Source organism: Candidatus Methylomirabilota bacterium (genome assembly GCA_035709005.1).
In the GTDB taxonomy this organism is placed as follows: domain Bacteria; phylum Methylomirabilota; class Methylomirabilia; order Rokubacteriales; family CSP1-6; genus 40CM-4-69-5.
Genome location: DASTFB010000055.1, coordinates 1 through 113944 on the forward strand (window position 1 = coordinate 1; position 113944 = coordinate 113944).

General features: G+C 69.6%; 97 protein-coding genes and 1 pseudogene. 47 read left to right on the forward strand and 51 right to left on the reverse strand.

Annotation, left to right across the window (positions count from 1 at the left end):
• The 3 genes from VFR64_08280 to VFR64_08290 all read right to left on the reverse strand — a co-directional run.
• A partial coding sequence (locus VFR64_08280; protein HET9489734.1) for a CaiB/BaiF CoA-transferase family protein occupies window positions 1-1201 on the reverse strand: 1201 nt, incomplete at its 3' end.
• An 11-nt stretch (window positions 1202-1212) separates the two neighbouring features.
• Entirely contained in the window at window positions 1213-2277 is a 1065-nt protein-coding gene (locus VFR64_08285) for a cupin domain-containing protein (protein ID HET9489735.1), read from the reverse strand.
• A gap of 34 nt (window positions 2278-2311) precedes the next feature.
• Complete coding sequence (locus VFR64_08290; GenBank protein ID HET9489736.1) at window positions 2312-3661, reverse strand: MmgE/PrpD family protein; 1350 nt, start codon at window positions 3659-3661, stop codon at window positions 2312-2314.
• A gap of 106 nt (window positions 3662-3767) precedes the next feature.
• Between VFR64_08290 and VFR64_08295 the strand changes: the two genes are divergently transcribed.
• Genes VFR64_08295 through VFR64_08305 form a run of 3 tightly spaced genes read left to right on the forward strand, consistent with a single transcriptional unit; the run spans window position 3768 to window position 7281 of the window.
• The gene (locus VFR64_08295) at window positions 3768-4970 is read left to right on the forward strand and encodes an amidohydrolase family protein (protein HET9489737.1); all 1203 of its coding nucleotides are present in this window, start codon (window positions 3768-3770) and stop codon (window positions 4968-4970) included.
• Between the two features lie 17 nt (window positions 4971-4987).
• Window positions 4988-6178, forward strand: coding sequence for an acyl-CoA dehydrogenase family protein (locus VFR64_08300; GenBank protein ID HET9489738.1), 1191 nt, complete (start codon window positions 4988-4990; stop codon window positions 6176-6178).
• 2 nt (window positions 6179-6180) lie between these two features.
• Window positions 6181-7281 carry an acyl-CoA dehydrogenase family protein gene (locus VFR64_08305; GenBank protein HET9489739.1) on the forward strand — a complete coding sequence of 367 codons (1101 nt, stop codon included), beginning with the start codon at window positions 6181-6183 and terminating at the stop codon, window positions 7279-7281.
• A gap of 58 nt (window positions 7282-7339) precedes the next feature.
• On the opposite strand, the gene VFR64_08310 is transcribed toward VFR64_08305, so the two are convergent.
• On the reverse strand, window positions 7340-9676 hold the full coding sequence (locus VFR64_08310) for a xanthine dehydrogenase family protein molybdopterin-binding subunit (GenBank protein HET9489740.1): 2337 nt from the start codon (window positions 9674-9676) through the stop codon (window positions 7340-7342).
• Window positions 9677-9779: 103 nt separating this feature from the next.
• On the opposite strand from VFR64_08310, the gene VFR64_08315 reads away from it, so the two are divergent.
• A complete protein-coding gene (locus VFR64_08315) occupies window positions 9780-10700 on the forward strand; it encodes an alpha/beta hydrolase (protein HET9489741.1) in 921 nt (306 codons plus the stop codon).
• Here the strand turns inward: VFR64_08315 and VFR64_08320 are convergent.
• From VFR64_08320 to VFR64_08330, 3 genes are read right to left on the reverse strand one after another with little or no spacing between them, the layout of a single operon-like run.
• On the reverse strand, window positions 10669-12000 hold the full coding sequence (locus VFR64_08320; protein HET9489742.1) for a Rieske 2Fe-2S domain-containing protein: 1332 nt from the start codon (window positions 11998-12000) through the stop codon (window positions 10669-10671). The genes VFR64_08315 and VFR64_08320 overlap by 32 nt on opposite strands.
• A 6-nt stretch (window positions 12001-12006) precedes the next feature.
• Window positions 12007-13047, reverse strand: coding sequence for an MBL fold metallo-hydrolase (locus VFR64_08325; GenBank protein ID HET9489743.1), 1041 nt, complete (start codon window positions 13045-13047; stop codon window positions 12007-12009).
• Window positions 13048-13079: 32 nt separating this feature from the next.
• The gene (locus VFR64_08330) at window positions 13080-13955 is read right to left on the reverse strand and encodes an acyl-[acyl-carrier-protein] thioesterase (GenBank protein ID HET9489744.1); all 876 of its coding nucleotides are present in this window, start codon (window positions 13953-13955) and stop codon (window positions 13080-13082) included.
• A gap of 115 nt (window positions 13956-14070) precedes the next feature.
• On the opposite strand from VFR64_08330, the gene VFR64_08335 reads away from it, so the two are divergent.
• From VFR64_08335 to VFR64_08350, 4 genes are read left to right on the forward strand one after another with little or no spacing between them, the layout of a single operon-like run.
• Window positions 14071-14856, forward strand: coding sequence for a DUF169 domain-containing protein (locus VFR64_08335; GenBank protein HET9489745.1), 786 nt, complete (start codon window positions 14071-14073; stop codon window positions 14854-14856).
• Between the two features lie 51 nt (window positions 14857-14907).
• Window positions 14908-16347 (forward strand): 4-hydroxyphenylacetate 3-hydroxylase N-terminal domain-containing protein, encoded by a 1440-nt coding sequence (locus VFR64_08340; protein HET9489746.1) that lies wholly within the window; start codon window positions 14908-14910, stop codon window positions 16345-16347.
• Window positions 16347-17549 (forward strand): amidohydrolase family protein, encoded by a 1203-nt coding sequence (locus VFR64_08345; protein HET9489747.1) that lies wholly within the window; start codon window positions 16347-16349, stop codon window positions 17547-17549. The genes VFR64_08340 and VFR64_08345 overlap by 1 nt, the downstream gene beginning before the upstream one ends.
• Before the next feature lie 11 nt (window positions 17550-17560).
• Window positions 17561-18508 carry a catechol 1,2-dioxygenase gene (locus tag VFR64_08350; protein ID HET9489748.1) on the forward strand — a complete coding sequence of 316 codons (948 nt, stop codon included), beginning with the start codon at window positions 17561-17563 and terminating at the stop codon, window positions 18506-18508.
• 1 nt (window position 18509) lies between these two features.
• On the opposite strand, the gene VFR64_08355 is transcribed toward VFR64_08350, so the two are convergent.
• The 5 genes from VFR64_08355 to VFR64_08375 are packed head-to-tail and all read right to left on the reverse strand — an operon-like array spanning window position 18510 to window position 23374.
• Complete coding sequence (locus VFR64_08355; protein ID HET9489749.1) at window positions 18510-19517, reverse strand: zinc-binding dehydrogenase; 1008 nt, start codon at window positions 19515-19517, stop codon at window positions 18510-18512.
• A gap of 5 nt (window positions 19518-19522) precedes the next feature.
• Window positions 19523-20344, reverse strand: a complete 822-nt coding sequence (locus tag VFR64_08360; protein ID HET9489750.1) for a carbohydrate ABC transporter permease — start codon at window positions 20342-20344, stop codon at window positions 19523-19525.
• Window positions 20341-21213 (reverse strand): sugar ABC transporter permease, encoded by an 873-nt coding sequence (locus VFR64_08365; GenBank protein ID HET9489751.1) that lies wholly within the window; start codon window positions 21211-21213, stop codon window positions 20341-20343. Before VFR64_08365 ends, VFR64_08360 begins: the two co-directional genes overlap by 4 nt.
• Window positions 21210-22487, reverse strand: a complete 1278-nt coding sequence (locus VFR64_08370) for an ABC transporter substrate-binding protein (protein ID HET9489752.1) — start codon at window positions 22485-22487, stop codon at window positions 21210-21212. The genes VFR64_08365 and VFR64_08370 overlap by 4 nt, the downstream gene beginning before the upstream one ends.
• 11 nt (window positions 22488-22498) lie before the next feature.
• Window positions 22499-23374, reverse strand: coding sequence for a class I SAM-dependent methyltransferase (locus VFR64_08375; GenBank protein HET9489753.1), 876 nt, complete (start codon window positions 23372-23374; stop codon window positions 22499-22501).
• A gap of 88 nt (window positions 23375-23462) precedes the next feature.
• Between VFR64_08375 and VFR64_08380 the strand changes: the two genes are divergently transcribed.
• On the forward strand, window positions 23463-25868 hold the full coding sequence (locus VFR64_08380) for a xanthine dehydrogenase family protein molybdopterin-binding subunit (GenBank protein ID HET9489754.1): 2406 nt from the start codon (window positions 23463-23465) through the stop codon (window positions 25866-25868).
• On the opposite strand, the gene VFR64_08385 is transcribed toward VFR64_08380, so the two are convergent.
• The 4 genes from VFR64_08385 to VFR64_08400 are packed head-to-tail and all read right to left on the reverse strand — an operon-like array spanning window position 25807 to window position 29767.
• Window positions 25807-26745, reverse strand: a complete 939-nt coding sequence (locus VFR64_08385; GenBank protein ID HET9489755.1) for an ABC transporter permease — start codon at window positions 26743-26745, stop codon at window positions 25807-25809. The genes VFR64_08380 and VFR64_08385 overlap by 62 nt on opposite strands.
• 4 nt (window positions 26746-26749) lie before the next feature.
• Window positions 26750-27667, reverse strand: coding sequence for an ABC transporter permease (locus VFR64_08390; protein ID HET9489756.1), 918 nt, complete (start codon window positions 27665-27667; stop codon window positions 26750-26752).
• A 1-nt stretch (window position 27668) separates the two neighbouring features.
• Entirely contained in the window at window positions 27669-29192 is a 1524-nt protein-coding gene (locus VFR64_08395) for an ABC transporter substrate-binding protein (protein ID HET9489757.1), read from the reverse strand.
• A 41-nt stretch (window positions 29193-29233) separates the two neighbouring features.
• On the reverse strand, window positions 29234-29767 hold the full coding sequence (locus tag VFR64_08400) for a cupin domain-containing protein (GenBank protein HET9489758.1): 534 nt from the start codon (window positions 29765-29767) through the stop codon (window positions 29234-29236).
• A 146-nt stretch (window positions 29768-29913) separates the two neighbouring features.
• On the opposite strand from VFR64_08400, the gene VFR64_08405 reads away from it, so the two are divergent.
• From VFR64_08405 to dctP, 3 genes are all read left to right on the forward strand, one after another.
• Window positions 29914-32271, forward strand: a complete 2358-nt coding sequence (locus VFR64_08405) for a xanthine dehydrogenase family protein molybdopterin-binding subunit (GenBank protein HET9489759.1) — start codon at window positions 29914-29916, stop codon at window positions 32269-32271.
• The gene (locus VFR64_08410) at window positions 32268-33698 is read left to right on the forward strand and encodes an amidase family protein (GenBank protein HET9489760.1); all 1431 of its coding nucleotides are present in this window, start codon (window positions 32268-32270) and stop codon (window positions 33696-33698) included. Before VFR64_08405 ends, VFR64_08410 begins: the two co-directional genes overlap by 4 nt.
• A 110-nt stretch (window positions 33699-33808) precedes the next feature.
• Window positions 33809-34894 (forward strand): TRAP transporter substrate-binding protein DctP, encoded by a 1086-nt coding sequence (dctP, locus tag VFR64_08415; protein ID HET9489761.1) that lies wholly within the window; start codon window positions 33809-33811, stop codon window positions 34892-34894.
• 82 nt (window positions 34895-34976) lie between these two features.
• Here the strand turns inward: dctP and VFR64_08420 are convergent, their stop codons facing one another.
• A complete protein-coding gene (locus VFR64_08420) occupies window positions 34977-36272 on the reverse strand; it encodes a TRAP transporter large permease subunit (protein HET9489762.1) in 1296 nt (431 codons plus the stop codon).
• 23 nt (window positions 36273-36295) lie between these two features.
• Entirely contained in the window at window positions 36296-36844 is a 549-nt protein-coding gene (locus VFR64_08425) for a TRAP transporter small permease subunit (protein ID HET9489763.1), read from the reverse strand.
• Between the two features lie 164 nt (window positions 36845-37008).
• On the opposite strand from VFR64_08425, the gene VFR64_08430 reads away from it, so the two are divergent.
• Genes VFR64_08430 through VFR64_08440 form a run of 3 tightly spaced genes read left to right on the forward strand, consistent with a single transcriptional unit; the run spans window position 37009 to window position 40683 of the window.
• Entirely contained in the window at window positions 37009-37803 is a 795-nt protein-coding gene (locus VFR64_08430) for an SDR family oxidoreductase (protein HET9489764.1), read from the forward strand.
• Between the two features lie 42 nt (window positions 37804-37845).
• A complete protein-coding gene (locus VFR64_08435) occupies window positions 37846-40161 on the forward strand; it encodes a xanthine dehydrogenase family protein molybdopterin-binding subunit (GenBank protein HET9489765.1) in 2316 nt (771 codons plus the stop codon).
• 9 nt (window positions 40162-40170) lie between these two features.
• Window positions 40171-40683: a cyclic nucleotide-binding domain-containing protein gene (locus tag VFR64_08440; GenBank protein HET9489766.1), complete on the forward strand. Its 513-nt coding sequence runs from the start codon at window positions 40171-40173 to the stop codon at window positions 40681-40683.
• A 4-nt stretch (window positions 40684-40687) separates the two neighbouring features.
• On the opposite strand, the gene VFR64_08445 is transcribed toward VFR64_08440, so the two are convergent.
• The 8 genes from VFR64_08445 to VFR64_08480 are packed head-to-tail and all read right to left on the reverse strand — an operon-like array spanning window position 40688 to window position 49433.
• Entirely contained in the window at window positions 40688-43006 is a 2319-nt protein-coding gene (locus VFR64_08445) for a molybdopterin guanine dinucleotide-containing S/N-oxide reductase (protein ID HET9489767.1), read from the reverse strand.
• Window positions 42996-43877, reverse strand: coding sequence for a polysaccharide deacetylase family protein (locus VFR64_08450; GenBank protein HET9489768.1), 882 nt, complete (start codon window positions 43875-43877; stop codon window positions 42996-42998). Before VFR64_08450 ends, VFR64_08445 begins: the two co-directional genes overlap by 11 nt.
• Window positions 43877-45169, reverse strand: coding sequence for an ArgE/DapE family deacylase (locus tag VFR64_08455; GenBank protein HET9489769.1), 1293 nt, complete (start codon window positions 45167-45169; stop codon window positions 43877-43879). Before VFR64_08455 ends, VFR64_08450 begins: the two co-directional genes overlap by 1 nt.
• Window positions 45166-45696 carry a hypothetical protein gene (locus VFR64_08460; GenBank protein HET9489770.1) on the reverse strand — a complete coding sequence of 177 codons (531 nt, stop codon included), beginning with the start codon at window positions 45694-45696 and terminating at the stop codon, window positions 45166-45168. The genes VFR64_08455 and VFR64_08460 overlap by 4 nt, the downstream gene beginning before the upstream one ends.
• Window positions 45693-46970 carry a DUF58 domain-containing protein gene (locus VFR64_08465; protein HET9489771.1) on the reverse strand — a complete coding sequence of 426 codons (1278 nt, stop codon included), beginning with the start codon at window positions 46968-46970 and terminating at the stop codon, window positions 45693-45695. The genes VFR64_08460 and VFR64_08465 overlap by 4 nt, the downstream gene beginning before the upstream one ends.
• Window positions 46967-47923, reverse strand: coding sequence for a MoxR family ATPase (locus VFR64_08470; GenBank protein ID HET9489772.1), 957 nt, complete (start codon window positions 47921-47923; stop codon window positions 46967-46969). Before VFR64_08470 ends, VFR64_08465 begins: the two co-directional genes overlap by 4 nt.
• Window positions 47920-48369, reverse strand: coding sequence for a hypothetical protein (locus VFR64_08475; protein ID HET9489773.1), 450 nt, complete (start codon window positions 48367-48369; stop codon window positions 47920-47922). The genes VFR64_08470 and VFR64_08475 overlap by 4 nt, the downstream gene beginning before the upstream one ends.
• Window positions 48366-49433, reverse strand: a complete 1068-nt coding sequence (locus VFR64_08480; protein HET9489774.1) for a DUF4129 domain-containing protein — start codon at window positions 49431-49433, stop codon at window positions 48366-48368. The genes VFR64_08475 and VFR64_08480 overlap by 4 nt, the downstream gene beginning before the upstream one ends.
• Before the next feature lie 122 nt (window positions 49434-49555).
• Between VFR64_08480 and VFR64_08485 the strand changes: the two genes are divergently transcribed.
• On the forward strand, window positions 49556-51118 hold the full coding sequence (locus VFR64_08485) for a hypothetical protein (protein ID HET9489775.1): 1563 nt from the start codon (window positions 49556-49558) through the stop codon (window positions 51116-51118).
• Between the two features lie 14 nt (window positions 51119-51132).
• Here the strand turns inward: VFR64_08485 and VFR64_08490 are convergent.
• Window positions 51133-51669, reverse strand: a pseudogene (locus VFR64_08490) (methylated-DNA--[protein]-cysteine S-methyltransferase).
• Window positions 51670-51958: 289 nt separating this feature from the next.
• On the opposite strand from VFR64_08490, the gene VFR64_08495 reads away from it, so the two are divergent.
• From VFR64_08495 to VFR64_08505, 3 genes are all read left to right on the forward strand, one after another.
• Entirely contained in the window at window positions 51959-53572 is a 1614-nt protein-coding gene (locus VFR64_08495; GenBank protein ID HET9489776.1) for an ABC transporter substrate-binding protein, read from the forward strand.
• A 68-nt stretch (window positions 53573-53640) separates the two neighbouring features.
• Window positions 53641-54618, forward strand: coding sequence for an ABC transporter permease (locus VFR64_08500; GenBank protein HET9489777.1), 978 nt, complete (start codon window positions 53641-53643; stop codon window positions 54616-54618).
• Between the two features lie 2 nt (window positions 54619-54620).
• Entirely contained in the window at window positions 54621-55595 is a 975-nt protein-coding gene (locus VFR64_08505) for an ABC transporter permease (protein HET9489778.1), read from the forward strand.
• A 21-nt stretch (window positions 55596-55616) separates the two neighbouring features.
• On the opposite strand, the gene VFR64_08510 is transcribed toward VFR64_08505, so the two are convergent.
• Window positions 55617-56747: an LLM class flavin-dependent oxidoreductase gene (locus VFR64_08510; protein ID HET9489779.1), complete on the reverse strand. Its 1131-nt coding sequence runs from the start codon at window positions 56745-56747 to the stop codon at window positions 55617-55619.
• Window positions 56744-57550 (reverse strand): alpha/beta hydrolase, encoded by an 807-nt coding sequence (locus tag VFR64_08515; GenBank protein ID HET9489780.1) that lies wholly within the window; start codon window positions 57548-57550, stop codon window positions 56744-56746. The genes VFR64_08510 and VFR64_08515 overlap by 4 nt, the downstream gene beginning before the upstream one ends.
• Before the next feature lie 31 nt (window positions 57551-57581).
• Here VFR64_08515 and VFR64_08520 point away from each other — a divergent pair, with 31 nt between their 5' ends.
• The 3 genes from VFR64_08520 to VFR64_08530 all read left to right on the forward strand — a co-directional run bounded on the left by VFR64_08520 (window position 57582) and on the right by VFR64_08530 (window position 60863).
• Window positions 57582-57728 (forward strand): hypothetical protein, encoded by a 147-nt coding sequence (locus VFR64_08520; GenBank protein HET9489781.1) that lies wholly within the window; start codon window positions 57582-57584, stop codon window positions 57726-57728.
• A gap of 446 nt (window positions 57729-58174) precedes the next feature.
• The gene (locus tag VFR64_08525; protein HET9489782.1) at window positions 58175-60091 is read left to right on the forward strand and encodes a sigma 54-interacting transcriptional regulator; all 1917 of its coding nucleotides are present in this window, start codon (window positions 58175-58177) and stop codon (window positions 60089-60091) included.
• A gap of 184 nt (window positions 60092-60275) precedes the next feature.
• Complete coding sequence (locus VFR64_08530) at window positions 60276-60863, forward strand: OsmC family protein (protein ID HET9489783.1); 588 nt, start codon at window positions 60276-60278, stop codon at window positions 60861-60863.
• A 108-nt stretch (window positions 60864-60971) separates the two neighbouring features.
• On the opposite strand, the gene VFR64_08535 is transcribed toward VFR64_08530, so the two are convergent.
• On the reverse strand, window positions 60972-62111 hold the full coding sequence (locus tag VFR64_08535; protein HET9489784.1) for a cobalamin-independent methionine synthase II family protein: 1140 nt from the start codon (window positions 62109-62111) through the stop codon (window positions 60972-60974).
• Window positions 62112-62176: 65 nt separating this feature from the next.
• Between VFR64_08535 and VFR64_08540 the strand changes: the two genes are divergently transcribed.
• Window positions 62177-63670, forward strand: a complete 1494-nt coding sequence (locus tag VFR64_08540) for a hypothetical protein (protein ID HET9489785.1) — start codon at window positions 62177-62179, stop codon at window positions 63668-63670.
• Here VFR64_08540 and VFR64_08545 read toward each other — a convergent pair.
• Complete coding sequence (locus VFR64_08545; GenBank protein HET9489786.1) at window positions 63659-64897, reverse strand: amidohydrolase family protein; 1239 nt, start codon at window positions 64895-64897, stop codon at window positions 63659-63661. The two genes, VFR64_08540 and VFR64_08545, sit on opposite strands and share 12 nt — an antisense overlap.
• 71 nt (window positions 64898-64968) lie before the next feature.
• Between VFR64_08545 and VFR64_08550 the strand changes: the two genes are divergently transcribed.
• Complete coding sequence (locus VFR64_08550; GenBank protein ID HET9489787.1) at window positions 64969-66018, forward strand: extradiol ring-cleavage dioxygenase; 1050 nt, start codon at window positions 64969-64971, stop codon at window positions 66016-66018.
• Between the two features lie 10 nt (window positions 66019-66028).
• Here the strand turns inward: VFR64_08550 and VFR64_08555 are convergent, their stop codons facing one another.
• From VFR64_08555 to VFR64_08565, 3 genes are read right to left on the reverse strand one after another with little or no spacing between them, the layout of a single operon-like run.
• Window positions 66029-66940 carry an LLM class flavin-dependent oxidoreductase gene (locus VFR64_08555; protein HET9489788.1) on the reverse strand — a complete coding sequence of 304 codons (912 nt, stop codon included), beginning with the start codon at window positions 66938-66940 and terminating at the stop codon, window positions 66029-66031.
• Window positions 66937-67788 carry an MBL fold metallo-hydrolase gene (locus tag VFR64_08560; GenBank protein ID HET9489789.1) on the reverse strand — a complete coding sequence of 284 codons (852 nt, stop codon included), beginning with the start codon at window positions 67786-67788 and terminating at the stop codon, window positions 66937-66939. Before VFR64_08560 ends, VFR64_08555 begins: the two co-directional genes overlap by 4 nt.
• Window positions 67789-67829: 41 nt before the next feature.
• Window positions 67830-68633, reverse strand: coding sequence for a thioesterase family protein (locus VFR64_08565; GenBank protein ID HET9489790.1), 804 nt, complete (start codon window positions 68631-68633; stop codon window positions 67830-67832).
• A gap of 139 nt (window positions 68634-68772) precedes the next feature.
• On the opposite strand from VFR64_08565, the gene chrA reads away from it, so the two are divergent.
• The 3 genes from chrA (at window position 68773) to VFR64_08580 (ending at window position 80524) form a co-directional block, all read left to right on the forward strand.
• Complete coding sequence (gene chrA, locus VFR64_08570) at window positions 68773-69981, forward strand: chromate efflux transporter (GenBank protein HET9489791.1); 1209 nt, start codon at window positions 68773-68775, stop codon at window positions 69979-69981.
• Window positions 69982-70034: 53 nt separating this feature from the next.
• Window positions 70035-70856 (forward strand): amidohydrolase family protein, encoded by an 822-nt coding sequence (locus tag VFR64_08575; protein ID HET9489792.1) that lies wholly within the window; start codon window positions 70035-70037, stop codon window positions 70854-70856.
• Between the two features lie 872 nt (window positions 70857-71728).
• Window positions 71729-80524 (forward strand): glucoamylase family protein, encoded by an 8796-nt coding sequence (locus VFR64_08580; protein ID HET9489793.1) that lies wholly within the window; start codon window positions 71729-71731, stop codon window positions 80522-80524.
• Between the two features lie 34 nt (window positions 80525-80558).
• On the opposite strand, the gene VFR64_08585 is transcribed toward VFR64_08580, so the two are convergent.
• Entirely contained in the window at window positions 80559-81203 is a 645-nt protein-coding gene (locus VFR64_08585) for a Tim44-like domain-containing protein (protein ID HET9489794.1), read from the reverse strand.
• A 590-nt stretch (window positions 81204-81793) separates the two neighbouring features.
• On the opposite strand from VFR64_08585, the gene VFR64_08590 reads away from it, so the two are divergent.
• Window positions 81794-82168, forward strand: a complete 375-nt coding sequence (locus VFR64_08590) for a hypothetical protein (GenBank protein ID HET9489795.1) — start codon at window positions 81794-81796, stop codon at window positions 82166-82168.
• Window positions 82169-82254: 86 nt separating this feature from the next.
• Here VFR64_08590 and VFR64_08595 read toward each other — a convergent pair whose 3' ends face one another.
• Window positions 82255-82434, reverse strand: coding sequence for a hypothetical protein (locus VFR64_08595; GenBank protein ID HET9489796.1), 180 nt, complete (start codon window positions 82432-82434; stop codon window positions 82255-82257).
• Between the two features lie 212 nt (window positions 82435-82646).
• Here VFR64_08595 and VFR64_08600 point away from each other — a divergent pair, with 212 nt between their 5' ends.
• Together VFR64_08600 and VFR64_08605 are read left to right on the forward strand one after the other, a co-directional pair.
• Window positions 82647-84515, forward strand: a complete 1869-nt coding sequence (locus VFR64_08600; protein ID HET9489797.1) for an ATP-binding protein — start codon at window positions 82647-82649, stop codon at window positions 84513-84515.
• A complete protein-coding gene (locus VFR64_08605) occupies window positions 84512-85138 on the forward strand; it encodes a response regulator (GenBank protein ID HET9489798.1) in 627 nt (208 codons plus the stop codon). Before VFR64_08600 ends, VFR64_08605 begins: the two co-directional genes overlap by 4 nt.
• Window positions 85139-85167: 29 nt before the next feature.
• Here the strand turns inward: VFR64_08605 and VFR64_08610 are convergent, their stop codons facing one another.
• The 3 genes from VFR64_08610 to VFR64_08620 are packed head-to-tail and all read right to left on the reverse strand — an operon-like array spanning window position 85168 to window position 88819.
• On the reverse strand, window positions 85168-86859 hold the full coding sequence (locus VFR64_08610; GenBank protein ID HET9489799.1) for a hybrid sensor histidine kinase/response regulator: 1692 nt from the start codon (window positions 86857-86859) through the stop codon (window positions 85168-85170).
• Between the two features lie 15 nt (window positions 86860-86874).
• Window positions 86875-88398, reverse strand: a complete 1524-nt coding sequence (locus VFR64_08615) for an ATPase domain-containing protein (protein HET9489800.1) — start codon at window positions 88396-88398, stop codon at window positions 86875-86877.
• Window positions 88399-88420: 22 nt separating this feature from the next.
• Window positions 88421-88819 carry a hypothetical protein gene (locus tag VFR64_08620; protein ID HET9489801.1) on the reverse strand — a complete coding sequence of 133 codons (399 nt, stop codon included), beginning with the start codon at window positions 88817-88819 and terminating at the stop codon, window positions 88421-88423.
• Window positions 88820-88998: 179 nt separating this feature from the next.
• Here VFR64_08620 and VFR64_08625 point away from each other — a divergent pair, with 179 nt between their 5' ends.
• The 3 genes from VFR64_08625 to VFR64_08635 all read left to right on the forward strand — a co-directional run bounded on the left by VFR64_08625 (window position 88999) and on the right by VFR64_08635 (window position 90379).
• Complete coding sequence (locus VFR64_08625; GenBank protein ID HET9489802.1) at window positions 88999-89373, forward strand: response regulator; 375 nt, start codon at window positions 88999-89001, stop codon at window positions 89371-89373.
• Window positions 89374-89559: 186 nt separating this feature from the next.
• On the forward strand, window positions 89560-89829 hold the full coding sequence (locus VFR64_08630) for a lipopolysaccharide assembly protein LapA domain-containing protein (GenBank protein HET9489803.1): 270 nt from the start codon (window positions 89560-89562) through the stop codon (window positions 89827-89829).
• Window positions 89830-89950: 121 nt separating this feature from the next.
• Entirely contained in the window at window positions 89951-90379 is a 429-nt protein-coding gene (locus tag VFR64_08635) for a TraR/DksA family transcriptional regulator (protein ID HET9489804.1), read from the forward strand.
• Here VFR64_08635 and VFR64_08640 read toward each other — a convergent pair.
• From VFR64_08640 to VFR64_08650, 3 genes are all read right to left on the reverse strand, one after another.
• Window positions 90352-91257 (reverse strand): TAXI family TRAP transporter solute-binding subunit, encoded by a 906-nt coding sequence (locus tag VFR64_08640; GenBank protein ID HET9489805.1) that lies wholly within the window; start codon window positions 91255-91257, stop codon window positions 90352-90354. The genes VFR64_08635 and VFR64_08640 overlap by 28 nt on opposite strands.
• A gap of 85 nt (window positions 91258-91342) precedes the next feature.
• Window positions 91343-92005 (reverse strand): DUF6134 family protein, encoded by a 663-nt coding sequence (locus VFR64_08645; GenBank protein HET9489806.1) that lies wholly within the window; start codon window positions 92003-92005, stop codon window positions 91343-91345.
• Window positions 92006-92067: 62 nt separating this feature from the next.
• Window positions 92068-92397, reverse strand: coding sequence for a hypothetical protein (locus VFR64_08650; protein ID HET9489807.1), 330 nt, complete (start codon window positions 92395-92397; stop codon window positions 92068-92070).
• A 363-nt stretch (window positions 92398-92760) separates the two neighbouring features.
• Between VFR64_08650 and VFR64_08655 the strand changes: the two genes are divergently transcribed.
• Window positions 92761-92961: a hypothetical protein gene (locus VFR64_08655; protein ID HET9489808.1), complete on the forward strand. Its 201-nt coding sequence runs from the start codon at window positions 92761-92763 to the stop codon at window positions 92959-92961.
• A gap of 980 nt (window positions 92962-93941) precedes the next feature.
• Window positions 93942-94670: a dihydrofolate reductase family protein gene (locus VFR64_08660; protein ID HET9489809.1), complete on the forward strand. Its 729-nt coding sequence runs from the start codon at window positions 93942-93944 to the stop codon at window positions 94668-94670.
• A gap of 211 nt (window positions 94671-94881) precedes the next feature.
• Here the strand turns inward: VFR64_08660 and VFR64_08665 are convergent, their stop codons facing one another.
• Entirely contained in the window at window positions 94882-95139 is a 258-nt protein-coding gene (locus VFR64_08665) for a GlsB/YeaQ/YmgE family stress response membrane protein (GenBank protein ID HET9489810.1), read from the reverse strand.
• 685 nt (window positions 95140-95824) lie between these two features.
• On the opposite strand from VFR64_08665, the gene VFR64_08670 reads away from it, so the two are divergent.
• Both VFR64_08670 and VFR64_08675 read left to right on the forward strand, forming a co-directional pair.
• A complete protein-coding gene (locus tag VFR64_08670) occupies window positions 95825-96139 on the forward strand; it encodes a hypothetical protein (GenBank protein ID HET9489811.1) in 315 nt (104 codons plus the stop codon).
• Between the two features lie 136 nt (window positions 96140-96275).
• Window positions 96276-97250, forward strand: a complete 975-nt coding sequence (locus VFR64_08675; GenBank protein HET9489812.1) for an acyl-CoA desaturase — start codon at window positions 96276-96278, stop codon at window positions 97248-97250.
• Window positions 97251-97374: 124 nt separating this feature from the next.
• Here the strand turns inward: VFR64_08675 and groL are convergent, their stop codons facing one another.
• Together groL and groES are read right to left on the reverse strand one after the other, a co-directional pair.
• Window positions 97375-98994 carry a chaperonin GroEL gene (gene groL, locus VFR64_08680; GenBank protein ID HET9489813.1) on the reverse strand — a complete coding sequence of 540 codons (1620 nt, stop codon included), beginning with the start codon at window positions 98992-98994 and terminating at the stop codon, window positions 97375-97377.
• Window positions 98995-99048: 54 nt separating this feature from the next.
• Window positions 99049-99357, reverse strand: coding sequence for a co-chaperone GroES (gene groES, locus VFR64_08685; protein HET9489814.1), 309 nt, complete (start codon window positions 99355-99357; stop codon window positions 99049-99051).
• 165 nt (window positions 99358-99522) lie between these two features.
• Between groES and VFR64_08690 the strand changes: the two genes are divergently transcribed.
• From VFR64_08690 to VFR64_08715, 6 genes are all read left to right on the forward strand, one after another.
• The gene (locus VFR64_08690) at window positions 99523-100626 is read left to right on the forward strand and encodes a GntR family transcriptional regulator (protein ID HET9489815.1); all 1104 of its coding nucleotides are present in this window, start codon (window positions 99523-99525) and stop codon (window positions 100624-100626) included.
• Window positions 100623-101462 carry a GlsB/YeaQ/YmgE family stress response membrane protein gene (locus VFR64_08695; protein HET9489816.1) on the forward strand — a complete coding sequence of 280 codons (840 nt, stop codon included), beginning with the start codon at window positions 100623-100625 and terminating at the stop codon, window positions 101460-101462. Before VFR64_08690 ends, VFR64_08695 begins: the two co-directional genes overlap by 4 nt.
• Window positions 101463-101502: 40 nt before the next feature.
• Window positions 101503-102879 (forward strand): NfeD family protein, encoded by a 1377-nt coding sequence (locus tag VFR64_08700; protein ID HET9489817.1) that lies wholly within the window; start codon window positions 101503-101505, stop codon window positions 102877-102879.
• 5 nt (window positions 102880-102884) lie between these two features.
• Window positions 102885-103856 carry a flotillin-like protein FloA gene (gene floA, locus VFR64_08705; protein ID HET9489818.1) on the forward strand — a complete coding sequence of 324 codons (972 nt, stop codon included), beginning with the start codon at window positions 102885-102887 and terminating at the stop codon, window positions 103854-103856.
• 406 nt (window positions 103857-104262) lie between these two features.
• Window positions 104263-104559 carry a zf-TFIIB domain-containing protein gene (locus VFR64_08710; protein HET9489819.1) on the forward strand — a complete coding sequence of 99 codons (297 nt, stop codon included), beginning with the start codon at window positions 104263-104265 and terminating at the stop codon, window positions 104557-104559.
• A gap of 341 nt (window positions 104560-104900) precedes the next feature.
• Window positions 104901-105197, forward strand: coding sequence for a hypothetical protein (locus tag VFR64_08715; GenBank protein HET9489820.1), 297 nt, complete (start codon window positions 104901-104903; stop codon window positions 105195-105197).
• A 241-nt stretch (window positions 105198-105438) separates the two neighbouring features.
• Here VFR64_08715 and VFR64_08720 read toward each other — a convergent pair whose 3' ends face one another.
• The 5 genes from VFR64_08720 to VFR64_08740 all read right to left on the reverse strand — a co-directional run bounded on the left by VFR64_08720 (window position 105439) and on the right by VFR64_08740 (window position 109727).
• On the reverse strand, window positions 105439-106806 hold the full coding sequence (locus VFR64_08720; GenBank protein HET9489821.1) for a transposase: 1368 nt from the start codon (window positions 106804-106806) through the stop codon (window positions 105439-105441).
• A 75-nt stretch (window positions 106807-106881) separates the two neighbouring features.
• Window positions 106882-107079, reverse strand: coding sequence for a hypothetical protein (locus tag VFR64_08725; protein ID HET9489822.1), 198 nt, complete (start codon window positions 107077-107079; stop codon window positions 106882-106884).
• 7 nt (window positions 107080-107086) lie between these two features.
• Window positions 107087-107533 carry a hypothetical protein gene (locus VFR64_08730; protein ID HET9489823.1) on the reverse strand — a complete coding sequence of 149 codons (447 nt, stop codon included), beginning with the start codon at window positions 107531-107533 and terminating at the stop codon, window positions 107087-107089.
• A gap of 353 nt (window positions 107534-107886) precedes the next feature.
• Complete coding sequence (locus VFR64_08735) at window positions 107887-108063, reverse strand: hypothetical protein (GenBank protein ID HET9489824.1); 177 nt, start codon at window positions 108061-108063, stop codon at window positions 107887-107889.
• A gap of 473 nt (window positions 108064-108536) precedes the next feature.
• On the reverse strand, window positions 108537-109727 hold the full coding sequence (locus VFR64_08740) for a DEAD/DEAH box helicase (GenBank protein ID HET9489825.1): 1191 nt from the start codon (window positions 109725-109727) through the stop codon (window positions 108537-108539).
• A gap of 304 nt (window positions 109728-110031) precedes the next feature.
• Here VFR64_08740 and VFR64_08745 point away from each other — a divergent pair, with 304 nt between their 5' ends.
• Together VFR64_08745 and VFR64_08750 are read left to right on the forward strand one after the other, a co-directional pair.
• Window positions 110032-110856, forward strand: a complete 825-nt coding sequence (locus tag VFR64_08745) for a M48 family metallopeptidase (protein ID HET9489826.1) — start codon at window positions 110032-110034, stop codon at window positions 110854-110856.
• Window positions 110857-110990: 134 nt separating this feature from the next.
• Window positions 110991-111293, forward strand: a complete 303-nt coding sequence (locus tag VFR64_08750; protein HET9489827.1) for a hypothetical protein — start codon at window positions 110991-110993, stop codon at window positions 111291-111293.
• A gap of 44 nt (window positions 111294-111337) precedes the next feature.
• On the opposite strand, the gene VFR64_08755 is transcribed toward VFR64_08750, so the two are convergent.
• Entirely contained in the window at window positions 111338-112378 is a 1041-nt protein-coding gene (locus VFR64_08755) for a 5-methyltetrahydropteroyltriglutamate--homocysteine methyltransferase (protein HET9489828.1), read from the reverse strand.
• An 87-nt stretch (window positions 112379-112465) separates the two neighbouring features.
• Between VFR64_08755 and VFR64_08760 the strand changes: the two genes are divergently transcribed.
• Both VFR64_08760 and VFR64_08765 read left to right on the forward strand, forming a co-directional pair.
• A complete protein-coding gene (locus VFR64_08760; protein ID HET9489829.1) occupies window positions 112466-113683 on the forward strand; it encodes a Xaa-Pro peptidase family protein in 1218 nt (405 codons plus the stop codon).
• Window positions 113684-113759: 76 nt separating this feature from the next.
• Window positions 113760-113944: aldo/keto reductase (locus tag VFR64_08765; protein HET9489830.1), on the forward strand; the 185-nt coding region annotated here is incomplete at its 3' end.

Below are 113944 nucleotides of genomic sequence, written 5' to 3' on the forward strand. Positions count from 1 at the left end.
TCTCGATCGCCCCCAGCGTGCAGAGCTCGTCGATCCGCTCCGGCGCGTAGCCCAGGATCTCGGTGAGGACCTTGTGCGTGTGCTCACCGACCCGGTAGGGCGCGGGGCCGCGCGGGCCGGGCGCCTGCCCGTCGACCCGGACCGGCGTCGCCGTGACCCGCACGCGGCCGCGGGCCGGATGCGGCACCTCGGCGAAGGCGCCGCGGGCGATCATGTGCGGGTGCTCGATCACCTCCTGGGGAGACAGCACCGGGACCGCGGGAAGGCGGGCGCGCGTGAGCGTTTGCACCGCCTCGTCCACGCTCGCGAAGCGGCCGAGCCAGTCGACGATGATTTCGCGCAGGGCCGGCCAGTTCTGGCGCCGGGCGATCGGCGTCGCGAAGCGCGGATCGTCGTTCAGCTCCGGCCGCCCCATCAATCCGAGCAGCCGCGACCACAGCTGCGGGGCGCCGACCGTCTGCATGGCGAGCTCCCGCTGGCCGATCCGGTGCACGATCATGCCGGGGCGCGGCCCGGGCCAGACGGGGCCGCCGTTCAGCACGCTGCCGAACGTCACGTCCTCGGCCGACACCAGACACTCGAGCATCGAGACGTCCAGCCAGGCGCCAGCGCCGGTCCGGTTCCGGCGCAACAGCGCGGCCAGGATGGCGCCGAAGGCGTGGGTGCCAGCCAGCACGTCGGCCGCCTGCAGGTAGGAAACCCGGGGGTGCGGATCGGGCTCGCGCTCCAGGTCCATCAGCCCCGACATGGCGTTGATGATGTGGGCGAAGGCTGTCATGGAGGCCAGCGGCCCGGTCTGGCCGAACCCCGAGATCGAGCAGTAGACGAGGTCGGGCTTGATGGCCGAGGCGGTCGCGTAGTCGCAGCCCAGCCGGGTCATGACGCCGGGGGCGAAGTTCTCCACGACCACGTCGGCCACCCGGACCAGATCGAGGGCGACCTCTCGGCCCTTGGGCTGGGCCAGGTCGATGGCGACCCCCAGCTTGCCGACGTTGATGCGGATGAAGTAGCTGCTCTGATCGTTCCGGACCTCGACGAGCTGGGCCGCGCCCCGGCGCACCTCGTCGCCCTCGGCGGGGCGCTCCACTTTGATCACGCGAGCGCCCAGGTCGGCGAGCAGGCGCGTGCAGTAGGGACCGGCCAGGACGCGCGAGAAGTCGAGGACGGTGAGGCCTGCGAGGAGGCTCGGGTCGGGGCTCACGCCGACGACCCTCAGGCCTTGAAGGTCGAAATCACCGTCTGGTGGCCGCCGTTCTCTACGAACGGCTCTTCGCGGTACAGGCCCAGGGCCTCCAGGACCGGCCGGTCCTGGATGGAAAAGAGCACGGCAGGGTCACTCGTGGACACGTTCGCGTGTTCGTGGAGGGCCCAGGCCGGCAGCGCCAGGATGTCGCCCCGGCCCCAGGCGAAGCGGCAGCCGTCGGCGATCGTCTCCCCGGCGCCCTGGACGACGTAGTACACGGCGCTGCCGGTGTGACGGTGGGCCTTCAATCGCTGGCCAGGGCGGAGCATCTGAATCCAGCAGGCCATCGTCGGCAGCAGGGAGCGGCCGGTCTGGGGGTGCGTGTACTCGAGGGCGATGCCGTCGTACTCGTCGCCTTCCACGTCGCGCAGGGCAGCCAGCGACGGCCACGTCTTCGCCCAGGAGTAGAGCAGCAGTGGCGAGGAGAGCTGTCGCTCCTTCACCCAGGTCGGGCTCAGGCCGACATGGCCGTGGAGCTGAGCCGAGGCGTTGTTCGGCTTGCTCAGCGGCACCCGGGGCTGGTCGTAGAGCTGAAAGAACATGGCGTTGAGGGCCTGCACCAGGGGGACGTCGAGACCGTCCATCCAGACCACCGGCTTGTCGGTCTCGTTGCCGTGATCGTGCCACGTCCAGCTCGGCGTCAGGATGAGGTCGCCGGGCATCATGTAGACACGCTCACCGTCAACGGCGGTGTAGGCGCCTTCACCGTCCATGATGAAGCGGATCGCCGTCGGCGTATGACGGTGGGCACGGGCCACCTCGCCCGGCAGGAGGAGCTGGACGGCGGCAATCATGGTGTTGGTCGTTGCCCATCGGCCATCGAGGCCGGGGTTGAACAGCTGCAACGCCCGGCGCTCCTCTCCGACCGGCACGACCTCTCCCGACTCTCGCACCAGCGACTCCAGCAGCGATGACGTCCAGAGGTAGGGGACGGCTCTGGGCTGGGGGTGCCGCGTCATCTCGCTGGCGAGCTCCCAGAGGCCGTAGAGGTAGGCAGCGTGCATCCGCTGGTGGAAGTCCTGTTCACGAGTCACGGCAATCTCCTTGCTCGCCATGTGCGCTCCCCCCTCAGGCCGGGCTTGCGAGCTCCCGCGCCCGGGTTTTCTCGAGGGTGATCAGCCGGTCGAACAGAGTACTGGCCTGGTGGCCGGCGCCGCCGGCCTCGAGACAGCCCTGAAACTTCTCGAACAGCTCGGCATCCGAAAGCGGCACGTCGGCGTGGCCGGTGGCGCGGCGGACCTGCGGGCCCTGCAGGCTCCGGCCGGAGTCGAGCGTCACCGTCACCCGGTCGAAGGGCGCGGCGCCGGAGTTGTCCGTGTCGTACTCGGTCGTCGTGTCGATGGCGACGCGCTCGATCATCGCCTGGATGTCATCCCGCCGGACGAACACGTCGCTGAGCTCGGGCAGCCCGACACGGCGGGCGACGAGCGCGCTGCTCATCGCGAACTCCATGCTGAACTTGGCCTCGAGACCCGTCCTGGGGCGGTGGTTGCGCAGGATGGTCGCGAAGCGGTCGCTGATCGCGACGCGGATCTCGCGGACCTCCTCCGGGTCGACGGGGTGGCTCTTGAAGAGCGCGAGGGCGCCGTCGATCGCCCGATGCGTGCAATAGCACGTCGGATACTTCTTGATCGAGAGCCCTTCGGTGAGGATGCGCCACTCCTTGCCGAGCGAGGCCGGCTCGGTGGAGCGGTCGACCTCGCCGTGCTGCGAGGTGGCCGACAGGAACCCCTGCGGGTGCTCCAGCGCGTCGAGATGGGCGGTGAATCCCGCGGCGGCGAGCCGCGCGGCCAGCAGTCCGGCGTGCGCGGCGCGGCCGGCATGAAACGGCTTCGTCATCGTGCCGAAGTTCGCCATCAGTCCGGCGCTCTGTGATGCCCCGAGGGCGATGGCCATCGCCGCCCGGGTCGCGTCGAGCCTGTGCAGCGAGGCGCAGGCCGCGGCGGCGCCGATCGGGCCAAAGATGCCGGTCGGGTGCCAGCCCTTGACGTGGTGGAATCCGCGTTCCCGCCAGACGAGCTCCGCCCACGCCTCGTAGCCCGCGAGGTACGCGGTGAGCAAGTCTTCGCCCGAGACGCCGAGCACCTCGCCCTCGGCGAGGATCGCGGGAACCAGCACGGTGCTGGGGTGACCCCGCAGCGCAACGTCATCGTAGTCGAGCGCGTGCCCCGCCGTCCCGTTGATCCAGGCGGCCTCGGGGGCAGGGGCCCGCAAGGCGCTGAAGTACAGCGTCGCCGGGCCGCCCGAGCCGACATCGAGCGTGCGGCGGAGGATCTGAGGCGCGGCCTCGTTGCGGCCGGCGATCATCGTGCCGGTGCAGTCGATGAACCCCATGCGGGCCACCCGCACCGCCTCGGCAGGGATCCGGTCGTAGGTCAGTCCGGCGACGAAGGCCCCGAGCGAGTAGGTCAGTGACATACCCGTTCCCCCTTGCACCGAAAGCTTAGGCCGCGGCGCTGACCGGGGGCAAGAGGGCCCGGGCGGCGCTATACTCGGGCTCCCGACCCGGGGAAAGGAGCCCTGTATGCGCTACGAGCTCATCTCCGCCGACTGCCACGTCGACCTGTGCTGGCTGCCGCCTGATCTGTTCACCACCAACGCCTCGCCCGAGATGCGCGAGCGCATGCCGTACGTCACTGACGGGCCGGCCGGGCCCGTGTGGACGACGAAGAAGGGCGCCAACCTGGGGCACGTCAACGGGATGGGCTCGGCCGGACGACAGTACGTCCCGGGCAAGATCCATCGGGCCGATCGCATGGCTGCCACCGGGCTCTACGAGGACGGCCGGCGGGGCATCCGCCGCCTCACCGATCCCGAGCTCCGGATCAAGGACCAGGACCGTGACGGCGTGCAGGCCGAGGTCCTCTACGGCGTACTCGGCGCCAGCAGCCGGCTCAACGACCCCGAGGCGTCGGTGGAGGTGATGCGCATCTACAACGAGTGGCTGGCGGACTTCTGCGCGACGCATCCCGAGCGCTTCGCGGGCCTGGCCTCCATCCCCAACCATCCCGTCGACGCCGCCATCACCGAGGTGGAGCGCGTGGCCAAGCGCGGCATACTACGCGGGCTCGACATCGCCAACTCGCCCGACCTCAAGCCGCTGTGGGACCCGTACTGGAACCCGCTGTGGGAGGCCGTCAATGCCACCGGGCTGCCGCTGCACTTCCACACGGTGGGCGGCTACACGCCGGACCACATCCGGAAGATCGTCCTCCTGGGCTCCGACCCCACCCGCGCCGCGCTGCCTGACGCGCCGGCCGTCGAGCTGCCGGTTGCGCGGGCGGCGTTCGCGGTGAACCTCACCGCCTTCCAGATCAATATGGCCAACGTGCTCACCTCGATGGTCTTCGGCGGCGCGCTCGAGCGCTACCCGCGGCTGAGGCTGGTGCTGGGCGAGGCCGGGATCGGCTGGATCCCCTACGTGCTCTGGCGGATGGACGCCGAGTGGGAGGACCAGTTCAAGGACCTGTCGCTGAAGATGCCGCCCAGCGACTACTGGCGGCGCCAGTGCTGGGCCACGTACCAGACCGACCCGATCGGGGTCAAGCTGCTGGACGAGCTGGGCGCGGACAAGGTCATGTGGGGTTCGGACTTCCCGCACCCCGACGGCGTCTGGCCGGACTCGCGCGAGTACATCGAGCGCGAGCTGGGGCACCTGCCCGCCGACGCGCGTCGCAAGATCGTCTGCGAGAATGCCGCCCGGCTCTACGGCTTTTCGCTCTCGTGAGGCCATGACGAGCTAGCATGGAGTTCGGGTTCACCCGCGACGAGCAGGCCTTCCGCGACGAGGTCCGCCGCTTCGCGACCGAGCACCCCGCGGCGCGCTTCCCCCTCGATGGCATGGACGCCGGCTACGGCTCCGGCGCCCACTCGCGCGCCTTCCTCGAGGCCCTGGGGGCCCGCGGCTGGCTGGCCATGACCTGGCCCCGCGCCTGCGGCGGCGCCGAGCGCCCGCTGTTCTTCAAGCTGGTGTTGCTGGAGGAGCTGGCGGGGGCCGGCGCGCCGTTCGGTCCCCTGGCTGGCTGCTGGCAGACGGCCGAGGCGATCATCGCGTACGGCACCGAGCGGCTGCGGCGCGAGGTCCTGCCCGCCATCGCGCGGGGCGAGGCGACGTTCTGGCAGGGCTACAGCGAGCCTGGCGCCGGCTCCGATCTCCTCTCCCTCACCACCGAGGCCAGGCGCGACGGAGAGCACTGGATCATCCGTGGCCACAAGATCTGGTCGAGCCACGCCGGCATCGCCACCCACGGCCTCGTGCTCACGCGCACGAGCCGCCAGGCCCGCCGCAGCCGCGGCTTCACCATGTTCGTGATCCCCAACGGCACGCCCGGCATGGACATCCGGCCGATTCGCAGCCTCACCGGCGACGTCTACCACTACGAGGTGTTTCTCGACGACGTCCGCGTGCCGGCCGACCTCATGCTCGGTCCCGAGGGCGAGGGCTTCCAGGCGTTGCTCAACGGCCTCGACTCCGATCGTTTCTGGGGCCGCTACTACAAGGCCCCGGCCCTGGAGCGGGCGCTCCATCAGCTCGTGGAGTACGCCAACACGACCGTCGTGAACGGCGCGCCGCTGGCGCGCGATCCCGTCGTGCGGCGCCGGCTGGCCGGCCTGGCCACCGAGATCGCCGCCCTGCGCACGCTGTTCTACCGCGCCGCCTGCCTGCTGCGCGACGGCGCGCCGATCACGTACGAGACCGCGGTTGCCAAGGTGATGGCCGACGAGCTGGGCCAGAAGCTCGCGCGCCTGGGGATGGACCTGCTGGGGCCGTGGGGGCCGCTCCGCACAGGATCGCGCCGGGCCCGGCTCGGCGGCCGCATCGCGCACGACTACCTGACGAGCCTGGGCCACACGATCGCCGGCGGCACCGCCGAGATATTGAGGACGACGGTCGCCGTGCGCGGTCTGGGCCTGCCCGCCGAGCCGCGGGCCTGAGCATGGACTTCACCCTCTCCCCGGCCCAGCAGCTTCTCGTCGCTACCGCCCGGGACTTTCTGGGCAAGCACTGTCCGCCCGAGACAGCCCAGCGCCTGGCCCTGGACACGCGCGGATTCGACGAGGGGCTCTGGCGCCGGATGGCCGAGCTGGGCTGGCCGGGACTGCTGATCCCCGGCGACCTCGGCGGCAGCGACGGCACGCTGCTCGACGTGATCCTGCTGGTGGAGGAGATGGGACGGGCGGCGCTGCCGAGCCCGTTCGTGACGAGCGCGGTGGTGGCCACCTCGCTGCTCGTCGCCGCCGCCAGCGTCGAGCAGCGCGGGCGTCTGCTGCCGGCCATGGCCACAGGGGAACGGATCGCCACGATGGCGCTCGTCGAAGAGGACGGGTCGTTCGATCCGACGGCTCTGGCGCTGCGCTGCCAGGCGCCCGGCCGCCTGACCGGCACCAAGCTGTTCGTCAGGGATGCCCACGTGGCCGACGATCTCATCGTGGTCCTGGGTGGCGGCGACCTGCTCCTGTTACCGGCCGACCGCCCCGGCATCGCGCGGCTGCCCCTCGACACGCTCAGCGGTGAGAGGACGTTCGAGGTGATCTTCGATGCGGTCGAGGTGCACGCGGGTGACCAGCTGGGCGCGCCTGGGCGCGGCCGGGGCGCGCTGGCCGCGGCGCTGACCGCCGGCGCCCTGGCACGCACGGCCGAGATGGTCGGCGCGGCCCAGCGGGTGCTGGACCTGGCGGTGGAGCACGCTCGGACCCGCGTGCAGGGTGGCCGCCCCATCGGCGGCTACCAGGCGATCCAGCACGCCTGCGCGGATCTCGTGCGCGACGTCGATGCCTCGCGCGGACTGCTCCACGTCGCCGCCTGGAAGGTGAGCGAAGGCCTCGAGGCCGGGCTCGACGTGGCCACGGCCAAGGCGTACGCGGGCGAGGCCTGCCTGGCGGTCGCGCGCCGCGCCCACCAGATCTTCGGCGCCATCGGCTACTGCGAGGAGCACCCCCTGCACCTGCTCCACAAGCGCATCCAGGCGGCGAGCGTGGATTTCGGCGACACCGCGCTGCACCTGGAGACCGTCGCCCGGCAGATCGGCCTGCGCTGAGGCGCGCCGCATGCCGGCGCGCCGATGCGGGGTGCGGCCAGCGTCGGGAGGCCGAGCCTCAGGCGGCGGGCGGCCGCGCCGCCTGCGCGCGCCGGATGGCTTCGCGGACGCGACCGGATGTCGCCGGCATGTCGATGCTCTCCACTCCCAGGGGGCGTAGCGCATCCAGGATCGCGAGGATGACGGCCGGCGGCGCCCCGACCGAGCCGACCTCGCCCAGCCCTTTCACGCCCAGAGGGTTCGTCTTGCAAGGAATCTCGGCCAGGGCCACCGTGAAGGCCGGCAGATCGTCGCCTCTCGGCATGCAGTACTCGGCAAAGGTCGCCGACAGGTTCTGTCCGGACGAGCGGTCGTACACGACGTGCTCGAAGAGGGCCTGGCCGATGCCCTGGGCGAGGCCGCCGTGGAGCTGTCCCTCGCAGATCAAGGGATTGAGCGCGCGGCCGACGTCGTCCACGATGGTATAGCGCTCCAGCCGCACCTGGCCCGTCTCCGGATCGACCTCGACCTCGCCCACGTGCGCCGCGTTGGGAAAGTTCGGCGGCTCGGAGCCGAAGCTGCCGCTGGCCTCGAGACCGATGCCGAGCTCGGCCAGCGGCCCCGCCGGCGCGTAGGCCGCGCGCGCCACCGCCGCGAAGGGCATCGCGCGATCGGTGCCCACCACCCGGAAGGCGCCTGCCGAGAACGCGATGTCGGCGGGCGCGGCCTCCAGGAGGTGCGCGGCCACGCGGGTGGCCTTCTCGATGAGCGCGTCCGTGGCCGCCCGCAGGGCGTTGCCGCCCACCATGGAGCTGCGCGAGGCGTAGGTGCCCCGGCCGAAGGGGACCTGGTCGGTGTCGCCCTGCACGAAGCGGATGCTCTCGAACGGCACGCCCAGCCACTCCGAGACCATCTGCGCGTAGACGGTGGCGTGGCCCTGCCCGTGCGAGAAGGTGCCGGCGACGATGGTGACGGTACCGGAGGGGTCGCAGCGCAGCTCCATGCGCTCGTTGAAGACCCCGCTCTCCTCGAGCGAGAAGGCCAGTCCGCGTCCGCGCAGCTTGCCCCGTTGCCCGCTCGCCGCCTGCCGCGCCGGGAAGCCCTTCCAGTCCGCCAGGTCCAGACAGTGATCCATGATCCGGGCAAACTCGCCGCTGTCGTAGGTGAGGCCCGTGGGGATCCGGTGGGGCATGGCGTCGGGCCGGATGAAGTTGCGCCGGCGGATCTCGACGACGTCGATGCCGGTGACCAGGGCCGCCCGATCCAGCAATCGCTCGGTGAGATAGACCGCCTCCGGCCGTCCGGCTCCGCGGTAGGGCGCCGTCGGCGAGGTGTGGGTGAAGACTGCCCGGGTGGTGAGGAAGACCGCCGGCACGGCATAGGCGCTGGGCACCAGCTGCACGGAGAAGAGCAGCGGTGCGACGGCGGCGCCGGCCACGTAGGCGCCGAAGCCCTGCAGGGCCCGGGCCCGGATCGCCAGCATGCGGCCCTGGGCGTCCAGCGCCATCTCGCCGTACACGACCTGGTCGCGCCCGTGAGCGTCGCCCAGCAGACTCTCCGATCGCGTCGCCGTCCACTTTACCGGCCGGCCGCAGCGCCGCGACGCCCACAGGACCAGCGCGTCCTCGGGATAGCCGTCGCCCTTCATGCCGAACCCTCCGCCGACGTCCGGGGCGATCACGCGGAGCTTCGTCTCCGGCAGCCGAAAGACCCGCTGGGCGATCGTGGTGCGGACACCGTGCGGGTTCTGCGTGCTGGTGTAGAGGGTGGCGGTGCCGTCCGGGTCCCAGGCGCCCAGCGCGCACCGCGGCTCCAGCGCGTTGGCCGAGATGCGGTTGTTCTCGAGACGCACCGACACCACGTGAGGGGCCCGGGCGAAGGCGGCGGCGGTTGCCGCCTCGTCGCCCATCCGGAGCTCCACGCACACATTGCCCGGGGCGTCGTCCCAGACGCGCACCGCCCCGTCGGCCACCGCATCCTCCACGTCCACGACGGCGGGCAGCGGCTCGTACTCCACCTCGACCAGCGCGGCGGCGTCGCGCGCCTGGGCGGCACTCTCCGCCACCACGAAGGCGACCCGATCGCCCACGTGGCGTACCCGATCGGCCGCGAGGATGGGCCGGAAGGTCCGGTGCCCTTTGGGGCCGCCACGGTCCTCGGGCATGAATAGCGGGGGCAGGCCGCCCAGGCCGTCGGCCACCACGTCGGCGCCGGTCAGCACGGCCAGCACGCCGTCGGCGGTCATGGCGTGGGACAGGTCGATGCGCGCGATGCGCGCGTGGGGATGCGGGGAGAGCACGACCGCGGCGTAGGCCTGGCGCGGCAGCGTGACGTCGTCGACGTACCGTCCGCGGCCCGTGACGAAGCGCTGGTCCTCGACGCGCCGTACCGGCTGACCGATCCCGAAATCGCTCATGGGGTCGTCCTCTGAGGGGCTGGCGAGGGTATACCGTCCGGCGACGGCCTCGTCAACCGTCGGTTTGACAGCGCGCTCGCCGGTCCACTACAGTCGCCGGCCGATGCGGATCGCGGTCCCGCCCCCGGCCCAGACGCTCGACCTCGTCATGGGCGACGGCGCTGGCATCCGTGTCCGCCGTCACGGGCGGAGCGAGGCCGCCGTGCGGCTCGTCATGTCCAATGGTAACGGCTTCGCGATCGACGGGTACTACCCGTTCTGGGGCCCCCTCACCGACCGGTTCGAGATCGTCGTCTTCGACTTCCGCAACCACGGTCAGAATCCGCCCGCCGCGTCCGGGCGCGACGGCCACACGTACGCCCAGATGACGCTCGACCTCGACCGGGTCGTGCGCGAGGTCGGCGCGCGCTGGAGCGGCAAGCCGTGCGTCGGCGTGTTCCACTCCATGTCCGCCCGCACGGCGATGAAGCACGCCCTCGAGCTCGGCTTCCCCTGGCAGGCCCTGATCCTGTTCGATCCCCCCAACGTGCCGCCTCCCGGCCATCGCACGTACGAGCTCATGGATGTCTTCGAGCACCGGCTCGCCGACTGGGCGATGCGCCGGCCGGACCGCTTCGCCGAGCCGTCGGAGCTGGCCCGGCAGTACGCGGAGACGCGCGCCCACGCCAACTGGGTGCCCGGCGCCCACGAGCTGATGGCCCGGGCCGTCCTGCGCCGCGGCGACGCGGACGCCGGCTGGGTGCTGGCCTGCCCGCGGGAGCTGGAGGCCTCGATCTACCTGCAGGCGATGACCCTCAACCTCTGGCCGCCCGCCGACGCCTACGGCGGGCCGGTCAAGCTGATCGCCGCCGACCCGACGGTCCCCGGCGCCCCGGGTCCCGCCTTCGCCAACCGGGCGCTGGCCGAGGACTTCGGCTACGTGTACGAGGCGATCCCGGGGACCGGCCACATGCTGCAGATCCAGAAGCCGGACGAGTGCCGCCGGGCGACGCTCAGCTTCCTCGCGGAGCTCGGCATCCGCTGACGCCGGCGACGAGGTGGGCCCTGGCGCCCTCCAGCCACGGCACGTCCTTGGGTAGCAGCACCGAGGCGGGGCGGATCAGGAACGAGGCGGCGTCCGTCCCCGGCGGCGGCGTCCGCCGGTCGCGCAGCGCCGTCGCCGCGTCCAGCAGACACTTGCGCACCCGGATGATGGCGATGTCGGCCTTTCCCAGGTGCTCCCGGGTGCGGTCGTACACGGGCCCCTGGCTCTCGGTGATCGCCTTGTCCTGGGCGCCCACGCCGGGGACCCCGAAGAACTTGCGGCCCTGGTGCGCCGCCCAATCCATCGCGTAGTCGTTGCGCCGATCGGCGCGGGGCCGGATGTCGCCGTACGGCTCGCTGGTGGCGGGCGCGTAATCCAGGATGTGGATGCTGAGCCCGGCGCCCAACGCCGCTCGCTCCTCGGCCGTCAACGGCCGCGCGCCGTGCCAGGAGATGCACCAGTTCACCAGGTGCTCGTCGTCCACCGGCACCCAGACGTGCGAGTGCATGAGCGGGTCCGGGGTGGGATCGGTCGGGGGCAGGGTGTGAAACGGCATGTGGAATTGCGTGATGCGCCAGTAGCACATCCCGGCGCCGGTCTCGCGGCCGGCGGCGATCAGCATGCCGTAGTCGGCGTCCGCCACCTCCACGCGCGGCGCCCGCTCGAGCTGCGCGGCCAGCGCGAACCCGGCCGCGGCTTTGTCCAGCTCGCCGCGCAGGGCGTCGTCGCCGGCGTCCAGCACACCGTGCAGGAACGAGATGTGGGACGGGTCGATCCCGCCCTCGAGCCCCTGCAGATAATTGCACTCCTGGTAGAACTTCGAGACGAAGCGCTGCTCGTCGGGGACCAGCGCCCACTCGAGGTCGGGCACAGCCGGCGGGGGATCGGCCGGCCCCATGTACGTCCAGACGACGCCACCGCGCTCGGCGCACGGGTAGGCGGGATGGCGGACTTTGTCCGGGAAGCCGCTCTCCGGCGGCTCGTTGGGCATCTCCAGGCACCGGCCGTCCGCGCCGAAGCGCCAGCCGTGGTACACGCACCGCAGGCCGTCCCCGTCGTTGCGGCCGAAGAAGAGCGAGGCGCCTCGATGCGAGCACGATTCGCCGAGCAGCCCCACGCCGCCCTCGCGCGAACGGAACGCCACCAGGTCCTCGCCCAGGAGCTTGACGCGCTTGACCCGGCCGCCCGGCGCCAGCTCCGTCGAGAGCAGCGCCGGGATCCAGTACTGACGCATGAGCTGGCCCATGGGCGTGCCCGGCCCGACGCGGGTCAACAACTCGTTGTCCTGTCGGCTCAGCATGGCTCGTCACTCTCCCTTCAGCACGTACATCGCGCCGACCGCGCTCGGCGCATACCGTCCGGGCGCGAAGGCCTGGGCCAGGGCCGCCTTGGCGCGCCAGCCCGTACAGTGTCCCGGCGCCACCACGCGCGGCCGCACCCGCCGGTCGAGGTCGCCCACCGTCGCCTCGATGCGGCGCTCCATCGCCTTGCCGCTGAGGTGGAAGCCGCCGAGCACCAGGTCCAGGGGGGCGCCGCCGAACGCGTCGCGGGCGCTCAGGCAGGCGTTGACCATCCCGGCGTGGGAGCAGGCCGAGAGCACGCTGACGCCGCGGCCGCGCACCTGCCCGGCCAGGAACCGCTCGTCCAGGATCAGCGGATCGGGCTGGCCCCTGCCGTCGCGGAAGCTCAGATGGCCGACCAGGCCCTGCTCGTATGCCGTCACCCGCTCGATGGCGCCGCTGACGTAGAAGAAGCCCGCACCCAGCGTGTGCGGTTTGGCCTGCCGGTCCACGCGGGCGCCGGCCGCCTCGATCGCCTGGAACGTCGGCTCGGGGACGAGCAGGCGGATCGTACCGGTGGGGAGCTCGGTTCCGCGCTGGTCCGGGCGATCGGGGTGCAGATCGGCGACCACCGGATCGGCGAGCCCGGCGCGCCGCCGGGCCTCGGTCACGGCCGCCACGGCGGTCGGCAGGGCGCCGCTGTGATCGAAGTGCCAGTGCGAGAGCACGACGGCCTCGACCCTGGTCAGGTCCACGCCCAGCTTTCGGACGTTCGCCGTCCACAGCTCGGGGTACGGCCCGGCGTCGAAGAGCACGGTGTGCTCCTCGTCACCGCGACGGCCGGTCACCAGCGCGGAAAAGCCGTGCCCGGCCCAGCACTGGCGATCGATGATCACCTTGCCGGGGTGGCCCTCGTGCACCAGGCTCGTCGGGATCCGCGGTTCCAGGTGAGCGAGCTCGGAGAGCTGCGGCAGCCCCTCGTCCACGCTGGAGAGCGTGTCGGTCTCGTTGTCGACGATGACCAGCACGCGGAGCTCGTCGAGCGCTACGGTTTGGGCCGGCGGCATGGCGTCTCCCCGGATGGCAAGGCTATCACGCGCTAGAGCTCGGCGGGCACGAGCAGCGCGCGGGCCCGGCTGGCCAGCCCGGCGGGCAGCGGAGCCGGCCGGCGCGCGTCCTGATCGAAGTGAACGCCGCTCTGGTGGAGCGTCGCCAGCTCCGCGCCCGTCCGCGTGTCGCTCATCACGTGGAAGAACCGCAGCGACGACGTTCCCACGTGCGTCACGGCTGAGCGGACGGTGACCAGCGTCCCTCGCGTGAGCGCGCGGGCGGCGCCGAACTGGAACTCGAACGTCGAGAAGCCGCGGCGGTGCTGGCGCATGTAGCCCGGCGTCAGTCCGAAGGCCGCCGCCACGTGCGAGTTGGCGGCGGAGAATCGGTGGACATAGGCGGCCAGCGCGCCGGGCAGCGAGCCCCCGGCTTCCCACGGCCGGATGGTGTCCCGCGCGCTCTCGCGCAGGCCGTCCAGGCTCTTGGGGCGCGCCCGGCGCTCGCGCGCCGGCCCGTCCCAGTCGGCTCGCCGGGCATGGAGCCGCTCGCGGTCGGCCGCCGCCAGCGAGGCGGGAGCGCCGTCGCGGCCGGTCAGGCGCAGCCGCTGCTCGAACGTCGTGACGACCTCCCCGGTGCCGGTGTCGGTGAGCTTGTGGCCGGCCACCAGACCGTCCGGCTCCACGGCGATCAGGGCGCTGCTCACGTGGATGATGTCGCCGGCCCGTAGCTCGCGCACGTAGCGCACGTGGCAGTCCGCGGTGACCCAGCTCTGCCCGTTGCTCTCCGGCGGAAGGCCCAGGGCGTCGAGCAGCGCCAGCGTCGCGTCGCCGAGTCGCGCGAAGTAGTAGGCGACCGTCAGGTGGTCGTTGTGGTCGACTTCCCAGCGGTAGACGACGCCACGGTAGGTCTCGAGCCAGGCGTCCACGCCGGGGGATTCTACTACGCCGCCGCGCCGCGATCCGGACGCGTGCGCTTGACCGGGGTCGGGCGCTGCCCTAGCCTCTGCCCATCGACCACGCCGTCGCACGAGGAGAGGGAGTATGAGCGAGCGCTACGACTGGCAGGCGATCGTCGCCGGCCTGAACCGTTACCTCCGGTTGAGATCGATCCCCGTGGGCATGAAGCTGTTCGAGACGCAGGAGGCGATGGAGGCGATTCCCCGCATCCGCCGGCCCACGCGCAAGCACACGACCGACCAGATCGTGGCCCAGGCCCGTCAGCTCGGCTGGACCGTCGGCATCACCATGGCCGACCTGGTCGGGGCGCAGTGCGGCGCGGTCATCGGACTGCATCCCCAGGACGAGGAGTGGCTCTCCGGCCGCCGCATGGCCGGCGTGTGGTTCCAGACCGTGGAGGACGCCGCCGCCCACCAGCGGGCCATGGACTGCGTGCCCCACGGCCGCTACGCCGCCATGGCCGTCTCGCCGCTCACGTCCGGGCGGCTGGACCCGCCCGACATCTGCCTCGTCTACGGCACGCCGGGGCAGATGATTTTCTTCATCAACGGCCTGCAGTGGTCGGGCTACCGGAAGCTGTCGTTCACGTCGGTGGGCGAGTCGGCGTGCGCCGACTCCTGGGGCCGGGCGCTGCGCACGGGCGAGCCGTCGCTGACGATTCCCTGCTACGCCGAGCGGCGCTACGGCGGCGTCGCGGACGACGAGCTGCTCATGGCGCTGCCGCCGCACTACCTGCCTCGAGTGCTGGAAGGTCTGGCCGCCCTGGACCGCAACGGCCTCAGGTACCCGATTCCCCCCTGGGGCATCCAGGCCGACGCCACTGCCGGGCTGGCGGTCAGCTACGCGGAGAAGGGGACGCCGTCCCGCTGAGGGGCGGGGGAGTTTGTCATTGCCGGCGCGCTGTGGCAAGGTGGGCCCGCCATGCGCACCGGGGACGCCTACGTCGCCAGCCTGCGGGACGGCCGGGCGGTGTTCCTGGACGGCGAGCGGGTGAAGGACGTCACCGGGCACCCGGCCTTCGCCGAGCCCATCCGCCGGATCGGCCGGACGTACGACCGCGCCCACGCCGCGGCAAGCGACCCCACGCTCACGTTCGCCGACGCAGCGGGCACGCGTCACAGTCACATGTGGCTCGTCCCGCGCTCCCCCGACGACCTGGCCGCGCGCCGCCGCGTGCACCGGTTCTGGGCCGAGCCGTCCTACGGCCTGATGGGGCGCACCCCCGACCACGTCGCCTGCGTGCTCACGGCCTTCGCGTCCTGGCGGCAGCTCTTCGACCGGGGCGGCCGGCGCTTCGGCGACAGCGTGGTGCGCTTCTACGAGCGGGCCCGGGACGAGGATCTCTACCTGGCCTACGCGATCGTGCCGCCCCAGGTGGACCGCTCCCAGCCGGCGCATCGCCATCCCGAGCCCTTCCTGCATCCGGGCATCGTGCGGGAGACCGACGCCGGCATCGTGGTACGGGGGGCCCAGGCCATCGCGACCTCGGCCACCATGGCCGACTGGCTGTTCCTCTCCTACATCACGCCGCTCGTTCCGGGCGACGAGGACTACGCGATCTCCCTCGTCGTGCCGATGAATGCCCCGGGACTGCGTCTGTACCCGCGCCGGCCCTACGCCACCACCGCCACCAGCACCTTCGACTATCCGCTCTCGGCCCGGTTCGACGAGGTCGACACCACCGTGGTCTTCGACGACGTGCTCGTGCCCTGGGAGCAGCTGTTCATCTACCGGAACGTGGAGCTGGTGAACGCGCAGTTCCACGAGACGCCCTCGCACGCCACGGCGAACTTCCAGTCCCTCGTCCGCTTCGGCGTGAAGCTCGAATTCCTGGCCGGCCTGGCCGTGCGGCTGGCCGAAGTGCAGCGAGCCGAGGGCGACCCCGGCGTGCAGGCCACGCTGGGCGGCGACATCGCGGCGCTGTGCGCGGCCTTCGACGCGCTGGTGGCGGCGGCCGAGCGCTTCCCGCTCGTCACCGACGGCGTGGCCCGGCCGCACCCGCAGTACATCTATGCCGGCATGTCCCTGCAGCGCCGGCTCATCGTCGACATGATGCGCACGCTGCGCGAGCTGGCCGGGGGCGCCTTCCAGGCCCTGCCGTCCTCGGAGGCGGCCTTCCTCGGCGCCGAGACCCGGGCCGACACCGAGCGCTACTACCAGTCGGCCGCGGCCGGGGCCCGCGAGCGCGTCAAGCTGCTGAAGCTGGTCTGGGACTTCGTCGGCACCGAGTTCGCCGGACGGCAGCTGCAGTACGAGATGTTCTACTCGGCCTCCCAGCCGGTGGTGAACCGGCGGATGTTCAAGGCCTACGACTGGCAGGCGGCCAGGGCCGTGGTGGACGACTGCCTGGGCGAGCCCTGATGGCCTCGCTGGGCCTGGTCAACGTCGGCGCCCTGGCCACCGGCATCCTGACGGCGCCCCGGCTGGAGGCCGAGGCCATCCTGGTGGAGGACGGGCGCATCGCGGCCATCGGCGCCGCCGCGCGGACGGGCGCCAGCGCGGCCGACGTCGTCGTGGACTGCCGGGGCACCACGGTGATGCCCGGCCTCATCGACTCGCACTGCCACGTGGTGCTGGGCGACTACACGCCGCGCCAGAAGACGGTGGACTTCCTCGACTCCTACGTGCACGGGGGCATCACGTCCGTCGTCTCGGCCGGCGAGGGCGTGCACGCGCCGGGCCGGCCCCACGATCCGGCGGCGGTCAAGGCCCTGGCCATCGCCGCCGCCAAGTGCTTCGAGCACTTCCGTCCCAACGGCATGAAGGTGAATGCCGGCTCGGTGGTGCTGGAGCCCGGGTTGACCGACGACGACTTCGCCGAGATGGCGAGGCACGGCGTCCGTCACGCCAAGTACGGCTTCGGCGGCTACGCCCGGCCCGAAGACGGCGCCCCCGAGGTGCGGCGGGCCCAGAAGCACGGGCTCTGCGTCATGTCGCACAGCGGCGGGACCTCGATTCCCGGCTCGAGCCCCATCAGCCACGAGATCCTGCTGCAGCTGCGGCCCGACGTGTGCGGCCACGTCAACGGCGGCACCACCTCGCTGGACGAGGCGGGGCTCGACGCGATCATCCGGGAGACCGACATGGCCCTGCAGGTGGTGCAGGCGGGCAACCTCCGCTCGGCGCTCTATATATTGAAGCGCTGCCGCGAGGTGGGCGCGCTGCCCCGGCTCTGCGTGGCCAGCGACACGCCCACGGGGACGGGCGTCATGCCGATGGGGGTGCTCAAGAGCGTCTGCGAGCTGGCCTCGCTCGGCGATCTGGCCCCGGCCGAAGCCATCGCGCTGGCCACCGGCAACAACGCCCGGGCCTTCCGCCTGGCGTCCGGCACGGGGACCATCGCCGTGGGGGCGCCGGCCGACCTTCTCGTCTGCGACGCCCCGGCCGCCTCGCTGGCCCGCGACGCCTTCGAGGCCATCGCCCGCGGCGATATTCCCGGCATCTCGTGCGTGATCATCGACGGCGAGGGGCGCGTGGGCCGCAGCCGCAACACGCCGCTGGCCAAGCGCCTGGCCGGGGTCGACGGCCGGGCCGCCGGCACGCAGAGCCACACCACACACTGAAGGAGACGATCATGCCACTCATCAAAGTGACCGACCTCGCGTACGGGCGTCTGCGGGCGCCGGACCTGGACGTCATGGAGGAGTTCCTGACTCACTTCGGGATGATCCGATCGGCCCGGACGAATACCGCGCTCTACATGCGGGGCACCGACCCGCCTCACCACCTCCACGTGACGGAGAAGGGCGATCCGGCCTTCGTGGGCTTCGCGTACTACGCGGCGAGCGAGGAGGACCTGCACCGGGTGGCCCGGGCGCCGGGGGCCTCGGCGGTGGAGAAGATGGACGAGCCGGGCGGAGGCCAGCGCGTCCGGCTGCGCGAGCCCAACGGCTACCAGATCGAGGTCGTGTACGGCATCGAGCGACTGGCGCCGGTTGCCGTGGAGCGGGATCCCATGAACACGGGCGCCGAGCCGCTCCGGCGTCCGGGCAAGCTCATGCGGCTGTCGACCTCACCGGCGCCGATCAAGCGCATCGGCCACGGGGTGATGGGCTCGCCGAAGGTGCGGGAGACGGTCCAGTGGTTCCGCGAGACGCTGGGGTTCCTCTGCTCGGATGACGTCTATGCGGGCGACAAGGACAACCTCATCGGCTCGTTCAACCGCTGCGACCGCGGTGACGAGTACGTCGATCACCACGTCTTCTTCTGCGTGCACAACGAGCGGGCGGGCCTCAGCCACCTGTCGTTCGAGGTCCCGGACATCGACGCGGTGTTCAAGGATCACGAGTATCTGATGCGCCTCGGGAAGTACGAGCACATGTGGGGGGTCGGCCGGCACCTGCTGGGCAGCCAGGTCTACGACTACTGGGCCGACCCGTGGCGCCGGACGCACGAGCGGTGGGCGGACACCGATCGCCTGAACGCGAAGAGCGGCTCCAACCTGTTGCCGGCGCACGAGGCGCTCCGGAGCCAGTGGGGCACCGATCCGCCGCAGAAGTTCCTGGGCCACGTGAGCCCCTGACTCAGGGTCGGAGCACGACCTTCCCCGTCCCCGAGCGGTCGGCGACGATCCGGTGGGCGAGCGCCGCCTCGGCCAGCGGGAGCACGCGGTCGACGAGCACGCGATAGCGGCCGTCGGCCGCGGCGCGCAGGCTGCGCTCGAGATCCTCCGGCGTGATGCGCCCGACCGAGCCGATGACCGTGATGGAGTTCAGGTACAGGTGCTTCACGTCGAGGGGGACCGTCCCGCCGCCGTGAGCACCCGCGGTGATCAGCCGTCCGCCCCGGGCCAGGCAGGCCAGGGCCCTGGGGAAGAGCTCGGCGTCGGCGATGTTCTCGAAGACGACATCGACCCCCCGCCCGTGGGTGATCCGCCGGACCTCGGCCGTCAGGTCCTGCGTCCGGTAGTTGATGCCGGCCTCGGCGCCGAGATCGACGGCGGCCCGGACGCGTTCGTCGGCGCCGGCCGCCGCGATGGCCCTGGCCCCCAGGCTCCTGGCCAGCTGGACGCCGGCCGCCCCGAGCCCGCCCGCGGCGCCCATCACCAGCACCCACTCGCCGGCGCCGAGCCGGGCGTCGTCCCGCAGCATGGTCAGCGCGACGGGGGCGTGGCGCGCGACCACCGTGGCCGTCACGAAGTCGACGCCGTCGGGAATCGGGTGCGTGACCGCGACCGGCACCTTGACGTACTCGGCGTAACCACCCCAGGCGTGCACGCCGAGCAGCACCGGACCCGCCGTCGCGGTGGCCGGCTGCAGGAGCTGCATGGTGACGACGCGATCGCCGGCGTTGCGGGCGGTGACGCCGGGGCCGACGGCGGCCACCACGCCGGACGGATCGACGCCCAGGACGTGAGGGAGCGTGACCGGCGTCGCGTAGATCCCGGCGCGGACGGCCAGATCGAGCGTCCGGTTCACCGACACCGCCTGCACCCGGACCACCACCTCGCCCGGGCCGGGCGCCGGCGTGGGGATCTCCTCGAGCCGTAGCACCTCGGGCGGCCCGAATTCGCGCAGCACGATGGCCTTCATGCAACTCACTCGCGGACTGCGCCCGCCAGCAGCCCGCGCACGAGGTGCCGCTGCAGGACGAGCACGATGAGGATGGGGGGAAGACTGGCCAGCATCGAGGCGGCCGCGATGTCTCCCCACGGGACCTCGTACACGCCGGGGAAGAGGGCGAGGGCCACGGGCACGGTACGGCTCGCTTCGGTCGCGGTGAACGTGTAGGCGAACAGGAACTCGTTCCAGCTGAACAGGAACGTGAGGAGCGCCGTGGAGGCCAGGCCAGGGGCCAGGAGCGGCAGCACGATCCGGCCGAGCGTCTGCGTCGTGCTCGCCCCGTCCACGGCCGCGGACTCCTCGAGGGCGTGCGGGATCTCCCGGATGAAGCCGGCCAGCAGCCAGATGGTCAACGGCAGCGCGAATGACGTATGGGCCAGGACGAGCGCCATCCAGGTGTCGCGCAGCCCCAGCGAGCGGAGGATCAGGTAGAGGGGGCTGACCGTGGCGATCTGAGGAAAGGCCGTGCTCCCCACGATCGCCAGGAGCAGGAGGTTCTTGCCCGGCACGGCCAGGCGGGCGATGCCATAGGCGGCGGGCACGCCGAGCGCCAGCGCCAGCAGCGTGGTGAGGCTGGCGATGCCGAAGCTGTTGGCCAGCGCCCGGGGAATGAGGCTCTGCTCGAGCACGACTCGATAGTGATCGAGCGTCAGCCGCGTGGGTAAGAGCGGCGGCAGGCGGAGCAGCTCGGCTTCCGGCTTGAACGAGGTCAGGAGCTGCCAGAAGAACGGCACCGCGTAGGCGGCCAGGCCGAGCAGGACGAGCGCGTCGGGCAGGGCGTGGACCAGCCGCTTCACGTCACCACGCCCTCGCGGCGGAGGAGCCTCAGATACGCCCAGGCCACCGTCATGACCAGGGCGAAGACAATCATGCCGATGGCCGAGCCGAAACCGAGCTGGAGCATCTGAAACAGGCTGCGATACGCGTAGACGGTGAGCGTCTCGGTGGCGTTGGCCGGGCCGCCCCCGGTCAGCACGTACATGATGTCGAAGGCCCGCACGGCGTCGAGCGTCCGGAAGAGCACGGCGATCATCACGATCTGGCGCAGGAGCGGAAGCGTGACGTGCCGGAGCGTTCCCAGGCGCCCAGCCCCGTCCATCTGCGCCGCCTCGTAGACCTCGGCGGGGATCGAGAGCAATCGCGCGTAGGCCAGGATCGCCACGAAGGGCATGGTGCGCCAGACGTCGGAGAGGATCACGGCCGGCAGCGCGAGCCGCGGATCGCCCAGCCAGTTGAGCGCCCAGCCGCCCAGCACGACGTTCACGAGGCCGGCCGACGGGTGGTAGAGCCACTCGAAGAGCTTGGCGGTGACCACGGCCGGCATCGCCCAGGCCAGCAGGAGCAGGGACAGGCCGAGCCGGCGCCCGCGCGGCCGGGCCTGCAGCGCCAGCGCGACCAGCAGGCCCAGGCCCAGCTCGAGGAGCACGGAGGCGACCGTGAACAGTCCGGTGGTCCTCACCGCGCTCCAGAAGCGCGGGTCCTGCGCCAGGAACGCATAGTGGCCGAGGCCGGCGAACTCGGCGATCCCGAACACCGGGACGCGATGCTGGAGCGAGAGCCAGAGCACGTAGAGGCTGGGGTATCCCGTGAGCAGCAGGAGGACGGCGAGCGCGGGCGCCACCAGCAGCAGGCCCCGGCGTCGGCGCGCGCGCTGGCCCGCAGTCACAGCAAGGCGCCGAGGAAGTGCTCGAGCCGCTGACGCCCTTCGCGGATCGCCCGCTGCGCAGGCTTGAGGCCGACCAGGACCGCCGAGAACTCCGGCTGCAGCGTGGTGGACAGCACCAGGTAATACGGCGTGACGGGTCGGGGGCGGCCGGCCAGCATGAGCCCGTGGATCTGCGGCAGCCGCGGGTGGTCGCGCGTGAGCTCCGGATCGTGATAGACGGCCTGGCGACTGGGGTAGAGCGCGGCTCCGGAGACCATCGCTCGCTGGGCGCGCTCGCTCGTCAGGAAGCGGACGAGCGCCAGCGCCGCCTCGGGGTGGGCGGTGTGCCGGGAGATTCCCAGGTGTGAGCCCCCGGTGGAGCCGTAGCCGGCGTCGCCCTCGGGGTGCCGCGGCAGCGCGGCGATGCCCACCTTGCCCCGCACCGGGGAGTCCGGCGCTTCGAACAGATTCAGCGCGTAGGGCCAGTTGCGCAGGAAGATGGCGTGGCCTTCACCGAAGGCGCGACGGCTGAGCTCCTCGTCGGCCGCGGTCATCCAGGCCGGGCTGATCCGCGTCTCGATGAGGCTGCGCAGGAACGCGAGCGCCTCCGCCGCCTCCTCGGGTTGCGGGAACAGGTGTCCGTCCTCGCCCAGGAGCCGGGCGCCGTTGGCCCAGAACGCCTCCAGGACGTTCACCACCATGCCTTCGTACTGCTTGCCCTGCCACAGGTAGCCCTCGAGCTTCGGATCGCCCTCGGCGGCCCGGATGTGCCGCACCTGGCGGACCAGCTCGTCCCACGTCTTCGGGGGCTCGAACCCGTATCGGCCCAGGAGGTCCGTCCGGAAATACAGCATCCCCACGTTCATGTTCCAGGGCAGGGCCCACACCCGGCCGTCGTACGTCGCCGCCGCCACGGCGGACGGAAAGTGCGGGTCGGTCTCGCCCGGGGCCAGCCGCGGCGTGAGATCGAGGAGCCACCCGGCCCGGGCGAACTCCGGGACCCAGATGACGTCGAGCATCATCACGTCGAACCCCGGGCTGCCCCCTTCCAGGTTGATGGCGTAGAACTGGTGCTGATCGTCGGACGTCCAGGGCAGCGACTCGCTCTTGACCCGGAGCCCCGGATGCTCGGCTTCGAATTGACGGAGCAGTGTCGGAATCGGATCGCTGGGCCCGAGGATGCGCGAGTGCTTGAACACCAGCGTGGTGACCCCCGGCGCCGACGACTCCCCAACGCACCCTCCGAGGGCCAGCCCCGCCGCCAGGAGGAGGAGGAGGACGGCCCTGGAGGCCACAAGGAAAGGGCTCAGCCGCGGGCTCTGTGCACCCATTGCCTGAGTGCGCGCTGCCAGTCGGCCGGCAGGCGGAACGAGCCGCGGAAGCCCGCCCGCCGGGGCCTTTGCTCCGGTCGCCAGCCGCCGACGCGAGCCGTGGCCTTCAGCGCCAACGACCGCTCGACGGCAGCGTGTAGCTGCCACTTGTCCAAATCTCCGGTTCCGGGGTCGTCACGGGCGGCGCGCAACGCGGACCAGAAGGGCGCCTCAACCACCGTGTGGGGATCGAGCGCGCAACGCCGTTGCAGGATGTCCGCGGGCACCTGCTGCGGGTCATCGACGACGTAGTCGTGAAGGATCTCGTCATACTTCTCGGCGAGCACCCTGTTGCCGGAATCGGCGCCGAGAACGACCAGGGTTCCGGTGGGCTGGGTGTCGACGATGATCGTCACCAGGTCGGCTCGATACCGCTGCAGTACAGGCAGGATCTTGTAGACGTCGCCGGCCCAGTCACGGGTGTGACGGTCGCGGGCTGCCTCGTCGACCCCGCGTGGCAACACGTCGTCGAACACGATCACGCTCGTCCAGTCCGTGTAGCGCTCGACGTTGATGAAGTCCCGGAGAGCGAACTCGAAGCGATGCATGCCATCGATGAAGGCCAGGTCGACGGGAGCGCCGCCAAAATGCTCGAACGGGTCGTCCCGAAGGAAGAACGCGTCGCTCGTCGCCTTGACGAGTTGCAGGTCGCAGCTGATCTCCGAGACCACCTTGAACGCGGGGTCGACGGCGACCGTCGGTACGCGCGAGAGGGCCAGGCTCCGGCCGTATTCGACACCGATCTCGAAGTACGTCCGAGGCTGGTAGACCTCGTGCAACTTGCGAAGGAGATCATGACGCAGCAATGGCATACTCCTACGAGTCTGCGTTGGGTCGGCGGTAGAGTAGGCGCGGCGGTCTCCGAGATCAAGCGCCCCGACCCCCCAGCAAGGAGCGTGGATGGGCTACGTCGGCCAGAGCCTCAAGCGGCGCGAGGATGAGCGGCTGGTGCGGGGCCGCGGCTTCTTCGTGGCCGACGTCCAGCGTCCCGGTTCCCTGCACCTGGCCGTCGTCCGCAGCCCGCACGCCCACGCGCGCATTCGCGCCATCGACACCGCCGCCGCGCGCCGGCAGCCGGGCGTCGTCGGCGTCGTGATATTCGCCGACCTGCCCGAGCTGGCCCGCCCGATCCCGATGCGCATGTCCGATCGCGGCCGCATGCACCGGTACCTGCAGCACCCGCTGGCCAGCGACACGGTCCGCTACGTGGGGGAGCCGGTGGTGGCCGTCGTGGCCGAGAGCCGCTACCTGGCCGAGGACGCGCTCGACGAGATCAGGATCGATTACGACCCGCTGCCCGCCGTGGTCGACGCGCGGGCGGCCAGCCAGCCCGGCGCGCCGCTGCTCTTCGAGGCCGAGGCGACGAACGTCGTGGCCACCTACACGATCGCTTGCGGCGACGTCGAGCGAGCCTTCCAGCACGCCGACGTCGTCGTCCGCGAGAGCCTGGCCGTCCAGCGGCACACGGCGGTCCCCATGGAGACCCGCGGGGCCATCGCCGAATACGACCCCGGCCGGCGGGTGCTCAGCATGTGGGGCATGACCAAGGTGCCGCACTGGAATCGCGGCGTCATCGCCGAGCACGTGGGGCTGCCCGAGCACTGCGTGCATCTCCTCCAGATGGACGTGGGCGGGGCCTTCGGCGTGCGGGGCGAGCTCTATCCCGAGGACTTCCTGGTCGCCCTCCTGGCCCTCAGGACGGGCCGGCCCGTCCGCTGGATCGAGGATCGGCGCGAGCACCTCATGGCCGCCAACCATTCCCGCGAGCAGCAGCACGAGATCGCCGTGGCCCTCCGTCGTGACGGCACGATCCTCGGCATCCACGACCGGTTCTGGAACAACATGGGCGCCTACGTGCGCACCCACGGCGCCACCGCCCCCAACAACACGGCGGGCTATCTCCCCGGACCGTACCGCATCGCGAACTACCGGGCCGAGGTGACGTGCGTGGTGACCGACAAGACGCCGGCCGGCACCTACCGGGCGCCGGGCCGGTTCGAGGCGAGCTTCGTGCGCGAACGGGTGGTCGACATGGCCGCCCGCGCGCTCGGGCTGGACCCGGCCGAGATCCGCCGCCGCAATTTCGTCCCGGCCACCGCCATGCCCTACGAGGTCGGTACGACCACGCTGGGACGCAAGATCGTCTACGACAGCGGCGACTTCCCCCGGCTCTTCGCGTGGGCGCTGGAGCGCGCCGGGTACGCGACGCTGCGCGAGGAGCAGGCCCGCGCCCGGCTGGCCGGACGGCACGTCGGCATCGGCCTCGCCTACGTCGTGGAGAAGTCCGGCCTCGGCCCCTGGGAGACGGCCCGGGTCCTGATCGACGGCTCCGGCCGCGTGGTCGTGCACACCGGCGTACCCTCTGTGGGTCAGGGCGTGGAGACGATCTTCGCCCAGGTGTGCGCCGACGTCCTCGGCGTGCGCTACGAAGACGTCACCGTGCGGTGGGGCGACACCGACGCGCTGCCCGACGGCTTCGGCGCGTTCGCCAGCCGGGGCACCGTCATGGGGGCCAACGCCGTGGTCCAGGCGGCCGAGCGCGTGCGCGACAAGGTACTGGCCGTGGCGGCCCGCGAGCTGGAGGCGCATCCCGACGACCTGGAGCTGCGCGACGCCGCCGTGCGGGTGCGGGGCGTGGCCGACCGCGCCCTCACGCTGCGCGACGTGGCCCGCGCGGCGATGCCGACGCCGGCGCTGGCCGCCGGTCTGGAGCCCGGTTTGGAAGCGCTCGAGTACTACCAGCAGGAGAAGATGACGTACGGCCACGGCCTGCACCTGGCCGTCGTCGAGGTCGACGCCGAGACCGGCGTGCCGACGATCCTGCGCTACGTCGTCGCTTACGACGTGGGCCGGTCGATCAACCCGATGCTGGTGGAAGCGCAGATCGTCGGCGGCCTCGCCCAGGGTCTGGGCGCCGCGCTGCACGAGGAGCTCGCGTACGACGCGGCCGGCCAGCTCCTCACGGGGACGCTCATGGAGTACCACATCCCGGCCGCCGCCGACCTGCCACCGCTCGAGGTGTGGATCCGCGAGGAAGACCGCTCGCCGGTGAACCCGCTGGGCGTGAAGGGCGCGGGCGAAGACGGGATCGTCGCCGCGGGCGCCGCCGTCGCCAACGCGGTGGCCGACGCGCTGGCGCCCATGGGCATCGAGATCACCGCGCTGCCGCTCCGTCCGGCCCGGGTGCGAGAGCTGATCCGGGCCGCCGCTCCGAACCCCGACGCGGTCCTCGAGCCCGCGCGCGCTACGTCTGCTGCCGGAGCTGCGGGTCCAGCAGATCGCGCAGCCCGTCCCCCAGGAAATTGATGCCGAGCACCGTCACCATGATGGCCAGCCCCGGAAAGATCGAGATCCAGCCCGCCACGGTCAGGTAGTCGCGCCCCTCGGCGAGCATCCGGCCCCAGGTCGGCGTCGGAGGTGGCACGCCCAGGCCCAGGAACGACAGCGCCGACTCCATCAAGATGACGCGCGCCACTTCCAGCGTCCAGATGACCAGCACGGGCGCCAGCACGTTGGGCAAGATGTGGCGGGCGACGATCCGGGCGTCGTGCGCCCCCAGGGCCCGGACGGCCTGGACGAATTCCCGCTCGCGCAGCGTGAGCGTCAGGCCGCGCACGACCCGCGCGTAGATCATCCAGGTGGTGATGGTCATGACGATGACCAGGTTTTTGAGATTCGCGCCCAGCAGCGCCACCACGGCCAGGGCCAGCAGGATCAGCGGGAAGGCGAGGTTCAAGTCCACGATACGCATGATCACCGCGCCCAGCCGCCCGCCGTGGTAGCCGGCCACCAGTCCCGCCGCCACGCCGACGCCAGCCCCGAGCAGCGCCGCCATCACGCTGATCGTCAGTGAGATCTGGGCCCCGTAGATCAGGCGGGAGTAGACGTCGCGCCCGAGATGATCGGTGCCCAGCGGATGCTCCAGGGAGCCCTCGGCCAGCCAGAAGGGCGGCTTGAGCACGATCGCCAGATCCTGCGCGACGGGATCGGTGGTCGCCAGCATCGGCGCGGCCACGGCGGCCAGGACGACCAGGCCGACGATCAGGGCGCCGAGGCTCGCCAGGGGGCTGCGGCGGGCCAGCCGCAGGCCCCGGGCGGTCAGGGAAGGGGCGGACGGCGCGCCGGCGCGCCCGGTCCACCCGCGCACGATGCCTCCCACGCTGACCCCGCGCGGCGACGCCATCCCGCTAGCCCAACCGGATCCGCGGATCGAGCCAGACGTACAGCAGGTCCACGATCAGGTTGATCAGCACCACGCCGGTGGCCAGGACGAACACCGAGGCCTGGACGACCGGATAGTCCCGGTTCAGGATCGCCTGGATCGTGAACAGTCCGACGCCCGGCCAGGTGAACACGGTCTCGATGACGACCGCCCCGCCCAGGATGTAGCCGAACTGCAGCCCCACCACCGTGACCAGCGGGATCAGGGCGTTCGGCAGCGCGTGCCGGGTCAGCACCATGATCTCGCGCAGGCCCTTGCTGCGGCCGGTGCGGACGTAATCCTCGGCGAGCACCTCGATCATCGTGGTGCGGACGAGGCGGGTCAGCAGAGCCATGAGATTGATGGCGATGGCGACGGCCGGCATCACGACGTGGGCCGGCCCCCCGCGCCCCGAGGTGGGCAGCAGGCCCCAGGAGACGGCGAAGAGCAGGATCATCATGATCGCCAGCCAGAAATTGGGCACGGACTGCCCGAGGAGCGCGACTCCCATGGCCAGCATGTCGATCGGGCCGCCCCGGTGGGTGGCCGCCAGCACACCCAGCGGCACGGCCAGAACGATGGCCAGCAGCATGGCCGTCACGGTGAGCTGCAGGGTGGCCGGCAGCCGCGCCGCGATGAGGGGCAGCGACGCTTCCCCGTGCCGCAGTGAGACGCCGAAGTCGCCGTGGGCGGCGCGGCTCAGGAACCGCCAGTACTGAACCGGCAGCGGGTCGTCGAAGCCCCACGCGGCCCGGAATCTGGCGATCTGCTCCGCCGTGGCCCCCTGGGGCAGCATGATCTCGGCGGGATCCCCGGTCAGGAACGTCAGGCAGAAGGAGACGACCGACACCCCGAGGACGACGAGGACGGCGGTGGCGAGGCGGGCGGCGATGTAGCCGCGCACCTCACCCCTTCAGCCCCAGCGGGTAGAGCCACTGGGTCTCGTCCGGCCGGGGCGAGTAGTCGATCCGGGTGCTCATCCCGAACACGGCGTCGGCCTGGAAGAGGAAGATGAACGGCGCCTCGTCCTTGATCAGCTTCTGGACTTCGCTGTACAGCGGGGCCCGTTTCTGGGGATCGTCGGTGGCCTCGATGCGCGTCAGCATCTGGTCGAGTCTGGCGTTCTTGTAGTGCATGCCCAGGCCGCCCTGGGTCAGCCAGCGGATCACCCACGAGGGCTCCAGGTAGGCGTTGCCGATGCTGTAGATGAACAGCGGGGCGGTGCGGTTCTGCACGCGACGCGGCCCGAAGGCGGAGAACTCGAACACGTTCTGCTTGATCTTCAGCCCGACCTTCTCCAGATAGCCGACGATGGCCTCGGCCGGCTTGGAGTGATCGGCGATGCTGCCGGTGAAGCTGTCGAACTCGGTCTCGAAGCCGTTCGGGAAGCCGGCTTCGGCCAGCAGGGCCCGGGCTTTCTTCGGGTCGTACGGGTAGGGCTGGACGCCGGGGTCGTAGCCCAGCGCGCCCTTGTCGACCACCGTGGCCAGGCGCGTGCCGTAGCCGAAGTAGAGCGATTTCAGGATGGCGTTGACGTCCACCGCGTAGTTGAGAGCCTGGCGGACCTTGACGTTGTCGAACGGCGGCTTGCGCACGTCGATGGTGACGTGAAAGATCCGCGGCGCGGGGATCGTCTTGATCACCAGCTTCTCGTTGCGTTTGAGGTCGGCGATCCGGACGTGAGGCACCGGGGCGATCATGTCGACCTCGCCGGCCTGCAGTGCGGCGATCCGGGCAGCGTCCTCCAGGATGGGCCGGACGACGATCCGCTTCACCTTGGGCGCGCCCCGCCAGTATTGCTCGTTGGCCTCCAGCACCATCCGCTCGTTCTTCGTCCAGGCCACGAGCTTGAACGGTCCAGTGCCGTTCGGCTTGGTGGCGATGGTCTGCTTGCCCGCCGCCTTGGTGTGCTTGGGCGAGAGCATCAGGCCGAACAGCTCGCCCAGGCGCACCGGCAGGAGGAAGTCGGGCGACTTGGTGATCACGTTCACCGTGTAGGGATCCACGATCTCCGTGCGGGTGATCGTGCTCAGCTCCGAGATGATGGTGGCCTTGGTCTCGGGGTCGATGGCCCGGTCCAGGGTGAACTTGACCGAGTCGGCGTTGAAGTCGTCGCCGTTGTGGAACTTGACGCCCTTGCGGAGCGTGAACTGCCAGGTGGTGGGGTTGAGCCGCTTCCAGGACGTGGCCAGCGCCGGCACCAGGTTGCCCTTGGCGTCGCGCGCGGTCAGCCCGTCGTAGACGTTGACGATGAAGATCTGGGTGTTGCGGCCGACGGTCAGATGGGGGTCGAAGGTGTTGGGCTCGGCGGCCAGGCCGATGGTGACCTCGCCGCTGGGCGCGGCCGCGGCGGGGGCCGGCAGACCGGCGACCAGCCCGACCGCGGCGATGAGCATGCCGAGCAGATGCCGGGCGGCGCGTCGAGTCATCGTGTGGCCGTGTGGAGTCTCGCTGATCATGGCCGCTCCCTTCAGGTCGCCCTGGCGACCTCGATGATCTTCCCCTTGTCGTCGAGATCGAAGCCCTTCTCGCGCACCGCCCTCATCACCTTGCTGGCCCAGGCCACGCGGCCGGGATCGTCGCCGCCCACCAGGGACAGCATGTAGGCCTCTCCGGCGCTGTCGTTGCGGAAGCCACGCATGATGCCGGTGGGGACGGAGACCACATCCCACTGGGTCAGGGTCAGCTCGTTCTCGCCCTCGTCGCCCCACTGCACGGCCCACGTCCCCGTGAGCGGCATGAAGACCTCGACGGTCGTATGGTTGTGCAGGCCGGTCCCCTTCCCGGGCCCGGCCTTGATGATGGACATGTGAAAGCCGTCCACGGCGGTGATGGGCACCGTCATGGAGGCGTCCTCGGTGACGCCCCGGCCGATGATGTTGAAGATCTCGCGCTGGAACTGGGGCAAGACGGCATCGACGAGCGGGCGTGAGCTCGGCGTCAACTCCGCGAACCTCGCCACCCGCTGGAGCATTTCTTCTCTGGTCACCGCCTTCGACGTCATCGTCCTCTCCTTCCTGGTGTCGGACACCGGCGCGAACGCCGCCGGCGGGGCGAAGTCTAGCACACGGCCCCGCGCCCTCACCACGGCGCCACCCGCGCATCGACGCGCGTTGAGGTGGCGCCGTCCGCTCGGTACAATCGCGCGACGTGAGCGACGGGCGACGAGGCTACGTCGGCGCGGCGTTGAGCCCGCGCGAGACGCGCAAGCTGGTCCTCGGGCGGGGCTGCTACGTCGGCGACCTGACGCTGCCGGGCCTCCTCCACGCGGGGTTCGTGCGCAGCCCCCACGCCCACGCGCGCCTGGGCCAGGTCGACGTCGACGCCGCCCGTCGGTCGCCTGGCATCGTGACGGTCCTGACCGGCCACGATCTGGCCCGCGCGACCCGACCGCTCAGGATCGCGCCGCCGATCGAAGGGCTGCTGCCGATGGAGATGCCCACCCTGCCGACCGACAAAGTGCGCTTCGTCGGCGATCTCGTCGCCTGCGTGATCGGCGAGGATCGGCACCAGGTCGAGGACGCCTGCGCACGCGTCGAGGTCGAGTACCGGCCGCTGCCCTCTGTCGTGGATCACGCGCACGCCCAGGATCCCGGCCGGCCCCTGGTCGACGAGGCGATCCCGGCGAATCGCGCGTACCACGGCGTCTTCGCCCAGGGCGACGTCGCGGCCGCGCTCGGCGCAGCGGACCGGGTGGTCGGGGTACGGTTCCATCAGGCCCGGCAGACCCACGCGCCGCTCGAGCCCCGCGGGTGCCTGGCCAGCTGGCTGCCCGGCGAGGAGACGCTCACCTTCTGGCACTCGACCCAGATCCCGCATCCGATTCGCTCGGCGCTGGCCGGGCGGCTCGGAATTCCGGAGAGCGCCGTCCGGGTCATCACGCCCGACGTCGGTGGCGGCTTCGGGCAGAAGATCCCGCTCTACCGGGAGGAGCTGATCACGGCCGCGTCCTCGCGGCTGCTGGGCCGCCCGGTGCGCTGGATCGAGACCCGCCGGGAGAACCTGCTCGCCTCGCTCCACGCCCGGGAGGACGTGGTCGACGTGCGGGCCGCCGTGAAAGCGGACGGCACGCTGCTCGGCCTCGACGTCCAGATCCTCACCGACTTCGGCGCCTACGCCTACTTCCCGGCCAATTACATGGCGCGCGTCGTGGGCATGATGATTCCGGGCGCGTACCGGCTGCGCGACTACCGGTACGCGATCACCGCCGTCCTGACCAACAAGTGCCCGGCCGGCCCGTACCGCGCGCCGATGCTGATCTGCAGCTGGGTCACCGAGGGCACGATCGAGGCCGTGGCCCGCGCCCTGGGGCTGGACCCGATCGAGGTTCGTCGCCGCAACATGCTCGGCGAGTCCGACCTGCCGTACACGACGGCGGCCGGGCTGGTCTACCGCTCGGTGTACCCGCGCGACACCCTGGAACGCGCGCTGACGGCGTTCCCCTACGCGCGGGCGCGCCGGGAGCAGGCCGAGGCGCGCGCGGCCGGCCGGATCGTGGGGATCGGCGTGGCCACCTACGTCGAGCCCAACACGTACGGCTCGGAGTTCTACAAGACGGCCGGCATCCCCGGCTCGGGCCACGATGCGGCGATCGTCCGCGTCGAGCCGAGCGGCGCCGTCTCGGCCCAGATCGGCGTCGTCAGCCAGGGCCAGGGCCACCTGACCACGGTGGCCCAGGCCCTGGCCGACGAGCTTGCCGTGCCGATCGAGCTGGTGCGCGTCCACGCCGGCGACACCGCGGCGGCGCCGTACGGCATGGGCACGCGCGGCAGCCGGGGTGGGGTGGTGAGCGCGGGGGCGGCGGTGGGAGCCGCTCGCATCGTGAAGGACAAGCTGATGCGGCTCGCCGCCCACCTGCTGGAAGCCCCGCTCGAAGACCTGGAGTCGTCGGATGGCCGCGTCCACGTGCGCGGGGCCCCCGCCTCGAGCGTGACCATCGCGCAGCTCGCCCAGAAGGCGTACCTGGCCCCGACCGAGCTGCCGCCGGGAATGGAGCCGGGGCTGGAGGCGACGTGCGCGTTCGAGCCCCCGGCCCTGACCTTCTCGAGCGGCACCCACATCTGCCAGATCGAGATCGACCCCGAGACCGGCCGGGTGACGATCCCGCGCTACGCCATCGTCGAGGAGTGCGGGCGGATGCTGAACCCGCGCGTGGTCGAGGGACAGCTCCACGGCGCGACCGCACAGGGGCTCGCCGGTGCCCTCTTCGAGGAGGTGGTCTACGGGGCCGACGGCCAGAACCTCAGCGCCACGTTCATGGACTACGCGGTCCCCACGGCCTCGGCGCTGCCGTCGTTCGAGGTCGAGCACCTCGAACGGCCGGATCCGGGCACGCCGTTCGGCATGAAGGGCATGGCCGAGGGCGGCGTGATGGGCGCGTCGGCGGCGGCCTCGAACGCCGTCGCCGATGCCCTGGCTCCCTTCGGCGTCGGTGCCGGCCGTCAGCCCTTCACGGCACGGCAGATCGCGGAGGCTCTGGCCTCCGCCCGCGGGTCGACCGGACCATGACGAGCACCGACCTCTGCTTCACGCCCGCCGCCGCCCTGGCCGACATGATCCGGCGCCGCGCGCTCTCGCCCGTCGAGATCACCCGGGCCGTGCTCGAGCGGATCGAGCGTCTGAACGGTGTCCTGGGCGCCTACGTGTTGGTCCACGCCGAGCGCGCGCTGGATCAGGCCCGGCGGGCCGAACGGGCGGTGATGGCCGGTGAGCGGCTCGGCCCCCTGCACGGCGTCCCCGTGTCGATCAAGGACAACCTGTGGACGGCGGGGGAACGCACCACGTTCGGCTCGCGCCTCATGGCGCAGTTCGTCGCGCCGGAAGACGCCCCCAGCGTGGCCGGCCTGCGCGCGGCCGGAGCGATCTTCGTCGGCCGGACCAATCTGCCGGAGTTCGCCTGGCGCGGCTCCACCGACAATCCGCTGTTCGGCGAGTCGCGCAATCCCTGGGATCTCACCCGCACACCCGGCGGGTCGACCGGCGGCGGAGCGGCGGCGGTGGCGGCCGGCCTGGGACCGCTGGCGCTCGGCTCCGACGGCGCCGGCTCCATCCGCATTCCGGCCAGCTTCTGCGGGCTCGTGGGCCTGAAGCCGACCTTCGGGCGGGTGCCGATGTTCCCGGCCGCCGGCCCCCACGAGCTGGTCGCCCACGTCTGTCCGCTCGCCCGCACCGTGCGCGACGTGGCGCTCATGATGAACGCGATCGCCCGCTACGATCGGCGCGATCCGTTCGCGCTTCCCGACGACGGCGTCGACTACCTGGCCGCCGCTGACGCCCCGCTGGTCGCGGCCGCGGGGCGTTCGTCCATCCGGGTCGCCTGGTCGCCGGATCTCGGCTTCGCCCCGGTCGAGCCCGAGACGCGCGAGATCGCCGGCGCCGCGGCGCGCGCCTTCGCCGACGTCGGCCTGAAGCTGGAGGAGGCCAGTCCGGACCTCGGCGATCCCGGCTCGATCTTACAGACGCTCTACGGCGGCGGCCAGGCGGGCGCTCACGCCGCCCGCCCGCCCGAGCAAAAGGCGCAGATGGACCCCGCGCTGGTGGCGTACGCAGAGGCCTCGGCGGGCCTGACCGTGGTGGACCTGGTCAAGGCGCTGGTCGCCCGCCAGGCGATGGTCGACACGCTGCGGCGGTTCTTCGAGGGGTACGACCTGCTCCTCACGCCCACGCTCTGCCTGCCCGCCTTCCCGCTCGGCCTCGTCGGGCCCCGCCAGGTGGCGGGTCGCGACGTGACGCACCTCGGCTGGACGCTCTGCTACCCGTTCAACTACAGCGGCCAGCCGGCCATCTCCGTCCCGGCCGGCTGGACGGCGAGCGGCCTGCCCGTCGGTCTGCAGATCGTCGGCCGGCGGCTGGAGGATGCCCTCGTGCTGCGTGCGGCGGCCAGGCTCGAGGCCCTCCGCCCGTGGGCGGCCCGCCGCCCGCCTCCGTCACGCTAGGTCACTCGCCGCCCCCGCGTCTTGACAGCCCCGTTGCTGGCGCATAGAGTCGCCGCATCCGCTCGGTACCCAGCAGGTCGCTCATACACCCAAGCCTCAGGAGGTGTTTCATGCAGCGACGAAGATTCCTCGTGAAGGCCGGCGGCGTGCTCGCCGTCGCGGGTGCGGCCACGGCCACCGCTACCCCGAACGTCATCGCCCAGCCGAAGTTCCGGTGGCGGCTGGCCACCAGCTGGCCGCCGAAATTTCACCCGCCCGGGATCGCCGCCGAGATGATGGCCAAGATGACGGAGCAGATGTCGGGCGGCCGCCTCCACATCGAGGTGTACGGCGCCGGCGAGCTCGTGCCGGGGCTCGAGAACTTCGAGGCTTGCCGGGCGGGTACCATCCAGGGCGGTCACAGCGCCGCCTACTACTGGGCGGGCAAGGAGCCGGCCACCCAGTGGTTCACCGCGGTGCCATTCGGCCTGAACGCCCAGGGCACCCAGGCCTGGCTCATGGCCGGCGGGGGTCAGAAGCTCTACGAGGAGCTGTACAGCGGGTTCAACCTCGTCCCCCGCCGGGGCGGGCCCACCGGGATCCAGATGGGAGGGTGGTTCCGCAAGAAGATCGAATCGATGAACGACTTCAAGGGGCTCAAGATGCGCATTCCCGGCCTCGGCGGCAAGGTCGTGGCGCGGGCCGGGGGAACCGTGACGCTGCTCGCCGTCGGCGACATCTTCCCTTCGCTCGAGCGTGGCGTCATCGATGCCACGGAGTGGGTGGGACCGCTGCAGGACGAGCGAGCCGGCTTCTACAAGGCGGCCAAGCACTACTACTACCCGGGCTGGCACGAGCCAGGGACCTCGGCCGAGTTCTTTTTCAACAAGAAGGCCTACGACTCGCTGCCCGTGGACATTCAGAAGGCGCTCGACGCCGCCTGCAACTATGCGGACGCGTGGACGCTGGCCGAGCACGAGGCGCAGAACTCGGTGGCCCTGGAACGTCTGACCAAGAAGCACGGCGTGAAGGTCTACCGGTTCCCCGACGAGGTGTTGAAGTCGCTGAAGAAGCTCTCGGAAGACGTGGTCCGGGAGGAAGCGGACAAGAGCCCGGTCGCCAAGAAGGTCTACGAGCACTACGAGAAGTTCAAGAATCAGTGGCTCGCCTACTCCGACCTGTCGGAGCGTGCCTACTTCCACATGATGTACCTCTAGGCCGTGTGATCGAGGTGGGCCCCGGCTCCGCCGGGGACCACCGAGCGTGGGGGGGTTGGGGGCCATTTCGGGGCCCCCAATCTCATTGGAATACGAGGCGTGGCAGCCAGAGCGCGAGCTGCGGGAACGCGATGATCGCCAGCATGCCGACGAGCTGGATGGCCACGAACGGGATGATGCCACGGTAGATGTGTCCGGTCGTCACGTCCGCAGACGCCACCCCCCGCAAGTAGAACAGCGCGTAGCCGAACGGCGGTGTCAGGAACGACGTCTGCAGATTCACGCCGAGCACGACGCCGTACCACAACGGGTCGAAGCCCATCTCGGTCAGGATCGGAGCCAGGACCGGGAGGTGGATGAACGAGATCTCGATGAAGTCGAGGAAGAAGCCGAGGAGGAAGACCAGCACCATCACGCTGCCGAACACGATGGCCGGCGACAGCTGCATGTCGGCGATGAAGTTCCGGATCAGCAGGTCTCCGCCCATCCCCCGGAAGGCGAGCCCGAAGGCCGACGCCCCCACCAGGATGATGAAGACCATGCTCGTGAGGCGAACGGTCAGCTGCATGACCTGCTGGAGCATCGCCCGCGAGAAGCGCCGGTTCACGATCGTGAGGATCAGCGCGCCGGTCGCCCCCATGGCCGCCGCCTCGGTCGGCGACGCGATGCCGAAGAAGATCGAGCCCAGCACCGCCACCATGAGGCTGAGCGGCGGGACCAGCACTTTGGCCGCCCGGATCGCCAGCGCCCGGCCGGCGACGGCGGCCCGCTCCGCGGCCGGGATGGCCGGCGCCAGCCCGGGCCGGACCAGGCAGATGGCCGCCACGTAGGCGACATAGAGCCCGGACAGGATCAGGCCCGGGACGAAGGCGCCCAGGAAGAGGTCGCCGACCGAGACCTGCAGGATGTCGGCCACGATGACCAGCACGATGCTCGGGGGGATGATCTGGCCCAGCGTCCCGGAGGCGCAGATGACGCCGGAGGCGAGCTCCTTCTGGTAGCCGCGGCGGACCATGGTCGGGAGCGCGATCAGGCCCATGGTCGTGACGGTGGCCCCGACGATCCCGGTGGACGCGGCCAGCAGCGTGCCCACGATCACCACCGACACCGCGATGCCGCCGGGGAGGCGGCCGAACACGAGCCCCATGGTGTCCAGCAGCTCCTCGGCCAGGCCGGAGCGCTCGAGCGTCACCCCCATGAAGACGAACAGGGGGACCGCGGTCAGCGTGAAGTTCGTCATCACGCCCCAGACGCGGAGGGGCAGCAGGTTGAAGAAGTCCATCCCGAAGCCGTAGAGCCCGAACGCGAACGCCGTCCCCGCGATCGTGAAGGCGACGGGATAGCCGACCAGGATGAGCGCGGTGAAGATCAAGAACATCCAGGCCGGCAGGAGGTCGTACGTCACCGCGGGGGCTCCTTGCTCCTCACCCGGTAGAAGTTCTTGATGATCTCGGAGATGCCCTGAATGCCCAGCAGGAAGAAGGCGAAGGGGATCACGGCCTTGAGCACGAAGCGCCCGGGGATGCCGCCGGGGTCCGGCGAGCCCTCCAGGTCGGCGAACGACGCCCTGACGAAGGGGATCGAAGTCCAGATGAGCAAGACGACGGTGGGCAGGAGGAACAGGATCCCGCCGAGGAAGTCGACCCAGGCCCGGATCCGTGGGGGGAAGCGGGCGTAGAAGATGTCGACCCGGACGTGGCTGTCGAGGAGGTGGGCATACCCGGCGGTGATCAGGAAGATCACGGCGAAGAGGTGCCACTCCAGCTCCTGGATGAAGACGTACGTGATGTTGAAGAGGTAGCGCATCACGACGTCGTAGGTGACGACGAGGACCAGCAGCAGCGCGAGCCAGGCCGACCAGCGTCCCACCCGGCCGTTCACGGCGTCGATGCCGCGGACCAGGGCCAGCATGGATCTCGGCGGATCGGCCCCGGTCGCGTGCGTCGTCACGCGGGAGGCCCGGCAGGACCGGCCACGGCGCGAGACGTGGTCACGCGCGGCATGCTAGCTCGGTGGCCCGGCGGCTTCAAGCGCGTTCACGTGCACACCGCCTCCAGAGGCCGCCGGCGAGAGGTCGTTGACAACCTCTCGTCGATTGTTTAGGTTCCGGCCGCATGGATCTCGGCCTGAAGGACAAGGTCGCCCTCGTCACCGGTGGCAGTAAGGGCATCGGCAAGGCGGTGGCTCGCGGGCTGGCCCAGGAAGGGGCCCGGGTGGCGATCTGCGCCCGGACCCGGACAGAGCTGGACGCCACCGCGGCGGAGCTGTCCCGGGCCACCGGCAGCGAGGTCTTCGCCGTGGCCGGCGACCTCACCCGTGAGGCCGACGTGCAGAAGATCGTCGAGGGGGCCGTGGGCCGCTTCGGCCGGATCGACATCCTCGTGAACAACGCGGGCGCCGCCCCGGGCGGTCTGCTGCTCGACCTCACCGAGGAGGACTGGCAGACGGCGCTGCAGCTCAAGTTCATGGGCTACGTGCGCTGCATGAAGGCGGTCATCCCCCACATGCTGAAGCAGGGCGGCGGCCGGATCGTGAACATCATCGGCAACGACGGCGTCAAGCCCATCGGCGTCGAGCTGACGCCGAGCGCCGCCAACGCCGCCGACCTCGCCGTCACCGTGGCCCTGGCCGAGCAGTACGGCCGCCAGAACATCTGCATCAATGCCATCAACCCGGGGCCGGTGGCCACCGAGCGCTGGGACGGCCTCATCGGCGGCATCGCCCGGATCCGGAAGATCCCGGTGGCCGAGGCGCAGAAACGGGCCGAACAGAGCATCCCGCTGGGTCGCATCTGCACGCCGGAGGAGGTCGCCAACGTCGCCGTCTTCGTGGCCTCTCCGCGGGCGAGCTTCATGAACGGCGCGCTCATCACGCTGGACGGCGGCCAGCGCAAGGCCTTGCTCGACTGACGCGGGCGGCGGTCGCCCACGCTTCGTCACGGCGTAATGTCAATGGCGCGGGCCGTCGGACGCTCCGTGCTCCGCAAGGAAGACCACCGGCTCCTCACCGGCCGCGGCAAGTACGCGGCCGACTTCCGCCTGCCCGGACTCCTGCACGCGGCGGTGTTGCGCTCCCCGCACGCCCATTCCAGGTTGGGCGCGATCCGGAGCAAGGCGGCCCTGGCCGCGCCGGGCGTGGTGGCGGTGGTGACGGCCGAGGACCTCGGCCCCGTGGGCCGGATCCCCGTGCGCCTGGGCCAGCGCCCGAGCGCCAGCGCGGTGGCCTGCCTGCAGCCGCCGCTCGCGCGCGACAAGGTCCGGTACGTCGGCGAGCCCGTGGCCGTCGTCGTGGCCGCGAGCCGTTACCTGGCCGAGGACGCGCTCGAGCTGATCGACGTCGACTACGATCCGCTGCCGGCCGTGGCCGACGCGCGGCGGGCGACGGCGCGCGAGGCGCCCGTGCTCCACGCCGCCATCGACGGCAACGTGGTGGATACGCTGCACACGCGCCGGGGGGACGCCGAGGCGGCGCTGGCCGGGGCCCGCTACCGGGTGAGCGAGCGCTTCTCCGTCCAGCGTCACACCGGCGTGCCCATGGAGACGCGGGGGCTGACCGCCGCCTTCGACGCCGGCACCGGCGTGCTGGGACTGTGGGGGGTGGCCAAGGTGCCGCACTTCAACCGCCGGGTGCTCGCCGACCTCCTCGGCCATCCCGAGCACCTGATCCACTTCGTGGAGCTGGAGGTCGGCGGCGGCTTCGGCGTCCGCGGCGAGTTCTATCCCGAGGATCTGATCGTGCCGTGGGCGGCGCGCCGGCTGGGCCGGCCCGTGCAGTGGATCGAGGACCGTCGCGAGCACCTGATGGCGACCAATCACTCGCGCCAGCAGGAGCACGACATCGAGATCGGCTTCGACGGCGACGGCCGCATCGTCGCTCTCGTCGACCGCTTCACGGTGGACATGGGCGCCTACATCCGCACGCATGGCGTCACCGTGCCCGAGCTGACTGCGGCCCTGCTGCCCGGGCCCTACCGGATCCCCCACTACGCCTGCGAGATCCGCTGTGTGCTGACCAACAAGACCCCGACCGGGACGTATCGCGGCCCCGGCCGCTTCGAGTGCACGTTCGTGCGCGAGCGGCTGATCGACGTCGCCGCCCGGCGGCTCGGCCTCGACCCCCTCGAGCTGCGGCGCCGCAACTTCGTCACCCCCGCCGAGATGCCGTACGAGGTCGGCGGCGCCTCCCTGAACCAGAAGACCGTGTACGACTGCGGGGACTATCGCTCGGCGCTGGACCAGGCGCTCGAGGCGGTGGGGTACGAGGCGGCCCGGGCCGAGCAGGCCGACGCGCGCCGCCGGGGGCGGTACGTCGGGATCGGAGTCGGCTGCCTCGTCGAGAAGGCGGGGCTCGGCCCCTGGGAGTACGCGCGCGTCGAGGTCGACGGCACGGGCCACGTCGTCGTGTACTCCGGGGTCGCCGCGGTGGGGCAAGGGATCGAGACCACCCTCGCCCAGGTCACCGCCGACGAGCTGAACGTGTCGCCCGAGGCCGTCACCGTCGTGCACGGCGACAGCGCCCAGGTCCCGTTCGGAGTCGGCGGCTTCGCCAGCCGCGGCGCCTCGGTGGCGTTGCCGGCCGCCGCCGAGGCCGCGCGCAAGGTGCGGGCCAAGATCCTCCACGTCGCCGCCTCCCTGCTGGAGGCGGCCAGCGACGACCTCGTCCTCGAGGAGGGCGCGGTCCACGTGCGCGGCCTGCCCGACAGGCGCGTGACGTTTCGCGAGCTGGCCCGCGCGGCGGTGCCCGGGCCTCCGGGCATGGAGCCCGGCCTCTATGCCGCCCACTTCTTCGAGGCGCCGAGGATGACGTACCCCTACGGCACCCACGTGGCCGTCGTCGAGGTCGATCCCGACACCGGCCGCGTGAGGTTGCTCAAGTACGCCATCGCCTACGACATCGGCCGCGCCATCAATCCCATGATCGTCGACGGACAGCTCGTGGGCGCGCTCGCCCAGGGCCTGGGTGGGACGCTCCTCGAGGAGCTGGTGTACGACGACCAGGGCCAGCCGCTGGCCACGACATTCATGGATTATCTGGTGCCGACGGCGATGGAGATGCCGGAGGCGACCGAGGTGCGGATCCTGGAGGAGACGCCCACCCCGCTGAACCCGCTCGGCGTCAAAGGGGTGGGCGAAGGCGGGAGCTCGGGCTGCGGGGGGGCCATCGCCAACGCCGTCGCGGACGCGCTGGCGCCGCTCGGCGTCTCCATCACCGCGCTGCCGCTGTCTCCCGACCGGCTGCTGGCGCTGATCCGCGGCGCCCGGCGCTAGGAGAAGTCGATGGACGAAACCTCCCCCCTGCATGGCCCCGAGGAGGCGGCTCAGCCCGACATCGCCGGGGCCGCGCGCTCCGACGACGCGCGGATCAGACATCTGGAGCGCGTGCCGCTGTTCAGCGGCTTGACGGACGATCAGCTTCGTCGCGTGGCGGCGATCTCCAGGCTCGTCGAGGTCCCCGCCGAATCCGTCCTCACGCGGATGGGCGAGCCGGGAGATTCATTCTTCATCCTGATCGATGGTCGGGCCGCGGTGCAGACGCAGATCGGCGTCAGCGATCCGCTCCAGCCCGGCGACTTCTTCGGCGAGATGAGCCTGCTCGACGGCGAGCCGCGGTCAGCCACCATCACGGCGACGACCGACGTACGGCTGCTGGTCGTCGAGCGCGCTCACTTCTGGCGTCTGCTGGACGAGACCCCGGAGGTGACCCGGCGGATCCTGATGGTGCTGTCGCGTCGCGTGCGGCGGCTGGAGCAAGCCGCCAACGCGCTCCTGGGCGGGGTGAGCTGGGTCTGAGGGCTCAGCGGCCGCGTTGTTCGATCGGCGGGGGCTCGTAGGCGCGGACCGGCGGCAGCGGCCCGGTCCACCGCTCGACCTCGACCAGCGCGTGCTGTCCCGAGCAGCCCTGGGCCAGCTTCGAGGTGCCCCGGTCGAACGTGAGCACGTTGGGATTGCCGTGGACGCACATGGCATCGGGGTCGGCGGGATCGAGGGGATCGTACCAGGCCCCGGTGGCCAGCTGGACCACCGAGGGGCGCACCGCGTCGGTCACGACGGCGCCGGCCAGGCAGCTGCCGCGGTCGTTGAACACCCGCACCACGTCCCCGCTCCGGATCCCGCGAGCGCCGGCATCGCTCGGGTGCAGGCGAATCGGCTCCCGTCCCTGGACCTTGGCGGCCTGGCTGAAGGCGCCGACGTCGAGCTGGCTGTGAAGCCGTGTCGTCGGGTTGTTGGCGATGAGGTGGAGCGGGTAGCGTTGGGCCAACGGCGAGCCGAGCCACTCGGCGGGCTCGAGCCAGGCCGGGTGCCCCGGGCAGTCGTCGTAGCCGAACTTGTCGATGGTCGACGAGAAGATCTCGATGCGGCCGCTCGGGGTGCTGAGCGGGGTGCCCTCGGGATCGTCCCGGAACCTCTCCAGCACGATGACATCCTGGTCGGCGTGGGGCACTTCCAGGACGCCGGCGGCCCAGAACGCGTCGAATGACGGCAGCGCCGGGCCACCGGCGCTCGCCACCCTCGCCCGCCAGTCGTCGTAGAGGTGCCGCAACCAGGCCATCTCGTCCCGCCCCTCGGTGAACGAGGCGCTCACCCCGAGCGCGGCGGCCAGGTCGGCGAAGATCGTGAAGTCGTTCCGCGCCTCGCCGTAGGGCTCGATCGCCTGGCGCATGGCGACCAGGCAGGGGTCGTTCGGGGACGCGCCGATGTCGTTGCGCTCCAGCGTCATCGTGGCGGGCAGCACGACGTCGGCGTGCCGGGCCATCGGCGTCCAGAACGCCTCGTGAACGACGATCGTATCGGGCCGGCCGAGGGCGCGCCGCCAGCGGCCCAGGTGCTGGTGGTGGTGGAAGGGATTGCCGCCGCACCAGTAGACGAGACGGGTGTCCGGGTACACCGGCCGCTCGCCGTCGAAGTCGAACGGCGCCCCCGGGTTGAGCAGCATGTCGGCCACCCGGGCGACCGGGATGGCGGCGCGCACCGCGTTGCGCAGCTGAGGCAGGGCCGGCGGGCGGACGCGCTGGGGCGGGCGGCCCACGTAGCCCAGCGAGCCGTAGCCGTGGCCGAAGCCGCCGCCGGGCAAGCCGATCTGCCCGAGCATCGCCGCCAGCACGACCGCCATCCACGGCGCCTGCTCGCCGTGCTCCGCGCGCTGGAGGGACCAGTTCACGTTGATGAGCGTGCGCCGGCTCGCCATGCGCCGGGCCAGCGCCCGGATCGTCGCCGCCGGGATCCCGGCGAGGCGTTCCGCCCACTCGGGCGTCTTCGCCCGGCCGTCCTCCACGCCGTGCAGGTACGCCTCGAAGTGGTCGAAGCCGACGCAGCAGCGCTCCAGGAAGGCGCGATCGTGGAGGCCCTCGGCGACCAGGGTGTGGGCCAGGGCCAGCATCACCGCCACGTCGGTGCCGGGCACGACGGGGAGCCACTCGGCCTCCACGAACTCGGGGATGTCGTCGCGCAGCGGGCTCAGCAGCACGAACTCCGCCCCGCGGGCTCTCGCCGCCCGCAGGTGATCGCGCACCGGATGCCGGCTCGCGCCCCCCGGCGTGACCATCGTGTTCTTGAGGGGCAGGCCGCCGAAGCACACGAACAGCTCGGTGTGCCGCTCGAGGACCGACCACGCCGTGGCCCGGTCGAGCACGCCCCGCATCGTGCCCAGCACGTGCGGCATGATCACCGTCAGGGCCCCGTTGCTGTAGGTGTGCTCGGAGCGGACATAACCGCCCAGGCAGTTCAGGAAGCGGTGGAGCTGGCTCTGGGCGTGGTGGAAGCGACCTGCGCTGCTCCAGCCGTAGGAGCCGCCGTAGACGGCCCGTCCGCCGTGATCGGTGTAGACGCGACGGAGCTCACGGGCCAGCAGGTCGATCGCCGTGTCCCAGTCGACCGGCACGAAGGGCTCGGCGCCCCGGCGGGGGCTGGGGCCGGGACCCCGGTCGAGCCAGCCGGCGCGGACCATCGGCTGGCCGATGCGGGCCGGATGCCGCACGCTGCCGGCGATGTTGTCGAGCAGCGGCGAGGGATCGGGGTCGTGGGGGTAGGGACGGATGGCCACCAACCGTCCGCCGTCGACGCCCGCCTCGAAGACGCCCCAGTGGGAGGTGTGCGACCGCCACTCAGGAGCCATGGATCGGCCGCTGGGAGAGGTACCAGTCGAGGATCCGGACGCCGTCCCAGGCCACCACGCCCTTGCGGGCCAGCAGGGTCTCGAAGGCCCGTGCCACGTGCCGGATGCGATGGGGCATGCCCGACAGGTAACAGTGGCAGGCGATGGCCATGACCTTCGGCCGCTCGGCGCTCTCCTCGTACAGGCACTCGAACTGGTCGAGCGCCCGCCGGTAGAGCATGTCCGAGGGCTGCTGTTGCAGCGCCATCATCACGATGTCGTGGATCTCGAAGTTGTAGGGCAGCGCCACCACGGGCCGCGAGGTCGTGCGCAGCGTGACGGGCTCGTCGTCGAGCACCCAGTCGCCGATGTACGCGATCCCGGCCTCGGCCAGATGGTCGAGCGTGCGCTCGGTCTGGGTGAGTCCCGGTCCGAACCAGCCGCGGGGCCGGGTCCCCGAGAACTTCTCGATGACCTCCAGCGAGCGCTGGATGACGGCGCGCTCGTCGTCCAGCTTGTGCATGGGGATCTGCTGGTAGCTGTGCGCGTTCAGCTCCCAGCGGCTCTCCAGGCAAGCTTCCACGACCTGGGGATACGTCTCGCACACCCGGGCATTGAGCGTCACCGTGGGCGAGATACCGAGCGCCTGGTACAGGCGGCGCAGGCGCCAGAAGCCCACGCGCATGCCGTACTCGTGCCACGTCCAGTTGGGCACGTCAGGGACCACCAGCTGCCCCTGTGGCGGCGGGATGACGGTGCGCGCCATCGGCCGCGCGATGTCCCACTCCTCCAGGGCCAGCACGGGCCAGAGGACGAGGCGGATCCCGTCGGGCAGCCTGAGTGGCGGTCGTCCCTCGATGGGCGAGTAGTCCAGGCGCTCTCTGGGCAGCATCACGGACCTCCCTGTCCCGTGCCCGCCGGCACAGCCACGCCGCACCAGCGTATCAGGAACAGCGCGAGCATGCGCGCGTACGCCAGCACGTCGTCCAGATTCACCCGCTCGTCCACCCGGTGGGCCCAGTACACGTCGCCGGGCCCCCAGACCACCGTCGGCGTGCCCCCGCCGGCGAGCCAGCCGGAGTCGCAGATGGCGCCCCGGCCGCCTCCGCCGATCTCCAGCGGGGCGCCCAACACCTGTCGCCCGGTCTCGACCAGCGCCTGAACCCCCGGGTGGGTCGGGTCCACGTCCGAGGGCAAGAAGGCGACGGGGTGCTCGGGGGGATCCCAGACCAGCTCCGGCGGGTGCTTGCGGAGCCACGCGTCCAGCTCGGCGGCGCGCCGGATCTGCTCTTCCACCTGGCGGCGCACGTCGTCGCAGCGCTCGCCGGGCAAGTACAGCACGATGACGTCCATCGTGCACTCGTCGGGGAGGAAGAATGGATTGCCGCCTCCGCCGATCGCGAAGGGGTTGATCAGCGTCTGGGCGGGCGGGATCGCCGGATGGCGCTTGAAGACGGCCCAGTCCCGCTCCAGCTCCTGGAGCGCGGGAACGATGCGGGTCGCCATCTTCTCCACGCAGTTGGCCCCCTCGAGCCCGCCGCCCGCGTGCACCGCCAGCCGCCGCGCGTGCAGGTGCAGCGTCTGGGCGCTCCGGATCGTGATTTTCAAATTCATGCTGCCGACGGCGGCCAGGAGCTGACGGGCCCGCGTGGCCTCGCCCACGATGCCGAAGTCGGCCCGGTAGCCGCGCCTGGTGCAGGCCTCGGTACCCGGCTCGCCGGCCTCTTCTCCCATGACGCTCTGCACCACCACGTCTCCGCGCAACCGCACCCGAGCCGCCTGCAGACGCCCCAGCACGTAGAGATAGGCCGCGAGCGCGGACTTCATGTCCGCCGTGCCCCGGCCGTACATGAGGCGGTCCTCGACCACCGGGTCGAAGGGCTCGCGGCGCCAGGCCCCGCGCTGGCGCACCTCGGCGACGTCGATGTGGCCGTTGAGGATCACCGAGCGCCCCGCACCGCCTCCCCGCCACACGCCCACGGCGTTGGGGCGCCCGGCGAGCGGCTCGAACACGTCCACCTCCATCCCGAGCGCTCGCATGCGCTCCGCCATCCACTGCTGGGCGGAGGCCTCGTTGTGGCCGGGCGGGTTGTCCGTCTCGAAGCGCACCAGGGCGGCGAGGAGCGCGATCAGCTCCGGCTCTGCTTCTTCGACGGACTTCAGGACGATCGACTCGACCGTCACGGCGGCGGCCCGGAGGGCTCCGCCGGAGCCTTCAGCAACGCGAACACGCCGACCACGGTCAGCACCGCCCCGAGCGCGGCGACCCCGAGGACCACCGGGAGCGCGGCTCCCTGGAGGAGGGCGGCGAGCGCGGTCGCCGGCACCGCGAGGACAGCCGCCACCGCGGCGCCGGCGCCCACGACGACCACCCACTGACGGACCTGGGCGGCGATGACCGAGGGGCCGATGGCGGCACGGCCCAGATGGCCCGCGATGTGGACGAGCGCCAGCAGCAGCACGAGCGTCGCCCCCAGGGCGATCGCCAGCACGGGGTCGGCGGGCGGGCGGACGATCGCGAGCGCCAGCGTGTGGGCGATCAACACCAGCGAGCCGCCGAGCGTCACCAGCGGCACGGACAGGACGGCGACGCCGGCGCCCCCCGGGATCAGCGCGGCCACCACCACCCAGGTGACCGGCGGCGAGGACAGGACAGTGAGCGGGAATGCGGCCAGCACCGCGAGCAGGATGGCGGCGGCCAGGCGCGTCATCCCGCCACCACTCGGCGAAGCCGCGGCCGGCGCAGCGCGGCCAGGGCGGCATCGAGGGGCTCGACGCCGTCCCATTCCACGATGCTCAACCCGCGACGGCGCAGCTCGGCGACCTGGGCCCGGCGCTCCAGGGCCCACAGCCGGGCGGCCACGTCGGCGACGGGGCTGGGCGGCGCGATGGCCCGTGTCGCGGCCACGGGCGACACGGCGATGACGGTGAGATCGAACCCGCGGGCGGCCAGGTCGCTGGCCGCTCTCACGAAGCGCGGATCGAGCATGGGGCTCAGGGCGAGGACCAGGGCCTGAGGCGGCAGGATGCGCGGGGGGACGAGGTCGAGGTCTCGATTCACGTAGGTGAAGACGACCGAAGCGTCCAGCAGCGTATCGAGCAGCCGCTGCAGCTGCGCGCGGCCGGAGCCCGGCTTCACCCAGCGGAGCTGACCGCCGTACTCGATCAGGCCCACGCGGTCCTTGCGGGCGAGATAGGCGGCGGCCAGGGCCGCGGCGCCGCGCGCCGCCGCATCGAGGACCGTCACGCCCTCGGCCCCCACGTCGGCCAGCGAGTCGAGCAGCAGCACGACGTCGGCGTTGCGCTCGCGGTGATGCTGCGTCACGTGCAGCAGGCCCAGCCGCAGCGTGGCGCGCCAGTTCACGTGGCGGACCTGATCGCCGGGGGCGAAGGGACGGATGTCACCCGGCTCGATGCCTTCACCGCGCGTCGGCGACACGTAGTTGCCGATGGACGTCTGCGTCCGGACGGGACGGGGCAGGTGGCGGATGGTCGCGACGTGGGGATAGACGGCGACGGTGTGCGGAGCCCGAACGCGGGTCTCGGCGGCGGTCAGTCCGAGTGGTCCCCAGAGCCGGACATGCGGGCCGCCCAGCCGCAGGTGCTGGCGGCCCGCGCAGCGCAGCGCGAAGGTCCACCGCACCTCCTCTCCTGGCCGCAGGGTGAAGAAGGCGTGGTGGCGGCCGCGCTCCAGGTGAACCCGCGGAGGCAGCGGCTCGAGCAGCTCCACGAGGGGCAGGGGTCCTTCGGCGCGCAGGGTGGCGGTCACCGTCACCCGCTCGTCCTCGAACACGCGGTCGGTGGACACCTCGCGGGTGAGCTGCCACGCCGGCGGCGCCCCCGTGCGCCGGCCGGCCACGAGCGCGACGACCAGGGGGACGGCGACCAGGATGAGGTCGGCGCGCCCGGCGACGACGCCCAGGAAGAGGGCCCAGACGACGAGCGTCAGGCAGGAGACATTGAGCGCCGTCGGACGCCAGGTCACGGAGATTCCGCTGCCGGGGCCGGGACCTCGCGCAGCAGGGCCTCGATCACGTGCGCCGGCGTCGTCCGCGAGATCCACAGCTCCGGCTTGAGGACGAGCCGATGGGCGAGGGCGGCCACCGCCATCGCCTTCACGTCGTCGGGCAGAACGAAGTCGCGGCCGCGGATGGCGGCCTCGGCTCGGGCCAGCTTCAGCAGGGCCAGGCTTCCCCGCGGCGAGGCGCCCAGCGTCACGCGGGCGTCGGTCCGCGTGGCCTGGACGAGGGCCACGATGTAGCGCTCCAGCGGCTCGCTCACGAATACGTCCTCGAGCGCCTCCTGCATGCCCAGCAGCTCTCCGCGGGTGACGAGGGTGGGCACGGTGGCGGTGTCGGTTCGCCGCTCGCGTCGGATCCTCAAAATCTCGCGCTCCCGCTCCGGCTCCGGATAGCCCACGCTGACGCGCAGCAGGAAACGGTCGAGCTGCGCCTCGGGCAACGGGTAGGTGCCCTCCAGCTCGATCGGGTTCTGGGTGGCGATGACCAGGAAGGGCCGGGCCAGCGCGAACGACTGCCCCTCCACGGTCACCTGCGCCTCCTGCATCGCCTCCAGGAGGGCCGCCTGGGTCTTGGGCGTGGCGCGGTTGATCTCGTCGGCGAGCAGCAGGTTGGTGAAGACGGGTCCGGGCCGGAACTCGAACCGGCCCTCGCGCTGGTCGTAGAGGAAGCTGCCCGTGATGTCGCTGGGCAGCATGTCGGGCGTGAACTGGATGCGGCGAAAGCCGAGATCGAGGGCTTGGGCCAGCAGCCGCGCGATCAGGGTCTTGGCCAGGCCCGGGTAGTCCTCCACGAGGACATGGCCGTTGGCGAGGACGCCGGCCAGGATCCGCTCCAGGACGTCGTCTTTGCCGACGACGATGCGACCGAGGGTCAGCACCACTTCGCGGACCCGCTCGGCGACGGCGTCGACCTTCACGGCTGCTTCTCGATGGCGGCGATCACCTGGCGCAGCCGGGCCAGGCTGGGACCGCGGCCGGGGCGAACCGCCAGGCGAGCCAGCGGGCCCGACGCCAGCGCGCAGAGGCGAGGCCACAGGACCCTGTCGAAGTGGCGCCGGCTGCGCAGCGCGGTGCGGACGTCGTGGACGAGATCCTGGAAGCGCAGCGGCACGACGGGCGGCAGCCCGGGGCGGCTGCGGGCCTCGTCGAGCGCGGAGGCCGGACCGGGGGCGAGGCGGTCAGCCACCGCACGCCGCAGCTGCAGCAGCGTGACGCCCAGGACGAGGGCCACGGCCAGCCGCGCCACCAGGCCACGCCAGGCCGGCTCCACGAAGACGTACGCGGGCACCGCGGCCATGAGCACGACACCGGCCAGCACCGTGCAGCGGACAGCGATCAACATGAGCGGCCGCTCGCGGCTCACGCGCCGAGCTCTGTATCGGAGCGCGAGCCCGGCCCGACCCGCGGGTGGGCTGGCCCAGGAAGTGGCGGCTGCGTTGTACCGGAGCGCGAGCCCGGCTCGACCCGCGGGTGGGCTGGCCCAGGCGGTGGTGGCTGCTCCGGATCGGCTGCGTCGGGGGGCGGCGCCTCGGTCGCCAGCGCCGCGGTGATCTCGTCCAGGCAGTCGCAGGCGGCGTCGCGCGCAGCGTCGCCGAGGGCGCGGTCGCTGAATCGTGCGACCTCGAAGAGCGCCGTCAGGCGCGCCACCGGGGGAACCGGCAGGGACAGCCGGCTCAGGGCTGCCCGCATGAACTCCATCGGCGTCTGCCACGGCGCCCGCGGCGCGCGAGCGCCGGCCAGGGCCCGCTCGAAGCGGCCGTAGGCGCGGATCACCGCCGCCCGCGCGTCGGGCTCCGCCCGGAGATCTCCTCCATCGTCGTCGTGGGCGGCGGCGGGCGCCGCGGCCAGGGACGCGGCGGCCGTCCGTCTCCTCCACCAGCGCTCCAGGCGATCCGCCAGCGCCACCAGGACCATAAGCGCGAAGAGGCCCAGGGCGAACAGGACCAGCAGCGTGCCGATCGTGAAATCGAAGAGTGGGACCGAGGTCGGCGGCTTGCGGGCGGCCGTCAGCAGCTCCAGCAGCTCGGCGATCGCGGTGAAGGCCTGGTCGATCGGATGGGTGTCCCCGCCGGACCAGTAGTGCCAGACGAGAAACCAGAACGCGGCGACCGTGAGCAGGACGGGAAGCACCGCCACCCAGCCGGGACGCCGCGGCGCCGCTCGGGCGATCGGTGGCTCGTCGCCCGTCCGCCGTCGCGGCGGCCGCTGCACCGCGAGCAGCAGGACCGCGGAGAGCACGAGCAGCGTCAGCACGAGCGTTCGCACCGCGCCGGGTAGCTGGACGGTCAGGCTCGCCCCGGGCGCGCCGGTCGGCGAGGGGAGCGGAGCGATGGTGGCCCCCAGCGCCAGCAACAGACCGATGCCGATCGCCGTACCCGCCCGGAGCCGGCCCAGACCGTGAACAAGGACGTTGCGCCGCGTTGCCACGCGCGCGGATGATGCAACGGCGGCGCTCGACGGTCAACGGCAGCGTGGCCGGTTGACGAAGGGCCTGGCCCGGGGTCACCATGGCGCCCACACGAACGCCGCCTCGCGGCGGAGGGAACGACATGGCGACGAGCGCCGCGGTCCTGAACGAGCCCCTGCCTGCTGCCGAGTACGCCCGACTGCAGGAGCGCATCCTCGCCCGCGACCAGAAGGGCGCCAGCGACGTGCTCTACCGGCTCTTGAAGCAGGGGCGACCGGTCACCGAGATCACGCGGGAGACGGTGCGCATCCACGCGCCCTACACGCACGTCCCCTACCACCAGCGGCTCGACGACGGCGTCGTGAAGTTCGTGAACAATGACCACTGCCTGCTGAGCGAGCGGGTCGGCCTGCCGCTGGCGTCGTTGATCCGTCCCGATCTGCGCCTGCTGCCGCTGGCCCAGACGGTCTGGTATCTGCCGACGGGGCTCGATCCCTGGAACCAGCTCCTGGGCAGGGCGCCGGGCCACTACACGCGGCTCTACAACATCGCGGTGGGCCAGGCCCCGCCGATGCCCGAGGCGCACTGGCCGGACCAGGAGCCGCTGCACCTCGACGGCCCGCTGAGCGAGCGCCTCAACCACTGGCTCACCCTGGTCCAGCGCGGCGAGGTGCTGGCCTCCTATCAGGTCTTCCTGGGGTTGATGGACGACGTGCCCAGCCGCCGGGCGGCGCTGGCCCACCTGGCCTTCGCCGGCCTGATCGACGTGCAGGACCGTATGTTCCACAATCGCTCGTACACCACCGGCCACAAGGCCTACCGGGCCCGGGCCACCATCGAGCTGGGCGAGACCTTCGGCTGGGACGCCGCCCACAGCGTGCTCTATGCCGGGGTGCCCGACATGGCGGTGGGGCCGCGCTGGTACTCGACCTACGAGGCGGGGTGCAACATCGTCCAGAACCTGCTCGGGGGCCGCGACGAGGAGCTCCTGCGCCAGGACACGCCGGTCACGTCAGCCGAGGAGGCGATGCTCGTCGACGCCATCACGCGCCAGCGGGAGGTCTCCGTCATCGAGGCGCTGGTGGCGCTGCTCAAGGCGGGACGCCAGCCGCGTCGCATCCTCGACGCCATCCAGGTGGCGGCGGCCCAGGTCATCCTGGACACGGGCCAGCCGAACAACTTCTCCATGGCCCAGCACGGCTACGAGTACACGAACACGCTCGGGTGGTTCTACGACACCTTCGCCCACCCTCACCGGCTCAAGCTGCTGTTCGTGGCCGCGCTGTTCATCAACCGCGCCGCCGAGCACCAGGCCAACACCCCGGGCAACGGCCGGCGCGCCATCACGCCATCGGCCGGGTCGGAGTCGTGGTCGGCGAGGCAACTGCTCGAGCGACTGGACGCGGCCCTGCTGGCCCTGCGGCCCGACGAAGCCGTGGATCTGACGGCCGCCTACCTCAAGGGCGGCTGGGATCGAGCGCCGCTCGTCGAGGAGCTGGCCACCGCGGCGTGCAAGCTGGGCAACGACCCCCACAACCAGGAGCTGGGCCTCTGTCTCGTGGAGGACTACCTCCACACGAAGGCCCACGATCGCGACCGGCTGCTCCTGGCCAGCGCCCAGCACACGGCGGGACACCGCAAGTACGGCGATCCCCTCGAGGCCTACCGCCGCTTTGCCGAGGTCTTCGACCTCGACGGCCGCTGAAGCCCGAGCCGGCGTCAGCGGCCGCCGGCAGGGCGTCCGCGGCGAACGTTCCCCGGCCGTGCGGCCTCGCGCGCGAGCAGCGCGCGCTTGCGCGGCAGGCCCCAACGGTACCCGGCGAGACCCCCATCCGTGCGCACGATCCGGTGGCAGGGGATAGCCAGGGCGATGGCGTTGGCCGCGCACGCCTGGCCCACCGCGCGCACCGAGGTCGGCGCCCCGATGCGCCTGGCCAGCTCGGTGTAGGTCGTCGTCGCGCCCGCCGGAATCTGGCGCAGCGCCTGCCACACCTTCCGCTGGAAGGCGGTGCCGCGCGCGTCGAGGGGCAGGTCGAGGCGGCGGCTCGGCGCCTCGACGAAGCGGGCCACCCTGCCGACCAGGCGCGCGAGGCCTCTATCGCCGTGGCCCAGCCGGGCCCTGGGAAAGCGATCCCCAAGCTCCTGCACCAGCGCGGCGGGGTCGTCGCCGAGCAGGATGGCGCAGATCCCCCTGTCGGTGGTGGCGACCAGCACCGAACCCAGCGAGCACTTCGCCACGGCGTAGCGGATGGCCGCCCGGCGAGCCACGTCGGTCAACTGTGCCATCGTCGTCCCCCGTTTGCGGATCCCATCATCATATGAGCAGGGGCGCCCTCGCAACCCCGCGCTTGCTGTCAAATCCGCTGCAGCCGCTTTCCCATCTGGGCGATTCGTGACCAGCCGGCCTCCTGGGGCGCCGCACCCGGCCCCCCTCTATTTCCTTCTTGCACGTGATATACTTCGCCCCGCAGTCGCGTCCGCGGGCTTGATCGTCGTCCCGTAGTCCCTGTTCCAGAAGAGAGGAAGACAAGGGAGGGAAGAGACTATGCGCTCGCGTTATCCCCACTTCACCCTGATCGTCGTGCTCGCCGTCCTCGTCTGGATCCTCGCTGCGCCCCCTGTGGCCGACGCCCAAGCGCCGAAACGCGGCGGGACCCTGCGGGTCGCCTACGGTAACGCCATCGCCCACCTCGACTTCCACACCGCTCCCGGCTACGAGATGATGTGGGTCGCGATGAACGTCGGTTGCGGGCTGCTGGACATCACGCCCGACGGCAAGTTCGTCGGCGACGCCGCCGAGTCATGGCAGGTATCGCCCGACAACCTGACCTACACCTTCAAGCTCCGGAAAGGCGTCCTGTTCCACGACGGTACCCAGGTCGACGCCAAGGCCGTCAAGTTCAGCATCGACCGCTTGATGGATCCCGCCACCAAGTCCGGCATGCGCAGCTTCTATGACTCGGTCCGCGCCGTCGAGGTCGTCGGCCCGGACACGGTTCAGATCCAGCTGAAGCGGCCCTACGCCTTCCTGCTGCACATGCTCGCCGCGTACCGGACCGGCTTCGTCATCTACTCGCCGACCGCCACCCAGAAGTACAGCCTGGAAGACCGCAAGAAGGGCAAGCCCGAGGCCGTGGTGGGGTGCGGGCCGTTCCGGCTGGTCGAGTGGGTGAAGGGCGACCACCTGGTCATGGACCGGTTCGACAAGTACTACAAGAAGGGCCAGCCGTACCTCGACCGCGTGCACATCCGCATCATCAAGGACCCGGTGACCCAGATGGCCGCCTTCAAGGCCGGGGAGGTCGACTTCGTCGCGTCGTTCTCACCGGAGCACGTGGATGTCCTCAAGTCTCAGAATCCGAAGGCCCAGATCCTCACCGGCAAGGAGACCACGCCGATGGTGGTGGCGATGAAGGTCACCGTGCCGAAGGATGGCAAGCCGATGTCCAAGGAGCGGATCCCGCACCCCAAGCTGGGTGACCTCCGGGTGCGCAAGGCGATTGGCTGCTACGGGATGGACCGGAGCGAGATCGTGAAGATCGCCTTCAAGGGCCAGGCGACTCCGTGGGCGGGGATGATCCCGCCGGGCACCATGGACACCGTGGACGTCAACGCCAAGTGCCCGTACGATCAGGCCAAGGCCAAGGCTCTCCTGAAGGAGGCCGGCTACGGGCCCTCCAATCCGCTGACCGTCGATCTCATCGCCGACACGGAGAAGTCGGTGTTCGGCGTCATCGCCACCGTCGTCAAGGAGCAGCTGGCCCGGATCGGTGTGACCGCGAACATCAAGGCGCTCGACAAGGTGACCTGGATGAACACGACCCTCAACGACGGCCCCTGGGACATGTACGTGGAGGACCTGCTGTCCCTGCTGACGCCGGACAGCAACGGCTATCTGTCCAACTCGTACTCGACGTGGAGCCACCCGCGACACAACGACAAGCGCGTGGATGACATCTACGTCAGGTACGCCCAGGAGATGGACCCGGCCAAGCGCAAGGTCATCGCCCGGGAGCTGCAGGATTTCATGGTCGACAACATGTACTGGAACAACGTCTCCGGCTCGCCCTTCTACATGATCTCCCAGCCGTGGGTGAAGAACTACACGTACAACGCGGAGTTCGAGGTGAACTGGGGCGAGGTCTGGGTGGACAAGTAAGAGCCACGTGAGTCCGCCGGGGCCGTCGCCGTCGTGACGGCGGCGGCCCCGGGACGGAGCGACTATCGATGCGAACCTACATCATCCGCCGCCTTCTCCAGATCATCCCGACGGTGTTGATGATCACCTTCGTGGTGTTCATGATGATGCGGTCGGTCCCGGGAGACCCGGTGGTGGCCCTGCTCGGTGATGCCTACACCGAGGAGGACGCCGCCAAGATGCGTGAGGTCTACGGGCTGGACCGCCCGATCGTCGTCCAGTACGCGATCTGGCTCGGCAAGCTCGTGCAGGGCGACTGGGGCAGCTCGATCATCAGCGGCCACTCGGTGCTGAGAGACGTGCTCCTGCGACTGCCGGTGACGCTCGAGCTGATCATCCTGGGGATGGCGATCGCGATGCTCATCGCGGTTCCCGCCGCGATCATCGGGGCCTTGCGCCAGAACCGGTGGCAGGATTACACCGCTACCTCGGCGGCCCTGGTCGGCATCTCGATCCCCGAATTTTTCCTGGGTGTTCTGCTGCTGCTGCTGTTCTCGGTCGCGTTCAAGGGGCTGCTGCCCAGCTCGGGCTGGGTCTATCTCCCGGGGACCTGCCCTACCATCGTCTGCACCGCGAGCGTCTGGGGGAACCTCCAGCACGTGATCATGCCCGCCATCGCCCTCGGGGTGGGCCGGGCCGCCATCCTCACACGGCTCCTCCGCGCCAGCATGCTCGAGGTGATCCGCACCGAGTACGTGACGAGCGCCAGGGCCAAAGGCCTCAACGAGTGGAAGGTGGTCTTCAAGCACGGACTGAAGAACGCGCTGATCCCGACCGTCACCGTGATGGGGCTCCAGGTCAGCTTCCTCATCGGCGGGGCGATCGTGATCGAGACGCTGTTCGCTCTGCCGGGGCTCGGCACCTTCGGCATCAACGCCATCATCGCGCGCGACTACCAGCAGGTCCAGGGATTTGCCCTGCTGACCGCGTGCGCCTTCGTGGTCATGAACCTCGTCGTGGACTTGACGTACACGCTCCTAGACCCGCGCATCCGCTACGGAGGGTGACGGTGGCCAACGGTACCGACAAGCTCGACCTGAAGCCCAAGTCTCTCGGCGCAGCCGCGCTGCGCGAGGCCGACTTTCCTGCCGCCACGGGGGTCCTCCGGAGCGACGTTCGCACCGCGCGCTCGGAGTCGCCGACGATGCAAGGGCTGCGCCGACTCCGGCGTAGCGTGACGGCGCTCATCGGCCTGGGCATCGTGGCGACCCTGCTTGTGGTGGCCGCCTTCGCCGACGTGCTGGCACCCCGGAGCCCGATCGTCAGCGACCAGACCCAGACCTTCCAGCAGCCGAGCCGGGCGTACCCGCTCGGAACGGACCAGCTCGGGCGCGACATGCTGAGCCGCATCATCCACGGCAGCCGGGTCTCCCTCGTCGTCGGCCTGGCGTCGGTGCTCCTGGCGCTCCTGGTCGGAGTGCCGGTCGGTATGATCGCCGGGTATTACGGGGGCCGGGTCGACATGCTGGCGATGCGGGCGATGGACCTGATCCTCGCGTTTCCCATCTACCTGCTGGCCATCATCATCATGGTCATCTTCACGCCGACCGCAGGGTTGCTCGGCACCATCAAGGTCGTGGGGGCTATCGCCATCGTGCGCATTCCGATCTATGCGCGGCTGGTCCGGGGCAGCGTGCTCTCGATCAAGGAAAAGGAGTACATCGAGGCCAGCCGCGCCCTCGGTGTACGCGATCCCTGGATCCTGTTCCGTCACGTTCTGCCCAACTCTCTGGCGCCGATCATCGTGACCACCACCCTGGGCATCGCCACCGCGATCATCGTGGAGGCGACCCTGTCGTTCCTGGGGCTCGGCACCCAGCCGCCGACACCAAGCTGGGGGTGGGATCTCAAGGCCAACGTCGTCTTCATCCATGACAACCCGTGGCTGGCGGTCTTCCCGGGCATCGCGATCTTCGTCACCGTGCTGGGCTTCAACCTCTTCGGCGACGGCCTGCGCGACGCCCTCGACCCGCGGCTGAAGTAGCGGCTCGGCGCCCGCGGGTCACTAGAGGTTGGTCACCGCCGGGATGACCTTGGCGCCCATCAGCTCGATCGAGCGCGCGGTCGTCGGGTGGTCCATCCGGGACTCCTGAGCCTCCAGGAGCAAGTGGCCGATCCCCAGCTCGCGCTGGACCAGGGCGAAGCGGTCGCTCACCTCGTCCGGCGTGCCGGCGATGATGAAGTGCCCGTCCAGGAGCTCCTCGTAGCTCATCGTGGCCAGCGAGCGCGGGCGGGAGCGCAGCGCGAACTGAGCGCCGGCGCGCGAGCGCATCCCCACCGGCGCGAAGTACTCGGCGGGCATGCGCAGCGTCGGGCCCATGCGCCAGACGAAGTGCCGGCCGGCCTCCAGAGCCTTCGCCCGGGTGTCCGCGGTGACCGCGCAGATCAGGAAGCCGAGCTTGTCCGGTGTCACCGTGCGGCCGGCCTCGGCCGCGCCCCGACGGTAGAACTCGAAGAGCTCCCGGGCGATCTCGAACGGCACCAGGAACGGCACATAGGTATAGCCCAGGCGGCCGGCCCACACCGCGGTCTCCGGGCTGGCCGTGCCGGGGATCCAGATCGGCGGGTGCGGCTTCTGCAGGGGCAGGCACCAGGGGTTGACGTGACGGAAGTGGTAGTGGCGCCCTTCCCACCGGAAGGGGCCGGGCTCCGTCCAGCACTTGAGGATCAGGTCGTGACACTCCTCGAAGCGCTCGCGGTTGTGCACGGGATTGGAGTTGGCCCACCAGGTCTCCACGCCGACGCCGCGCACGAAGCCCGAGAGCACGCGCCCGCCCGAGATGAGGTCGGCCATGGCGATCTGCTCGGCCATCCGCACCGGGTTGTCCTCGATGGGCAGGATGTTGCCGAGCAGGAGGAGCCTGGCGCGCGTGGTGGTGCGGGCCAGGATGGCCGCCGTCATGTTGGCGCCCACGTTGACGCAGGACGGCGTGGAGTGGTGCTCGTTGATCATGAGCCCGTCGAAGCCCACCCGGTCGGCCAGCTCGTACTCGTCGAGGTAGCGCCGGTAGTTCGCCGCCGCCTTCTCGCGGTCGAAGAAGCGGTTGGGGAAATCGAGGCGGAGCGAGGGATACTTCTCGCCCTCCTCGTCGGGAAACTCGTGGTGCGGCATCTCGCTGAAGTAGTAGAGCTTCATGGCTGGGCTCTCGCCGGTGCGGGCGCGGAGAGGAAGTCGAGCACCAGGCACGCGAAGGTGTCGGGCTGCTCGATGGGCGGCAGGTGCCCGCATTTGTCGAGCACCGTCAGCCGGGCGTCGGGCAGCAGCGTGCGATACTGCTCGCCGCAGGCGACCGGCACGATGCGATCCTCTCGCCCCCAGACGATCAGGGTCGGGTTGGTCACCCGCGGCAGGAACCAGGGCAAGCGCGGGTTGTGCATGTAGGGCTTCCAGCTGAGCCGTGCGGCCATCTCCCGGTTGCGGGTGGCGATCTCCTGCTCGGCCGGCGTGGGCGGCTTGCCGAACAACTCCTCCCATTCGGGCACTGTCGCCGGGGCGTACACGTTGAGCTCGCGGAGCCTGGCCAGCGGATGGTAGAAGATGTCGAGGATCTCCCCCTCGTCGGGCTTGAGCCCGACGGGTGCGGCCAGGATGAGCCGGCCGATGGAGCCCGGGCTCATGGTGGCCAGCTCAGCAGCCGTCCACCCCCCCAGCGACTGGCCCAGGACGTGTGGCTTGCCGAGCCCGGCGGCGTCGATGAACCAGAGGTAGAAGCGGGCCAGGTCGTCGACCCCTTCCATCCACTCGGCGTCCCCCGAGCGTCCGAACCCGGGATGGGTCGGCGCCCACACGGTGAACCGCTCGGCCACCCGCGCCACCCAGCGCGTCCACCCCCGGTTGCCGCCGGCGCCGTGGAGCACGAGCAGGGGGTCGCCGTGCCCGCCCACCCACGTGTGCACGTCGATCCCGCCGACCGTGATCATCTCTTCGCGTGGTTTCATGGCCGGTATTATGCTCCAGGCGGGTGCGCACGTGACCCTGGTCGTCATCCTCACGGTGAGGAGAGAGGCCCTCGAGCAGTTTCGGGCGTTCGAAGCGCAGGCCGCCGCGGTCATGACCACCCACGGCGGCCGCATCGAGCGAACCGTAGTGGACCGGTTGGGAACACGCTGCTCGTAGCGCTTCGGTCATGAGATCTCGCGAAGCGCGTCACGGGATTTCGCGCATCGTGGCGTGCCGGCATGGCGCACCAATCTGGCACGTCGTATGCCCTCCCTCACGGCTCGAACGGCGCCGGTGACTCCCCCGGTCAGGGCGGGCCCGGCGCTCGGGGAGGCGTGCGTGATGGCGTTCGTGCTCATGCACCTGGATTGGCTGACGACCTCGCTGGGACTGACCAGCATGGCGCTGTTGGCTCGTCGCTCACGCTGGGGCTGGGTCGCAGGCATCGCCAACGACGCGGTCTGGCTCGTCCTCGCATTCGACCGCGGGATGTACGGGACACTGGCCGGCGCCATCGTGATGATCGCCGTGAAGATGTACGGACTCCGGCGCTGGCTCCCTCGATCTTGTGATGCGCCCGCGCCGGCGTTAAGCTGTGCCCGCCAAAGGGATCTTCGCGCGCGATGGGGCAGCCGCTCGACCAAGCGTCGGTCATCCGTACCATCCTGGAAGGGACGGCGAGCGCCGTCGGTCAGGAGTTCTTCGAGGCCCTGGTCAAGAACGTCGCGCGCGCCCTGGGCGTCGCCGGCGCCTGGGTGACGGAGTTCCTGGCCGAGCCACGCCGGCTGCACGCGCTCGCCTTCTGGTTCGGCGACCGGTTCATACCTGACTACGAATACGCCATCGCAGGCACGCCGTGCGAGCCGGTCATCGACCAGAGACGGCTGCTGCACATCCCGGACAACGTCGTCGACCTGTTTCCGCGTGATCCCGATCTTCGGGAGTTCCGCGCCGTCAGCTACCTCGGCACGCCGCTTCTCGACGGTGACGGCACGATCCTGGGGCACCTGGCAGCCATCGACACGCGGCCCACGCCGCCCGACGACCAGATCGAAGCGGTGTTCCGGATCTTCGCGGCCCGGGCCACGGCCGAGCTGCAGCGGCTCCGGGCGGAATCACGGATCCGCGAACGGGAGGAGCAGCTGTCGCGCCTTCTCGACAGCGCTATGGATGCTGTCATCGAGCTGGACGGTCAGTTTCGTGTCACCAGCGTGAACCCGTCCGCCGTGACGGTGTTCGGGGCCGGGCCCGCCGAGCTCGGGGGCCGCGACTTTCGCACGCTGCTGGCCCCGGAAAGCCGTGACAAGCTCCAGCGCCTCACCGGCGAGCTCCGCCAGCAACCGGCGGGACGGCAGTATGTGTGGGTCTCGGGGGGCCTGCAAGCAATGCGGGCGGATGGAAGAGAGTTCCCGGCGGAGGCGAGCCTGTCGCGGTTCGACGTGCGCGGTCGAGAGCGGTTCGCCATCATCCTCCGCAACGTTCACGACCAGCTCGTCGCCGAGCAGCGCATCGAGTCGCTGGTGAGCGAGTCGACGTATCTGAAGGAAGAGATCGAGCAACTGCACGACTTCCGCGAGATCCTCGGCCAGAGCCCGGCGATCACCGAGCTGCGTCGCAGCATCCGGCAGGTGGCCGCCACGACGGCGACCGTGCTCATCACCGGGGAGACAGGCACCGGCAAGGAACTGGTGGCTCGCGCCCTGCACGCGGCCAGCGGGCGGGCCAGCCGGCCGCTCATCAAGGTGAACTGCGCCGCCGTACCACCGGCGTTGATGGAGAGCGAGTTCTTCGGTCACGAGAAGGGCGCCTTCACCGGCGCCACTCAGCGGCGTCTCGGCCGCTTCATGCTGGCCGACCAGGGGACTATCTTCCTGGACGAAATCGGCGAGCTGCCACTGGAGCTGCAGCCGAAGCTGCTCCGCGTGCTGCAGGAAGGCGAGTTCGAGGTGGTCGGCAGCTCGCAGACCCGGAAGGTCGACGTCAGGGTGATCGCCGCCACGAACCGCAATCTGGAGGAGGCGATCCGGGCAGGGCGGTTCCGTGAAGACCTGTACTACCGGCTCAACGTCTTTCCGATCATCGTGCCCTCGCTGCGGCAACGGCGAGAAGACATCCTGCTGCTCGCCACCGAGTACGCCCGGCGATACGGTCAGAAGATCGGCCGGCCGGTGCAGCCTCTGTCTCCGGAGGCTGTCCGGCGACTGACGAGTTGCGGCTGGCCGGGGAACGTCCGGGAGCTCCAGAACGTCATCGAGCGCGCGGTCATCACCGCCCGTGACGGTGTGCTGACCTTCGACGCGATCCTGCCCCCGGCGGCGGACGAGGTCCCGCCAAGGCCCCGCGAGTCCTCCCCGGACGCAGCGACAGTCCGCACGGCCGACGAGCTACGCCATCTCGAGCGAGAGAACATCCTCCGCGCGCTCGAGGCCACGGGATGGCGGGTGGCCGGGCCGACGGGCGCGGCCCAACGCCTGGGGCTCCCCTCGTCGACGCTTGCTTCCCGCATGAAGGCCCTGGGCATCCGTCGGCCCCGCGCGTAGCCGTCGCGAGATTCCGTCGAAACGAGGCGCGAGATCTCGCGAGCGCCGCGAGACGCTGCTGGAGTCGACCGCGCGTGCTCTTTCGCCGCCGCTACTTACGCGGCACGTCAGTTTCGGCATCGCCGATGCACTTCCAGTCGCCGTGCGAACCGCCCCACGAGGGCAAACCACAGGAGGAACGGTCATGACGACGGCGACGACGACGCAGCGGACGGTCAACGGGCTCGACACCAGGCAACTCGTCGACACGGTGAACGCAATCAAGACCCAGCCGGCCCTGGCGCGGTTCCAGTTCCGCAACCGGAACCGCTGGGTCGACGGCGGCGAGAACCACTCGACGATTCGGGACTTCTACGGCGCCGGGCGCGAAGACGACTCGCGACAGGCGTCGTTCGAGTTCGTCAACGGCGAGCCCCCGGTGCTGCTCGGCCACAACGAGGGCGCCAACCCGGTCGAGTTTCTCTTGCACGCCCTGGCCGGCTGTGTGACGACGACCTTCGTGCTCCACGCCACGGCCCGCGGCATCCGCATCGAATCCATCTCCACGGAGATGGAAGGGGACATCGATCTGCGGGGACTGCTCGGACTCGACGACTCGGTGTTCCCGGGCTACGAGCAGATCCGGGTGAAGATGGACATCCAGGCCGACTGCACAGACGAAGAGCTGGAGGATCTGCTCGCCTATACCGAGAAGCACTCCCCCGTCTGCAACTCGGTGTGCCGCCCGGTGCCCGTGGTCATCGAGCGGGTCGCCCGCGCCAACGGCAGTTGAGCGGCACGCCTCCCACTGCGACGGATCCCCGGCGCCCCGACAGGGGCCCCGGGGACCGGTCGCGTCGTGACTCAGCCGGCTGGTTCCGCGGAGCCGGCGCCCCGCTGGTCAGCGCCAGAGCTTCCGGGAGGCCAGCCGCGCGCCCTCGGCCATGGCGCGGAACTTGGCCCAGGCGATCTCGGGCTCGACCTGGTTGACCGTGCGCGCGAAGGTGGCGAAGCCGCAGTCGGTGCCGGCGATGACCCGCTCGCGGCCCACCACCTCGGCGTAGCGGACCAGGCGCTGGGCCACCAGCTCGGGGTGCTCGATGAAGTTGGTCGTCGAGTCGAGCACGCCGGGGATGATCAGCTTGTCGTCGGGCAGCCGGATCTCCCGGAACACGACCCACTCGTGCTCGTGCCGGGGGTTGGCCCCCTCGAAGGACAGGGCCTGGGGTCGGGCCTTGAGCACCACGCCGAGGATCTCCCTGAGGGGGATGTCGCGGTGATGAGGACCCTCGTAGTTGCCCCAGCAGAGGTGCAGGCGGAGCCGGTCGGGCGGGATGTCGCGCAGGGCATGATTGAGGGCCTCGACGTTGGCCGCGGCGATCTTGACGAACTCGGCGTTGCTGAGCTCGGCAAAGGCCAGGTGTCGGCCCATGGCCAGGTCGGGACAGTCCACCTGGAGCACGAAGCCGGCCCGGTAGATGGCGTCGTACTCCTCCTTCATGATGTCGACCAGCCGGGCCAGGTACGCCTCGCGGGTCGGGTAGTGCTCGTTCTTGAGGAAATGGGCGATCACCCCGGGGGACGCGGCCGTCATGAAGGTCTCGGTCGGCGGCGTTTCCTTGACCGCCGCCTTCAGATTCTCGATGTCCTTCTGCACGGCCGTGCGGTCCTTCCAGTCGATCGCCCCGTTGCACGTCGGCCGGGAGATCGGGGAGGGACGCTCGCCGCGGGCGGCCGCTTCAGGGAAATCCGCCCAGTCGGCGCGGCGGGGAACCGCGCTCTTGCCCCCGAACCCGGTGAGACGGTGGCGCACGTAGGTCGAGTAGCCGACCTTGCCCTGCTCGCCGTCGTTGACGATGTCCACGCCGGCCTCCACCTGCATCCGCACGACCTCGGCCACCGCCTGCCGCACGCGGGCCTCGAACGCGCGGGGGTCGGGCTCGGTGCCGGCATCGAGCTTCTCCAGCAGGGACGCGAGGTCGGGGGGACGGGGCAAACTGCCCGTGTGCGTGGTGAGGATGCGCTCGGTGCTGCGCTTCATGGCCGCGTTGCCTTGCTCATCATGGGCGGAGTATAAGCCGAGTAGACGCCCGAAGGGAGACGCGCATGATCCGGCCTGCCCGCGTGCCGCTGCTGCTCCTCGGCCTCCTGCTCGCCCCGCTCGCGACCAGGCCGGCCTCGTCGCAGGCCCCGGCCCGCGGGCACGGCGCTCAGGCCCACGACATGGAGCTGGTCGGCCACCACGACCTGCACGGCCGCTCCGCCTATCAGCCGCTGCCGCACCCGCAGGGTAGCCGCTTCATCCTCTACGTCGGCCATCACGGCGGCCGGGCCCGGAACCCGCTGACCGGACGGGACGAGGACAACGGCACGTCGATCCTGGACGTGACCGACCCCGCCCGCCCGCGCTACCTCGCCCACATCCCGAGCGTGCCCGGCCCGCGGGGCGGCGCCCAGATGGTGCGCGTGTGCGAGGGCGGCCGGCTCCCGAAGGGCACGCCGGGCAAGACGTACCTGCTGCGCACGGCCGGCAATGCGGGAGCGGACTCGGGCCACGAAGTCTGGGACGTGTCCGATCCAGCCGCGCCCCAGAAGCTGACCACGGTCGTCTCCGGGCTCACCTCCACCCACAAGAGCTGGTGGGAGTGCGACACGGGCATCGCGTACCTGATCTCCGGGGACCTCGCCCGGCAGAATCCTCGCCAGCCCGGTCGATCGGGCTGGCGCACGTGGCGGATGACCAAGATCTACGATCTGAGCGATCCAGCCAAGCCGGTGTTCGTCCGGGACTTCGGCCTGGCCGGTCAGGAGCCCGGCTCCACCGGCCCCATTCCCGTCGCCCACGGCGCCCACGGCCCGATCCGGCTCGGCAATCGCGTGTACTTCGCCCACGGCACCAGCGCCGAAGGGATGCTGCAGATCGTCGATCGCGACAAGCTCCTCACCGGCCCCCGGGAGCCGACGGCGGCCAACCTCGATTACCCGGAGATCAGCCGGCTGCACCTGTCCCCGGGCTGGGGCGGGCACACCACCTTTCCCGTCCTCGGCGTGAAAATTGCCGACTGGGCGGCCAACGCGAAAGGGCGCATCCGCGACTTCGTCGTGCTCGTGTCCGAGGCGACCTCCTACGAGTGCCGGGAGGTGCGGCACCTGACCTTCTTCGTCGACATCACCGACGAAACCCGGCCGCAGGTGGTGTCGACCTTCCAGGTACCGGAAGCCATGGGGGAATTCTGTCGGCGGGGCGGACGCTTCGGTCCCCACTCGAGCAACGAGTCGTTCGCCTCGATCTTCTACCGCAAGCTCGTCTTCCTGGCCTACTTCAACGCGGGCGTCCGCGCCGTCGACATGCGCGATCCCTTCCGTCCCCGGGAGGCGGCCTTCTACATTCCGGCCACGACCAACCACACGGCCGAGAGCTGCGTGCCGACGGAGGCCGGGCGGCGCTGCAAGGTCGCCATCCAGACCAACAACGTCGAGGTCGACGACCGCGGCTTCATCTACCTGGCCGACCGGGCCAACACCGGGCTGCACATCGTGCGGCTCACCGGCGAGGCCCGGCAGATCATTGAGAATCCCGAGTCCTCGTCAGGACGCTGACGGCGCTCCGGCCAGCACCTTGCGCCCCATGGGCGTGGCCTCGAGACGGAAGAACCTCAGCATGTTCCCGGCGGCGATCTGAAAGGCCTCTCGAGCCGGGACGCCCGCGAAGAGTCGCTCGGCAAAGGGGCGGGTGTTCGGCCAGTCGCACTCGATGTGCGGGAAGTCGGTGGCGAACATGATCCGCTCGACCCCCATGTGGTGCCGGAGCTCGACGGCCACCCGTTCCACGTGCTGCACGCTGAACAGGATGTGCTGCCGGACGTAGTCGCTGGGGCGCTGCTTGAGCGGCTTGACGTGTAGCAGCCGCTCCGCCCAGTGGCGGTGGCGCTCGTACCAGTAGTCGGCCTCCTCCATCCAGAACGGCACCCACCCCAGACGGGTCTCGGCGAAGAAGATCTCGAGCTCGGGCAGGCGGTCGAAGGCGCCGGAGAGGATGAGCTGGGCGAAGCTCATCGACGGCGCCGTGCCCAGGAAGGGCAGGGCCACCCATTCCACGATCTTCCGCGGGCCCAGCTTCCGGACGATCTCCGGGTCGGCGCCGGGGTATTCGAATGTCGGCTCGGCGGCTCGGGGTCCCAGGCGGTCGAAGCCCACGTGCACGGTCAAGGGCATCTTCGTGTCGATTGCCGCCGCCCAGAAGCGATCGTCCTCCGGTGTGGGGTACGCCTTGCCGCTGGGGAAAACCCCCAGGTTGACGCCGGGCAGGCCCAGCCTGGCGCAGTGCTCCAGCTCCGCGACGGCGTCGTCCACGTTGGTCCAGGGGATGACGCCGAGCCCGATGAGTCGGTCGCGTGAGACGGCACAGTACTCCTCGCCCAGCCAGTCGTTGTAGGCCCGGACCACGGAGCGATACAGGTCGTCGTCGGTCATCGCCCGCCACAGGCGCGGCCCCACCTGCATGTTGGGGAAGAGCACCTCGGCCTCGAGGCCGTCCATCTCCTGCTCCCGCAGGCGCTGCTCCGGTGGCCCGACGCCGGCCGTGTCTTCCACCGTCACGCCGAAGGGCTGCCAGGTCTCGTTGGTTCGCCCGGCCCGGAGATCGAGAAAGGGCGCCGGATAGGGGGGCTGGCCCTCGACCAGGATGGCATCGCCGCCGTCGGGCAGCTTCACCGTGCACGGTGCCCGGTCCCGGTACCGCGCCGGCATCCGCGGGGTCCAGCGCTCGGGCCGGACTTCGAGATGACCATCGCTGGAGATCAGGGGCGGGAGCGCGGGTGCCGCCATCGGGGTCTCCTTCTCGCCGGGTGCCGGGGAGTGTACCATCGAGCCGCCGATCGACGGTCGGGGAGGACACCATGGGCGCGATCCTGGGGCTCGGGCTGACCCACTCGCCACTGCTGGCCGGACGGGACGATCACATGACCCGCATCTTCCGGCGCGTGCTGCAGGACCCGGACCTTCCCGAGGCCTACCGCCGGCCCCAGGGCTGGCCCCCGCCGATGCAGCAGGAGTGGGGCGTCGACGAAGGGTTGAGCAGCGCCCGCCAGCACCGCGCCGCCAGCGTGGCGTGGTTCCGAAAGATCCGGCGCGCGCTCGACGACTTCGCGCCGGACCTCGTCCTGATCTGGGGCGACGACCAGTACGAGAACTTCAAGGAAGACATCATCCCGCCGTTCTGCGCGCTGGCCTACGAGTCGATCGAGCACCGGCCGTGGGCCGACGTGGCCTGGCCGAATGCCTGGGACGAGCCGAAGGACACGACCTTCGTGTACAAGGGACAGCGCGCGGCGGCCAAGAGGCTGGTGGGCGGGCTGCTGGAAGAAGGGTTCGACGTGTCCTATGCGTACAAGCCGTTGCATCACCCGCTGGGCCACGCCTTCATGTACACGCTGCTGTTCCTGGACTACGAGCGGCAGGGTTTTCCCTATCCCGTGCTGCCGTTTTCCGTGAACTGCTACGGGCGCCGGGTCATCGCCCAGCACGGCGGCCTCGGCACGCTGGCCGGCATGTCGGCGGAAGATCGGCTGGACCCTCCGTCGCCGGCGCCCTGGCGCTGTTTCGACCTGGGGCGGGCCTGCGCCCGGGTGGCGGCCCAGAGCCCGTGGCGGGTGGCGCTGATCGCGTCGTCGAGCTGGTCGCACGCCTTCCTCACGCCGAAGCACCACCTGCTCTATCCCGACGTGGCCGCCGATCGGGCCATGTACGAGACACTGCGTGCGGGAAATTACGAGGCCTGGCGGCACACCCCGCTGGCCGTCATCGAGGACGCGGGCCAGCAGGAGATGCTGAACTGGATGTGCCTGGCCGGCGCCATGGCCGAGCTGGGACGGCGGCCCGACGAGAGCGATTTCGTCGAGACCTACATCTTCAACGCGCCGAAGTGCTTCGCCGTCTTCCGGCCGTGAAACGCGCCGGCTAGACGTCCCGCACCGCTTTGCGCACCTCGGCCAGGCGCGCCAGCGAGCCCAGGACCTTGGGCTGGTCGTCGGTCAGGTGGCGCACGATCACGTCGGTGTAGCCCATCGCCGCCAGCTCGCGGAAGCGAGCGGCGACCTGGTCCACGGTTCCGGCGACGAGGGCCGCGGGATCGAAGCCCCGATGGCCGCCGGCCAGGACGGGCCCCGCCGTGGCCTGGAGATCGGCGGCCGACTCCGCCACGTAGACGTCCCGGCGAATGGCGACGGCGGTCGGCGTCCGGCCGTGGACCTGACAGCGCTCGCGGTAGGACGCCGCCTGGGCGCGCGCCTCCTCGGGCTTGATGCTGGGCAGGGCCAGCCATCCATCACCCAGGCGGGCGGCGCGATCGATGGCCGGCGGGGCGCCCGCGCCGATCCACACGTCCACCGGCTCGGCGGGCCGCAAGGCGAGGCGCGCGCCGGAGAACACGAACCGGCCGGACGAGCTCACCGTCTCGCCGGCCAGCAGCCGCCGCACGACTCCCAGGGATTCCTCGAAGGCCGAAGGGCGATAGCGCAGCTCCTTGCCCATGGCGCGGAACTGCGCCTCGTCGTAGCCGAGGCCGCACTGGAAGATGAAGCGACCCCGGGCGATGGCGGCCAGCGTGCCGACCTGCTCGGCCACCAGCACCGGATTCCACAGCGGCAAGAGAAACAGGCACCCGGCCGGCGCGTCGCCCCACTCGGCCAGCAGCCGCCCCAGGATCGGGACGTTCTGGTAGTAGGGGCCGGCCGTGGCGTGGTGGTCGCCGACGAAGAGGGAGTCGAGCCCGGCGTCGCGCGCCGCCGCCGTGCGCTCGATCATCCAGCGCGCCCCTTGCCGCGGGTCCTTCACCGCGTGGGCGCTGGCCAGCGAGATCCCCACTCTCATGCGGCCACCGGCCCGGCCACGAAGCGGTGGCCGCCCTCGGCTCGCACGATGTAGCCGGGGCGCGGGAAGTGAGCGGCCAGGATCAGCACGCCGCTGTCGGCGTGGCGCTCGATGAACTCGCGCCGGGTCGCCGCCGCGCGCTTGCCGTCGTAGCAGAAGCGGCTCGACCACTGCGGCTCGGCCACCTGCACCGTGCGATGCATGAGGTCGCCGGAGAAGACGGCCTGGCCGGCGCTGGTGGTCAGCCGCACGCAGACGTGGCCGGGGGTGTGCCCCGGGCTCGGCTCCAGACGCAGCCAGGGATCGAACTCGTGGGTCGCCTCCACCAGCTGGGTCCGGCCCGCCTCGACCACCGGCATGACGCTGTCCTTGATGCACTCGTCCTTCTCGTGTCGCCAGTACTCCCAGTCCTCGCCGGCGAAGAGGTAGGTGGCCCTGGGGAAGGTGGGCGCCCAGCGCCCGTCCACGAGGCGCGTGTTCCAGCCCACGTGGTCGACGTGAAGATGCGTACAGACGACCAGGTCCACCTGCTCGGGCGTCACGCCGGCGGTCCGGAGATCGTCGAGCCAACCGCCCCCGCGGCGGTGCCAGAGGGGCGACTCCGCCCGCGCCTTGTCGTTTCCCACGCCGGTGTCGATCAGCACCGTGTGCCGCGGCGTCCGCACGATCCAGGTCTGGATGCGCGAGGCCAGGTCGCCGACCGACTCGTCGAAGAAGTCGGGCTTGAGCCAGTGGTAGTGGCGGGCCACCGCCTCCGGGGTGGAGTCGGGCAGCATCGACGGCGTGGGGTAGAACGAGCGGTTGATCTCGACCACCGACGCGATGCTGACCTCGCCCAGCTGGATCATGAGCCTCCTTTTAGCGCAGGACACGCGTGGCCCGCAAGCGCCTACCGGCCGGCGCGGCGCGCCTCCACGACGAGGCTCTGCAACGCCCATCCGATCGGCCCGTCCAGATCCCAGAGCCGGCTATGGCTGGCCCCGATCCCGGAGGGCTCCGGCAGCGTCACGGTGTCGAGGCCCACCCACTCACCGGCGAGCGGCCGGTGGAGATAGACGGTGAGATCGGCGTTGATGAACGTGTAGCGGGCGGGGTCGAGCACGACGGCCACCCCGTTGCCGGAGTCGGCGGCGATCATCACGCGCTGCAGCGGACTGATCGCCTCCCCCAGCACGAGGGGCACGCGGGCTCGGATCCACACCGACGTCGGGTTCTGACCGAAGCCGCCACGCACGAGCCGGGCGTCCACCGACGACTGGTATCCGATGGCCGGCATCTCGAAGACCGGGAACCGAAACGGCTCCCCCGACTCGGGCGGCGGCAGCGGATCGTGCGGTTCCGGCTTCACGGCAGGAAAGTCCACCACCGTCGTGCGCGTCACGAGCGCGGAGGCTCGGGCCAGCGCACGTCCGCCGTCGGCCAGCGTGGCTTCCAGGCGGCGCACCGTTCGCCCCGCGCGCAGCGTGGTGGTGGCGATCTCCAGCCGGCCGATGGGCACGGGAGCGAAGAGCTCGACGGTGAGACGGGTGACGGTGACGGGCTCGCCGGCCACGGCGCGCTCGATGGCCCGGGCCAGCAGGGCCGACGGCGGGCCGGCGTGCTGGTGATCCCGGCTCCAGGGACCGCGGCTGTGCTCGGTGGCGACGAAGCGATCGTCGCCGTCGGGAACGAAGAAGGCCTCGGGCACGCTCATGCGCCTGGACGGGTCGCCCCGGCGAGGGGAGCGGCCAGTCGGCGCGCATGGTAGCACGCGCGCCTTGACAACCGGCAGCCACCAGGACGAGTGTACGGGCGCCTCATCCCAAGCTGCCCCGAACAACGAGGAACCCATCGTGAGGGAAGCGGGCAAGCGCGTCCGCGCGTCTCGGCTGCTAGAGGTCCTCGCCGCGTCGACCCGGCTGGGTTTGACCTCGTTCGGCGGGCCCATCGCTCACCTGGGCTACTTCCGCGACGAGTACGTGGTGAGACGGCGATGGGTCGACGAGGCGCACTATGCTGACCTGGTGGCGCTGTGCCAGTTCCTTCCCGGTCCGGCCAGCAGCCAGGTGGGTATGGCCCTGGGCGTCATACGGGCCGGCTTGCCGGGGGCGGTGGCGGCCTGGCTCGGATTCACGCTGCCCTCGGCGGTGGCCCTGGTGGCGTTCGCCTACGGCCTGCAGGTGGTCGGTGTGGCCGACGCGGGGTGGCTGCATGGCCTGAAAGTGGTCGCCGTCGCCGTCGTGGCCCAGGCCGTCTGGGGGATGTCCCGCAACCTGGCCGCCGATCGTGAACGGGCGTCGCTGGCGATCGTCGCGGCCATGGCGATGCTGATGTCGCGAACGGCGGCGACGCAGGTCCTCGTCATCGCCGCGGCCGGGATCCTGGGCTGGATGTTCTTGCCGGCGGCGGGCACGTCGGCCGCCCGCTCGATGCGGATCGCCGTCAGCAAGCGCGTGGCGATCGGCGCTCTGGCGCTGTTCTTCGTGCTGCTCGTCGGCTTGCCGGCGGTTCGCCAGTCGGTCCCGTCGCACGCCGTGGCCGTCTTCGACAGCTTCTACCGGGCAGGGTCGCTGGTCTTCGGGGGCGGGCACGTCGTGTTGCCCTTGCTCCAGGCCGAGGTCGTCCCCCCCGGCTGGGTGACGAACGAAGAGTTCATCGCGGGGTACGGCGCGGCCCAGGCGGTTCCCGGCCCGCTGTTCACGTTCGCCGCGTATCTCGGCGCGGTGATGGATCAGCCGCCCAACGGGTGGCTCGGAGCCGCGTGGGCCCTCATCGCGATCTTCCTCCCGGCGTTCCTGCTGACCGTCGGCGCGCTCCCCTTCTGGGAGCTGGTGCGCTGGCGGGCCAACATCCAGTCGGCGCTCCGCGGCATCAATGCCGCCGTGGTGGGGCTGTTGCTGGCGGCCCTGTACGATCCCGTATGGAGCAGCGCCATCACGGGCCCGGCCGATTTCGGCCTCGCCCTGGTCGCGTTCGGCCTGCTCATGTTCTGGCGATGTCCGCCCTGGCTCGTGGTCGTGCTCACTGCCGTCGGGGCCGAGGCCATCGGCCGCGTCGCCTGAAGGCCGGCGTGGCCGGCCACGGGGTACAATGCCGCTCCAGCGAGGTGCGTCCCATGCTCAAAGCCCTGGCCCTGGTCGTGTTGCTCGGTGTGCCGGCGCCGGCTGCCGCCGGGGAGCTGCCCATCGTCGACGCTCACATCCACTACAGCCACGACGCCTGGGATGCGGTGCCGCCGAAGGAGGCGGTGGCCCTCCTGCGCAAGGCCGGCCTGAAGCGGGCGCTGGTGTCGAGCTCCAACGACGAGGGCACGCAGAAGCTGCTGGCCGAGGCGCCGGACCTCGTGGTGCCCGAGCTGCGCCCCTACCGGCTGCGCGCCGATGTGGGCACCTGGGTGCGCGACGAGTCGATCATCGCCTACGTGGAGGAGCGGCTGGCCAAGCACCCCTACGTCGCGATCGGCGAGTTCCACGTGTTCGGGGCCGACGCCGACCTGCCGGTGCCCCGTCGCATCGTCCAGCTCGCCCGACAGCACGGGCTCATGCTGCACGCCCATGCCGACGCCGACGCCGTCGAGCGGCTGTTCCGCCAGGATCCCGGAGCCCGCATCCTGTGGGCGCACGCCGGTTTCGAGCCGCCGGCCCGCGTGCGCGAGATGCTGCGCACCTACCGTAACCTCTGGGCGGACCTGGCCTTCCGGAACGACCACGCCCCGGGGGGAACGGTGGCCCCCGAGTGGCGCCAGCTCTTCGTCGAGTTCCCCGACCGCTTCATGGTAGGCACCGACACCTATGTTCCCGAGCGCTGGCACTACGTGCCCGAGCACGCGGCCTGGTCACGGGGATGGCTCGCCGACCTGCCGGCTGAGGTGGCCGAGCGGATCGCCTGGAAGAACGGCGAGGCGCTGTTCGGCGGCACGAAGCGCCCAGCACGCTGATCGGGCCGGTGGGCCTGCGCCGCCTGTGCCGGTGCCTGACCCTCATCGCGACCGGGCTGGCCGTCGCAACGCCGGTCGCCGCGGGCTGCGCCGTGCCGCCGGAGTTCACCGCGCAGCGTCGACTGGAGTCGGCCGGCGTAGACGCTGACCGATCCCGGGCGACGGTCGGACCACCTCCGGGCGCCGATGGTTGCGGACAACGCTGACTTCGAGCATGGCTGCCCCGGTGACGAGGCGGGCTACTCGGGAGAGGCGCTCACAGACGGCGAGTCGGGCGATGCGGTGAGCGGCTGATCCGCTCGCTGAACCACTTCAAGGGTATCCGCGGCCTCGAGACTCGGGTTCGGAAGCGTGTCGACGTGGTGCCATTTGACCCACACCCGGCGAGCCTGCCCCCGGCGTTGGAACGCCACACGGATAATCGTTCCGCGAGTCTTGAGCAAACGATGACTTCGGATGACGATGTCGCCGGCGCATAGCTGGGCCATGAGCGCCTCCGTCTCAGCGAGCGCCCGTTCTCCACGGGAGGATCATGCTCGCATGGCAGCGAACCCCAGCGGTCGTTACCTCGCACTACGGTCGCCTTCGCTGCCACTCGGAGGACGAGGGCAATGCGGGGAATGGATGTTACATCGCTTGGTCACACTGAACAACAGGCAGCCCGGTCACCGCGATCAGCGTCGACTCGACTTCGGTTGCTGGAGCCGGCTAAGATGGGGCCGTCGGTGCCGGCACCTGCTGGGTTCGCAGGTCGCTGACATAGACCGAGTGACGCCTCTTCTCGGGCCTCAGCCCTGGACCTCCGCTCGACAGTTCTCGGAACTCTGGTGGTGGGTTTGGCGCCGGGCGACAGCAGCGAGGATCATCCTGACATGCGGCCACTGAGAGCATTTTTGCTCCTGCGCGACCTGGCGGCGCCCGCGCCTTTGTCGGTGCCCGCGCTCGAGTCCGACGACGCCATACGCGGAGAGCTCTTCAGCGCCGAACGCCTCGAGGAGCACGCGAGGATCATCGCCGGCCAGCGGACCCTCGCGGAGAGCGAGGCCGGTCGCCCCCTCTCGCCCCGAGTACGCGACAGCGGTCGTGTCCTGCTCCAGTGCTATCGTACGCTCGCCGCGGTGATCCGAGAGGAAGGCGTGATCACGCCGGCCGCGGAGTGGTTCGTCGACAACTTCTACATCGTCGACGAAGCCGTGCGGGAAGTCCGGGATGATCTCCCGCTCGGCTTCTACCGCCAGCTCCCCAAGCTCGCGGAAGGCTCCCTGCAAGGCTACCCGCGCGTCCTCGGTCTGGCCTGGAACTTCGTCGCCCACACCGACAGCCGATTCGAACCCGAGACCCTCCAGCGTTTCGTGCACGCCTTCCAGCGCGTGCAGCCGCTGACGATCGGCGAGCTCTGGGCCGTCCCCATCGCCTTACGGGTCGTGCTCGTGGAGAACCTCCGGCGCCTGGCCGAGCGGATCGTGAAGGGCCGCACCGCCCGCCATGACGCCGACGCCTTGGCCGACGAACTGCTCGGGCTCGGGGGGCGACCGGCCCGGCCCCTGGCCTTCCAGGGGCTCGAGGCCGCAGACCTGCCCATCGCCTTCACTGTGGAGCTCGTCCAGCGCTTGCGCGAGCAGGACCCCGAGTCGACACCCGCGCTCTCGTGGCTCGACCAGCAGCTGTCGAAGCTCGGCACGTCGCCCGACGAGCTGGTCCGAGCCGAACACCAGAGTCAGGCCGCCATGAACGTGACGGTCCGCAACGTGATCACCAGCATGCGGGTGATGTCGACCTTCGACTGGGCGGAGTTCTTCGAGAGCGTAAGCCTCGTGGACGAGATGCTCCGTTCCGAAAGCCGCTTCGGCGCCATGGACTTTGCGACTCGCGACCGGTACCGTCACGCGATCGAGGACCTCGCGCGGCACTCCCGGCGCTCGGAGCTCGCCATCACCCGGGAGGCGCTCGCCCGAGCGAGACGTGCCGCGGCCGAGGCGGCGCAGCGGTCCGGCGCTCCTTCCAGGGCTCGGGCCGAAGATCCTGGCTACTATCTGATCTCGAAGGGGCGGCGGCGCTTCGAGAAGGAGCTCGGCTATCGGGCTCCCGTCACCCGACGGCTGGTGCGAGCCTTCGTGTCCGGTGCGGTGGAGCGCTACCTCGGAAGCGTCGGCATCGTGACGGGGCTGGCCCTGGCGGTCCCACTCGTCGCGGCGTCGGCGTCGGGGATGAGTCCTCTCGCGCTCGCCGTGCTGGGACTCGTGGCCCTCCTCCCGGCCTCCGACCTGGCGGTGGCCGTCGTCAACCGGTTCGTCATGGCGGTGCTCGGCCCGCGTCCGCTGCCGCGTCTCGAGCTCCCCGACGGGGTGCCGCAGCCCCTGCGAACTCTCGTCGTGGTGCCGACCCTCCTGACGGGCGAGGCCGAGATCGAAGAGCATATCGACCGCCTGGAGATTCACTACCTCGCCAATCCTGACGGCGACCTGCGCTTTGCCCTTCTCTCTGACTGGACTGACGCGGCCATGGAGACGATGCCAGAGGACGACCGACTCCTCGCGGCCGCGATCGAGGGAATAGCCCGTCTCAACCAGCGGCATGGCCCGGCCTCCGATTCGGGCGAACGGTTTCTCTTGCTGCATCGGAGGCGCACGTGGAATGAAGACGAAGCGAAGTGGATGGGATGGGAACGCAAGCGCGGGAAGCTTCGCGAGCTGAACCGTCTTCTCCGGGCCGGCACCGATACGACGTTCATGTCGACGCACGGGCGTCCCCCGACCGTGCCCGACGCCGTCCGCTACGTGATCACGCTCGATGCCGACACGCGTCTTCCGCGAGGGGCCGCCGGCCGCCTCGTCGCCACGATGGCCCATCCCCTCAACCGGCCAGTGTTCGACGCACGGGAGGGTCGCGTCGTCGACGGATACGCCGTGCTGCAACCCCGCATCACGCCCACGATGCCCCCCGATGGTCAGGGCTCTCTGTTCCAGCGAATCTTCGCCGGTCCGGCCGGGATCGATCCCTATGCCGGAGCCGTCTCCGACGTCTACCAGGATCTCCTCGGCGAGGGCTCGTACACGGGGAAGGGCATCTATGACGTCGACGCCTTCGAGGCTGCCCTGGCGGGCCGGGGACCCGAGAACGCGCTCTTGAGCCACGACCTGTTCGAGGGCATCTTCGCGCGCGCTGGACTGGCGACGGACATCGAGCTCTTCGAGGAGTTCCCGTCACGCTACGAGGTCGCCGCCGCGCGGCAGCACCGCTGGGCGCGGGGAGACTGGCAACTGCTGCCCTGGATCATCAGGGGAACTGCCGCGGCAGCGAGAGGTCGCACGCGGATCCCACTCATCGGCATGTGGAAGATGATCGATAATCTCCGGCGGACACTGTCGGCCCCCGGCGCGTGGCTCACGCTCGTCGCCGGCTGGACGCTGCCCCACGGCTCCCCCCTCGTGTGGACGGGGTTCGTGTTTGCGACCCTCGCGCTCCCCGCCCTCGTGCCGGCGCTCACCGAGTCGATTCCCAGGCGATCGGGGATCTCGAAGCGGAGCCACGTCCGCGCTGTCGGGAGGAGCTTTGCCATCGCTGGCGCCCAGATCGCCCTCGGCGTCACCTGCCTGGCTCATCAGGCGTGGATGATGAGCGATGCGATCGTGCGTACGCTCGTCCGTCTGTATCTGACGCGCCGGCGGATGCTCGAATGGACGACCGCCGCCCAGGCCAGATCGGGACTCTCCCTGGACCTGGCGAGCGGGTATGGACGGATGCGGGGCGCGCTGATCCTGGCCGGGACAGGTGGGGCGCTGGTGACCCTGGTGCGACCCGAGAGCTGGGCGGTCGCGGCGCCGTTCGTCCTGCTCTGGGGCCTGTCGCCTCTGGTGGTCCGATGGGTCAGCCAACCAGTGCGCGCCGATGCGACACGCTTTCTGTCCGCGGAAGATGCCAGAATCCTCCGCTCGACGGCGCGCCGCACCTGGCGCTTCTTCGAGGCCTTCATCGGTCCGGACGATCACTTCCTGCCGCCCGATAACTTCCAGGAGGATCCGAAGCCGGTCCTCGCGCGCCGTACGTCTCCGACCAACATCGGACTCTACCTGCTGTCGACTCTCGCCGCCCGCGATTTCGGCTGGCTGGGTGCTCTGGAGACTGTCGAACGGCTCGAGGCGACGCTCACGACCATCGGCTCTCTCGAGCGCTTCCGCGGGCACCTCTACAACTGGTATGACACGGGCAACCTTCGCCCGCTGGAGCCCCGCTACGTGTCCACCGTCGACAGCGGGAACCTCGCCGGTCATCTACTCGTCCTCGGAAATGCGTGTCGCCAGGCCGCTGATCGCCCCCTCCTCGCCCGCGAAGCGTTTGCAGGAATCGAGGATGCGCTCCGACTCGTCGACGAGGCCGCGCGCGTCCTTGCCGACGACCGACGCACCCAGACCGTCACCCTGACCCATCTGGAGGAGGCCCGCCGGGCCCTGGCCGCGGGCTTCCGCGAACCCCCGGCGGACCTCGCCGACTGGGCGGCCCGTCTCCGCCACCTCGCCGTCCAGGCCGAGACGCTCGTGGACATCTCGCGCGTGCTGACGGCGGAGCGCGGTGACGACGCGGGCTCCGACCTCCTGGTCTGGGCCCAGGCGGCACGCGCCACCATCGCGAGCCACCAGAATGATCTCGAGACGATCACGCCGTGGGCGGCGCATCTGCCTGCCGTCCTGACCGATCTCTCGACGGCGCCGCCCGGGGTCAAGCGGGCGATCGAGCCCCTCCTCGCGCCGTCGCTCACTCCGTCCGAAGCATCCAGCCGCTGCGAGGTCGCGATCGATGCCCTCACGACGCTTCGCGGCCGTGGCGACGAGGTTGCGCGGATCGACGAGATCATTGGCGTGCTGGAGCGCTCCGCCGTGGCATCCCGAGCGTTGGTCCGCCGCCTCTCGGCCGTCGCGGGGGCCGCGAAGGAGCTCTTCGACGGGATGGAGTTCGGCTTCCTCTTCGATCCCGCCCGCAAGATCTTCTCGATCGGCTACCGGGTGATGGATGGCGGCCTCGATCCCAGCGGCTACGATCTGCTCGCCTCGGAAGCGCGGCTGGCCAGCTTCATCGCGATCGCCAAGGGGGACGTCCCGGCTTTGCACTGGTTCCACCTCGGTCGCGCGATGACCCCGGTCGCGCTCGGTTCGGCCCTCGTCTCCTGGTCCGGCTCGATGTTCGAGTATCTGATGCCGGCGCTCGTCATGGACGCTCCCCCGGGAAGCTTGCTCCAGCAGACGAACCGCCTCGTCGTGCAACGCCAGATCAGCTATGGCGGGGAGCGCGGTGTCCCTTGGGGAATATCCGAATCGGCCTACAACGTCCGTGACCTCGATTTGACCTTTCAGTATTCGAACTTCGGTATCCCGGGACTGGGGCTCGAACGTGGTCTCAGTGAGGACCTGGTCGTCGCGCCATACGCAAGCGCGCTGGCCGCGATGGTCGACCCCGAGGCGGCGGCCGAAAACCTCTCCCGGCTCGTGGGGGCGGGGGCCCGGGGTTCGTACGGCTTCTACGAGGCGCTCGATTACACGAGGTCGCGCGTGCCGGAAGGCAAGAAGGTGGCGGTGGTGTCAGCCTACATGGCACACCACCAGGGCATGACGCTCGTCGCGCTCGTCAACGTTCTCTACGAGGGTGTGATGCGCTCGCGCTTCCACACCGAACCCATCATCCAGGCCACCGAGCTGCTGCTGCAGGAGCGCGCGCCCAGAAACGTGGCGGTGGCGCGACCTCGGGCCGAGGAGGTGCAGGCGCCGGCTCATGCCCGCGACTACGTGGAGCCACTCTTCCGTCAGTTCACATCTCCGCACGACCTGGCGCCGCGGACTGTCCTGCTCTCGAACGGGCGATATGCCGTGATGCTGACGGCGGCCGGCTCGGGCTACAGCCGGTGCGCCGACCTGGCGATCACCCGCTGGCGGGAGGACGTCACCTGCGATCACTGGGGAACGTACCTCTTTCTGCGGGACGTGCAGAGCGGGGTGGTCTGGTCGGCCGGGTATCAGCCCACCGGCGTCGAGCCCGACTCCTACCAGGCGACGTTCTACGAAGAGCGAGCCGAGTTCCATCGGCGTGACGGCGCGATCACGACGACGCTCGAGGTGCTCGTCTCTCCGGAAGACGACGCGGAGATCCGCCGGGTGTCCGTCACGAACCTGGGGGCGCGGACCCGAGAGATCGAGGTGACGTCCTACGCCGAGCTTGTCCTGGCCCTCCCAGCGGCGGATGCCGCGCACCCGGCGTTTTCCAACCTGTTCATCCACACTGAATCGATCGCCGCGCGCGACCTCCTGTTGGCGACTCGCCGGGCTCGGGCGCCCACGGAGCCGTCGATCTGGGCTGCCCACATCGTCGTCGTCGAGGGGCAGGCGGGCGGTGGGGCCCAGTTCGAGACCGACCGAGGACGCTTTCTCGGTCGCGGGCGAGGGATCCGTACGCCGATGGCGGTCATCGACGGCCGGCCGCTGTCCAACACCGCGGGCTCCGTGCTCGACCCGATCTTCAGTCTCAGACGGCGGGTGCGACTCGCGCCGAGCGAAAGCGTCCGCCTGGTGTTCTCCACGCTCATCGCCTCCTCGCGTGACGAAGCCGTGGAGCTGGCCGACAAGTATCGCGACCCGGCGACATTCGAGCGCGCGGCCACGCTGTCGTGGACGCATGCGCAGGTACAGTGCCACTATCTCGGCATCGCAGCGGAGGAGGCGCACCTGTTTCAGGAGCTGGCCAGTCGGCTCCTGTACGCCGCCCCGTCGCTGCGGGCCCCCTCGGAGGTGCTCAAGCGCAACACCTCGGGGCCCGCCACCCTCTGGGCTCACGGGATCTCCGGCGACCTCCCGATCGTCCTCGTCCGCATCGACGAGCCGGAGGATCGAGGGATCGTCCGGCAACTCCTCCGCGCCCACGAGTACTGGCGCACGAAGGGGCTGGCCGTCGACCTCGTCATCATCAACGAGAAGCCTCACTCGTACGCGCAGCAGCTCCAGGCCTCCCTGGAGACGCTGGTCCGGACGAGCCAGTCGGCCTGGCGGCACGAGCGGCACTCGACGCACGGCAACGTCTTCATCCTGCGCAAGGATGCCCTGGCAGCGCAGGAGCGCGATGCCTTGCACACGGCGTCCCGGGCCGTGCTCCTCAGTCGACAGGGCACGCTCGCGGAGCAACTCGCTCGGGCCCAGGGAGCGGCGCGGATGCTCACCGCGCCGCGACGCGCGGCGCGACCGGAACGGTCCATCGATGCTCCGCCTCTTCGCCCGGACTTCGAGTTCTTCAACGGCCTGGGGGGGTTCGTCGATGACGGCCGTGAATACGTCACGATCCTCGGAGAAGGGCAATGGACTCCCGCACCCTGGATCAATGTGGTCGCCAATCCGGTCTTCGGCTTTCAGGTCTCGGAGTCTGGTGCCGGGTATACGTGGTCGGTGAACAGCCGTGAGAACCAACTGACGGCGTGGTCCAACGATCCGGTCAGCGATCCGCCGGGGGAGGCGATCTATGTTCGGGACGAGGACACGGGTGTGCTGTGGAGCGCGACCGTCCTGCCCATTCGAGAAGAGGCCTCGCCCTACGTGGCCCGACATGGTCAGGGCTACAGTCGCTTCGAGCACACATCTCACGGCATCTTCCTTCATCTGCTCCAGTTCGTGCCGCTCGACGACCCGGTGAAGATCTCTCGTCTCACGCTCGAGAATCGCTCCTCAACCGCCCGGCGTCTCTCGGTGACCGCGTATGTCGAATGGGTCCTCGGCGCCTCGCGCAGCACCGCCGCTCCGTTCATCGTTACCGAGATCGATCCGGATACGGGGGCGCTACTGGCGCGCAACGCCTGGAGCGTCGATTTCGGCGATCGCATCGCCTTTGCCGACCTGGGGGGTCGCCAGACCGCGTGGACGGCCGATCGGACGGAGGTCCTCGGTCGGAACGGGACGCTCGATCATCCCGCGCTCCTGGAGCGAGGGGGCCGCCCATCGGGAAGGGTCGGGCCCGGCCTCGATCCGTGTGCGGCGCTCCAGACCGTGATCGTGGTGCCGCCGGGCGGCCGAGAGGAGATCGTGTTCTTCCTCGGCCAGGCCTCGACGGTCGACGAGGCGCGCGCGCTGATCACCCGTCATCGCTCGACGGACCCCGAGCTCACCTTACGAGCCGTGACGACGCAGTGGGATGACGTCGTCGGCTCCGTCCAGGTGAGAACCCCCGACCGCTCCCTGGACCTGATGCTCAATCGGTGGCTGCTGTACCAGACGCTGGCCTGCCGCGTGTGGGCCCGAGCCGCCTTCTATCAAGCTGGGGGTGCCTACGGATTCCGCGACCAGCTCCAGGATGTGATGGCCCTGACCGTCGCCAAGCGCGCGGTCGCGCGCGAGCACCTGCTCAGAGCCGCGGCCCACCAGTTCGTGGAGGGGGACGTCCAGCACTGGTGGCATCCCCCATCCGGTCGGGGAGTGCGGACGCGGAGCGCCGACGACCGGGTGTGGTTGCCGTACACGGTCGCCCATCATGTAGAGGCCACGGGCGATGCCACCGTGCTGGACGAGGTCGTCCCATTTCTCGAGGGGCCGCCGTTGGCGACGGGCCAGGCCGAATCGTACTCCCAGCCCACCGTCTCCTCAGAACAGGGCACGCTGTTCGAACACTGCGCGCGCGCCCTGGACCGAAGCCTTGCGGTCGGAGCGCACGGGCTTCCCCTGATCGGCACCGGAGACTGGAACGACGGCATGAATCGGGTCGGGCCGGAAGGGCGAGGGGAAAGCGTCTGGCTCGGGTGGTTTCTCCACACGACGCTCTGGGAGTTCGCGAAAGTGGCCGACGCCCGGGGCGAGCACGCGCGGGCGAACCGGTGGCGCCAGCACGTGCGCGCCCTCAAGGCCGCTCTCGAAGAGCACGGGTGGGACGGAGACTGGTATCGTCGTGCCTATTTCGACGACGGGACCCCCCTGGGGTCCGCCGTCAATGCGGAATGCCGCATCGATTCGATCGCCCAGTCGTGGGGAGTGCTCTCGGGCGCCGCCGAGTCCGTTCGGGGGGCACGGGCGATGGCCGCCGTCGAGGAGTATCTCGTCCGGCGAGGCCAGGAGCTGGTCCTCCTGTTCACGCCGCCGTTCGATCGCACGCCGCTCGACCCCGGTTACATCAAGGGCTATCCGCCGGGCATTCGCGAGAATGGCGGCCAGTATACGCATGCGGCCATCTGGGCCGTGATGGCCTTCGCCGCGCTCGGTGACGGCGACAAGGCGAACGAGCTCTTTTCGATCTTGAACCCGATCAACCGGGCGAGCACGCGGGCGGGCGTCCATCGATACAAGGTGGAGCCGTATATCGCGGCCGCCGACATCTATGCCGAGCCCCCCCACGTGGGGCGCGGAGGATGGACCTGGTATACCGGTTCCGCCGGGTGGATGTACCGGGCCGGCCTGGAATGGCTTCTCGGATTCCGGCTGCGGGGGGCGATTCTCCACCTCGATCCATGTATTCCCCGCGCATGGCGACGCTTCGAGATCACGTTCCGATACCACGCGTCGCGCTACGAAATCACCGTCGAGAACCCGGGCGGCGTGACACGAGGCATCGCCACCGTGGAGGTGGACGGGACGCCTCTGGCGGCCGGCCGGGCAAGCCTTCCCCTCATCGATGACGGCGCGACGCGGCGCGTTCGCGTCGTCCTCGGGTGAGCCGCGGCGGCAGACGGTTCGTCCGGTACCGCCGTTAGGAGATCTGGATGGCCGAGAGCATCCAGAAGTTGAGGCCGGCTGGGCGTGTGAACGTCCAGAATTCTTCGACCTCCTTCGGTATCACGCTCGACCCGTTCACGAGGCCGTTGGTCATCGCGTCGACGGTGTAGTCGATCATCGAGCCGCTGATGTAGGCCGTCACGTAATCCTGATCGCTCTCCTGCCATGCTTCCGTGATCTCGGCGCGAATCTCGATGCAGTCGATGCGGTTCAATCGTCCGGCCTCGTGTAACCGGTCGCACCGCGCTTGCAGCTCGCCATACATCTCGGGCGTGAGTCGATCACGGAGGGGGCCAATGTCCCGAGTCATCCAGGCGTTCTGCACGTCGCGGAACACCATACCCGTGTAGCCGGCGAATCTGTCCGGATCAAACCTCGCGTCGGTCTGGCGGATGTCGCGGACTCCTCGCTCGAGGCTCGATTCGTCGGGCGGCGTAGCCAGGCGACTCGGGACACTCACGGCGACCGGCATCGGTGGCGCAGGCGCGGCCGGGCGACGGGGCAGGAACATCACTACGATTCCGCCACCAATGAGCAGCAGGGCCAGCAGGCTCCCGGAGAGCCCGAAGAGCGAGCCGCCGAGCAGGCTACCGGCCGCGAAGCCGGCCAGCAGGGTCATCCAGCCACTACGGCGACGCTCTGGGGGCGCCCGCAGCGCTGTCACGGGCGCCGGCGATGGTTCGAGACGTTCAGGGACGGGGCGGGCCGGGGCCGAATCCGAGCGTGAGCCACGACTGCCGAGCGTTCCAGCGTTCCCCCTGTGTCGATCGCCGGCGGTCGTCCAGATGCCGTCAGCAGGGATCATGAGCGCTCCAACGCACACCGCTGGGTGCCTTCAAGTTATATATTACCTAGCTGTAATATAATTTATCATGTTATATATGTCAACGGGAGGCACACCATGGGATCGCAGACCTTGAGGCAAGCCACCAAGCTCTGGCAGGAGGAGACCGAGCCGGAGTTCGGCCGGCCGTCTGGCGACCTCGGGATCGACGAGGCCATCCCCTGGCTGCGGAAGGCCAGGCAGGCGAGGCGCTGCGAGCCGCGGACGGCTGGGATTGAGGCGCCCTCGCAGGGGGCGGCGGCACCGGGAGCGAGGATGTCGGCATGATTCCCTGGTGGCGCGATTGGGTCGTTTGGTATTCCGCTGCGCTGGGGCTGCTGGGGGCGGGGCTCCTGGCCCTGTCGTCGCTCGTGTAGCGGGGAGCGATGACCGTCGAGGGATTCGCTGGCCTCCGAGAGTTCGTTCGTCGGGCAGTGCGCCAGCTCGACGGAGCGCCCGACGGAGTGCTCGAGGCGGTCGATAACCACATCCGGGTCCACCACGAACTGCTGCTCGCCGCGTGGGACGAGATGAGGCACCGCGGTGCCGCCGTGACTCACGTCACCGAGTCTGAGTACGACCGATCCCGTCAGCTGGTCGGCGAAGTCCTGCAGGCAAAGGGCCAAGACATCGCGGCGATCTGGAGGGATCCAGACCCGGTTGCCAAGGCACTCATCGTGTTGGTCGTGCAGGAAGTGAACGCGTACCAGAGGACGCCGGCGCGCCGATTCGCCGCCACGTCAAAGAGTCAGTCAGTGTGATGTAGCCTGCCTCCAGCCATTCGCGTACGGCGCGGCTGCTCGCCGTTGCCTCACCGGCGAGGTCCGCCGGCCCCGAGGAGCACCGGTCAACGGCTCGGCTTCCACGTTTCCGCCGCGTACTCGCGCAGGGCCTGGAGGAGCACGCGGCCCAGCGTGGTCCCCTCACCGGCGGCGCGGGCGCGCGCGGCCCGCTGGAGGTCGCGAGGGATCCCGTGCACCAGGTAGATGCCGGTGAGAGCGATGCGGACGAGCACGGGACTCGGCATGGGACCGTCCTTCCTGGCGCGAACGAGACCGCGGTGGTGCCCGCGCCTGTCACCCCACAGACCACGCTAGCAGCCCCGAGGAGCCGCGCCTATTGGACTTTCGTCCATCGAGCGTGACGCCCATCGCGACGAGAGCGCGAGCGCTCTGGCCTGCCGGGGACGTCGCTGGCGAGGAGCGCCCGTCCCGGGTTTGCGGTATCGTTGAGGCCCTGATGGCGCCGGACTGGGCCCTGCCCGGGTGGCCTTTCGCGGCGGCGGTGGCGCTGGCCGTCGTCGAGGCGCTATTCATCGCCTGGCTCCTGCTTCGCTGGGCGGCCCGCCGGCGGGCGGGCCTCGTGCTGGAGAAGCGCCTGCAGTTCGAAGCGCTCCTCGCGAAGCTTTCGGCGGGGTTGATTCACATCCCGGCCAGCGAGATCAACACGGCGCTCGAGCAGGCGCTCCAGCAGGTCGTCACGTTCCTGGGCGCGGATCGCGGCAATCTCGACGAATACGTCGCCGGCGGACCGGGGGTCCGCATCGCGTGGGCGCTGCCGGGTCTCGAGGAACTGCCGAGGGTCATGGACGCTGACCAGTTTCCCTGGACGACCAAGGCACTGGGACGTGGAGACATCGTCCGATTCTCCAGGACGGAGGAGCTTCCGGAGGAGGCGGCGATCGATCGGGCCAGCTACGAGCGCGTCGGCACCCGCTCGCACGTCTCGATCCCTCTGCGCGCCGGTGGACGGATGCTCGGCGTGCTGTCCTTCGACGCCGTCCGCGCAGAAAGCGCCTGGTCGGACGAGCTGGTAGAACGGCTCCGCCTCCTGAGCGAGGCCTTCGCCAACGCCCTGGAGCGCAAGCGGATCGATCTCTCGCTCGCCGAGCGCCTGCGGTTCGAGAAGCTGCTGGCCTCCCTGGCGGCCACGTTCAGCACGCTGTCGGCCGCCGATTTCGATCGAGAGGTCCGGGGCGCCCTCCGCCGGGTCGTCGACTTCCTGGGGGTCGATGGCGGCAGCCTGATCGAGTTCTCCCGGGACGGCAGCACCGTCCGGTCATGGGCTATCGAGGAATGGATCGATGTCGCCGAGTTCCCGTGGATGACGGCCCGCCTGCAACGCGGAGAGGTTGTCACCGTTTCCCGGCCCGACGAGCTTCCCGACGAGGCGGCCGTGGACCGGCGGAGCTATCTGGCGCTCCGCGTCAAGCCCCAGATCGCCGTCCCCCTCGTCGCCGGCAAGACCGTCGTTGGCGGGCTGGTGCTCAGCACCGTCGGCGTCGACCGCGCGAGGCCGGGCGAGCTGATGCAGCACCTCGAGCTCCTCGGGGAAGTGTTTGCCAACGCGCTGTCGCGCAAGCAGGGGGAACTCGAGGCACAGCGCCTCCGGCAGGATCTGGCGCACATCGGCCGGGTCTCGGCCATGGGCGAGCTCACCGCGTCGCTGGCCCACGAGCTCAGTCAGCCGCTCACCGCGATCCTCAACAACGCGCAGGCGGCCCGGCACCTCCTCCCGGCCGACACCGTGAATTTCGGCAAGATCCGCCAGATCCTGGACGACATCGTCGCCGACGACAAGCGGGCCGGTGGCGTCATCCACCGGCTGCGCAGCCTGCTCAAGAAGGGCGACCTGGAGTTCGTGACGCTCGACCTCAACGAGATCGCGAGTGAAGTGGCCTGGCTGATGAGGAACGACGCCTTGAACCGTGACGTGACGATGGGCCTCGACCTCGCCGCCGATCTGCCGAGGGTGCGCGGCGACCGCGCCCAGCTCCAGCAGGTGGTGCTGAACCTGGTGCTCAACGGCCTCGAGGCCATGCGGGAGCCGCACACGGGTGATCGGACGCTCATCATCCGGACGGCCAGGGACGGCGCGGCAGCGGTCAGGCTCGCGGTCCAGGACTCGGGGATCGGGATCGACGAGGCGAACGTCGACCGCCTCTTCCAGCCGCTCCACACGACCAAGGCCGAAGGGCTGGGCATGGGTCTCGCCATCTCGCGCACCATCGTCGACGCGCACCGCGGCCGGCTGGGGGCGGCGAACAACGAACACGGCGGCGCGACCTTCTATTTCACGCTGCCGGTGGACACGGAGGACGTGCGATGAGAGGGGTCCCCCCGGTGGTCTTCATTGTCGACGACGACCCTTCCGTGCGAACGAGCCTGACGCGCTTGATCGAGGCCACAGGGTACGCGGTCGAGGCGTTTGCGTCGGCCCGGGAGTTCCTGGAGCGCGAACGGTATGCCGGTCCGTCCTGCCTCGTGCTGGACGTGCGGATGCCCGGCCTGAGCGGGCTCGACCTGCAGGAGATGCTGGCGGGCGCGGGGCGCCGGATGTCCATCGTCTTCGTCTCGGGCCATGGTGACATCTCGATGAGCGTCAGGGCCATGAAGGGCGGGGCTGTCGATTTCCTCACCAAGCCCTTCGACGAGAAGGAGCTCCTCACGGCGATCGACCGGGCCGTGGCGAAGGACGTTCATGATCTGGACGACGAGGCCCGCCTGGCCGAGGTCCAGAAGCGCGTGAACACGCTCACACCGCGCGAGGTCGAGGTGTTCGCCCTCGTCGTGACCGGCATGCTGAACAAGCAGATCGCGTCCCGGCTCGGCATCGTCGAGAAGACGGTCAAGGTGCACCGCGCCCGGGTCATGGAGAAGATGCGGGCGAGATCGGTCGCTGAGCTGGTTCGGCTGGCTGACCGACTGGGCGTGATCGTGCCGAAGTCCTGATCGACGCGAGCCTGTGTAAGGCCGGAGGCTTACGCGGTGCTGAGGCCGCGGGCCAGATCCGCGACGGCCCGCGCCAGCTCGACCGGTTCGACGGGCTTGGCGAGATAGGCCTGAAAGCCGGCCGCGAGGGCGAGTTTGGCGTCGTCGGGGCTCGCGTACGCGGTCAACGCGAGGGCCGGGATCTCTCCCCCTTGCTCGCGCGTGAGGCGCCGGATTTTTCGGATCAGGACGTAACCGCTCTCCTTGGGCATGCCGATGTCGCTGACCAGGACGTCCGCTTTCCGGCCTTCGAGGGCGGCGAGCGCCGCCCCCGCGGACGGGACGGCTGTCACCTGGGCCTCGCACTGCTCGAGCGCTCTGGTGAACAGGACGCGCGCATCGGCGTCGTCATCCACCACCAGGACCCGCAATCCTTTGAGCATCGGTGGATCATCCATGGCTTCGGAGCTTCCGCTGGTCGGGGGTACCGCCTCCCGAAACCGTGCCTCCGCGCCGGCCAGGGCCGGAAGACTGATGGTGAACGTCGCCCCCTGGCCCGCGCCGGGACTCTCGGCACAGACGGAGCCGTCGTGCAGTTCCACCAGGTGGCGCACGATGGCGAGGCCGAGACCGAGCCCGCCGTGCGATCTCGCCTCGGTGGTGTCGTCCTGGCGGAAACGGTCGAAGACATAGGGAAGGAAGTCCCGACGGATGCCAGGGCCAGTATCCTTGACGACGATCTGCACCTCGGGTCCATTCCGCTCGAGTCGTACCTCGACCCTGCCCCCTGCGGGCGTGAACTTGATCGCGTTGACAAGCAGGTTCGACACGATTTGCTGCATGCGGACCGGATCGCCGGAGATCATCTCCGCCGACGGATCGAGCACGAGATCGAGCGAAATGCCCTTCGTCTGAGCTCCCGGGCGGACGTTCGCGACAGCCGCCTCCAGAAGCGGTGCCACCGCGATCGGTTCGGCCCGAAGCCGGAGCGTCCCTGAGATGATTCGGGACATGTCGAGGAGATCCTCGATGAGCCGCGTCTGCAATTTCGCGTTGCGGTCGATCGCCTCGAGCGCCTGATCCGCTGCGCCCTCGTCGAGCTTCCCCGTGCGCAGGATCCGGGCGTAGCCCAGGATCGTGGCTAGCGGCGTCCGGAGCTCGTGGGAGAGCACGGCCAGGAACTTATCCTTGGCCTCGGACGCCTGCGCGAGCCTCATCGAGGTCTCTTCGAGCTGCCGGGAGCGGTAGTGCTCGGTCAGGAGCGTGTCACCGAGGATTCCCAGCAGCTCGCCGTGCAGCGGCAGCCGGGAGCGCGGCACCGGCAGCTCCTTGCGCATCACCGCCCACACGTCGTCGAAGGCGAGCCGGCAATCGCGGGCCAGGCGCGTGATTTCGCGGGGTCCCGGATGCATGGTCAGCCCGTACCCCGCGACCGCCGCGCCCACGATCTCGCCGGCGAGCCTGAGGGCGGTGCCGACGACCGTGAGCCCGTGCCACTCCTCGATGACGACCGGTGAGCCAGCGTGGGATCGGTCCAGGCAGGCTCGCGCGCACTTCGAAAAGATCCCGGGCGCAAGCCTCCCCGCCAAGAGGTCGAACAGCGGTGTGCGATGCGCAGGTCCCGCGATCAGACATCCATCGGCGCCGTAGACCTGGACAGTCAGATGCATGACGGCACCGTACTTTTCGAGAGCCTCTCGCCCCCGGTCGAGCTCGAACACGCTCACGTCGAGCGTCGTCATCGCCGCGACCGATGCCTACCCCTGGCTCGGAGCGGCGTGGCGCTCCGGCGATCGCGCGACGAGGCTGTAGTACTCCCAGAAGGGGAGCCGGCGCGTGGCCCCGGCCGGGATCTCTCGCGGGAGCACTCGCATCCCGGCGCCGTTCACGATCTCGCACTCGTGCGTCGTTCGGTCGAAGGCGTTCGCGCGCATCTTGGCGATCGTCAGCGCTTGCCGGAACGTGTCGGCCAGCTCGACCCAGTTGAGGAGGATCACGTTGTCCACCAGCGAGCTCACGCCGTAGGGCCCCATCACCGACGACATCCCGAGCAACTCCGGATTCTCGTGGTTGTAGAGCGTCGTGACCTGATGTTCCTTCATGAGCGCGACGACCGCGTGGAAGAAGTCGCGAAAGCTCCGGCCTGTCGAGCCGAGGCTCGAACCATAGGTCGACAGGCTGTCGATGACGGCGCGCCGGGGCCGAACTTCCTTCACGAGGTTCTCGAGCTGCACGAAATGCCGGTCGATCTCGATCTCTTGCGGCCGGTCGTACACGAGTCGCACCAGGCCCTTCTCGATCGGCGGCTTGAGATCGATCCCGATGCTGGCGGCATTCCGCAGCACCTGGGCCGGCGGCTCATCGAGCGTGAGCATGAGGCTCCGCTCGTTCCGCCGGGCGCCCTCGGCCACGTACTGAAGCGCCATGACGCTCTTGCCGGAGCCGGTGATCCCCACGACGAGCGTGGTGCTGCCGAGGAACAACCCTCCGCTCATCAGCTCATCGAGCCCGGGAACGCCCGTGGAGATGCGCGTCGAAGGGTCGAACGCCGCCGCCTCTTCTCGAGTCAGATCGCGGGGCGCCTGCACCCGACGGTAGACCTCGATCCCCTTGCCGTCGATGATCGCGACCGAGTGGCGGCCCATCCGGTAATCCTGGCCGCGGGCCTTCACGATCTCCAGCGACCGGTGCACCGCGCGCTCCCTCGGCTCGAGCCTGAGTCGGATGATCGTGTCGGCGATGAACTCCTCCGGCACGATGGCCCCCAGCTGGGCTTCGTCGCTGGCCGCCACTTCCACGCCCAGCATCGCGGTGAGCCGTTCGCGCTGCAGCCCCTCGGCGAGGAGATTGAACATTTCCGGCACGTTGTGGCCGTCGTCGCCGCCCGTGATCCGGCGGACGAGGCCGTCGACGAAGATCCGTTGCGCCCCGATCCCGGCGGCCTCGTCGAGGAGGAGGCTGTCGGCCTGCTGGATCTCCTGCTGGAACACCTGACGTGTCGTGAAGACGATCTTGAGCCGCCTCTGTCGCTCGAGCTCGGCCAGGTCCCAGCCGAAGAGCGCCGCATCGCGGATGAGCTTGTCGGGGGAGATCTCGAAGAGGACGATGAGCCCGGGCTCGTTGAATTCGGTCGCGCCCCGATAGATGAATTCCATCCCCAGGGTCGTCTTTCCCGTCCCGGTTGCTCCCTCGACCAGGATGATGCTGCCACGTAGAACGCCGCCGGAAAGGATCTCGTCCAGCCCGTCGATGCCGATCTTGACCAGGTCGCGTGCCGGCATGGTCAATGCCTCCTGTCCATCGTCACGGCCGTGCGCCAACCGAGTGGGTGTTGCCCGGGTCGCCCTTCGCAGGCTCCGCGTGCGACCGCCGTTGCCTGAGCACCGCGCGCAGCGCCCTCCGTCCGTCCGCTGTGGCGCACGTCTGCCGCAGGGATTCCAGCGATTCCCCGGAGCGGTGGATTTCGAGGACGTACATGCGCCCGGGAGCCCCCTGGTTGAGAAACCGCCTCAGGAGGCCGGCGCCGACCAGCACGTCGAGCGATCGCGCGACCTGCGGGAGGTCATAGCCGACGTAGGCGGCGAGTTGCTCGCTGCTCAGGACGACGCTTGGGTGCCGTGTGAAGAAGAGGAGCAGGTCGAGATCGCAGGCGTCACGCAGACCGATCGCGTCCAGTACGTTGTCTCCCACGGTCTCCGGCATAGGCGGAATGCGCTCGCTGTCCTGGCTCTCTGCCTCTCTGGTCGCTGCCTGTTGGGAGGTCCGACGAACGTCAACCGGACCTCAGCCACCGGATGATATCGCCACAGGGCCAGGGGCGCAACGTCGTTCCTGGGTGGCATGCGACTTGCGTTCCTTCGTGGGCCGTGTTCCGAGATGGCATGAAAGGCGTACATATCCTGGTCATCGAAGATGCGGCCGATATGCTGGACGTGCTCACGACATTGCTCCGGTGTGAGGGCGCCGAGGTCGTGGGAGCCGCGAACGGACGTGACGCGTTGGCCTTGTATCACGGGCACCGCTTCGACGTGGTCGTGACGGATCTCGGCCTGCCCGACATATCGGGCGACGTGCTGATCCGCATCTTGATCGCCGCCGCGCGACACCCCCTCAAAGTCGTCGTCATCACGGGTGAAGGTGAGCCCTCCGTGACCCGCGCGGTTGAAGCCGGCGCGAGCGCTATCTTCATCAAACCGTGTGACTGGGGGCACGTGCTCAGGTACCTGAACGGGCTCGGCGTGGTCGCCGCTGCCTGAGGTCCCGGCGGCCCTACAAGGCAAAGGTCACGGCCTGTACCGATCCTGTGTAACTTTCACACGGGCATCGCTCCGCGGGGTACTGGACCAAGGTCCAATAGCGGGCCTGAATGCAGGGATTCAATCGCCCGTGTGCACTTTATTGCCCGTGCTGACGACTTTCGTCATCCACCGGTCGGGCAATCGATGCTCTCCCTGATTGTCTCGAGCGTCCTCCTTCTGGCCGTTGTCCTCTTCGCCCTGCAGAATGCCCAAGCGGTCACGGTGCGGTTCCTCTTCTGGCAGCTCCAGTCCTCGGTGGCCCTCGTCGCCCTCGCCGCCACGGCAGCCGGCGTGCTGATCGCGGAACTGTTCGGGCTGGCGAGCCGCCTGCTGCGCTGGAAGCGCGGCCGGCCCGTGGCGGGTCCGGCGACGCCCCCCGCTGAGCCAGGCTCCTCCGCACGCCGGCGGGACTGAGTCCGGTCGACGCAATCCGTCGGGCAGAGGAAGAAGGGGCCCAAGGTCCAATAGTCATACCGGCTGACGTCCACTAGATTCAGGGCGAAACGCCGGAGATTTCCTCCGCGGGAGGTTTCCCGTGTATGACGTCAGAACGCGGCTCGATCAGGATCTGAAGGCGGCTGTCTCACGACTTCGCCAACTGCGTGGCGCGGCGGCGGTTGAGGAGCGGCCGGGGACGATCGGGGGCACTTGTCCCTTCGCCGACGAGGTCGACGGGATCCAGGCCAGCGAAAGCCGGGAGATCGGTTTCGCCACGCGCGAGCTGGTGCGGGAGCGCGTGAACCGTCTGTCGGCGGCGCTCGATCGGATGAACGACGGTGCGTATGGCGCCTGCGTGGAGTGCAATGAGCCGATTTCCCTGGCGCGACTGGACGCCATGCCGGAGGTGCAGACCTGCCTCCGGTGCCAGGACCGGCTCGAGCGACTCGGCCAGGCGCGCCCGATGATCCATGGTAACGGTGTTCGCCAGCAGCGAGCTCACGGCAGCCACCCGCGCTGGCGATAATAGCGCATCGCCCCCGCGTGGACGGGAGCGCGCCCGTTAGCATGGACCATGTCTTCGACCGACAGCGTTTCGAAAGCAGGATGCAGGTGCCGGAACGCGTCGAAGTTATCGAAGACGGCTCGGGTCATCTCGTAGGCCATGGTGTCCGATACACGTGGGCTGGCGAGCACCATCGCGCGGACGCCGAACGTCCGCACATCGGCCGGATGGTCCGCATACGTCCCGCCGGGGATCACCTCGCGCTCGTATTCTCGATACTCGGATAACATTCGGTCGATAGCCGGACCGCTCACGTCGACCAGCATGCCGTGGCATGTGCGAGTCACGTCTTGAATCAGTCCATTGGGATGGCCGACCGCATAGACGATCACGTCGAGCTCCTTCGCGCAAAAGGCGCGGTTCTGCTCAGCGGCCGGGAGCTCACGCACGTCTACGAAATCGCTTGGCGCCAGGCCGAGGACGGCCATCACGCGGTCCATATTGGCTCGTTGCCGCGATCCGGGATTCCCGATGTTGATCCGTGTACCGCGGAGCTGTGTCACCGTGCGGATGCCCAATTCCTTTTGGGCCACGACCGTCAGCATCTCGTCAGGACCGGCGAACAGGACGCGCAGTTCGGTCGTGGGCCCCCGCGAGGTGAACGGCCCTTGGCCCGTCACAGCGTCGGCCAGCACGTCCGACGGGACAATGCCGATGTCGAGCCGGCCGCGACGAAGCGATACGATAGTCGCGACGGGTCCTGACGACGGCTCTTCCGAGCATCGCAGGCCGTGGCGCGGTGTCTCGAGATTGAGCAACCGGCAAATCGAGGCACCGAGCGGGTAGTAGATCCCGGTTGGACTGGCGGTACCAATCACCACGTCAGGCCGATTGGCCACTGGCGCGCATGCCAGCCCGATGACAGCCAAAGCGGCGGAGCCGCAGAGGACGGCGATCGCCCGCGGCCACGGTGTTGAGCTCCTCCTATGTTGCCAGCGCATACTCGACGCGCTCCCCCTTCAGCTCGAGCAGGCCTTTCACCCAGCGCCCGTCGCTGTCGTGAAACACGCTGCCGGCATAGTAGGGCGTAATCATGTGATGGCGGCTGGCGCGAACAGGGCCCTGGGGGGTGTTGACCTGCTCATCGCCGAGCTGCTTCGTGACCAGCCCGATCTCTCCACCATGCTGGACATCGATCAACCTGTTCTCACGCACGATTCGGCTATCCCAGAGGGCGTTCGAGGTGAGGAGATACGGGGAGGCGAGGAAAGGTCCGTCGTGGCCGATGATCCGAAAGCCGTCCACGACAGCACTACCGGAGACCTGGAGTATTGTTCCGTTGTCGTCCGTTGTGCTCTTGACCGAGACCAAACGCTCCGACTGCCAGACTTCTTCGGCGTCGTGTTTGAATCGGAAGACGGTGAAGAACAGGACTGTGACCGCGATGTCCACATGCGTCTCGACTGTCAGGCGAGGGCCGTCTGGCCGGAAGGTCACCCGGTGCTCGCCGATCGGAGACCCGTGGCGCAAGACGTGAAAGCGTAGATCACGAGGGGCCGCAGCGTAGGCGCGGACCGAGAAAAGCGATTCAACCAGTGGAATCGCCGCTGCAGCTGTAGCCAGCTCCAGTAATTGTCGACGGGTCACTCTTTCAGGACTGTGCGAATCGCCACTCCTTCGCTACGGCCTAGTTGCATCGACGGGTACGGTCACTTCGAGAAGAGATTCGCGAAGAACCCCTTGACCGTGTGTCCGAATCCGACGGCGCCGTCGCGGACGTTGCCCCACGCGGTCTTTGCCGGCGTCTCCGCGGCCTGCCCCGCCTCCTTCAGCTTTTCACCAGTGTACTTCGCGCCTTCGGAAGCCGTCTTGCCGATGCCTTTGGCCGTCTCTACGACGCCTTCCCCGACTTTGCCGGAGCCGCTTTCGACTTGATCCGTCGCGGCCCGCACCTTCGCGTCATCGGCAGCTTGGGCGAATGCGGATGCGAGCAGCGAGAGCGGGAACACGAACATAAGGGCCAGCCCGAGTCGTTTCATGGGCGTTCCTCTTTCTGACAGATTCGAGCATGCTTGATCACGTTCTGAATCTAGTCGATGCCATCCAGTCCGCCTATTGGACCTTAGGGTAGACGCAAGGTCAGCGCACCGCCTTCGCCTTGATTCGTCCCGGCCTGCACCTTCGAGTCATCGGAAGCGAGGGCAATGCGGAAGCGAGGGCAATGCGGATGTTCGATGTCATCCAACCAGCCTAGTGGACCTTGGTCTACGCTGGTTCGATGGCCTCACCTTCGAGCGTCACGTTGCTGATGGGAGGTTCTTATTCTAGCGCGCGCTGCGCTTGGCACGTTGGACGAAGGTCCAATGGGCGCGGTGGATGATGTCTGCTAGATTCAGGGGGTGATGAAGCGGCGGCGAGTTCTCGCGATGACTGCGCTGGGAGTTCTCATGACGGTCGGCTCGGTCGCGTGCGACAAAGGGCCGATGCAGCGAACCGGAGAGAGAATCGACCGCGCCACGGATCAGGGCAAGGTGATCGGCAGGGGTCCCGCCGAGAAGGCGGGCAAGAACATCGACGAGACGGTGAAGGAACTCGCGAAGTAAGGCGCATGGCGATCAGCAAGAAAGCGTCACTCCGTACGACGTCTCCGCAGCGAGAGGCCGCCGGCAAGCAGGCCGCAGGTCGCAGCGCCCAGCGCCAGAAGGCGGCGAGCGCGGCAGCGAGTGAGACGCAGAGCGTACGGCAGTTTGCCAAGACGCGCATGGCGGCTATCCGAGCCCACACCCAGGCGCGAGGGCAGCGGCAGCAAGCCAAGCGCGACGCTCGCTGACAACGAAGTTAGCGCTCGCCCGCCCATTGGGCCTAGGCCCAATTAGACATCCCTCCGTGAGACCGCTATGGTGGTTGCCGGACAACAGGCGGAGGCCCCGCAATGAGTGACTGGGTGGCCCCACGCGGCTGGGTGGGGGCGCACTTGGCACGCTGCCCCGCGCCGCAATCCACGCGACGCTCCGGGCCGTGCACCGCTTTTTCGCACGATGCTCTCGAAACGGCCCGGGCCCGCGCGTGATTGCCGTGGCGACGTCGGCCGTGCGGGACGCCCGCAGACCTCCTGGGCGACACGAGGGGCGGCCGTGGCCTCGGCGGACTGGATGCCCGCAACCCCGACCGTCGCGTCGAGATCGCGTTCCCACGCTGGATCCCAGCCTCCAGGCCCAGATCGGCGGGCTACTCGACATCCAACTCGCCGATACCGTGAAGGCGCGGCGCATCCTTTCTGACGGAAGCTTGGCGCGCATACGGGCGGTCGGCGAAGGCTCCGCTCGCAGGACCGCCTCTAGGCGGCGGCGGATACCGGCAGGCCAGTGAGCCCCTTCCTGGAGGACGCGCCGATTCGCCGGGCTGTGCAGCCTGGCGGTGCATGGTCGGGACTGTAGTGACACGAAACGATCGGGCTCGGATCTCTTGGCATCGTAATGCCGAGGAGCGCTATCCCTACGGTCCCATGTCCCCGGATCCCGATCGCTTCGCGCCTGTCGGGTTCCCTCCACCTTGGCCTAGCCGCCCTTGGATCTACTCGAACGTGATCGCGTCGAAGAACGGGATCGTGGCCTGGAAACGGGAGGGTGGGCACGACGATCCGGTCCGCGTCATTGCCGGCGGCGACTTCGGGCGCCCGGGCCGCCTCGCGGATCTTCATCTCATGCATTATCTCCGCGCCTGCGCTGATGCCGTTTCGGTGGGCGCTCAAACACTCCGTGACCACCCCGACCTCATGGAGACTCCCACCGAACTGGGTGGTCTTAGCGAGGTGTTGTATCGATTCAGAGCGAGCCATGGACTGCACCGCTTCCCCCTCCAGGTCGTGTACTCCGAGCACGGCCGGCTCGAGCTCGACGCCCCCGTCTTCAACACCCCGACGCTCGCAGTGATCGTCATCACCACAGAGGCGGGGGCACGCGTCCTCCGCTCGCAGGGGAGCGACGACAGGGGCATCACGATCGTCGTCGCGGGGAACGAGAGCATCGATTCAGTCGGGCTCGTTCGATCGCACGAGCGTCTTTTTGACGAATTCGGCGTGCATTACGTGGACTGCGAAGGCGGAGCCGTGGTTCTCGACGCTCTTCACCGGGCCGGCATCCTGGACGAGGTCTTCGTCACCGTCACGGACGTCCATGTTGAGGCCTCCGAGCATGAGGGAGTCAAGCGCATGTTCGCGTTCGGGGCCGGGTCCGCCTGTCTGATCGCGGAGGGCCGAACGGCCTTGGATTCCGGGTACGTCTTCCGGCGTTGGCGGTTCAACGAGCGCTGAGGGTTCCCCAGGGAGACGGTCATGACCGTCGACGCACGGGCCTCCGTTCCTCGGGATCGATACCCACGCCCTCTCAGAGTCCGCGTTCGCGAGTGCCCTTGAGGTGCTCGCGGCCAACCGGGTCGACGTGATGATCGACGACCGAGAGGGGTCCACGCCGACTGAGGCCCCACTCTCCGTTTCCGGCGCGGAGAGTGGGCTTCCTTGACCGTTAACCGCTCACAGTCCTCCCCAGAGTGAAGCGATACACCGCCAGCACGATGATCGCGCCGACGACGGCCATGATGAACCCGACGGGATCGCCCTCGCCGTACCAGCCGGTGAGACGGCCCACGAACCCACCGACGAGAGCGCCCACGATTCCCAGGATAGCGGTGATGACGAAGCCGCCCGGATCGCGTCCCGGCATGAGGAACTTGGCGACGATGCCGACGATCAGACCGAACACGATCCATCCGATGATGTACATGATGCTCTCCTCAGCCGCCACTGGCGGCGCTCAACGAGCTGTCCGGGTTTCCGTTTTCCGTCTTGACTCTAGTTGCCCCGAAGCCGTCGGCCTATTGGACCTAGGCCCAATACGCGCCCCGGCAGCCCGCCTCGCCCGCGGGCTCACCGCAGGCGACCAAGGTCCAATAGCGCCCACGCGTGGCGTCGTGCAGAGTCTTCTCAGGGGTTTCACGTGGACGATACGCCGGTCTCCAGCAGCGACTGGCCGTTCCGGTCATCCTCATGACGTCTTATGACGACGACTTGACCCGCGACCGCGTCGAGAAGTCCGGGGCGGCCGCCCACCTGTGGGAGCCCTTCGACGAGGACGCTGTGCTGCACGCGATCCGTGGAGCTGTCGGAGGGGATCGCAATCACCGGGGCCATGGCGCGATGCAACGAAGAACCACCCTCACTGTTAAAGAACCGCGGGAGGCTGCCATGTCACACGAAAGGCCGGCCGCACGTGAGCTCACCGCCGATGTCGATCGGCCGAAGCGTATCGACCGCTACATCGACTACTTTGGCAGCGGAGGCCTGCGCCGAGTCGGCGTCACGCTGAATCCGGCGGCGGATCGTCGCCGGGCACGGACGCCGCTCACTCCGCCCGCTCCACCTCGCGAGGCGTCGAGGGCTCGCGAGGTGGCTCGGGGGAGGGTGGTGAATTGAGCGGCCGCCGGATCCTCGCCGCCTTCGTGGTGGCGAGTGTGCTGATGATCTTCGTGTTTGAGCTCCGAGGGGGAAGGTTCACGGAAGACCGCCTGAAGCGGGTTCACGAGCTTGAGGCTCGCGAGGCACAGTTGTACGAACAGCTGGCGCAGAAGGATGCCCAGCGAGAATCTCAGCGCCGGATATACATCGACCGCATCAGGAAGGGGGAGGCTCAACTGCTCGAGCATGCGCGCGAGATCATGAGGCTCCGCGGACGATCAGAGGCCAGTTCGACGATGCTGGTTCCGCCACCAACGTCTGGGGAGTAGGGCAGGGACGACGACGCTGAACTCGTTCGGCGGGACGCTCAAGTTCGGGACGAATAGCGCCTTCCAGCTCGAGCTCCGGCGGCGTGTCGACGAGTTTTTCCGGACCACCGGCCGCCGGGAGCGCGACTGCTGGCAGATGTACGTGAAGACGGCGATCATTCTCGTCGGCCTGGCGGTCTCCTACCTGCTGCTGGTGTTCGCGGCCGACGCCTGGTGGCAGGGTGTGCCGCTGGCCGTTCTGGTGGGCTTGGCCGCCGCCGGAATCGGATTCAATGTCCAGCACGACGGCGGACACGACGCGTATTCCGACTACCGCTCGGTCAACAAGCTCATGGCGATGATGCTGGACCTGATGGGGTCCAGTTCGTACTTCTGGCGCTGGAAACACGTCGTCTTCCATCACACCTATGTCAATGTCACCGGCCACGACACGGACATCAACTTGGGCATCCTCGCCCGGGTGACGCCGCATCAGACGCGGCTCGCCTTTCACCGGTGGCAACACCTCTACCTCTGGCCGGTCTACGGGTTGCTGGCGGTCAAGATGCAATTCGTCGACGACTTCCGGAGGCTCGTCACCGGCCGGATTGGCCGCCACCGAGTCCGCCGCCCGACGGGGTGGGACCTGGTCCTCCTGGTGGGCGGTAAGGCGACCTTTCTCGCCTGGGCCTTCGGCGTCCCGCTGCTCTTCCACCCCGTGGCGGTTGTCCTCTTCTACTACGGGGTCGCCGCGGTGGTGCTGGGGACCGCCCTGAGCGTGGTGTTCCAACTGGCCCACTGCGTAGAAGAGGCGGCGTTTCCGCTGCCCTCCGCGGGCACCGGGCGCATCGAGCAGGCCTGGGCCATCCACCAGGCGGAGACGACCGTGGACTTCGCCCGGCCTAGCCGGGTCGTGGCGTGGCTCCTCGGCGGGTTGAACTTCCAGATCGAACACCATCTGTTCCCGAGGATCAGCCACGTCAACTACCCGGCGATCTCGAAGCTGGTGGAACAGACATGCCGAGACTTTGGCGTCACCTACACCGAGCACAGTTCGTTCCGGGAGGGCATGGCCTCCCATTTCCGGTGGCTACGGCGTATGGGGATGCCGAACGCCCCGCGCGAAACCTGAGCGAGCTGCGCGACCTCTGTCGCCGCCGTCCGCTTTGCCGTTGCCGGCATCCACGGTCGGGGCGAAGAAGTCGCGCAGGTCAGGCCCGCCGGCGCCCCGGATTCAGCGCCGGGCGGCCTCGAAGCTAGAACTCCTCTCCGTGCGCCATGGCCGGATCAGCCTTCGCGGCCTCCGGGCTGTCCGTGACGAGCGCTTCGGTCGTGAGCAGCAAGGATGCGATCGAGGCGGCGTTCTGCAGGGCGACGCGCTCCACCTTGGCCGGGTCGATGATCCCCGCCTGCATCATGTCGACATACTCGTTGGTCTCGGCGTCGAAGCCGCGGGTGCTCGGGACGGCCCCCTTGACCTTCTCGACGACTACGGAGCCCTCGAGCCCGGCGTTCTCGACGATCTGCCTGATCGGCTCCTCGAGGGCGCGCCGTACAATGCTGACCCCGGTGGCCTCGTCGCCCGAGAGCTTGAGGCTGCCGAGGGCCTCCGACGCGCGGAGCAGCGCCACGCCGCCTCCCGGCACGATTCCCTCTTCCACGGCGGCCCGCGTGGCGTTGAGGGCGTCCTCGACCCGCGCCTTCCGCTCCTTCATCTCGGTCTCGGTGGCCGCCCCGACCTTGATGACGGCCACGCCGCCGGCCAGCTTGGCGAGCCGCTCCTGGAGCTTCTCCCGGTCGTAATCCGAGGTCGTCTCCTCGATCTGGGCCCGGATCTGCTTGATACGACCCTCGATCTCCCTGGAGCTGCCGGCGCCCTCGATGATCGTGGTGTTGTCCTTGTCCACGGCCACCTTCTTGGCCCGGCCCAGATCCTCGAGCTTGAGGTTCTCGAGCTTCATGCCGAGGTCTTCGGTGATCGCCTTGCCGGCCGTCACGGTCGCGATGTCCTCCAGCATGGACTTCCGCCGGTCACCGAAGCCCGGCGCCTTCACCGCGCACGTGTGCAGCGTGCCGCGCAGCTTGTTGACCACGAGGGTGGCCAGCGCCTCGCCCTCGACGTCCTCGGCGATGATCAGCAGCGGCCGCCCCGCCTGCGCCACCTGCTCGAGCAGCGGCAGCATGTCCTTCATCACACTGATCTTTTTCTCGTGGATCAGGACGAGCGCGTCCTCGAGCACGCACTCCATGCGCTCGAGGTCGGTGACGAAGTACGGCGACAGGTATCCCCGGTCGAACTGCATGCCCTCGACCACCGCCAGGGTCGTCTCCATCGCCTTGGCCTCTTCCACGGTGATGACGCCGTCCTTGCCGACCTTCTCCATGGCCTCCGCGATCAAGTTGCCGATCGTCTTGTCGTTGTTGGCGGCGATCGTGGCGACCTGAGCGATCTCCGTCTTATCCTTGGTGGCCTTGGCCATGTGCTTCAGCTCCTCGACCACCATGTCGACCGCCTGCTCGATCCCCCGCTTCAGGCCCATCGGGTTCGCGCCCGCAGTCACGTTCTTGAGCCCCTCGCGGAAGATCGCCTGGGCGAGCACGGTGGCCGTGGTCGTCCCATCGCCCGCCACGTCCGAGGTCTTGGCGGCGACCTCCCTGATCATCTGAGCCCCCAGATTCTTGGGGCGGTCTGGCAGCTCGATTTCCTTGGCGACGGTCACACCGTCCTTGGTGATGGTGGGGCTGCCGAACTTCTTGGCGATGACGACGTTCCGCCCTTTCGGCCCCAGGGTGGCCTTGACGGCGTGCGACATGACGTTGACCCCGCGCAAGAGCGCCGCGCGGGCTTCCTCGTTGAACAGAAGCTGCTTAGGCATGGTGCTCTCCCTCCCCAGTGCGCCGAAATGGTTGAAAACGGCTGAGCCGCTCGTTCACGAGCCGAGGATGCCGAGGATGTCCTCCTCCCTCATGATGAGGTACTCCTCGCCGGCGAGCGTGACCTCGCTACCGGAATACTTGCCGAAGAGGATTCGATCGCCTTCCTTCACCGCGAGGGGGAAGTGCTTGCCGGCGTCGGTGACCTTGCCGGTCCCCACGGCGATCACCTGTCCCTCCTGCGGCTTCTCCTTAGCGGTGTCGGGGATGATGAGGCTGCCGTGCTTCTCGTCCTGCTCCTCGCGGCGCTTGACGAGCACGCGGTCGTGGAGCGGGCGCAGCGTCGTCTTCGTTGCCTGAGCCACAGCGCGCGTCGCCTTCAGTGCTCGAGCCATCGCTCGTGCCTCCCTCTCTTCCAGGTGGTGTGAGCCCCGGCTGGATTGTCCAGCGGGCTAGTGTACCACTGAAATAGTACACCTTGACAGAATTGATCTAGTGTACTAGTGTGCACGTACAGCATGAGGGTCCCGATGAATCTGAAGATCGACGGGCACAGTCCGATCCCGATCCGCCGGCAACTGACGGAGCAGTTCAAGCACGCCATCGAGAGCGGCGGTGTCCCCCAGGACCAGGCCCTGCCCAGCATCCGGGAGCTCGCCGGCTTCCTCGGCATCAATCCGAACACGGTCGCGCGCGTCATCGAGGATCTCAAGCAGGGCGGCTACGTGGAGGCTCGGCGGGGAAAGGGCGTGTTCGTGGCCCCGGCGCCGCCCACCCGCCCCTCCCCGCATCTCCGCGAAGGGTTCTTACAAGAGATGGTCATCCGGGCGGCCGCCCTCGGCATGACCGCCGACGACCTGGCGGTCGCGGTCCTGAGCGTGGCCGGCGTCCGGCCCGCCGCCGTCCAGGGGGCCGTGGAGGTTCTCCTGGTGGAATGCAGCCAGCCGGAGCTCGACTTCTTTGCCCGGCAACTCGAGGCCCACCTCCCCGTCCACGTGGACCCGGTGCTCCTCGGCGACCTGGCCGCGGTCACCCGGCGCCAGAAGCAACCCGCTCGCTGGCGGGCGGCGGTCACGAGCTTCTGCCATCTGCCGGAAGTGGAGCGGCTCCTGAGCGGCAGGGGGGTCCCGGTAATCGCCCTGCTCGCCGAAGCGCATCTCGAGACGCTCCACCACCTCGCCCAGCTTCCGTCGGGGACACGGGTGGGTGTGGCCTCCGTCGCCGCCGAGACGGCCCACAACCTGGAGCATTCGATCGCGAACGCGGGCCTGCCGAACATCGTGCTGGTCGGGGCTTGCCCCGCCGCGGGGGCTGCGCTGGGGCGTCTGCTTCGCCGAGTGGACGTCATCGTCTGCTCGACCGGGGCGGCCGAGCGGGTCCGGGGGCTCGCGGGCCCGGCCGTGCAGGTGTTGATCGACGACCGGGCCGTGGACCAGCGGGCCGTCCAGATGCTCGCCGCCCTCCTGGTGCAACAGAACGGCAACATGCCGGCGGCTGCTCCGCCCGCCGGCCAGAGGCGCCTGCACCCTCGTCCGTCCAGCGGGCGCAAACAGCGGGGAGGGGCGGCGCGGGCAACGGTGCGGGGCGAGTGGATGCGAGTGAGCGGTAACCGGGTGAAGGAGGAAGAGTCATGAGTTTCACCATGTTCGTGACGTGGGTGCTGGTAGGAGTGCTCGCCGGCGTGCTGGCCGGACTGGTCATGAAGCGCGGCGGCTACGGGCTGAAGAACGACATCATTCTCGGCCTCGTCGGAAGCATCGGGGCCAGCTGGATCTTCCGGGCCTCCGGCCTGTTCCCAAGCGCTGGGATTGTCGCGATGCTGTTCGTCGCCCTCGCCGGAGCGGCGGTCCTGATCATCGCTCAGCGCAAGCTTCGGCCCACCGAGCGTCTTGGCGGGGCCAGGGGCGATGTGTGGTGGAGGGGCGGGCTGGTGGCAGCGGTCGTGGCCGTGGTGGCGTGGATGACCCTCGGCCCCGCCCCGCAGCCGGCAGCGACGGCAGCGGTGGTCGAGGAGAAGACGTACACGGTGACGCCCGCCGCGATGAAGGTGAAAGCCGGGATCGTCACCGGCGAAGTGACGAATATGAAGGTCACGGAGCAGGTCGAGCAAGGCTCCGGCCGTGTCGTCTCCGCGGCAAAGCTCACGGCGATCGTCACGCTCAAGAACAGCTCGGAGAATCAGACTGTCCGCCTCGTCACCGGGACGATCAAGTACATCGATTCGGAGGGACAGCCGATCAAGCTCGAGGACGCCCGGACCGAGCCGGCCCTCACGTTCGCCACGTACGGGGGCAGCAGTGACCGGCTCGACCCCGGGCAGGAGGCCATCCAGTCGCTGGATGTTGCCTTCCCCGCCGAGGCGCTGAAGGCGCAGAAGTTGAAAGAGATCCGCCTGGAGCTCGCGTATATCCCGTCGCCATACCGCGAGGAGACGGTCCAGTTCAGCGTCTCCATCGGCGAGGGTAAGTAGGCCGCGTGAGCTGGCTCCCTTCAGGCCCATGAGAGCCAGGTTGCTGCGACCGCTGCGGGCCGCGGTGCTGGGGCTCGTGGCGGTCGGGGCCGCGACAGCGTGGTCCGGACAACCGCCGGCTACCCCGGGTGGCCGTGCGGTCGTCTACGTGGTGCCGATCGAGGGCATCATCGACCTCGGGCTGGCGCCGTTCGTCGAGCGCATCCTGGGCGAGGCCGTGGCGGCGGGCGCCGCCGCGGTCGTCCTCGAGGTGAACACCTTCGGGGGGCGCGTAGACGCCGCCGTCATCATCCGCGACGCGCTGCTCCGCGCGCCCGTGCGGACCGTCGCCTTCGTCAACAAGCGGGCGATCTCCGCCGGGGCGCTCATCAGCCTGGCCGCCGAGACGATCGTCATGGCTGAGGGGGGGACGATCGGAGCGGCCACCCCGGTCCAGATCGGAGCCCCGGGAAGCCCGGCCCAGCCGGTGGCGGAAAAGACAATCTCGTACATGCGCAAGGAGTTCCGGGCTACCGCCGAGATCCGGAAGCGGCCCCTGCTGTTCGCCGAGGCGATGGTCGATGCGGATGTGGAGATCCCCGGTCTCAGCCCCAAAGGCAAGCTCCTGACGCTCACGACCGACGAGGCGCTCGCGCACGGCTTCGCCGACTTCCGCGCGGACACGGTCGACGCCGTCCTCGCGTCCCTGGGCCTCGCCGGGGCGGAGGTCCGCCGGGCCACGCCGACATGGGCCGAGACACTGGTGCGCTTCCTGACCCACCCGATCGTCAGCTCGCTCCTGACGACGATCGGCATTCTCGGGATCATCCTCGAGCTGCGGACGCCGGGCTTCGGCGTGCCAGGAGCGCTCGGCATCCTGAGCCTGGGCCTCTTCTTCTGGGGGCACTGGCTCGTGCGGCTGGCCGGCTGGGAGGAGGTCCTGCTCGTCGCCCTCGGGCTCGGTCTCCTCGGGCTCGAGATCTTCGTCACCCCGGGCTTCGGCCTCACGGGAACGCTGGGGATCGGGGCGTTGCTCGGGGGGCTCGGGCTGAGCCTCGTCGGTGCCGGGGCGACGTGGCCGGTCGTGCTCAGCGCAATCGGCCAAGTCGTGGTGTCGCTGCTCCTGGCCATCGGGGCCTCGCTGGTCATGCTGCGCTTCCTGCCGCGCCTGCCCTTCGGCCGCCGGCTCGTTCTCGAGACCGAGCTCGAAGCGCGCGAGGGGTTCGCGTCGGCTCCGGAAGCCGATCGCATGTGGCTCGGCAAACGCGGGACGGCGGCCTCCACGCTGCGGCCCGCCGGCATCGCGACGCTCGAAGGGGAACGGGTAGACGTCGTCTCCGATGGGGACTTCATCGAAATGGGAGAACCGATCACGGTCGTCAAGGTGGACGGCAACCGGATCGTTGTGCGGCAGCTCGCGGAAAGGACTCAGTCATGATTGGCATGGAGACAGGCTTGTTCGGGGGCGTCGCGCTCCTTGTCCTGGTGGTCGCGGTACTGGCCTTCGTGCTGTATCTCATCCCCGTCCGGCTCTGGATCGCGGCCTGGGCGTCGGGGGCCTACGTCGGGCTCTTCAGTCTGATCGGGATGCGCTTCCGACGGGTGCCGCCGGGAACGGTGGTGACCGCGCGCATCAGCGCGGTGAAGGCTGGGCTGGACGTCCCGATCAACGACCTCGAGGCGCACTACCTGGCCGGCGGCAACGTCGTCAACGTGGTAATCGCCATGATCTCGGCCGACAAGGCGAACATTACGATGCCGTTCAAGCGGGCCGCGGCGATCGACCTGGCCGGCCGCGACGTGCTGGCGGCGGTGAAGATGTCGGTCCTCCCCAAGGTGATCGAGACGCCACGCATCGCGGCGGTGGCCAAGGATGGTATCCAGCTTCACGCCATCTGTCGGGTGACGGTCCGCACGAATCTCGACCGCCTCGTGGGCGGCGCCGGTGAGGAGACCGTCATCGCCCGGATCGGCGAGGGAGTCGTCAGCACGATCGGCTCGGCCAGCACCCATAAGGACGTGCTGGAGAATCCGAATCACATCTCCAAGCACGTGCTGTCCAAAGGGCTCGACGCGGGGACGGCCTACGAGATCCTGTCGATCGACATCGCGGACGTCGACGTCGGCGAGAACATCGGCGCCAAGCTCCAGATCGACCAGGCCAATGCCGACAAGCAGATCGCGCAGGCCAAGGCGGAGGAGCGGCGCGCCATGGCTATCGCGCTCGAGCAGGAGATGCGGGCACGCGTCGTCGAGGCCGAGGCCGAAGTGCCGCGGGCGATGGCCGACGCCTTCCGCCAGGGCCACCTCGGGATCATGGACTATTACCGGATGAAGAATGTGCAGGCCGACACGACGATGCGGGACGCGATCGCGGGCGCCCCCGATGGGTCGCTCACGAGCCCGAAGAAGTAGAGGGCCGGGATGACACGGGTACAGATTCTCTTCATGGTGGCACTCGTGCTGGCCCCGCTGCTCAGCCTCCTCATGCGTGCGGTCAAGAGGCGGCTCGAGGGCGGGGCCCGGCGAGACGGCTGGTCCGAAGCGCCGAGCGTCCCCGCTTCCCCGCGAACCCCACCGGTGCCGGCGATCGGGGCGGGCGCCCGCCCTCGCGGCACTCCGGCCGGCAGAGCGACCGGGGTGGCGGCGACATCCGTTGCGGCCGGTGGTCGAGCGCCCTCGGGCCTGGGAACCCATCGGGAGGTGCGCCGGGGGATCGTCCTCATGACGGTCCTCGGGACTTGCCGCGCCCTGGAGCCGCCAGGCGCCTGAAACCCCGCGGAACCTCGCTTCGGGAAGCAAGGAGAATGCGGCGATGCAGATGAAACCGACACAACAGGAAGAGGAGTACTTCGCGAGGCTCGACTTCGAGCGACGGAGGAACGCCCTCAACGAGCGGGAAACCCGGGCGGCCGACGAAGAACGACAGCGCATCCTGGCTGTCGCCAGGGGACGGTGCCCGAAGTGCGCTGGCGAGATGGTCCCCGTCCTGTATCGGGGCGTCGAGCTGGACAAGTGCTCGCGCTGCCAGGGCGTGTGGCTGGACTTCGGCGAGCTCGCTCAGGTCGTAGCTGAGGACACCGGGTTCCTCGGGGGCGTCCGGAGGATCTTCAGTTGATGTTGCACTCCAGAAAGGCGGGAACCTCTCATGTTTTCTTTTGGATCCTCGTCTCCCGCGACACGAACCTGCTGGGGATGTTCCTGATCGGGTGCGCAGGCGCTGCCCTCGCGATCGTCGCTCAGCGCACTCTCTGGTACTCCAGCCGCCTCGGAACATGAGAGCGGATTAGGCAATGGCAAGGTGCGAGTCATGTGGAGCCGAACTTAAAGACGTCACGCAGCGGTTTTGTGGCGGCGACAGGTGTTGGCAAGTGTTCGTGAAACACCCGTCTTCGGATCTCCCCCGTTCCGCGCTGGCGCGGCTGCGCCCGCCAACCTGATACGTACGAGGAGGTGGGCATGAGGTGGCGAGTGGACTTCTACAACGAGAGGCGAGGAATCGTCGCCCGTTACTGGGTGGAGGCGCTATTACCAGCGGCGGCGGTCGCGTTGGGCGAGAAGGCGGTTCTCGCGGAGTATCCACCAGTTCGAGTGCGAAGGAGGCGACTGAGCCTGTTCGAGCGGGCCGAGCGTGTCGCCGCCGATGACGGCAGCGGGTGGATCCTCTACCGGATCATGAGGGACGACGGGCAAGGATCAGCGCCGGTACCGTCGGTGTCCACAGAACGTGTGTCCCTGAGGGCTGTTATGGCTTAGAACGTGGCGGCGTGTGATCGCCGAGGAGTCAGCGATGGCAAGGTGCGAAGCGTGCGGAAGAGAACTCAAGGCCGAGGCGCATCGATTCTGCCGCGACGAGTGCCGCAGTGTATTCGTGGACAGATTGAAGCAGGGTACACCGAGGTCTCCCGGACGAACTGCCGCAAGAAGGCGGCGCCGGCGTGGACGCTGAGAATCACATTGGCGGCTTAGCAGCCCGTGGTGAAAGTTGTGCGGGCCATCAAGCAGGCGCCCACGCCGAAGGACTCCGCGGTGCGCGCGGAAGGAGTCGTAGGTGCGCCAGAAACACGTCTGCAATCACCCAGAGCCGCTCGTAGAGCATGGCGAGGGCAATTTCAAGCGAACGAGCGTCCAACGGGTCTCCTTGGAGCCCGCGCGGCGTGCCCCGGCCGAACACCTGCCGCATCAGAATTCCGAGATTGAAGGCGCTCGCGTGGATCAACAGGCGTTTGAGGATGTTCCGATGCCCGCGCAAGTGCGTGCGGCGCATCCCGCCGGTGTCGTACACGTGAGCGAAGGATCGTTCGACGTACTCACCGCGTCGACGCAGGAGCCGCTTGCCGCGCACCCCGCGCACGCGCCGTCGATTGCCGTAGACCGCACGTTGCGCGTCCGGCGCTTTGGTCCAGTGTCGACGGCCACGATCGGGCTCGGCGATGTACGACCGCACGCCGACCGCGTGCAGATCGATCATCGTCTGATTGCTGTGATACCCCTTGTCGGCGATGAGCTCGGTGAGCGCCGCCGGCGTGGGGCTCGCGGCATGGGCGGCCTCGACGTGTTCGGCCGCGGTGATCGCGGTCTCGACGAGACTGGTGGTGTCGCCGACGTCCGCGCCCTGCAACGTCACGGCCACCATCGCCCCGCTGTCGAGATCAATGGCGTGCTCGGCTTTGTGCGCCAGGTGCGTGCGGCCGTCCTTCATCTTCGTGATCTTCGCGTCCGGATCGAACGGGTTCTTCCAGTCTGTGTTCGACGTCCGCTTCTTCCGCCGCCGATCGAGTCGCGCCAGCGCCTCGCGCGTCGGCGTCTTGATGCCAGACTCCGCGGCGAGTCGGGTCAGGAATTCCTGATACGTCTCGCCCGTGTCCCGGCGGACGATGCTGCGCATGGCGGCGTTGGCCTCCAGCGTCGTCGCGTCGATCGCCACGGTCCGGCCCTTCAGCAAGTCGGCCGCCGCGAGTCGTTCCTGCACCCAGGTGAAGACCGCGCGATGCGTCTCGAGTGCGATCAATCGCCGGGTGCGCGAAATCGTGGAGTGATCCGGCGCCGCGGTGTCGAGGCCGAGCCCCACGAAGCTGCGCACGGCCAGCGAGTCCGCGGCGCGCCACGCGATGCCGCGCTCGGAGTCGAGCCCTTCGAAGTACCCGACCAGCAGCAAGCGGAAGTACCGTCCCGGGGGCAGACTCGGCCGACCCATCACGGGCGCGTAGAACTGCTGACACTCCGCCTCCGCGAACCGATCGAAGCCGGCCTCGTCGAGGATCGCCTTCAGCCTGGTGTAGAACGGATGGCCCGGCGAGACCGGCAGGTCGGCGCTGGCCACCCACATCGGAGCTTGCTCGCCCTTGCGTTTGCCCATCGCCATGGACCGCACTTTACGTTCGTCCCTCCAGAGCTGGCGAGGGATTTCTGATGACTTTCACCACGGGCTGTTAGGGGACTACCTGCTGGCCTCGGCGTTCAGGCGCGCGGGAGATGAGGCCAAGGTAACCGGTTCAGCGACGCCCAGACTCGACCCGTGGGTTGACAGGCTGTCGATCACCGCGCGCTTGGGCTTGAAGTTCTCGACGATCGTCTCGATCTGGGCAAAATGCCGGTCGATCTCGATCTCCTGGGGCGGCTCGTACCAGAGATGCACCAGGCCTTTATCGATGCATACGGGATTCTCTAGCCTCCGTGTAATACTCGACCCTTGGCCATGGTTCGGGCTCGTCGTCAGCCAAAGGTCTTAGCGGCTGTCGCTGTTTGAGCGCGTGGATGACCGCTAACCGGCCTTCTCGGGTCGTGGCGAATCGCAGGAGCGACGAGAGCCACCCGCCGAGCGTGCTGCCTGGGGTGAGAACGTAGAGCCGCGCGGGATGGGTGGAGTCCGGGGACCGACGCAGCAGCCCAGCCGCAATCAGGGTTTCGAGCGATTGCGCGACTTGCGAGACGTCGTATCCGACGTACGCGGCCAGGCGCTCGCCGATGAGGAACGAGCGTGGATGGCGATAGAAGAATAGCAGCGAATCGAGATCGCACGGGTGCTTCAGGCACTCGATACGGTCGAGCAGATCCCCCATCCGCTTTGGCGTCATCTTCTTTGATGTCATGGGACAGGCATGCCCTTCACCTTGCGCTCATACGCGGGGTCGGCCTTCTGGCTTCCGACTCGTTCCCCCGGGCGCTCTGGTCTTTGCCTGGCGAAGTTCACCTGGGGCTAAGCGAACGCCGATGTCAACACTTTGTTTGTCCGCATCAAACGCATGTCTGCGCGGGCTCGCGGCGCGGCGACCGCTCGAAACGGGAGAATTTTGAGCCCGTGCTCCCGGTGGATGAACAGACCGTCCCTTTTGGCGGCGGCGAGTGCGAGAGCGCATCAGATGGGCAGTTCGGCGGTCTGTGGATAACCGTGGAAATGTGGACAACCGGTGGGTTGTTCTTATGCCGGCAATGCACGGCGTTATCACGGCTCATTGCGCCTGTCCGATCGAGCTTGTTCAGAAAAGGCGTTCTCGTCTGACCGGCTCGGGATGAGCTTTATCCAGGTCTTCGTGGTGAAGTTGTACTGGTAGACATTCCCATCCACGTCGAGCGCGAAGAGATCGTCGTGCGATGCGCAGAGCTGGATGAACTTCGACATGTCTGCTTCCCTCGCGTCTCCAGCTTGACATATATCAAATGTCAAGCTATATTACAAGTATAGAACATATACAGCGAACAGGCGCGAGGGGCTGGGCTCAGGACGGAGGCGGGTTGTTCACGAATAAGGCGAGAGTCCTCCTCGTCCTCTCCCAGGACGTCCTGGATCGGGCGCGCGTCTTCGCCGGGCGGGCGACGACCACACTCAAGCTTCCCGTGAGCCTTCAGATCGTCCTCCGGGCTCTGATCGAGGAGGGACTGAAGCGGGATGACAACTCGGCCCTCCTCACCAACGTTGAGCGTCAGGCCAACGCGGTCCGCCGTATCAGGAGCACGGCCCGTCGGAGAGGGCGAGCCGAGGGCAACCGGGCGGAATCGACTGCGCCCGGTCAACCTCAGCGACGATCGAAGACAAGACCCACCCGGTGACGTCGCGGCGGGTCGAGAGGGAAGGACGACCCGGATCGAGCCGCCTCAGCCCCGATGGCGTGTCGGCACGCGGGCAGAGCGCCTCTGCGAAACGGTGGCCAGGGCGGGGGGCGTGTCATCGAAGTCCGGTAGCGTGAGGCGCCTGATTCGGGTGCTCACGGCGCGCTCGATCAGGCGGAAGTCCGCATCTTCCGGCGGCGACACCAGCGAGACGGCATCGCCCTGGGCGTTCAGCCGTGCCGTGCGTCCGACTCGGTGGATGTAGTCTTCCGGTAGCTTCGGCACGTCAAAATTCACCACATGAGTCACCCCGGTGACATCGATCCCGCGGGCCGCGATATCGGTGGCCACCAGGACGCGAGCCGTTCCTGCCTTGAAGGCGGCCAGAGCCTGCGTGCGCTGTCCCTGGCTCCGATTCCCGTGGATGCGGGCGGCAGCCACCCCCCGCCGCGTGAGCGCCTCGGCGAGGCGGTCAGCCCGGTGCTTGGTGCGGGTGAAGACCAGCATGCTCTGCACATCGGGCTGACGGAGCAGGGCGAGCAGCAGAGGCAGCTTCAGGTCCGGGGCCACCGGATACGCGGCGTGTCGAATGCCCACTGCTGGCGCGGCAGGCCGCCCGACGTCGATGGTCACCGGGTCGTCCAGCAGGTCGCGGGCCAGGGTGACGATGGGGGACGGCAGGGTGGCCGAGAAGAGCAGGGTCTGCCGCGGCGCGGCCGGGACGTACTTCAGAATCCTCCGGATGTCCGGCAGAAATCCCATGTCGAGCATGCGGTCGGCCTCGTCGAGGACGAGAACCTCGAGCCCATCGAGGCGCGCGTAGGGATACCGGAGGTGATCGAGAAGGCGGCCCGGCGTGGCGACGAGGATGTCGACGCCGCGACGAAGCGCCGCCTCTTGCGGTCCCATCGGAACGCCCCCGAACAGGGCGGCGCCGCCGATGCGCGTGAAGCGCGCCAGTTGGCCGCGGTGCTCGTCGATCTGGGCGGCCAGCTCGCGGGTCGGCGCGATGACAAGCGCGCGGGTGACGCCACGCTGCCGGCCAAGAAGCCGCTGCAAGACCGGAAGCAGGAACGCGGCGGTCTTGCCGCTGCCCGTCATGGCGCAGGCGAGCACGTCGCGCCCCCGACACGCCACGGGAATAGCCTCGCTCTGAATAGCCGTAGGAGTGGTAAAGCCGAGGGCATCGAGACCTCGTTGCAGGTCGGGGTGCAGGGAGAAGGCAGCAAACGACATGGGCACTTCCTCGTGAGGCCCGAACGGGCCCGCTCAGTCTTCCGCAGTCGTCACACGCTCCAGGAAGCGGAAGAGACCGGGGAACGCGGTCTGAGAGGGATGAAAGCTCGCGGTGAGCCTACGATCGAGCCAGACATCACGCAGTATACGCTCCCCGCGCGCCACCCGCGAGCATATTCGCCGGCGCGCGCAGGTGTTGGAGGACGGCGTGACAGGAGCCGGCGCTTTCTTCATAATGATGCCGCCGTCGTGGTCGGCCCCGGCGGCGCGCCGAGGGAGAGGGCCGAGCACGAGGAGAAGCCAGATGAAGGGCCGGACGATCAGTCGTGTTGGTCTTGTCGTTGTGGCGGCGATGACCTTCGTCGGGTGTGCCACGACGACTGAGAAGGGCGCGGTCGGGGTAGAACGCAAGCAGCTTCTGCTCGTCTCCTCGGAACAGATGAACCAGAGCGCGGCGGTCGCGTACCAGAAGGTCCTCGCCGAAGGCAGCGCGAAGGGCGCCGTGAACCAGAATCCCCAGCAGGTGCAACGGGTCCGGGGGATCGCCACCCGGATCATCCCGCACACCGCGGTGTTCCGGAAGGATGCGCCGGGCTGGAAGTGGGAGGTGAACGTCATCACCTCGCCCCAGATCAACGCGTGGTGCATGCCGGGGGGCAAGATCGCGTTCTACACCGGCATCCTCGAGAAGCTCCAGCTCACCGACGACGAGGTGGCCGCCATCATGGGCCACGAGATTGCCCACGCGTTGCGGGAGCACGGACGCGAGCGCGCGTCCCAACAGGTGGCCACGAGCGTCGGCGCGACCGCGGTGGGCGCCGTGCTCGGCATCGGTCAGACGGGAGCCGATCTCGCCGGTATCGTCGGGCAGGTCACCTTCCTGCTCCCGTACTCGCGCCTGCACGAGACCGAGGCCGACCGGATGGGCGTCGAGCTGGCGGCGCGGGGCGGCTACGACCCCCGGGCGGCGATCGGTCTCTGGCAAAAGATGGCGAAGATCTCGGGCGACGGCGGTCCTCCGGCTTTGCTGTCGACGCATCCGTCGAACGAGGCGCGCATCAAGGACCTCGAGCTCTTCTCCCAGCGCGTCTTGCCGCTCTACGAGCAGGCCCGGAAAACCCTGAAGTAACGCCCGCGGGGCGGCAGTGCTGAACGTGGTACACTGAGCGTGCCGTCACCTCGGTCTTCATGGCTGACGCAGCTGGCGTCGAGACTCCGGTGAGCTGTGGCCCGCTGTACCCACTGCCCTGAAGGAGCCGGACCATGAGCGTCATCCGACGGGTCATTCGACCGGTCGTCACTCCGGTGCCGAAAGCGCCTGCCCCGAGCCTTCCTCCGGACGAGATCACGTACAGGGGTTACCGGATCCAGCCGGAGTCGTACTCCATCAACAGGACGGCCTGGTCTCCGCGCGTCGTCGTGTCGATGCGGATCGACGGGCACTGGGCACAAGCGATGCCGCTCTACTCGCCCAGGGTTGTGCGCTTTTCCTCGCGGGAGGAAGCCGACCGGTGCGCCCTCGAGGTCGCGAAAGCGTGGATCGACACGACCGTCCAGTCCCGGTGATCAGGACGTTCGGAGCGCGGCGGGCGTGTTCACGGCGAGCCCTATCAGTCAGGGACCCGGCGCTCTCCAAGCTCCGCCCGTAAGCGCTCCGCCGCCGCCACCATCGACTTCAGCTTGCCGAAGGCCACCTCGCGCGAGAGGTACTTCATCCCGCAATCCGGGGCCAGGACGACGTTTTCCGGTTTGACGTAGAGCAGGGCGCGCCGGATGCGGGCGACGATCGTGTCCGGCGTTTCCACGCTCGAGTCGTCGAGGTCCAGGCAGCCGACCATGATCTGCTTGCCGGCCAGCGTGGCCAGGACGGAGCAGTCCAGGTTGGCCTGCGCCGTCTCGATGGAGACCTGGTGGCAGGAGCACCCGGCCAGCTCGGGCAGGAAGGAGTAGCCCGAGGGCCGCTGGTGGATGATGGCGGCGTAGCCGAAGCAGATGTGCACGGCGGTGGTGCCGACGATGCCCTCGACCGCCCGGTTGAGCGCAGCCAGCCCGAACTGACGGGCCTTGTCCGGCCGCGCCTGCATGTACGGCTCGTCGACCTGCACGATGTCGGCCCCGGCAGCGAAAAGATCACGGATCTCCTCGTTCACGGCGACCGCATAGTCCATGGCCGCCGCCTCGTCGCCGGGGTAGTAGTCGTTCTGGGCTTGTTGCGACATCGTGAACGGGCCCGGCACGGTCATCTTGATGGGCCTGGTAGTCTCCGATCGCAAGAAGCGGGTGTCCTCGACCGCGACGGGACGCTGGCGGCGGATCGGCCCCACGATGCGGGGCACCGGGTTGGGATGACCGGAGCGGTCGAGGGCGGTGCCAGGGTGATCGATATCGATGCCCGCTAGCGCGGTGGCGAACCGGTTGGAGTAGCTCTCGCGCCGGATTTCCCCGTCGGTGATGATGTCGAGCCCCGCCGCTTCCTGGGCCCGGATGGCCAGCCGGGTGGCGTCGTCCTGCGCCTCGGCCAGCCAGGGCTCGCGGATGCGCCACAGCTCGCGCGCCCGCACACGGGGCGGGAACCGCCCGGCCAGCTTCTGGCGGTCGATCAACCACTCGGGCTGCGGGTAGCTGCCGACGAGCGTGGTGGGAAAGAGCATCGCCGTCCCTCCTGGAAGCGCAATCTACAGGCTGTCCGCCCCGAGTGCTAGACTGCGGCCCCATCACGGCAACCGGGGAGATCGCTCATGAGCTATGCGCTCGGACAGTTCGACGTGGACTACGAGGCCCGGGTCGACTACGCGGAGCTGCGTCGCAAGCGGGTGGAGAAGACGCGGACGCAGATGGCGGCGCACCGGCTGGACGGCCTGCTCGTGTGGAAGGACGAGAACGTCCGCTATCTGACCGGATTGCGGGCACAGCTCATCGCCGGCAAGAGCAGCTCCCTGAACGGCGTGCTGTTCCCCCGCGACGCCGAGCCGATCCTGCTGTGCTCGGGCGGCGAGCGGGATCGCGCGCTGGCCAAGATGCCCTGGCTCGCCGAGGTGCACGCCATCCCCGTGATGGAGGAGCGGGGCCTGGTCGAGGGCTTCGTGCGCTCGGTGCTCAAGCCGGCCCTGGCCAGGCACAAGCTCCTGGCCGGTCGCCTGGGCGTCGATCAGCCCACGATGATCCTGGTCGAGGCCATCCGAACGCTGCTGCCGGACATCGAGCTGGTCGACGGCGATTCCGCTATGCAACAGGCGCGTCTCGTCAAGCTGCCCGAGGAGATCGCGGTGATCGAGGAGGCCTGCGCCATCGGGGAGGCGGTCACCCGGCGGGCCCTCGACGCCGTGCGCGAGGGCCGGCGTGAGTGCGAGGTGGCCGGCGACGCCATGCAGACCCTGTATTACCTGGGCGGAGAGATGGCTCACGTGATCACGCCGTTCGTCGCGTCGGGCGAGCACATGTCTCCGCCCCACCGCATCTGCAGCGACAAGCTGATCCGCAACCACGACGTCTGCTTCATCGACATCGGCGCCATGTGGAACGGCTACTTCGCCGATATCGGACGGATGACGATCGTGGGCAAGCCCTCGCGGCGGCAGAAGGAGGTCTACACGGCGGTCTTCCAGGGCTTGCAGGCCGGGATCGCCACGATGCGGCCGGGGAAGACCAACCTGGACGTCTCCCGGGCCATCGTCGACAAGATCGCGGAGTTCGGGTTGGCCGAGCATCTGTTCAGCCTGTTCATCGGGCACGGGATCGGGATGGGCGCCAACGAGCCGCCCTACATCGGCGAGACGATGGAGGGCGCCACGGTGTATCCCCTGCAGCCGGGCATGGTCTTCGCCGTGGAGCCGCTCGTATGGGTCCCCGACGTCGAAGGCGGCGCCGGTGTGCGGATCGAGGACATGGTGCTGGTCACCGAGGGCGCGCCCCGGATCCTGTCCCGGATCGACTATGAGGACCGCCTGCTTCTCTAGCCCGGGCCGCCTCGCCGCTCCTGTGGCGATGCGGCAGGTGTGGGTGCTCTGGTAAGGTGGCCGGAGGAGTCGATCCGTGAACCCTGACGGCGGCCCACCCCTCTCCCGTCGGGCGGCGCGGGCCCTGCTGGCCGCCTCGGCGGCCAGCGCCGCCACCGGTCGGGCGGACGGTCAGTCAGCCCTCGCGCTCATCGCGCGCCCGATTCCTTCGACGGGGGAGACGATTCCCGCGGTCGGCCTGGGAACGTGGCGCACCTTCGA

Excerpts from the sequence above, each read along its gene's own strand:
- VFR64_08550 (HET9489787.1), top strand. The coding sequence starts at position 64,969 with ATGGGCGCGATCCTGGGGCTCGGGCTGACCCACTCGCCACTGCTGGCC.
- VFR64_08580 (HET9489793.1), top strand. The coding sequence starts at position 71,729 with ATGCGGCCACTGAGAGCATTTTTGCTCCTGCGCGACCTGGCGGCGCCC.
- VFR64_08440 (HET9489766.1), top strand. The coding sequence starts at position 40,171 with ATGGACGAAACCTCCCCCCTGCATGGCCCCGAGGAGGCGGCTCAGCCC.
- VFR64_08605 (HET9489798.1), top strand. The coding sequence starts at position 84,512 with ATGAGAGGGGTCCCCCCGGTGGTCTTCATTGTCGACGACGACCCTTCC.
- VFR64_08325 (HET9489743.1), bottom strand. The coding sequence starts at position 13,047 with ATGCCGCCGGCCCAAACCGTAGCGCTCGACGAGCTCCGCGTGCTGGTC.
- VFR64_08430 (HET9489764.1), top strand. The coding sequence starts at position 37,009 with ATGGATCTCGGCCTGAAGGACAAGGTCGCCCTCGTCACCGGTGGCAGT.
- VFR64_08315 (HET9489741.1), top strand. The coding sequence starts at position 9,780 with ATGCGGATCGCGGTCCCGCCCCCGGCCCAGACGCTCGACCTCGTCATG.
- VFR64_08690 (HET9489815.1), top strand. The coding sequence starts at position 99,523 with ATGAATCTGAAGATCGACGGGCACAGTCCGATCCCGATCCGCCGGCAA.
- VFR64_08560 (HET9489789.1), bottom strand. The coding sequence starts at position 67,788 with ATGATCCAGCTGGGCGAGGTCAGCATCGCGTCGGTGGTCGAGATCAAC.
- VFR64_08310 (HET9489740.1), bottom strand. The coding sequence starts at position 9,676 with ATGAGCGATTTCGGGATCGGTCAGCCGGTACGGCGCGTCGAGGACCAG.
- VFR64_08735 (HET9489824.1), bottom strand. The coding sequence starts at position 108,063 with ATGTCGAAGTTCATCCAGCTCTGCGCATCGCACGACGATCTCTTCGCG.
- VFR64_08345 (HET9489747.1), top strand. The coding sequence starts at position 16,347 with ATGGCCTCGCTGGGCCTGGTCAACGTCGGCGCCCTGGCCACCGGCATC.
- VFR64_08450 (HET9489768.1), bottom strand. The coding sequence starts at position 43,877 with ATGCTGCCCAGAGAGCGCCTGGACTACTCGCCCATCGAGGGACGACCG.
- VFR64_08575 (HET9489792.1), top strand. The coding sequence starts at position 70,035 with ATGCTCAAAGCCCTGGCCCTGGTCGTGTTGCTCGGTGTGCCGGCGCCG.
- VFR64_08715 (HET9489820.1), top strand. The coding sequence starts at position 104,901 with ATGAGGTGGCGAGTGGACTTCTACAACGAGAGGCGAGGAATCGTCGCC.
- VFR64_08665 (HET9489810.1), bottom strand. The coding sequence starts at position 95,139 with ATGTACATCATCGGATGGATCGTGTTCGGTCTGATCGTCGGCATCGTC.
- VFR64_08655 (HET9489808.1), top strand. The coding sequence starts at position 92,761 with ATGAAGCGGCGGCGAGTTCTCGCGATGACTGCGCTGGGAGTTCTCATG.
- VFR64_08545 (HET9489786.1), bottom strand. The coding sequence starts at position 64,897 with ATGGCGGCACCCGCGCTCCCGCCCCTGATCTCCAGCGATGGTCATCTC.
- VFR64_08355 (HET9489749.1), bottom strand. The coding sequence starts at position 19,517 with ATGAAGGCCATCGTGCTGCGCGAATTCGGGCCGCCCGAGGTGCTACGG.
- VFR64_08300 (HET9489738.1), top strand. The coding sequence starts at position 4,988 with ATGGAGTTCGGGTTCACCCGCGACGAGCAGGCCTTCCGCGACGAGGTC.
- VFR64_08525 (HET9489782.1), top strand. The coding sequence starts at position 58,175 with ATGGGGCAGCCGCTCGACCAAGCGTCGGTCATCCGTACCATCCTGGAA.
- VFR64_08745 (HET9489826.1), top strand. The coding sequence starts at position 110,032 with ATGAAGGGCCGGACGATCAGTCGTGTTGGTCTTGTCGTTGTGGCGGCG.
- VFR64_08510 (HET9489779.1), bottom strand. The coding sequence starts at position 56,747 with ATGAAGCTCTACTACTTCAGCGAGATGCCGCACCACGAGTTTCCCGAC.
- VFR64_08585 (HET9489794.1), bottom strand. The coding sequence starts at position 81,203 with ATGACCCTGCTGGCCGGCTTCGCGGCCGGTAGCCTGCTCGGCGGCTCG.
- VFR64_08500 (HET9489777.1), top strand. The coding sequence starts at position 53,641 with ATGCGAACCTACATCATCCGCCGCCTTCTCCAGATCATCCCGACGGTG.
- VFR64_08590 (HET9489795.1), top strand. The coding sequence starts at position 81,794 with ATGACCGTCGAGGGATTCGCTGGCCTCCGAGAGTTCGTTCGTCGGGCA.
- dctP (HET9489761.1), top strand. The coding sequence starts at position 33,809 with ATGCAGCGACGAAGATTCCTCGTGAAGGCCGGCGGCGTGCTCGCCGTC.
- VFR64_08730 (HET9489823.1), bottom strand. The coding sequence starts at position 107,533 with ATGACATCAAAGAAGATGACGCCAAAGCGGATGGGGGATCTGCTCGAC.
- VFR64_08305 (HET9489739.1), top strand. The coding sequence starts at position 6,181 with ATGGACTTCACCCTCTCCCCGGCCCAGCAGCTTCTCGTCGCTACCGCC.
- VFR64_08695 (HET9489816.1), top strand. The coding sequence starts at position 100,623 with ATGAGTTTCACCATGTTCGTGACGTGGGTGCTGGTAGGAGTGCTCGCC.
- VFR64_08290 (HET9489736.1), bottom strand. The coding sequence starts at position 3,661 with ATGTCACTGACCTACTCGCTCGGGGCCTTCGTCGCCGGACTGACCTAC.
- VFR64_08600 (HET9489797.1), top strand. The coding sequence starts at position 82,647 with ATGGCGCCGGACTGGGCCCTGCCCGGGTGGCCTTTCGCGGCGGCGGTG.
- VFR64_08395 (HET9489757.1), bottom strand. The coding sequence starts at position 29,192 with ATGACTCGACGCGCCGCCCGGCATCTGCTCGGCATGCTCATCGCCGCG.
- VFR64_08595 (HET9489796.1), bottom strand. The coding sequence starts at position 82,434 with ATGCCGAGTCCCGTGCTCGTCCGCATCGCTCTCACCGGCATCTACCTG.
- VFR64_08445 (HET9489767.1), bottom strand. The coding sequence starts at position 43,006 with ATGGCTCCTGAGTGGCGGTCGCACACCTCCCACTGGGGCGTCTTCGAG.
- VFR64_08630 (HET9489803.1), top strand. The coding sequence starts at position 89,560 with ATGCTCTCCCTGATTGTCTCGAGCGTCCTCCTTCTGGCCGTTGTCCTC.
- VFR64_08610 (HET9489799.1), bottom strand. The coding sequence starts at position 86,859 with ATGACGACGCTCGACGTGAGCGTGTTCGAGCTCGACCGGGGGCGAGAG.
- floA (HET9489818.1), top strand. The coding sequence starts at position 102,885 with ATGGAGACAGGCTTGTTCGGGGGCGTCGCGCTCCTTGTCCTGGTGGTC.
- VFR64_08535 (HET9489784.1), bottom strand. The coding sequence starts at position 62,111 with ATGAAGCGCAGCACCGAGCGCATCCTCACCACGCACACGGGCAGTTTG.
- VFR64_08540 (HET9489785.1), top strand. The coding sequence starts at position 62,177 with ATGATCCGGCCTGCCCGCGTGCCGCTGCTGCTCCTCGGCCTCCTGCTC.
- VFR64_08650 (HET9489807.1), bottom strand. The coding sequence starts at position 92,397 with ATGAAACGACTCGGGCTGGCCCTTATGTTCGTGTTCCCGCTCTCGCTG.
- VFR64_08625 (HET9489802.1), top strand. The coding sequence starts at position 88,999 with ATGAAAGGCGTACATATCCTGGTCATCGAAGATGCGGCCGATATGCTG.
- VFR64_08375 (HET9489753.1), bottom strand. The coding sequence starts at position 23,374 with ATGCCATTGCTGCGTCATGATCTCCTTCGCAAGTTGCACGAGGTCTAC.
- VFR64_08565 (HET9489790.1), bottom strand. The coding sequence starts at position 68,633 with ATGAGCGTGCCCGAGGCCTTCTTCGTTCCCGACGGCGACGATCGCTTC.
- VFR64_08410 (HET9489760.1), top strand. The coding sequence starts at position 32,268 with ATGACGAGCACCGACCTCTGCTTCACGCCCGCCGCCGCCCTGGCCGAC.
- VFR64_08710 (HET9489819.1), top strand. The coding sequence starts at position 104,263 with ATGAAACCGACACAACAGGAAGAGGAGTACTTCGCGAGGCTCGACTTC.
- VFR64_08515 (HET9489780.1), bottom strand. The coding sequence starts at position 57,550 with ATGAAACCACGCGAAGAGATGATCACGGTCGGCGGGATCGACGTGCAC.
- VFR64_08495 (HET9489776.1), top strand. The coding sequence starts at position 51,959 with ATGCGCTCGCGTTATCCCCACTTCACCCTGATCGTCGTGCTCGCCGTC.
- VFR64_08340 (HET9489746.1), top strand. The coding sequence starts at position 14,908 with ATGCGCACCGGGGACGCCTACGTCGCCAGCCTGCGGGACGGCCGGGCG.
- VFR64_08760 (HET9489829.1), top strand. The coding sequence starts at position 112,466 with ATGAGCTATGCGCTCGGACAGTTCGACGTGGACTACGAGGCCCGGGTC.
- VFR64_08460 (HET9489770.1), bottom strand. The coding sequence starts at position 45,696 with ATGACGCGCCTGGCCGCCGCCATCCTGCTCGCGGTGCTGGCCGCATTC.
- VFR64_08740 (HET9489825.1), bottom strand. The coding sequence starts at position 109,727 with ATGTCGTTTGCTGCCTTCTCCCTGCACCCCGACCTGCAACGAGGTCTC.
- VFR64_08435 (HET9489765.1), top strand. The coding sequence starts at position 37,846 with ATGGCGCGGGCCGTCGGACGCTCCGTGCTCCGCAAGGAAGACCACCGG.
- VFR64_08385 (HET9489755.1), bottom strand. The coding sequence starts at position 26,745 with ATGGCGTCGCCGCGCGGGGTCAGCGTGGGAGGCATCGTGCGCGGGTGG.
- VFR64_08420 (HET9489762.1), bottom strand. The coding sequence starts at position 36,272 with ATGTTCTTGATCTTCACCGCGCTCATCCTGGTCGGCTATCCCGTCGCC.
- groL (HET9489813.1), bottom strand. The coding sequence starts at position 98,994 with ATGCCTAAGCAGCTTCTGTTCAACGAGGAAGCCCGCGCGGCGCTCTTG.
- VFR64_08335 (HET9489745.1), top strand. The coding sequence starts at position 14,071 with ATGAGCGAGCGCTACGACTGGCAGGCGATCGTCGCCGGCCTGAACCGT.
- VFR64_08555 (HET9489788.1), bottom strand. The coding sequence starts at position 66,940 with ATGAGAGTGGGGATCTCGCTGGCCAGCGCCCACGCGGTGAAGGACCCG.
- VFR64_08615 (HET9489800.1), bottom strand. The coding sequence starts at position 88,398 with ATGCCGGCACGCGACCTGGTCAAGATCGGCATCGACGGGCTGGACGAG.
- VFR64_08530 (HET9489783.1), top strand. The coding sequence starts at position 60,276 with ATGACGACGGCGACGACGACGCAGCGGACGGTCAACGGGCTCGACACC.
- VFR64_08485 (HET9489775.1), top strand. The coding sequence starts at position 49,556 with ATGGCGACGAGCGCCGCGGTCCTGAACGAGCCCCTGCCTGCTGCCGAG.
- VFR64_08350 (HET9489748.1), top strand. The coding sequence starts at position 17,561 with ATGCCACTCATCAAAGTGACCGACCTCGCGTACGGGCGTCTGCGGGCG.
- VFR64_08620 (HET9489801.1), bottom strand. The coding sequence starts at position 88,819 with ATGCCGGAGACCGTGGGAGACAACGTACTGGACGCGATCGGTCTGCGT.
- VFR64_08750 (HET9489827.1), top strand. The coding sequence starts at position 110,991 with ATGAGCGTCATCCGACGGGTCATTCGACCGGTCGTCACTCCGGTGCCG.
- VFR64_08720 (HET9489821.1), bottom strand. The coding sequence starts at position 106,806 with ATGGCGATGGGCAAACGCAAGGGCGAGCAAGCTCCGATGTGGGTGGCC.
- VFR64_08755 (HET9489828.1), bottom strand. The coding sequence starts at position 112,378 with ATGCTCTTTCCCACCACGCTCGTCGGCAGCTACCCGCAGCCCGAGTGG.
- VFR64_08380 (HET9489754.1), top strand. The coding sequence starts at position 23,463 with ATGGGCTACGTCGGCCAGAGCCTCAAGCGGCGCGAGGATGAGCGGCTG.
- VFR64_08675 (HET9489812.1), top strand. The coding sequence starts at position 96,276 with ATGTACGTGAAGACGGCGATCATTCTCGTCGGCCTGGCGGTCTCCTAC.
- VFR64_08400 (HET9489758.1), bottom strand. The coding sequence starts at position 29,767 with ATGACGTCGAAGGCGGTGACCAGAGAAGAAATGCTCCAGCGGGTGGCG.
- VFR64_08320 (HET9489742.1), bottom strand. The coding sequence starts at position 12,000 with ATGCTGAGCCGACAGGACAACGAGTTGTTGACCCGCGTCGGGCCGGGC.
- VFR64_08295 (HET9489737.1), top strand. The coding sequence starts at position 3,768 with ATGCGCTACGAGCTCATCTCCGCCGACTGCCACGTCGACCTGTGCTGG.